This window comes from Microbacterium sp., assembly GCF_035687345.1.
Lineage (GTDB): Bacteria > Actinomycetota > Actinomycetes > Actinomycetales > Microbacteriaceae > Microbacterium.
Genome location: NZ_DASRXZ010000122.1, coordinates 1 through 81,110 on the forward strand (window position 1 = coordinate 1; position 81,110 = coordinate 81,110).

Annotated in this window: 82 protein-coding genes and 2 tRNA genes; 62 read left to right on the forward strand and 22 right to left on the reverse strand. The window is 70.2% G+C overall.

Annotation, left to right across the window (positions count from 1 at the left end; genetic code table 11):
* Positions 1-73: 73 nt before the first annotated feature.
* The 8 genes from VFF97_RS13410 (at position 74) to VFF97_RS13445 (ending at position 6,852) form a co-directional block, all read left to right on the forward strand.
* A complete protein-coding gene (locus VFF97_RS13410; RefSeq protein WP_325034073.1) occupies positions 74-166 on the forward strand; it encodes a hypothetical protein in 93 nt (30 codons plus the stop codon).
* A complete protein-coding gene (locus VFF97_RS13415; RefSeq protein ID WP_325033997.1) occupies positions 163-882 on the forward strand; it encodes an ABC transporter ATP-binding protein in 720 nt (239 codons plus the stop codon). The genes VFF97_RS13410 and VFF97_RS13415 overlap by 4 nt, the downstream gene beginning before the upstream one ends.
* Entirely contained in the window at positions 879-1,754 is an 876-nt protein-coding gene (locus VFF97_RS13420; RefSeq protein ID WP_325033998.1) for a branched-chain amino acid ABC transporter permease, read from the forward strand. The genes VFF97_RS13415 and VFF97_RS13420 overlap by 4 nt, the downstream gene beginning before the upstream one ends.
* Before the next feature lie 125 nt (positions 1,755-1,879).
* The gene (locus tag VFF97_RS13425) at positions 1,880-2,932 is read left to right on the forward strand and encodes a branched-chain amino acid ABC transporter permease (protein ID WP_325033999.1); all 1,053 of its coding nucleotides are present in this window, start codon (positions 1,880-1,882) and stop codon (positions 2,930-2,932) included.
* Positions 2,929-4,500 (forward strand): class I adenylate-forming enzyme family protein, encoded by a 1,572-nt coding sequence (locus VFF97_RS13430; protein ID WP_325034000.1) that lies wholly within the window; start codon positions 2,929-2,931, stop codon positions 4,498-4,500. The genes VFF97_RS13425 and VFF97_RS13430 overlap by 4 nt, the downstream gene beginning before the upstream one ends.
* Entirely contained in the window at positions 4,497-5,201 is a 705-nt protein-coding gene (locus VFF97_RS13435) for a TetR/AcrR family transcriptional regulator (RefSeq protein ID WP_325034001.1), read from the forward strand. Before VFF97_RS13430 ends, VFF97_RS13435 begins: the two co-directional genes overlap by 4 nt.
* Complete coding sequence (locus VFF97_RS13440) at positions 5,198-5,953, forward strand: 3-hydroxybutyrate dehydrogenase (protein ID WP_325034002.1); 756 nt, start codon at positions 5,198-5,200, stop codon at positions 5,951-5,953. Before VFF97_RS13435 ends, VFF97_RS13440 begins: the two co-directional genes overlap by 4 nt.
* The gene (locus VFF97_RS13445) at positions 5,950-6,852 is read left to right on the forward strand and encodes an alpha/beta hydrolase (protein WP_325034003.1); all 903 of its coding nucleotides are present in this window, start codon (positions 5,950-5,952) and stop codon (positions 6,850-6,852) included. Before VFF97_RS13440 ends, VFF97_RS13445 begins: the two co-directional genes overlap by 4 nt.
* Positions 6,853-6,859: 7 nt before the next feature.
* Here VFF97_RS13445 and VFF97_RS13450 read toward each other — a convergent pair whose 3' ends face one another.
* The gene (locus VFF97_RS13450) at positions 6,860-7,642 is read right to left on the reverse strand and encodes an IclR family transcriptional regulator (RefSeq protein ID WP_325034004.1); all 783 of its coding nucleotides are present in this window, start codon (positions 7,640-7,642) and stop codon (positions 6,860-6,862) included.
* Between the two features lie 124 nt (positions 7,643-7,766).
* On the opposite strand from VFF97_RS13450, the gene VFF97_RS13455 reads away from it, so the two are divergent.
* The 4 genes from VFF97_RS13455 to VFF97_RS13470 all read left to right on the forward strand — a co-directional run bounded on the left by VFF97_RS13455 (position 7,767) and on the right by VFF97_RS13470 (position 10,942).
* Positions 7,767-8,567, forward strand: coding sequence for a CoA transferase subunit A (locus VFF97_RS13455; protein ID WP_325034005.1), 801 nt, complete (start codon positions 7,767-7,769; stop codon positions 8,565-8,567).
* 2 nt (positions 8,568-8,569) lie between these two features.
* Positions 8,570-9,253, forward strand: a complete 684-nt coding sequence (locus tag VFF97_RS13460; RefSeq protein WP_325034006.1) for a CoA transferase subunit B — start codon at positions 8,570-8,572, stop codon at positions 9,251-9,253.
* On the forward strand, positions 9,250-10,434 hold the full coding sequence (locus VFF97_RS13465) for an acetyl-CoA C-acetyltransferase (RefSeq protein WP_325034007.1): 1,185 nt from the start codon (positions 9,250-9,252) through the stop codon (positions 10,432-10,434). Before VFF97_RS13460 ends, VFF97_RS13465 begins: the two co-directional genes overlap by 4 nt.
* Before the next feature lie 283 nt (positions 10,435-10,717).
* Positions 10,718-10,942, forward strand: a complete 225-nt coding sequence (locus tag VFF97_RS13470) for a GNAT family N-acetyltransferase (protein ID WP_325034008.1) — start codon at positions 10,718-10,720, stop codon at positions 10,940-10,942.
* 17 nt (positions 10,943-10,959) lie between these two features.
* Here VFF97_RS13470 and VFF97_RS13475 read toward each other — a convergent pair whose 3' ends face one another.
* Positions 10,960-11,211 (reverse strand): hypothetical protein, encoded by a 252-nt coding sequence (locus VFF97_RS13475; RefSeq protein ID WP_325034009.1) that lies wholly within the window; start codon positions 11,209-11,211, stop codon positions 10,960-10,962.
* Positions 11,212-11,308: 97 nt separating this feature from the next.
* Between VFF97_RS13475 and VFF97_RS13480 the strand changes: the two genes are divergently transcribed.
* The 8 genes from VFF97_RS13480 (at position 11,309) to VFF97_RS13515 (ending at position 19,290) form a co-directional block, all read left to right on the forward strand.
* Complete coding sequence (locus VFF97_RS13480) at positions 11,309-12,760, forward strand: alpha,alpha-trehalose-phosphate synthase (UDP-forming) (protein ID WP_325034010.1); 1,452 nt, start codon at positions 11,309-11,311, stop codon at positions 12,758-12,760.
* Entirely contained in the window at positions 12,757-13,563 is an 807-nt protein-coding gene (otsB, locus tag VFF97_RS13485; RefSeq protein WP_325034011.1) for a trehalose-phosphatase, read from the forward strand. Before VFF97_RS13480 ends, otsB begins: the two co-directional genes overlap by 4 nt.
* Before the next feature lie 164 nt (positions 13,564-13,727).
* Positions 13,728-14,756 (forward strand): ABC transporter substrate-binding protein, encoded by a 1,029-nt coding sequence (locus tag VFF97_RS13490; protein ID WP_325034012.1) that lies wholly within the window; start codon positions 13,728-13,730, stop codon positions 14,754-14,756.
* 31 nt (positions 14,757-14,787) lie between these two features.
* Entirely contained in the window at positions 14,788-15,609 is an 822-nt protein-coding gene (locus tag VFF97_RS13495; protein WP_325034013.1) for an ABC transporter permease, read from the forward strand.
* Between the two features lies 1 nt (position 15,610).
* The gene (locus VFF97_RS13500; protein ID WP_325034014.1) at positions 15,611-16,423 is read left to right on the forward strand and encodes an ABC transporter permease; all 813 of its coding nucleotides are present in this window, start codon (positions 15,611-15,613) and stop codon (positions 16,421-16,423) included.
* Positions 16,420-17,232, forward strand: a complete 813-nt coding sequence (locus VFF97_RS13505; RefSeq protein ID WP_325034015.1) for an ABC transporter ATP-binding protein — start codon at positions 16,420-16,422, stop codon at positions 17,230-17,232. Before VFF97_RS13500 ends, VFF97_RS13505 begins: the two co-directional genes overlap by 4 nt.
* A 37-nt stretch (positions 17,233-17,269) precedes the next feature.
* Complete coding sequence (locus VFF97_RS13510; RefSeq protein ID WP_325034016.1) at positions 17,270-18,292, forward strand: fumarylacetoacetate hydrolase family protein; 1,023 nt, start codon at positions 17,270-17,272, stop codon at positions 18,290-18,292.
* Positions 18,289-19,290 carry an amidohydrolase family protein gene (locus tag VFF97_RS13515; RefSeq protein ID WP_325034017.1) on the forward strand — a complete coding sequence of 334 codons (1,002 nt, stop codon included), beginning with the start codon at positions 18,289-18,291 and terminating at the stop codon, positions 19,288-19,290. Before VFF97_RS13510 ends, VFF97_RS13515 begins: the two co-directional genes overlap by 4 nt.
* 13 nt (positions 19,291-19,303) lie before the next feature.
* Here the strand turns inward: VFF97_RS13515 and VFF97_RS13520 are convergent, their stop codons facing one another.
* On the reverse strand, positions 19,304-20,224 hold the full coding sequence (locus tag VFF97_RS13520; RefSeq protein WP_325034018.1) for a LysR family transcriptional regulator: 921 nt from the start codon (positions 20,222-20,224) through the stop codon (positions 19,304-19,306).
* 134 nt (positions 20,225-20,358) lie between these two features.
* On the opposite strand from VFF97_RS13520, the gene VFF97_RS13525 reads away from it, so the two are divergent.
* The 15 genes from VFF97_RS13525 (at position 20,359) to VFF97_RS13595 (ending at position 37,011) form a co-directional block, all read left to right on the forward strand.
* A complete protein-coding gene (locus VFF97_RS13525) occupies positions 20,359-21,363 on the forward strand; it encodes a VOC family protein (protein WP_325034019.1) in 1,005 nt (334 codons plus the stop codon).
* Positions 21,364-21,388: 25 nt separating this feature from the next.
* Positions 21,389-22,384 (forward strand): cyclase family protein, encoded by a 996-nt coding sequence (locus VFF97_RS13530; RefSeq protein ID WP_325034020.1) that lies wholly within the window; start codon positions 21,389-21,391, stop codon positions 22,382-22,384.
* Between the two features lie 52 nt (positions 22,385-22,436).
* Positions 22,437-23,576: an FAD-dependent monooxygenase gene (locus VFF97_RS13535; protein WP_325034021.1), complete on the forward strand. Its 1,140-nt coding sequence runs from the start codon at positions 22,437-22,439 to the stop codon at positions 23,574-23,576.
* Between the two features lie 16 nt (positions 23,577-23,592).
* Positions 23,593-24,579 (forward strand): fumarylacetoacetate hydrolase family protein, encoded by a 987-nt coding sequence (locus tag VFF97_RS13540; protein WP_325034022.1) that lies wholly within the window; start codon positions 23,593-23,595, stop codon positions 24,577-24,579.
* Positions 24,580-24,588: 9 nt separating this feature from the next.
* Entirely contained in the window at positions 24,589-26,295 is a 1,707-nt protein-coding gene (gene ilvD, locus VFF97_RS13545; RefSeq protein ID WP_325034023.1) for a dihydroxy-acid dehydratase, read from the forward strand.
* Between the two features lie 71 nt (positions 26,296-26,366).
* Positions 26,367-28,169, forward strand: a complete 1,803-nt coding sequence (locus tag VFF97_RS13550) for an acetolactate synthase large subunit (protein WP_325034024.1) — start codon at positions 26,367-26,369, stop codon at positions 28,167-28,169.
* Between the two features lies 1 nt (position 28,170).
* Entirely contained in the window at positions 28,171-28,680 is a 510-nt protein-coding gene (gene ilvN, locus VFF97_RS13555) for an acetolactate synthase small subunit (RefSeq protein WP_325034025.1), read from the forward strand.
* Positions 28,681-28,771: 91 nt separating this feature from the next.
* Positions 28,772-29,797: a ketol-acid reductoisomerase gene (gene ilvC, locus VFF97_RS13560; RefSeq protein ID WP_325034026.1), complete on the forward strand. Its 1,026-nt coding sequence runs from the start codon at positions 28,772-28,774 to the stop codon at positions 29,795-29,797.
* A 160-nt stretch (positions 29,798-29,957) separates the two neighbouring features.
* The gene (locus tag VFF97_RS13565) at positions 29,958-30,485 is read left to right on the forward strand and encodes a DNA polymerase III subunit gamma/tau (RefSeq protein ID WP_325034027.1); all 528 of its coding nucleotides are present in this window, start codon (positions 29,958-29,960) and stop codon (positions 30,483-30,485) included.
* Complete coding sequence (locus VFF97_RS13570; RefSeq protein WP_325034028.1) at positions 30,482-30,832, forward strand: bacitracin resistance protein; 351 nt, start codon at positions 30,482-30,484, stop codon at positions 30,830-30,832. The genes VFF97_RS13565 and VFF97_RS13570 overlap by 4 nt, the downstream gene beginning before the upstream one ends.
* A gap of 154 nt (positions 30,833-30,986) precedes the next feature.
* The gene (serA, locus tag VFF97_RS13575; RefSeq protein ID WP_325034029.1) at positions 30,987-32,591 is read left to right on the forward strand and encodes a phosphoglycerate dehydrogenase; all 1,605 of its coding nucleotides are present in this window, start codon (positions 30,987-30,989) and stop codon (positions 32,589-32,591) included.
* 57 nt (positions 32,592-32,648) lie between these two features.
* Positions 32,649-33,701 (forward strand): 3-isopropylmalate dehydrogenase, encoded by a 1,053-nt coding sequence (locus VFF97_RS13580; RefSeq protein WP_325034030.1) that lies wholly within the window; start codon positions 32,649-32,651, stop codon positions 33,699-33,701.
* Positions 33,702-33,746: 45 nt separating this feature from the next.
* Positions 33,747-34,853 carry a branched-chain amino acid aminotransferase gene (locus VFF97_RS13585; protein ID WP_325034031.1) on the forward strand — a complete coding sequence of 369 codons (1,107 nt, stop codon included), beginning with the start codon at positions 33,747-33,749 and terminating at the stop codon, positions 34,851-34,853.
* A 46-nt stretch (positions 34,854-34,899) separates the two neighbouring features.
* On the forward strand, positions 34,900-35,667 hold the full coding sequence (locus tag VFF97_RS13590) for a fumarylacetoacetate hydrolase family protein (RefSeq protein ID WP_325034032.1): 768 nt from the start codon (positions 34,900-34,902) through the stop codon (positions 35,665-35,667).
* A 21-nt stretch (positions 35,668-35,688) separates the two neighbouring features.
* On the forward strand, positions 35,689-37,011 hold the full coding sequence (locus tag VFF97_RS13595; RefSeq protein ID WP_325034033.1) for an MFS transporter: 1,323 nt from the start codon (positions 35,689-35,691) through the stop codon (positions 37,009-37,011).
* Here the strand turns inward: VFF97_RS13595 and VFF97_RS13600 are convergent.
* Positions 36,922-38,025, reverse strand: coding sequence for an aminotransferase class V-fold PLP-dependent enzyme (locus VFF97_RS13600; protein WP_325034034.1), 1,104 nt, complete (start codon positions 38,023-38,025; stop codon positions 36,922-36,924). The two genes, VFF97_RS13595 and VFF97_RS13600, sit on opposite strands and share 90 nt — an antisense overlap.
* An 82-nt stretch (positions 38,026-38,107) precedes the next feature.
* On the opposite strand from VFF97_RS13600, the gene VFF97_RS13605 reads away from it, so the two are divergent.
* The 4 genes from VFF97_RS13605 (at position 38,108) to VFF97_RS13620 (ending at position 41,834) form a co-directional block, all read left to right on the forward strand.
* Complete coding sequence (locus VFF97_RS13605) at positions 38,108-39,085, forward strand: LysR family transcriptional regulator (RefSeq protein ID WP_325034035.1); 978 nt, start codon at positions 38,108-38,110, stop codon at positions 39,083-39,085.
* A gap of 18 nt (positions 39,086-39,103) precedes the next feature.
* Positions 39,104-40,618 carry a glutamate--tRNA ligase gene (gene gltX / locus VFF97_RS13610; RefSeq protein ID WP_325034036.1) on the forward strand — a complete coding sequence of 505 codons (1,515 nt, stop codon included), beginning with the start codon at positions 39,104-39,106 and terminating at the stop codon, positions 40,616-40,618.
* Positions 40,619-40,702: 84 nt separating this feature from the next.
* Positions 40,703-40,774: transfer RNA gene (locus VFF97_RS13615), tRNA-Gln, on the forward strand.
* Between the two features lie 130 nt (positions 40,775-40,904).
* Positions 40,905-41,834 carry a hypothetical protein gene (locus tag VFF97_RS13620; protein WP_325034037.1) on the forward strand — a complete coding sequence of 310 codons (930 nt, stop codon included), beginning with the start codon at positions 40,905-40,907 and terminating at the stop codon, positions 41,832-41,834.
* 4 nt (positions 41,835-41,838) lie between these two features.
* On the opposite strand, the gene VFF97_RS13625 is transcribed toward VFF97_RS13620, so the two are convergent.
* Entirely contained in the window at positions 41,839-42,753 is a 915-nt protein-coding gene (locus VFF97_RS13625; protein ID WP_325034038.1) for an aminoglycoside phosphotransferase family protein, read from the reverse strand.
* A gap of 22 nt (positions 42,754-42,775) precedes the next feature.
* Positions 42,776-43,414, reverse strand: a complete 639-nt coding sequence (locus VFF97_RS13630) for an MBL fold metallo-hydrolase (protein ID WP_325034039.1) — start codon at positions 43,412-43,414, stop codon at positions 42,776-42,778.
* Between the two features lie 108 nt (positions 43,415-43,522).
* On the opposite strand from VFF97_RS13630, the gene VFF97_RS13635 reads away from it, so the two are divergent.
* A tRNA-Glu gene (locus tag VFF97_RS13635) sits at positions 43,523-43,598 on the forward strand.
* Positions 43,599-43,647: 49 nt separating this feature from the next.
* Here the strand turns inward: VFF97_RS13635 and VFF97_RS13640 are convergent.
* From VFF97_RS13640 to VFF97_RS13655, 4 genes are all read right to left on the reverse strand, one after another.
* Positions 43,648-44,262, reverse strand: a complete 615-nt coding sequence (locus VFF97_RS13640) for a carbohydrate ABC transporter permease (RefSeq protein WP_325034040.1) — start codon at positions 44,260-44,262, stop codon at positions 43,648-43,650.
* A gap of 360 nt (positions 44,263-44,622) precedes the next feature.
* On the reverse strand, positions 44,623-45,552 hold the full coding sequence (locus tag VFF97_RS13645; protein ID WP_325034074.1) for a sugar ABC transporter permease: 930 nt from the start codon (positions 45,550-45,552) through the stop codon (positions 44,623-44,625).
* 39 nt (positions 45,553-45,591) lie between these two features.
* Entirely contained in the window at positions 45,592-46,980 is a 1,389-nt protein-coding gene (locus VFF97_RS13650) for an ABC transporter substrate-binding protein (protein WP_325034041.1), read from the reverse strand.
* Between the two features lie 114 nt (positions 46,981-47,094).
* Positions 47,095-47,703: a flavodoxin family protein gene (locus VFF97_RS13655; protein ID WP_325034042.1), complete on the reverse strand. Its 609-nt coding sequence runs from the start codon at positions 47,701-47,703 to the stop codon at positions 47,095-47,097.
* A gap of 136 nt (positions 47,704-47,839) precedes the next feature.
* Here VFF97_RS13655 and VFF97_RS13660 point away from each other — a divergent pair, with 136 nt between their 5' ends.
* Entirely contained in the window at positions 47,840-48,595 is a 756-nt protein-coding gene (locus tag VFF97_RS13660; protein WP_325034043.1) for a DUF72 domain-containing protein, read from the forward strand.
* Here VFF97_RS13660 and VFF97_RS13665 read toward each other — a convergent pair.
* Positions 48,570-49,214, reverse strand: a complete 645-nt coding sequence (locus VFF97_RS13665; RefSeq protein WP_325034044.1) for a TetR/AcrR family transcriptional regulator — start codon at positions 49,212-49,214, stop codon at positions 48,570-48,572. The two genes, VFF97_RS13660 and VFF97_RS13665, sit on opposite strands and share 26 nt — an antisense overlap.
* 85 nt (positions 49,215-49,299) lie before the next feature.
* Here VFF97_RS13665 and VFF97_RS13670 point away from each other — a divergent pair, with 85 nt between their 5' ends.
* The gene (locus VFF97_RS13670; protein WP_325034045.1) at positions 49,300-50,001 is read left to right on the forward strand and encodes a DUF899 domain-containing protein; all 702 of its coding nucleotides are present in this window, start codon (positions 49,300-49,302) and stop codon (positions 49,999-50,001) included.
* Here VFF97_RS13670 and VFF97_RS13675 read toward each other — a convergent pair.
* Together VFF97_RS13675 and VFF97_RS13680 are read right to left on the reverse strand one after the other, a co-directional pair.
* A complete protein-coding gene (locus VFF97_RS13675; protein WP_325034046.1) occupies positions 49,980-51,134 on the reverse strand; it encodes a DUF4349 domain-containing protein in 1,155 nt (384 codons plus the stop codon). The genes VFF97_RS13670 and VFF97_RS13675 overlap by 22 nt on opposite strands.
* Positions 51,131-51,688, reverse strand: a complete 558-nt coding sequence (locus VFF97_RS13680) for an RNA polymerase sigma factor (RefSeq protein ID WP_325034047.1) — start codon at positions 51,686-51,688, stop codon at positions 51,131-51,133. Before VFF97_RS13680 ends, VFF97_RS13675 begins: the two co-directional genes overlap by 4 nt.
* 464 nt (positions 51,689-52,152) lie before the next feature.
* On the opposite strand from VFF97_RS13680, the gene VFF97_RS13685 reads away from it, so the two are divergent.
* From VFF97_RS13685 to VFF97_RS13715, 7 genes are all read left to right on the forward strand, one after another.
* Positions 52,153-53,208: a TerC family protein gene (locus tag VFF97_RS13685; protein ID WP_325034048.1), complete on the forward strand. Its 1,056-nt coding sequence runs from the start codon at positions 52,153-52,155 to the stop codon at positions 53,206-53,208.
* A gap of 360 nt (positions 53,209-53,568) precedes the next feature.
* Positions 53,569-55,029, forward strand: coding sequence for a 3-isopropylmalate dehydratase large subunit (leuC, locus tag VFF97_RS13690; protein WP_325034049.1), 1,461 nt, complete (start codon positions 53,569-53,571; stop codon positions 55,027-55,029).
* A 2-nt stretch (positions 55,030-55,031) separates the two neighbouring features.
* Entirely contained in the window at positions 55,032-55,628 is a 597-nt protein-coding gene (gene leuD, locus VFF97_RS13695; protein ID WP_325034050.1) for a 3-isopropylmalate dehydratase small subunit, read from the forward strand.
* Positions 55,629-55,699: 71 nt separating this feature from the next.
* Positions 55,700-57,073, forward strand: coding sequence for a UDP-N-acetylglucosamine 1-carboxyvinyltransferase (murA, locus tag VFF97_RS13700; RefSeq protein WP_325034051.1), 1,374 nt, complete (start codon positions 55,700-55,702; stop codon positions 57,071-57,073).
* 8 nt (positions 57,074-57,081) lie between these two features.
* The gene (locus VFF97_RS13705) at positions 57,082-57,846 is read left to right on the forward strand and encodes a lysophospholipid acyltransferase family protein (protein WP_325034075.1); all 765 of its coding nucleotides are present in this window, start codon (positions 57,082-57,084) and stop codon (positions 57,844-57,846) included.
* Positions 57,836-58,969, forward strand: a complete 1,134-nt coding sequence (locus tag VFF97_RS13710; RefSeq protein WP_325034052.1) for an NAD(P)H-dependent glycerol-3-phosphate dehydrogenase — start codon at positions 57,836-57,838, stop codon at positions 58,967-58,969. The genes VFF97_RS13705 and VFF97_RS13710 overlap by 11 nt, the downstream gene beginning before the upstream one ends.
* On the forward strand, positions 58,869-59,957 hold the full coding sequence (locus VFF97_RS13715; protein ID WP_325034053.1) for a D-alanine--D-alanine ligase family protein: 1,089 nt from the start codon (positions 58,869-58,871) through the stop codon (positions 59,955-59,957). Before VFF97_RS13710 ends, VFF97_RS13715 begins: the two co-directional genes overlap by 101 nt.
* Positions 59,958-59,966: 9 nt before the next feature.
* Here the strand turns inward: VFF97_RS13715 and VFF97_RS13720 are convergent, their stop codons facing one another.
* The gene (locus VFF97_RS13720) at positions 59,967-60,443 is read right to left on the reverse strand and encodes a DUF3515 family protein (protein ID WP_325034054.1); all 477 of its coding nucleotides are present in this window, start codon (positions 60,441-60,443) and stop codon (positions 59,967-59,969) included.
* Between the two features lie 101 nt (positions 60,444-60,544).
* Here VFF97_RS13720 and thiL point away from each other — a divergent pair, with 101 nt between their 5' ends.
* A complete protein-coding gene (gene thiL, locus VFF97_RS13725) occupies positions 60,545-61,534 on the forward strand; it encodes a thiamine-phosphate kinase (protein ID WP_325034055.1) in 990 nt (329 codons plus the stop codon).
* A 20-nt stretch (positions 61,535-61,554) separates the two neighbouring features.
* On the opposite strand, the gene rsmD is transcribed toward thiL, so the two are convergent.
* Positions 61,555-62,115: a 16S rRNA (guanine(966)-N(2))-methyltransferase RsmD gene (rsmD, locus tag VFF97_RS13730; RefSeq protein WP_325034056.1), complete on the reverse strand. Its 561-nt coding sequence runs from the start codon at positions 62,113-62,115 to the stop codon at positions 61,555-61,557.
* A gap of 60 nt (positions 62,116-62,175) precedes the next feature.
* Between rsmD and VFF97_RS13735 the strand changes: the two genes are divergently transcribed.
* The 6 genes from VFF97_RS13735 to mutM all read left to right on the forward strand — a co-directional run bounded on the left by VFF97_RS13735 (position 62,176) and on the right by mutM (position 67,413).
* Positions 62,176-64,338: an ATP-dependent DNA helicase RecG gene (locus tag VFF97_RS13735; protein WP_325034057.1), complete on the forward strand. Its 2,163-nt coding sequence runs from the start codon at positions 62,176-62,178 to the stop codon at positions 64,336-64,338.
* Between the two features lie 58 nt (positions 64,339-64,396).
* Positions 64,397-64,900 carry a pantetheine-phosphate adenylyltransferase gene (coaD, locus tag VFF97_RS13740; RefSeq protein ID WP_325034058.1) on the forward strand — a complete coding sequence of 168 codons (504 nt, stop codon included), beginning with the start codon at positions 64,397-64,399 and terminating at the stop codon, positions 64,898-64,900.
* Positions 64,901-65,051: 151 nt separating this feature from the next.
* A complete protein-coding gene (locus VFF97_RS13745; protein ID WP_325034076.1) occupies positions 65,052-65,558 on the forward strand; it encodes a YceD family protein in 507 nt (168 codons plus the stop codon).
* Positions 65,559-65,560: 2 nt separating this feature from the next.
* A complete protein-coding gene (rpmF, locus tag VFF97_RS13750; RefSeq protein WP_179489820.1) occupies positions 65,561-65,770 on the forward strand; it encodes a 50S ribosomal protein L32 in 210 nt (69 codons plus the stop codon).
* Between the two features lie 19 nt (positions 65,771-65,789).
* Positions 65,790-66,482, forward strand: coding sequence for a ribonuclease III (gene rnc / locus VFF97_RS13755; protein WP_325034059.1), 693 nt, complete (start codon positions 65,790-65,792; stop codon positions 66,480-66,482).
* Complete coding sequence (mutM, locus tag VFF97_RS13760; protein WP_325034060.1) at positions 66,475-67,413, forward strand: bifunctional DNA-formamidopyrimidine glycosylase/DNA-(apurinic or apyrimidinic site) lyase; 939 nt, start codon at positions 66,475-66,477, stop codon at positions 67,411-67,413. Before rnc ends, mutM begins: the two co-directional genes overlap by 8 nt.
* Before the next feature lie 13 nt (positions 67,414-67,426).
* Here the strand turns inward: mutM and VFF97_RS13765 are convergent, their stop codons facing one another.
* The 4 genes from VFF97_RS13765 to VFF97_RS13780 all read right to left on the reverse strand — a co-directional run bounded on the left by VFF97_RS13765 (position 67,427) and on the right by VFF97_RS13780 (position 71,010).
* Positions 67,427-68,506: a GNAT family N-acetyltransferase gene (locus tag VFF97_RS13765; protein ID WP_325034061.1), complete on the reverse strand. Its 1,080-nt coding sequence runs from the start codon at positions 68,504-68,506 to the stop codon at positions 67,427-67,429.
* On the reverse strand, positions 68,503-69,597 hold the full coding sequence (locus tag VFF97_RS13770) for a GNAT family N-acetyltransferase (RefSeq protein WP_325034062.1): 1,095 nt from the start codon (positions 69,595-69,597) through the stop codon (positions 68,503-68,505). The genes VFF97_RS13765 and VFF97_RS13770 overlap by 4 nt, the downstream gene beginning before the upstream one ends.
* The gene (locus tag VFF97_RS13775; RefSeq protein ID WP_325034063.1) at positions 69,590-70,675 is read right to left on the reverse strand and encodes a GNAT family N-acetyltransferase; all 1,086 of its coding nucleotides are present in this window, start codon (positions 70,673-70,675) and stop codon (positions 69,590-69,592) included. The genes VFF97_RS13770 and VFF97_RS13775 overlap by 8 nt, the downstream gene beginning before the upstream one ends.
* A 74-nt stretch (positions 70,676-70,749) precedes the next feature.
* On the reverse strand, positions 70,750-71,010 hold the full coding sequence (locus VFF97_RS13780; protein ID WP_325034064.1) for a hypothetical protein: 261 nt from the start codon (positions 71,008-71,010) through the stop codon (positions 70,750-70,752).
* A gap of 526 nt (positions 71,011-71,536) precedes the next feature.
* Here VFF97_RS13780 and smc point away from each other — a divergent pair.
* The 3 genes from smc (at position 71,537) to VFF97_RS13795 (ending at position 76,660) form a co-directional block, all read left to right on the forward strand.
* Positions 71,537-75,103 carry a chromosome segregation protein SMC gene (smc, locus tag VFF97_RS13785; protein ID WP_325034065.1) on the forward strand — a complete coding sequence of 1,189 codons (3,567 nt, stop codon included), beginning with the start codon at positions 71,537-71,539 and terminating at the stop codon, positions 75,101-75,103.
* Positions 75,104-75,198: 95 nt separating this feature from the next.
* Positions 75,199-76,071: a signal recognition particle-docking protein FtsY gene (gene ftsY / locus VFF97_RS13790; protein WP_325034066.1), complete on the forward strand. Its 873-nt coding sequence runs from the start codon at positions 75,199-75,201 to the stop codon at positions 76,069-76,071.
* 88 nt (positions 76,072-76,159) lie between these two features.
* Entirely contained in the window at positions 76,160-76,660 is a 501-nt protein-coding gene (locus tag VFF97_RS13795) for a DUF2004 domain-containing protein (protein ID WP_325034067.1), read from the forward strand.
* Here the strand turns inward: VFF97_RS13795 and lipA are convergent.
* The 3 genes from lipA to VFF97_RS13810 form a co-directional block, all read right to left on the reverse strand.
* Positions 76,657-77,628 carry a lipoyl synthase gene (gene lipA / locus VFF97_RS13800; protein ID WP_325034077.1) on the reverse strand — a complete coding sequence of 324 codons (972 nt, stop codon included), beginning with the start codon at positions 77,626-77,628 and terminating at the stop codon, positions 76,657-76,659. The two genes, VFF97_RS13795 and lipA, sit on opposite strands and share 4 nt — an antisense overlap.
* Before the next feature lie 26 nt (positions 77,629-77,654).
* Positions 77,655-78,293, reverse strand: a complete 639-nt coding sequence (gene lipB, locus VFF97_RS13805) for a lipoyl(octanoyl) transferase LipB (protein ID WP_325034068.1) — start codon at positions 78,291-78,293, stop codon at positions 77,655-77,657.
* 87 nt (positions 78,294-78,380) lie between these two features.
* Entirely contained in the window at positions 78,381-79,073 is a 693-nt protein-coding gene (locus VFF97_RS13810; protein ID WP_325034069.1) for a metalloregulator ArsR/SmtB family transcription factor, read from the reverse strand.
* 64 nt (positions 79,074-79,137) lie between these two features.
* Between VFF97_RS13810 and VFF97_RS13815 the strand changes: the two genes are divergently transcribed.
* From VFF97_RS13815 to VFF97_RS13825, 3 genes are read left to right on the forward strand one after another with little or no spacing between them, the layout of a single operon-like run.
* Positions 79,138-79,620, forward strand: coding sequence for an OsmC family protein (locus tag VFF97_RS13815; RefSeq protein WP_325034070.1), 483 nt, complete (start codon positions 79,138-79,140; stop codon positions 79,618-79,620).
* On the forward strand, positions 79,617-80,036 hold the full coding sequence (locus VFF97_RS13820) for a hypothetical protein (protein WP_325034071.1): 420 nt from the start codon (positions 79,617-79,619) through the stop codon (positions 80,034-80,036). The genes VFF97_RS13815 and VFF97_RS13820 overlap by 4 nt, the downstream gene beginning before the upstream one ends.
* Positions 80,037-80,080: 44 nt before the next feature.
* Positions 80,081-81,094, forward strand: coding sequence for a TetR family transcriptional regulator (locus tag VFF97_RS13825; protein WP_325034072.1), 1,014 nt, complete (start codon positions 80,081-80,083; stop codon positions 81,092-81,094).
* Positions 81,095-81,110 lie beyond the last annotated feature (16 nt).

Genomic DNA, 81,110 nt, shown 5'->3' on the forward strand with positions numbered 1-81,110 from the left:
GACCGGATGCACCGTCCTCATGGTCGAGCACCACATCGACGTGCTCATGGGGCTCGTCGAGAAGGTCGCCGTCATGTACTCGGGGAGCATCATCGCGTACGACACCCCGCAGCGCATCATGGCCGACCCGCTCGTGCAGTCCGCGTACCTGGGGAGCGCCGCATGAGCACCACGACCGAGCCCATCCTCACCGTCGAGAACCTCCGCTGCTCCATCGCCGGGCAGCAGGTCGTCGAGGACGTCACGTTCGAGGTGCCGGCCACCGGCATCACGGCGGTCCTCGGCCGCAACGGCGTCGGCAAGACGTCGACGCTGCGCGGCATCCTGGGGCTCATCAACCGCCGCGGCGAGGTGCGCCTCGCGGGGGAGCGCATCGACGGGCTGCCGCCGCACAAGGTGGTCCAGCGCGGCGTGGGCTACGTGCCGGAGGACCGCGAGGTGTTCGCGTCGCTCACGGTGGCCGAGAACCTCGCGCTCGCGGAGCGCCAGCGCAACCCCCGTCGCGAGTTCGTCGCCGAGTTGTTCCCCGACCTCGTCGCTCGGCGCGACCAGCCCGCCGGCACGCTCTCGGGCGGGCAGCAGCAGATGGTGTCGGTCGCACGCGCCCTGATCAACGACAATCGCCTGCTCCTCGTCGACGAGCCCACGAAGGGACTCGCACCCAAGATCGTGGGCGAGGTGGCGGATGCCCTCGCCGAAGCCTCGCGTACGGTGCCCATCCTCCTCGTCGAGCAGAACCTCGATGTCGTGCGCCGCCTCGCGAAGGACGCGATCGTCATCAGTGCCGGCCGGGTGGTGCACGTCGGAGACGCGGCCGAGCTCCTCGCCGACGACGACCTGACCCGCCGGCTCCTCGGCGTGCACGTGGAGGCCGCGGCATGAGCACCGTCGTCCTGACCCTCATCACGGGTGTCGGCCTCGGCGCCCTGTACTTCCTCGTGGCATCCGGGCTCAGCCTCATCTACGGCCTCATGCACGTGCTCAACTTCGCGCACGGCGCGTTCCTGACCCTGAGCGCGTTCGCCGGATACCTCGTGGCCGGCGCCCTCGGTACGCAGTCGTGGGGGGCGTTCCTCGTCTCGGTGCTCGTGGGCGCCGCGGTCGGAGCCTTGTTCGCGACCGCGACCGAGCTCGTGCTCATCCGTCCGCTCTACGAGCGGCACATCGAGCAGGTGCTCGTGACGGTCGGGCTCTCCTTCGCCGCCGTCGCGCTCTTCGAAGGCATCTGGGGCACCGACCCGATCAACATCTCCGGTCCGCCGTGGCTGCGCCAGACCACCGAGGTGCTCGGCGCGCGCATCCCGAACACGTACTGGGTGCTCATGATCGCGGCGGCACTCGTGCTCGCGGCGCTCGTGCTGTTCCTGCGCAAGACGCGGTACGGCATGATCATCCGCGCCGGGGTGGAGAACCGGTCGATGGTCACCGCGCTCGGCATCGACGTGCGCACCTCCTTCACCCTCGTGTTCGCGATCGGCGGCGCGGCCGCAGGCATCGGTGGCGTGCTCGCGATGCACTACTCGACGTTCGTGTCGGCCCACCTCGGGCAGACGCTGCTCATCTTCGCGTTCATCGTCACCGTGGTGGGCGGCCTCGGGTCGCTCACGGGTGCGGCCGTGGCATCCGTTCTCGTCGCCGTGCTGCAGCAGTTCGCCAACTTCTACCTCGGCGGCACCGGTGACTTCATCGTCGTGATCCTCCTCGCGGTCGTGCTGCTCGTGCGCCCGCGAGGTCTGCTCGGGAGGAAGGCATGACGGTTCGACAGGCTCACCGACCGGGTTCGGATCAGCGATCGGGCGCGAATCACCGACCGGGTTCGGATCAGCGATCCGCCTCCAGGTTCATCCCCGCGATCGCGGGCATCGTGCTGGTCGTCTTCATGGCGATCCTTCCCCTGCTGAACATCTCGATCCCCGGCATCCTGCCCACGCCGACGTACATGCCGGGCACGCTCGCGCTGCTTTCGCTGTGCATGGTGTTCGCAGCGCTCGCGCTGTCGTACAACCTGCTCCTCGGCTCCGCCGGCATGCTGTCGTTCGGCCATGCGCTGTATTTCGGCGCGGGGGCGTACGGCCTCGGCATCGCGCTGGAGCACCTCGGCGTGCCGCTGTGGCCCGGCGTGTTCCTCGCGCTCGTGGGCGGAATGATCGTCGGCATGGCCACGGGCGCGGTCGCGATGCGCGTCTCGGGCATCCCGTTCGCGATGGTCACACTCGCTTTCGCGCAGGCGGGTTCCGTGCTCGTGCGCCGCAACTCGGCGGTGACGGGCGGTGAGGAGGGCCTGAGCCTCGCGACCGAGCAGGTGCCCGACTTCCTCGTCGGCGTCATCAACACGCGCAACCTCTACTGGCTGTGCCTCGTCGTGCTCGTCATCGTGTACCTCGTGACGCTGTGGGTCGACACGTCGCGTCTCGGCCACTTGGCCCGCGCCACGCGCGAGAACGAGCAGCGCGTGCGCGTGCTCGGCCTTCAGCCGTACCGCGTGCGGCTCGCGGTGTTCGTGATCGCGGCGGTGCTCGCGAGCCTTGCCGGCGTCGCCTACCTGCTCCTGCAGTCCGGCACGGTGCCGCGCGCGGTGTCGGCGGATCTCACGATCACGATCCTCGTGATGGTCGTGCTCGGCGGCGTCGGCTTCCGCTGGGGCGCGATCCTCGGCGGCGTGCTCTACACACTGCTCGACCAGCGACTCACGGTGCTCGCCGGGTCCGACGCGATCGCCGGCCTTCCCGAGTTCCTCCGCGTGCCCCTGTCGGAGCCGCTGTTCCTCCTCGGCGTGCTGTTCATCATCGTCGTGATGTTCCTTCCGGGCGGAATCGCGGGCACGATCGACGCATGGGTGCGCCGCCGCCGGGGCGAGCGCGTGAGGGGAGCCCTGCGCACGATGGACGATGCCGAAGACGAGACGTCGTCGCCGGTGGAGGTGAAGGCGTGATCGAGCCGCACGACGAGCCGCACACGATCGGCCGCTGGCTGACCGATCGTGCCGCGCAGTCGCCCGAGCGCGTGGCGATCGACGACCGCGGGGTCACGATCGCGTACGCGGAGCTCGCGCGCCGCGCCGGGGCGCTCGCCGAGGCGCTGCGCGACGCGGGCTACGGCCCGGGTCACCGCGTCGCGACGGTGTCGGGCAACTCGACCGATCACGTCGTCGCGTTCTTCGCGTGCGCGCTCGCGGGGCTCGCATTCGTGCCCCTCTCGTGGCGTCTGACACCGAGCGAGCTGTCGGACGTCGTCTCGCGCTGCGCGCCGGCGCTCGTGCTCGTCGAGGACGAGTACAGCGCCCTCGCGGATGAGGCGCTGCGCGGCTGGTCGGGCCTCGGACCTGTGCCGCCCGTCGCCCCGCTCGGCACGACCGGCGTCGAGGTCGCGGTGCCGGCGCCGCACGAGACGCGCGCTTCGCGTGCGGTGCGCGACGACGATCCGCTTCTGGTCATCTTCACGTCGGGCAGCGAGGCGGCGCCCAAGGGCGTCGTGCTCACGCACGCCAACTGCTTCTGGAACAACCTCGCGCTCGCCCGTGCGCTGCCGATCACGCAGGACGACGTCGTTCTCGCGATGCTCCCGCAGTTCCATGTCGCGGCGTGGAACTGCCAGCCGCTGCTCGCGTGGTGGACGGGCGCGACGGTCGTGCTCGAGCGCTCGTTCCAACCCGGGCGGGTGCTCCAGCTCATCGGCGAGCGCCGTGTCACGGCGATGATGGGCGTGCCCACGCAGTACGCACTCCTGGCGGCCGACCGCGACTGGGAGTCGAGCGACCTCTCATCGCTGCGCCTCGCGCTCGTCGGCGGTGCGACGATGCCCGACGAGCTTCAGCGCACGTGGTCCGACCGCGGCGCGCCGCTCACGCAGGGCTACGGCCTCACCGAGGCGGGTCCCAACGTGCTGCACGCGCCCTCCGACGGCTGCGCGCGCCCCGGCACCGTCGGACGCCCGTACCCGTACGTGCAGACGTGCGTCGTCGACACCGAGACGCTGCTGCCGCTCGAAGGCGACGCGACGGGGGAGCTGTGGGTCGCCGGCCCGAGCGTCTTCGCGGGATACCTGGGCGACGCGGATGCCACGCACCGCGCCATGCGCGACGGATGGCTGCGCACGGGCGACGTCGTGCACCGCGACGACGAGGGCGTCTTCCGCATCGTCGACCGACTCAAGGACATCTTCATCTCGGGCGGCGAGAACGTGGCTCCCGCAGAGGTCGAGGCGGCGCTGACGCGGCATCCGCTCATCGACTCGGCCGCCGTCGTCGGCGTGCCGGACCCGGTGTGGGGGGAGCGCGGCGTCGCCTTCGTCGTGCCCGCCGCGGGTGCGGCGCTGTCGTCCGACGAGGTGCTCGCGCACGCACGGCGCCACCTCGCGGCGTTCAAGGTGCCGGTGGCGATCGAGTTCGTCGATGTGCTGCCGCGCTCCACGATCGAGAAGCTCGCACGGGCGCGCCTGCGCGAACGAGCTCAGCGCGTGATGGCCGGCGCGACCGGTGCGCAACGGAGGGATCGAGCATGAGCCTGCACGACAGCATCGACATGGCCGAAGACGAGGCGCCGGTGTCGTCGGCGACCGGCCGTCCGCTCACCAAGCGCGGCGAAGCCACGCGCACGCGGCTGCTCGAGGCCGCCGAGGCGGTCTTCGCCGAGCAGGGCTACCACGAGGCGTCGATCGTCAAGATCACGGAGCGCGCGGGCATCGGCCTGGGCACCTTCTACCTGTACTTCGACAGCAAGCAGACGATCTTCGAGGCGCTCGTCCTCGACCTCAACCGCCGCGTGCGCCGCTCGATGTCGGAGGCGATGGCCGGAGCGGGCTCGCGCCTCGAGGCCGAGCGTGCGGGCTTCGCGGGGTTCTTCCGCTTCACTGCTGCACACCCGGCCCTCTACCGGGTCGTGCGCGAGGCGGAGTTCGTCTCGCCCGAGACGCTGCACCTGCACTACACGCGCATCGTGGAGGGCTACGAGGCGGGGCTGCGTGCGGCGCAGCAGGTCGGCGACGTCGACCGCCGGCTCGACCCGACCGTCACTGCGTGGGCGCTCATGGGCATGGGCGAGCTCGTCGGCATGCGGTTCCTGCTGTGGGAGCGCGACGAGAAGGGCCGCCCGCCGGCCGAGCTCGACCAGGAGATCTTCGACGCGCTCATGCGCTTCATCGACAACGCACTCGCGCCGCGTGACGGCGCGGCATCCGATTCGTCCAAGGAAGGCGGCCGATGACCACCGAACACGACCTCGAAGGCCGACGCGCGATCGTCACCGGCGGAGCGAGCGGCATCGGACTCGCGTGCGCGCACGAGTTCGCGCGCCGGGGTGCACACGTGATCGTCGCGGACGTCGATGCCGAATCGGCGGATGCCGCGGCCGCAGCCGTCGGCGGCGAGCCGTGGGTCGTGGACCTGTCCGACACGAAGGCGCTCGAGTCGCTGTCGCTCGAGGCGGACATCCTCGTGAACAACGCCGGCATCCAGCGCGTCGCGCCGATCACCGAGTTCGACCCCGAGAACTTCCGGCTGCTGCTGAGGCTCATGCTCGAGTCGCCGTTCCTGCTCATCCGCGCGGTGCTTCCAGGGATGTACGAGCGGGGGTGGGGACGCATCATCAACATCTCGAGTGCCCACGGACTCCGCGCGAGCGCGTACAAATCGGCGTACGTGTCGGCGAAGCACGGCCTCGAGGGGCTCTCGAAGGTCACGGCGCTCGAGGGCGCGCCGCACGGCGTGACGAGCAACTGCATCAACCCGGCATATGTGCGCACCCCGCTCGTCGAGAAGCAGATCGCCGACCAGGCGCGCGTGCACGGGATCCCCGAGAGCGAGGTCGTCGAGAAGATCATGCTCACCGAGACGGCGGTCAAGCGCCTCGTCGAGGCCGACGAGGTCGCGTCGCTCGCGGGGTGGCTCGCTTCCGACAAGGCCGGGATGGTCACGGGCGCCTCGTACACGATCGACGGCGGGTGGACGGCTCGATGACGCACACGTATCGGACGATCGACGTCCCCGTGCGCGGGGGCGACCTGCGCGTGGGCGTATGGGAGCCGGACGGCGAGCACACCCTCGACGTGCTGGCCGTGCACGGCGTGACGTCGTCGCACCTCGCGTGGCCGTTCGTCGTCGAGGTGCTTCCGGGAGCACGCGTCATCGCTCCCGATCTGCGCGGGCGCGGCGCGAGCGCGGGGCTCGCAGGCCACGCCGGCATGAACGCGCACGCCGACGATCTGGCGGCCGTGGTCGACGCGCTCGACGTGCCGCGGGCGCTCGTCGTCGGACACTCGATGGGTGCGTTCGTGAGCCTCGTGTTCGCCGACCGTCACGCGGACCGCGTGTCGCGTCTCGTGCTCGTGGACGGCGGCCTGCCGCTCGACGTGCCCGAGGGCATGTCGCCCGACGAGGTGATCCAGCACGTGCTCGGCCCCACGGCGGAGCGCCTCGCGATGCGGTTCGCGACGGTCGCCGACTACCTCGACTTCTGGCGCGCGCACCCCGCGTTCGCGAAAGACTGGACGCCCGAGCTCGAACGCTACCTCGCGTACGACCTCGTCGGGGAGGAGCCCGAGCTGCGCCCCGCGACCTCGTACGAGACGGTCGCGGAGGACTCGATCGACCAGAACACGGGCACGGCTCTCGCCGACGCGCTCGCGGGGCTGCGGCATCCGACCGTGTTCCTCACCGCCGAGCGCGGCCTGCTCGATCAGGTGCCCGCACTGTACGCGGCCGAGCGGATCCCGACGCTGCTCGCGCAGCACCCGGGACTGCAGCACGTGGCGGTGCCGGGCGTGAACCACTACACGATCGTGCTGTCTGAGCGAGGGGCGGATGCGGTCGCCCGCGTCGTGCGCGAGGAGCCGGTGGTCTCGAGCCCGGGAGCCTGAACTCGGATCAGCGTCCCGCGGCCTGGATGCGCGACGTCAGCTGGTGCGCGTGGGCCAGGAGCGTCCGCGTGAGCTCGGGGAGCCGATCGGGTCCGAAACGGAACTCGACCCCCGTGATGCTGAGGGCCCACTGCGGATGACCCTCCTTCGTGAACACCGCGGCGCCCATGCCGTAGCTGCCCTCGACGATGAGCCCCGGGTTCAGCGCGCAGCCCCGCTCGACGGTCTCGCGCAGCCGCACGCGCAGGCGCGCCTCGCTGTGGGCGGCGCCCCACCGCTCGGCGAGCTCGGGGTGCCGCTCGAAATAGGCGTCCACATCGTGAGGCGGCAGGAACGCGAGGATCGCGAGACCGGCGGATGCCACGCCCAGCGGGAATCGCACGCCCTCGCTCAGCACGAACGAACGGATGGGGAAGCTGCCTTCCTCGCGCAGGAGGCACACCGTCTCATCGCCGCGACGCACCGAGAGGAACGCGCTCTCCTCGGTGCGCACGGCGAGCGAGCGCACGATGTCGCGCGCGATCGCGGTGATGTCGTAGCGGGATGCCGCGACGGTGCCCATGAGGTAGAGCTCGGGCCCGGGCATCCAGCGCCCCGTGCGCTCATCGAGGTCGACGAGCCCCTCCGCACGAAGCGCCGACAGCAGCCGATGCGTCGTCGGCCGCGTGAGCTGTGCGCTGCGCGCGAGCTCGCCGACCGGGGTGCCCTCGTCGCCGCCCGCCGTGACGAGCCGAAGGAGGCGCGCCGCACGCGAGACGGACTGTGTGCCCGGGATCGCGTTCCTCGGCATCGTGTCCACGATATGGACAGTAGGCGTCGGTTGATCCACATCGCAAGCCCCGGCGTGCGCGAGCGCACCGGCAGCGGTCACGATGGAGGGACACGGTGAATCGACACGTACGAAGGAGTACCGGGTGATCGACAAGACGTACCCGTCCGCCGCCGAGGCGGTCGCCGACATCCCCGACGGGGCGACCCTCGCGGTCGGCGGCTTCGGACTCTCGGGCAACCCGATCGCGCTCATCGAGGCGCTGCTCGCCCAGGGGACGACCGACCTCAGCATCGTCTCGAACAACTGCGGGGTCGACGACTGGGGCCTCGGGATCCTCCTGAACGCGAAGCGCATCCGCAAGATGACCTCGTCGTACGTGGGCGAGAACAAGGAGTTCGAGCGCCAGTTCCTCTCCGGTGAGCTCGAGCTCGAGCTGACACCCCAGGGCACGCTCGCCGAGAAGCTGCGGGCGGGCGGATCCGGCATCGCCGCCTTCTACACCCAGACCGGCGTCGGCACCCAGGTCGCCGAGGGCGGGCTCCCGCGCAGGTACGCCCCCGACGGCGGCATCGCCGTCGCGTCGCCCGTGAAGGACGTGCGCACGTTCGACGTGAACGGCGAACCGCGCGAGTTCGTGCTCGAAGAGGCCATCGTCACCGACTTCGCGCTCGTCCACGCGCTGCGCGGCGACCGCCACGGCAACCTCGTCTTCAACAAGGCCGCGCGCAACTTCAACCCGCTCGCGGCGATGGCCGGCCGTGTGTGCATCGCGCAGGTCGAGGAGCTCGTCGAGCCCGGCGAGCTCGACCCCGACAGCATCCATCTCCCCGGCATCTACGTGCACCGCATCGTGGAGGTCGGAACCGACATCGAGAAGCGCATCGAACGACGCACGGTCTCGGTCGCACAGACCGCCGCGCGCGAGATGCCGGAAGGAGCATGACCATGGCCCTGACCCGCAACGAGATGGCCGCGCGCGCCGCCCGCGAGCTCGCCGACGGCTCGTACGTCAACCTCGGGATCGGGCTGCCGACGCTCGTGCCGAACTACGTGCCCGACGACGTCACGGTCGTGCTGCAGTCCGAGAACGGGATCCTCGGAGTCGGTCCGTACCCCACCGAGGAGAACGTCGACCCCGACCTCATCAACGCAGGCAAGGAGACGGTCACGACGCTCCCCGGCGCCGCCTTCTTCGACTCGGCCACGAGCTTCGGCATGATCCGTGGCGGCAAGATCGACGCGGCGATCCTCGGCGCGATGCAGGTCTCGGTCGAGGGCGACCTCGCGAACTGGATGATCCCCGGAAAGATGGTCAAGGGACCGGGCGGCGCGATGGACCTCGTGCACGGTGCGGGGAAGGTCATCGTGCTGATGGAGCACGTCGCGAAGGACGGCTCGCCGAAGATCGTGAACGAGTGCTCGCTGCCGCTCACCGGCAGGGGCGTCGTCGACCGCATCATCACCGACCTCGGCGTCATCGACGTCACGCCCGACGGCCTCGTCCTCATCGAGGTCGCGCCCGGTGTGACGGTCGACGAGGTGATCGCCGCGACCGAGCCGCCGCTCACCGTGTCCGACCACCTGCACCTCGTGGACGGCGTCAAGGAGCCCGTGGAGGAGAACGCATGAACAACGACGACATCGTCATCGTCGCCGCCGCACGCACGCCGCAGGGGCGGCTCAAGGGCCAGCTCGCGCCGCTCACCGCGGTGCAGCTCGGCAGCGCCGCGATCCGCGGTGCGCTCGAGAAGGGCGGGATCCCGGCCGAGGAGGTCGACGCCGTCCTCGTCGGACAGGTGCTCCCCGCAGGATCGGGTCAGAACCCCGCGCGCCAGGCCGCGATCGGTGCGGGGCTCGGATGGGACGTGCACGCGTCCTCGGTCAACAAGGTGTGCCTGTCGGGGCTGACCGCCGTCATCGACGGCGCCCGCATGCTCGCGGCGGGCGACGCGACCGTCGTCGTGGCCGCCGGCATGGAGTCGATGACCCGCGCGCCGCACCTGCTCATGGGCTCGCGCGACGGCTGGACGTACGGCTCGGTCGAGGTGCTCGACCACATGGCCTACGACGGGCTCACCGACGCGTATGACCGCGAGAGCATGGGCGCCTCGACCGAGCGGCGCAACCCCGAGTACGAGGTCACGCGCGAGGAGCAGGACGCCGTCGCGGCCCGCTCGCACCAGCGTGCGGCGGCCGCGTGGGACTCGGGAGTCTTCGCCGACGAGATCGTCGAGGTGGAGATCCCGCAGCGCAAGGGCGACCCCGTGCGCGTGACGCGCGACGAGGGCATCCGCCCCGACACGACCGTCGAGACCCTTGCGAAGCTGCGCCCCGCGTTCGCCGAGGGCGGCACGATCACGGCGGGCAACTCGTCCCAGATCTCCGACGGTGCGTCGGCCGTCGTGCTCACGACGCGCGCTCACGCCGCCGAGAAGGGGTGGGCCGTCCTCGCGGTGATCGGCGCTTCGGGGCAGGTCGCGGGGCCCGACAACTCGCTGCAGGCGCAGCCCGCTCGCGCGATCGAGAAGGCGTGCGCGAAGCAGGGCATCACGCCGGCCGACCTCGATTTCGTCGAGATCAACGAGGCTTTCGGCTCGGTCGTCGCCGCGTCGCAGCGTCAGCTCGGCCTGTCGGACGACGTCGTGAACATCCACGGCGGCGGCATCGCGATCGGCCACCCGATCGGCGCATCCGGCAACCGCCTCGTCGTCCACACCGTGCACGAGCTCGTGCGCCGGGGTGGAGGCACGGCCGCGGTCGCGCTGTGCGGCGGCGGCGGGCAGGGCGACGCGCTCATCATCACGCGCTGACGCCTCGGAAAGACGCAGCACCGCCCGCGCGACCCGGACCCGGGCCGCGCGGGCGGTACCGTCGTCGGATGACCACGATCCACGACCTCACCGCGGCTGATCGCGACGAGTGGCTGCCGCTCTGGCGCGCGTATCTCGAGTTCTACGAGGCGACGCTTCCGGAAGCCGTCACCGAGTCGACATTCGAGCGTCTCGTCGCGGGCCGCGAGCTCCACGGTGCGCTCGCGCGCGACGCCGACGGACGGGCGGTCGGCCTCGTGCACTGGCTCGCGCATCCGGCGACGTGGACCACGACGACGTACTGCTACCTCGAGGACCTCTTCGTCTCACCGACGCCCGCGGCACGGGCGCCGGCCGGGCGCTCATCGAGCACGCGCGGGCGTGGGCCGAGGCATCCGGCTGCTCCAAGCTGTACTGGCTCACGCACGAGACGAACACCACCGCGCGCGCCCTCTACGACCGGGTCGCGAAGCACACCGGGTTCGTGCACTACGAGATCCGACTCTGATCCGCAGCCGGAGTGCGTCAGCTCCGAACGCTCTTGCGGAAGATCTTCGACTCCTTGCCGTGCACGGGGGAGTCGGCGGGAGCGAGCTCACCGTGGCGCGCACGGCGCACGTCGACGACCGCACCGATCGCGAGCGCGAGCGAGATGCCCCAGCTCAGCCACGCGAGCGCGGTGCGCCACGTGAACTGCTCGGTGCGGAGGCTGCGCAGCAGCGTGATGCCGCCCGTGATCGCGGTGAGCAGGCCGGTGCCGAACAGATACTTGCGCATGCGAACACGCTAGCGCCCACATGTCAACGCGGGCATCGGGGTTGCGGCATCGCGATAGCCTGGCTATTGCCGCGTACCCCCCGAGTGAGGAGCCCGCGTGTCCGGAGCCGAGTTCGTCGTCGTCGCCAATCGTCTGCCTGTCGACTGGGTGCCCGACTCGGCTGAGGGGAGTGATGGCGAGGGCTCCTGGCGGCGGTCTCCCGGCGGCCTCGTGACCGCACTCGAACCGGTGATGCGGCGCACCGACGGCGCGTGGGTGGGCTGGCCCGGCCGACCGGATCTCAAGGTCGATCCATTCGAGTTCGACGGCGTCAACCTGGTGCCCGTGACCCTCAGCGACGACGACGTCGAGCTGTATTACGAGGGCTTCTCGAACGACACGATCTGGCCGCTCTACCACGACGTGATCGCGGTGCCGCGCTATCGCCGCGTGTGGTGGGACGCGTACGTGCGCGTGAATCGGAGATTCGCGGATGCCGCCGCCGACGTCGCCGCCGAGGGCGGGACCGTCTGGGTGCAGGACTACCAGCTGCAGCTCGTGCCGCAGATGATCCGCGAATCGCGACCCGACCTCACGATCGGCTACTTCCATCACATCCCGTTCCCGGCATATGGCCTGTACTCACAGCTGCCGTGGCGACGCCAGGTGCTCGAGGGACTCCTCGGCGCCGACGTCATCGGCTTCCAGCGCGTCGCCGACGCAGGCAACTTCGCACGCGCGATCCGGCGCCTCCTGCACTACGAGACGCGCTCGTCCCGCATCACGGTGCCCGAGGCCGACGGCAGCACGCGCTCGGCCCTCGCCCGCGCATATCCGATCTCGATCGACGCCGAGTCGTACATAGAGATGGCGAAGCGCCCGGACGTGCAGGCCCGCGCGAAGGAGATCCGCGAGAGCCTCGGCAATCCGTCGAAGATCCTCCTCGGCGTCGACCGGCTCGACTACACCAAGGGCATCCGTCATCGGCTGAAGGCCTTCGGCGAGCTCCTCGAGGACGGCCTCATCGACGTCGAGGACACGACGCTCGTGCAGGTCGCGAGCCCGAGCCGCGAGCGCGTCGACTCGTACGTGCAGCTGCGGGACGAGATCGAGCTCACGGTCGGACGCATCAACGGCGACCACGACACGATGGGCCACACCGCGATCCGGTACCTGCATCAGGCGTATCCGCGCGAGGAGATGGTCGCGCTCTTCCTCGCCGCCGACGTCATGCTCGTCACGGCCTTGCGGGACGGCATGAACCTCGTCGCGAAGGAGTACGTCGCCTCGCGCATCGACAACCGCGGCGTGCTCGTGCTGAGCGAGTTCACGGGCGCCTCCGACGAGCTCGGGTCGGCGCTGCGCGTCAACCCGCACGACATCGACGCGCTGAAAGACACGATCATGCGCGCGATCGCGATGCCTCCGGCCGAGCAGGGGCGCCGCATGCGCGCGCTCCGCCGCAAGGTCATCGAGAACGACGTCGAGCGCTGGTCGAGGTCGTTCCTCGACGCGCTCGCAGCCGCTCGCGACGAGAAACGCCAGCGACCGAGGAGGGTCACCGCGTGAACATCCCCGACGACGCCGAAGAGACGCTGCAGGCCGAGCTGCGGCGGATCGCCGCATCCGATCACCTCCTCGTCGCCCTCGACTTCGACGGCACGCTCGCGCCGCTCCAAGACGTGCCGCTCGACGCCCGCATGCTGCCCGAGGCGGCGTCCGCCGTCGATGCGCTCGTCGGCGAGCCGGGCGTCTCCGTCGCGTTCGTGTCGGGGCGCAGCCTCGTCGACCTGCGGCACATCGCCGAGCACCGCGACGACTCGCCGATCTTCCTCGCCGGCTCGCACGGGGCCGAGTACTGGATTCCAGGGGAGGGGCCGCTCGAGCCCAGCGAGGACGAGGGCGAGATCGCGTTGCGCGACGAGCTGCGCGCGCACGCCGAGTCGATCGTGTCGAAGTACGACAACGTCTGGATCGAGCCGAAGACGTTCGGGTTCGCGGTGCACACGCGATTGACGGATGCCGCGACCGCCGCCCGTGCCGACGCCGAGGTCGACGACCTGGTGGCCGCCGAAGCGCCCTCGTGGCGGCGCCGCACGGGACGGAACATCGTCGAATACGCGTTCCGCGACGAGGGGAAGGACACCGCGGTCCGCAAGCTGCGCGAGCTCACGCACGCCGACGCGGTGCTCTACGCGGGCGACGACGTGACCGACGAGGACGCGCTCGGCAGCCTGGGGCCGGGCGACCTCGGGATCCTCGTCGGCGACCGGCCGTCGGCGGCGCGTGTGAGGGTGCCCGACATCCCCGCCATGGCGCGCGCTCTCGCGTCGCTCGCCCGCCTGCGCTCCGACGAGCGGGGCGCCGCGTAACGCCCTTTCCGCCTCGCGGCAGTCATCGGCAAGGCCGATACTTCGCATCGGCAAACCGTTCTTCCCTGATGGTTACGGCCATGCCGATAGTGGGTTAACTGCACCGGCACGCGCCCCGACGGGGACCGCGGCGGGTGAGTTCCGGATCCATCAAAGGAGATGAAATGGGACCTCGTCGACCCTTGCGCCGCTGGCGGAAGACCGCGATCGCCACGACCGCCGCTCTGTCTCTCACCGCGGTGTTCGCAGGCTGCGCCGGCTCGTCCACGCCGGCATCGAACGCCGGGTCATCCGACGCCGACGCGCCGGAGGTCATCTCGATGACCGTCGCGCGCGGTGCCGTCACGATCGAGAACTCGATCCTGGCGCACGAGAAGGGCTTCTTCGAGGATGCCGGGCTCGACGTCGATCTGCAGGTGACCGGTGGCGGCGGCGGCGCAGCGACGAACTCCGCGCTCATCGCGGGCGAGATGGACATCGCGGCGACGGATGCCGTGACCGCCGTCCGCGCGATCAACGAGCGCATGCCGATCGTGGTGGTCGCGGGGACGAAGTCCGCCGACCCGAATCAGGAGGGCGAGGCCTCCGATGGCCTCATCGTCCCTCCGGGCAGCCCGATCAAGGACTGGTCGGACCTGCGCGGCAAGAAGGTCGGCATCCCCGAGCTCGGTGGACTTCCTCACCTCACGGTCGTGGCCGCGCTCGAAGAGAACGGCATCCCGCTGGACGAGGTCGAGTTCGTCCCCATCCCGGTGGACGCGATGGTCGCCGCGGCGGCGAACGGTCAGGTCGACGCGATCTTCACGTTCAGCATCTTCCTCCTGCAGGCGGTCGACAACGGCTTCACGCGCGTCGGAACCGGCGTCCGCGAGTTCCTGCCGTACGCACCGCAGGTGGTGTGGGTCGCCAGCCGGGAGTACGCCGAGAAGAACCCCGTCGCGCTCGAGCGCTTCCTGGAGGGTCTCCGCGAAGCGACCGAGTTCTCCAACGCGAACCCGGACGAGGTGCGTCGCGTCTACCGCGAGAACACGGAGCTGCCGCCGCCCTTCGTCGACAACGTGATGATGCTCGATGTGCTGTCGGTCGAGCTCGACAAGGGCGGTTGGGACCGCATGCTCGAGGTCATGAAGACCCTCGGCGAGGTTCGCGACGACCTCACCTACGAGGAGCTGGTCTGGGAAGGGGCGCGCTGACCGGCGACGGCCGGCAGGTGAATTCACGATCGTGACCTGGACTCAGACCATCCGGGCGAGCGCGGCGGCGGACAACCGCCGCCGCGCCGTCCCGGCCATCGCGCTGTGGCGCGCGGTGGTGTTCGTCGGCGGGATCGCACTGTGGGCGGCGATCTCGGCATCGGATCTCTTCCCGGCCGGGCTTCTGCCCTCGCCGGCGGCGGTCGCCGTCGCTCTGGGCGAGCAGATCGTCACGGCGCAGTATTGGGAGGCGCTCGGGCTCACCCTGTGGGGCGCCGCAGTCGGACTCGCGGCGGCCGCTGTCGTCGGCATCGCGATCGGCATCCTCACGGCGGCGTCGAGTGCGGCCGAGCTGTCGATGCGCTTCCTCATCGACTTCGGTCGGGCCTTCCCGGCGGTCGCCCTCATCGCCGTGATGGTGCTGATCCTCGGCCGGGGAATCGAGCTCAAGGCGACGCTCGTGTTCGTCGCGGTGGTGTTCCTCATCATCGTGCAGACGCAGCAGGGCGTGCGCCGCATCCCGCCCTCGATCCTCGAGACCGCGCGCGCCTTCCGCACTCCCCGCGGACTCCTCGTGCGCAGGGTCATGCTGCCCAGCGCCGCACCCTCGATCCTGACGGGACTGCGGCTCGGCGCATCCGTCGCCGTTCTCGTCGCGATCTCGACCGAGGTCCTCAGCGGCTCGGCGGGAATCGGCAACCAGATCACGGATGCGCAGCTGGGCGCGAACCCGCCGGTGGCCTATGCGTACATCGTGACCGCGGGACTGCTCGGGTTCGGCGTGAACGCCGGTCTCGAGAGGCTCCAGTCGGCCATCGTGCGGTGGCGGCCGCCGGTGAAGGGGGAGGACTGAGATGAACGTCAAGTCGTACGGTCCTGTCTCGGCGGTCCTGCTGCAGGTGTGGCTGCCCGTCGTGCTGGTGCTGGCGTGGTTCCTCGTGTCGGCGCAGTCGACATCGGTGTTCTGGCCGCCGCTGACGACCATCCTCGCCGCATTCGGCGACTGGGCCGCATCAGGAACGCTGTGGAGCTCGCTCGCGTACAGCTTCGGCAACTACTTCATGGCCCTGATCCTGGCGACCGTCGTCGGTGTCGCGATCGGCACCGCGATCGGCCTCATGCCTCGCGTCGGGCAGGTGCTCTCGCCCTACCTGGACTTCTTCCGCACCCTGCCCATCGTGGTCTTCGTGCCCATCGTGATCCTCACGCTCGGCGTCGGGCGGGGCCCGAAGGTCTTCCTCATCTTCCTCGCGTGCGTGTGGCCCATCCTGCTCAACACGATCGAAGGAGTCCGCTCGATCCAGGCCAGCGTGTTCGAGACCGCGCGCTCCTATCGCATCCCGCTCGCTCTGCGCATCCGTCGGGTCGTGCTGCCGGGCGCGGCGCCGCAGATCGCGATCGGGCTGCGGCTGGCCATCTCCATCGGGATCGTCATGCTCGTGGTGAGCGAGATGTACGGGTCCACGGAGGGTGTGGGCCATTTCATCCTGCAGAGCGGACAGCGCTTCCAACTGCCCGAGACGTGGGCCGGGACGCTGCTGATCGGAGTCATCGGATGGCTCTTCACCGCGCTGTACATGTTCGGCGAGCATCGCGTGCTCGCGTGGACCCGGCAGGACGCGGAGACGCGACGTTCCGGGCGCGTCTCGAAGGGAGACAAGTCATGACCCGTGACATGGCGACGGATGTCGCGCTCAGCGCAGCGGACGTGGGCAAGTCGTTCGGAACCGGCGAGAGCCGCGTCGAGGTCATCCACGGACTGACCCTGCAGATCCGCACGGGGGACGTCACGTGCCTCGTCGGGCCGTCCGGCGTGGGCAAGACGACCCTGCTGCGACTGCTCGCGGGGCTCGCGGCGCCGAGCACGGGCTCGGTGTCGCTCGCCGGCGAGGAGATCACGGAACCGTCCGAGAAGATCGCGGTCGTGTTCCAGGACTACCGCGGTTCGCTCATGCCGTGGATGAAGGTCGCCGACAACGTCGCCTTCCCGCTCGAGGGCCGTGGCGTCGGCAAGGCCGAACGACGCCGGCGCGCGCGCGAAGCGCTCGAGGTGGTGGGCCTCGGCGGCAATGAGGACAAGTATCCTTGGCAGCTGTCAGGCGGCATGCAGCAGCGCGTCGCCATCGCACGGGCTCTCGCGTACGAGGCGCCGATCATGCTGATGGACGAGCCGTTCGGATCGCTCGACGCCCAGACCCGGTTCGACCTCGAGGACCTCGTGCTGCGCCTTCGCAACGAGATCGGGATCACCATCGTCGTCGTGACGCATGACATCGACGAGGCCGTGTACCTCGGAGATCGCGTGGTCGTCCTGGGCGGGCGGCCGTCGAGCATCGTCGACGACGTCGAGGTGCCCCTCGGTCGAGAGCGGACGCAGCTCACGACGAAGTCCACGCCGACGTTCGTCGAGCTGCGCACGCGCGTCCTCGGCGAGATCCAGCAGAACAGCCTGACGCCCGCGGCGGTGACCGATTGAGCGCGGGAGCGGAGAGTGTCGAGTGGATGGGGACGCGATGACGACACGAGCACCGGATGCCCCGTTCGCACTCGCACGGTTCCGAGACGACGCCGGCGTCACGCTCGGAGTCGTCCGAGGCGATCGGATCCGTCCGCTCGGTCCCGACGAGCTCGGCGCCGCCGATCTGAATGCGTTCCTCGCGGCGGCCGAGTGGGCCCGACTCGAAACGCTCGCGCACGCGGACGGACCGTGGCGAGCCCTCTCCGACGTGACGCTCACCGCACCCGTCGAGCCGCGCCAGGTGCTCCAGGCCGGTGCGAACTACCGCACGCACGTCATCCAGCTCGCGGTGGCGAGCATGACCCGCGGCGACAGCGGCATCAGCGAGGAGGAGGCTCGGGCGCGTGCGGAGCGCGCGATGGACGAGCGTGCCGCAAGCGGGCGTGCGTTCATCTTCATCGGCCTGCCCCAGTGCGTCGTCGGCGACGACGAACCGCTCGTCCTGCCCGCGGGCAGCGACCGGCACGACTGGGAGCTGGAGCTCGCCGCGGTCATCGGAGCGCCCGCCTTCCGGGTGACGCCCGAGGAGGCGGCAGCCCATGTCGCGGGGTACACGATCGTGAACGACATCACCACGCGTGACCTCGTGTTCCCGCGCGATGTCGGGGCGATGGGAGCGGACTGGTTCCGTTCGAAGAACGCGCCCGGTTTCCTCCCGACCGGGCCCTTCCTCGTGCCGGCGCCCTACGTCGATCCGGGCGACCTCCGCGTGCACCTCGAGCTGAACGGCCGCACGATGCAGGACGCCTCGACGGCCGAGCTCGTGTACGACGTCGCGCACATCGTCTCAACGGCATCTCAGACGATCCCGCTGCTGCCCGGTGACCTCGTCTTGACGGGCAGCCCGGCCGGCAACGGACAGCATTGGGATCGCTTCCTGCGCGACGGCGATGTGCTCACGGGCAGCATCACGCACCTCGGCACCCAGGTGGTGCGATGCGTGGCGGAGCCGAGTGCGTCGTCGCCCACGAGTGCGGCCACGCCGCACCCGCGACGATTGGGGGAGATCCGCGCATGATCACGGATGTGCATGCCCACGTTCTGCTGCCCACGCTGCATGCGGAAGTCGAGCGCCGCGAGCCCGACCTCGTGCGCGCCGCGGCGGAACTCGATCTGCGGCGCAACGGCGCCGCCAGCCAGGCGGTGTCCGGCCCCATGGTGGCCGCACGGATCCCCGCACTCGTCGACGTGGAGCATCGGCTGCGGCGAATGGACGAGCAGGGTGTGGACCGGCAGTGGGTGAGCGCGTCGCCGAACCATTTCTACCCTTGGGCGCCTCGCGCGCTCGCGACATGGGCGGCCCGAGAGGCGAATCGGCTCGTCGCAGAGCATGTCGCTGCGGCACCGGACCGCCTTGTGGGCCTGGGGCTCGTTCCTCTGCAGCATCCGGTTGAGACTGTCGCGGCACTGGACGACGCTGTGCTCGAACACGGGCTCGTGGGTGTGGAGATCTCGTCGTTCGCGGGCGACGTCGAGCTCTCAGATCCCCGGCTCGAGCCGTTCTGGGCACGAGCCGCGGAGTTGCGCGCAGTCGTCTTCGTGCATCCGTTCGGATGCTCGCTCGACGAGCGGCTGGACCGGTTCTACCTCGCCAACACCGTGGGGCAGCCGGTGGAGAACGCGGTCGCGCTGTCGCATCTCATCTTCGCGGGCGTGCTCGACCGGCATCCGGAACTGCGCATCGTCGCGGCACACGGCGGCGGGTACCTGCCCACCGCGATCGGTCGATCGGACCATGCGTGGCGTGTGCGCCCGGATGCCCAGGAGTGCCTCCGGGCGCCGTCCGAGTACCTGCGTCGCATGTGGTTCGACACGGTCGTGCACGATGACCGTGCGCTCAGACAGCTCATCGAGGTGGCCGGCGCGGAACGCGTCGTGCTGGGCAGCGACTATCCGTTCGACATGGGCCTCGATGACCCGGTCGGGTTCATCCGGGGCGCGGGTCTCGACGAGGGCACCGCCTCGGGGATCCTCGCGGACAACGCCGGCGCTCTCTCCGCGCGCGCGGCGCTGTGAAGCCCGCAGCGCGTCATTGGAGATCGCGCGCCGCTTCGGCGAACAGGCCGCGGAGCCATACGTGCTCCGGGTCGTTGCCGTGCGCGGGGTGCCACCACAGCGCCTCGATGAGCGGAACCGGCTCGAACGGGATCTCGCACACCTGAACGCCCCCGAGGCCCAGGACACGCGGCGCCAGCTTGCGCTGGATCAACGCGAAGCGGTCGGTCTGGGCGACGTAGAGCGGCAGCAGGGAGAAGCTCTCCACCACGGCTTCCACGCGCGGCTGGAGTCCGAGCTGCTCGAGCTGGCGGCCGACCGCGGTGAACGACGACCGCGTCTGATACGTGAACACCCACGGCGACGCCGAGAGCGCCTCCAGGCTCACGGTCGGCGTGGCGCGCGGGTTGTCCTCTGCCGCGAGGATCACCCAGTCGTCGCGCCACAGGTCCATGGACGGGCGATCGGCGGTGATGCCGTACGGCAGGATCAGGCCGTCGACCGACGCGAGCCGATTGAGGACGTCGTCGATGCCCATGCTGGAAGTCGGCACGAGCCGCAGGCGCACGCCGGGCGCCTGGGCGCTCACGAGGCGGGACAGCGTCGCGCCGATGACGGTGAGCGCGTAGTCGGAGCCGTGCACCGTGAAGGTGCGGGTGGATTGGGACGGGTCCCACCGGGACTGGCTCTCGAACACACGGCGCACGGCGCTGAGCGCATCGGCGGTGTGCTCGAGGAGACGGGTCGCGAGCGGCGTGAGCTCATACGTGTTTCCGCGCCGCGCGAGCAGGGGATCGTCGAAGTGCGCGCGAAGGCGTGCGAGCGCCGCACTCAGGGACGGCTGGCTCAGGTGCAGGCGCTCGGCCGCGCGCGTGACGTTCCGCTCGGTGAGCAGCGCGTCGAGCGACACGAGGAGGTTGAGATCGAGGCGGGAGAGCAACGGGTCGTCGGCCACCGTCTGCTCCTCTCTGAGTGGATGCCAGAAGTATCGGAAATACTGATGCCGATGATAGTGATTATGCCGTTCCCCAATGGTTCCACCTCGCCCACAATCGAGACGAGCTTGTTCCACGCCTGAAAGGATCGACGATGATCACCCTGCTCTCCCACCTGTCCTACGTCGCGTTGACGACGCGCGACGTCCAGGCATCCGTCGACTTCTACGTCACTCATCTGGGAATGACGGAGGTCGCACGCGACGGCGACCGGGTGTACCTGCGGGCGTGGGGCGACTACTACACCTACAGCCTCGTGATCGAGCAAGCCGAGGAGACCGCGCTGCACTCGATGGCGTGGCGCACGACGAGCCGCGAGGCCCTCGACGAGGCGGTCCGCCGCATCGAGGCGAAGGGCGTCGCGGGCGAGTGGTTCGACGGCCGCGACATCGGACGCGCGTACCGGTTCGTCGGGCCGTGGGGCCACACCATGGTGCTGCACTGGGACGCGGTGCACCACCGCTACACCGAGGGCGAGCTCGCCTCGACCTTCCCGGATCGTCCGCAGCGTCGCTCGCGGGTCGCGGGCGCCCCGCGTCATCTCGACCACGTCACGATCTGCGCGAGCGACGTGGACGCCTTCGCGCAGTGGTACAGCGAGGTCCTCGGGTTCCGGATCATGGCCCGCACCGTGCTGGAGGACGCGCCGCTCTCGGTGTTCTCGGTCCTCACGACGAACGAGAAGTCGCACGACCTCGGCGTCGTGCTGGACGGGTCCACGCGCTCCGGGCGCGTCAATCACTACGCGTACTGGTACGACACGCTCGAGGAGATGCTCATCGCAGCCGACCTGCTCATGGAGAACGGCGTGCACATCGAGTACGGGCCGACGATCCACGGCATCGGCGAGCAGTCGTTCCTCTACTACCGCGAGCCGTCGGGCATGCGCGTCGAGTTGAACAGCGGCGGCTACCGCAACTACGTGCCGGACTGGGAGCCGCAGACCTGGAAGACCTCGCAGGGCTCGTACGACATCTACCGCAACAAGACCATGCCGCTGTCGCTGACGGAGTCGTTCCCGCCGGCCGACGGTCCGACCGCGACGGAGCAGGGCGTTCCGGACGAGGTGAAGGGCGACCTCCTCAAGGGCAAGGCGTGATCGCCCGCCGGTCGGGGAGCAGGTCATGAGTTCGTTGTCGGAGAACCCCGCCGATCTCGATCGCGCGGATGCTCTGGGTGAAGTCGTGATCCGTGCCGAGGCGTACCGGAACTGGGGTCGGTGGGGCGCCGACGACAGGCTCGGGACGCTCAACTTCATCGATGAGCGCAAGCGGGTCGAGGCGGCACAGCTGGTCGCGCTGGGTCGAGCCGTGTCGCTCGGCCAGCCGTTCGACGAGGACGGGCCGCAGCGCGGCTGGAAGAAGCGGAACAACCCAGTCCACACGATGACGGGGACGGGACTCGATCACGAGCGCCATCCGTATCGCTTCTCGCATGGCATCGGCGGTGCGGACGACATGATCGTCATGCCGCTCCAGTGCTCGACGCAGTGGGACGGGCTCGGTCACATCTTCGACCGGGGCATGGCGTACAACGGTCGCAAGGCGGGCGACGTCGTGACGACCGAGGGCGACCTCGTCACGGGCATCGAGCACGCGGCCGCCACCATCGTCTCGCGCGGCGTGCTCCTCGACATGGGCCGCTTCCTGCGACCCGAGACCGGAGAGCTGGAAGACGGGTACGCGATCACGGTCGAAGACCTGGACGCGTGCGTGGAGCACCAGGGGGAGACCTCGCGCGTCGGCCGCGGGGACATCCTCCTGGTGCGCACGGGCCAGCTGGCTCGCGCCCGCCGGGACGGATGGGGCGAGTACGCGGGCGGACCGGCGCCGGGCCTGTCGATCACGACAGCCGGGTGGCTGCACCGCACGGAGATCGCCGCCGTCGCGACGGACACGTGGGGCTTCGAGGTGCGCCCCAACGAGTTCGACGACTCCTTCCAGCCGCTCCACCAGATCGTGATCCCCAACATGGGCCTCACGGTCGGCGAGATGTGGGATCTCGAGGAGCTCGGCGCGGTGTGCGCGGAGACGCGCCGCTACGAGTTCCTGCTCTCGGCGGCCCCGCTTCCCGTGACGGGTGCGGTGGGCTCTCCTCTCAATCCGATCGCACTGCTCTGAACACCGGGGCGGTGCTCGCCCCACCCGACTCTCTGAACAAGGAGGTTCCGAGATGCCAGCTGTCAGCAATGTCGCCGTCGTCGGCGCAGGCGTCTCCGGTCTCGCAGCAGCCATCCGGCTCGCGCGTGCCGGCATCGCCGTCGATCTGATCGAGGCCCAGCCCGAGCTCACGGCGCTCGGGTCGGGCATCTCGCTGCAGGCGAACGCGCTTCAGGCGTTCGCCGCGCTCGGCGCGTGGGAGGACGTCGCCGCCGCCGGCTATCCGTTCGACGGTCTCGTGCTGCGGGCACCCGGACCCGACGCGCCTGTCATCGCACGACGTGCGGAGGGGTCCGCGCCGGTGGCCGGGATGCCCTCGGCGATGGGGATGCCGCGTCCGGCCCTCGCACGCATCCTCTTCGAGCACGCGACGGCCGCGGGCGTGCGCGCGCGGTTCGACGTGCGTGCGACGGGCGTCCGCGAGGGGCAGGGCGTCGTGACCCTCGAGTCGGAGACGGGGGACGTGGGGACGTACGACCTCGTGATCGGCGCGGACGGACTGCACTCCGCGATACGCGCGAGCCTCGGGATCACGACCGGACCCGAGCCGACCGGCATGGGCATCTGGCGCGCGTTCGTCTCGCGCCCCGCCGAGGTGGAGACGACGGAGCTGTACTACGGCGGACCGGCCTACATCGCGGGATACACGCCCACCGGCGTGGACTCCATGTACGCGTTCCTCGTCTTCGACGCCGAGCGGCACTTCGACCTCCCCGCCGCGGAAGGCGCCGCGTACATGCGCGAGCGGTCGCGCGCGTACGGAGGACCGTGGGACAGCATCCGCGCCGACCTGGACTCGGGCGACGCGCTGGTGAACTACACGTGGTTCACGCGCCACGTCGTCCCGGCGCCGTGGAATCGGGGTCGCACGGTCATCATCGGCGATGCCGCGCATTCGTGCCCGCCCACGATCGCGCAGGGTGCCGCGCAGGCGCTCGAGGACGCGCTCGTGCTCACCGACCTCGTCGTCGAGGCGACGGAGATCACGTCGGAGCTGTGGGACGAGTTCCACCGTCGGCGCGTCGCGCGCGCGACCGCCGTGGTCGACGCATCCGTGCAGCTCGCGGAGTGGCAGCGCGACGGCGAGGACCATTCCGCCGAGATGCCGCGCCTGATCGCCGAACTGGGCGAGCGGCTCGCCCGCCCGCTGTGAATCGAGGAGGATCGCAATGAGGATCGCACGCTGGACGCATCGCGGTGAGGTCGAGGAGGGGGTCGTCGAGGCGGATGCCGTCGTGCGGTTCCCGGACGGGATCGCACTCGCCGAGGTGCTGCGACGCGGACTCGACTACGCGCACGAGGCGGAGGCCGCGACGACCGGTCGCCCGGGACGCGCCCTGTCGGACGTGGAGCTGCTCCCGCCCGTCGTCCCCGGAGCAGTGCGCGACTTCGCGGTCTTCGAGGAGCACGTCGAGGGCATGAGCGCCGACGCTCGAGGACGCCCGAACGTGCCCGCTCAGTGGTACGAGTCGCCCACCTTCTACTTCACCAACCCGCACACCCTCCACGGCTCGGGCGCCCGCATCCGCCCGCCCGCGACGGAAAGGCTCGACTACGAGCTCGAGGTCGCCGTCGTGCTCGGGGGCGAACCGGGGGAGGACCTCGATCCCGCGACGGCCGAGGGGCGCATCTTCGGCTACGTCATCATGAACGACTGGTCGGCGCGGGACATCCAGATCCACGAGATGAACGTGCGCCTCGGGCCCGCGAAGGGCAAGGACTTCGCCACCTCCCTCGGGCCCTGGATCGTGACGGCGGATGAGGTCGACGATCGCATCGACGAGGACGGATTCCTCGCGTTGCGCGCCGAAGTGTACGTCAACGGCGTCCTCACGGGCGCCGACCTCCTCTCCAACATGGCGTGGACGTTCCCCGAGCTCATCTCCTACGCTTCTCGCGCGTCGCGGGTGATGCCCGGTGACGTCATCGGCGCGGGCACGGTCGGCAACGGCGGATGCCTCGCGGAGCTGTGGGGACTCGCGGGCGGCGAGCTCGTCCCGCCGCCGTTGCAGGAGGGCGATGTCGTGAGCATGCGGGTCGAACGTCTCGGCGAGCTGGTCGGAATCGTGGGCGCCCCGCGCAGGCGCCCGCACGTTCTGCCTCCCGCGCGTCGCCGCCCTCAGCCGCGGGCGCGAGCGGTCGACGGCCGCGAATAGACTTCACATGTGAACCAGTCCGACAGCACTATCGACATCAAGCCGCGCAGTCGCGTGGTGACAGACGGCATCGAAGCCACGACCTCCCGCGGAATGCTCCGCGGCGTCGGCATGGGCGACGAGGACTGGGACAAGCCGCAGATCGGCATCGCCTCGAGCTGGAACGAGATCACGCCGTGCAACCTGAGCCTCGACCGGCTCGCGCAGGGCGCCAAGGAGGGCGTGCACGCCGGCGGCGGCTACCCGCTGCAGTTCGGCACGATCTCGGTGTCGGACGGCATCTCGATGGGCCACGAGGGCATGCACTTCTCGCTCGTCTCGCGCGAGGTCATCGCCGACTCGGTCGAGACGGTCGTCATGGCCGAGCGCCTCGACGGCACGGTGCTGCTGGCCGGATGCGACAAGTCGATCCCCGGCATGCTCATGGCTTCGGCACGGCTCGACCTGTCGAGCGTGTTCCTCTACGCCGGATCGATCGCGCCGGGCTGGGTCAAGCTCTCCGACGGCACCGAGAAGGAGATCACGATCATCGACTCCTTCGAGGGAGTCGGCGCGTGCCTGTCGGGCCGCATGAGCGAGGCCGACCTCAAGCGCATCGAGTGCTCGTTCGCGCCGGGTGAGGGTGCCTGCGGCGGCATGTACACCGCCAACACGATGGCGTCCGTCGCCGAGGCGCTCGGGCTCTCGCTTCCCGGCTCGGCCGCGCCGCCGTCGGCCGACCGGCGCCGCGACGCGTTCGCGCACCGCTCGGGCGAGGCGGTCGTCAACCTGCTGCGGCTCGGCATCACGACGCGCGACATCCTCACCAAGGAGGCGTTCGAGAACGCGATCGCGCTCGCGATGGCCCTCGGCGGCTCTACAAACGTCGTGCTGCACCTCCTCGCGATCGCGCGCGAGGCCGACGTCGAGCTGAGCCTGCACGACTTCAACCGCATCGGCGACAAGGTCCCGCACGTCGCCGATATGAAGCCGTTCGGCCAGTACGTCATGAACGACGTCGACCGCCACGGAGGCATCCCGGTGGTCATGAAGGCGATGCTCGACGAGGGCCTCCTGCACGGCGACGCGCTCACCGTCACGGGCAAGACGCTCGCCGAGAACCTGCGCGACCTCGACCCCGATCCGGTCGACGGCAAGGTCATCCACCGCTTCGACGACCCCATCCACGCCACGGGCGGCCTCACGATCCTGCACGGCTCGCTCGCGCCCGAGGGCGCGGTCGTGAAGACCGCCGGGTTCGACGCCGCGGTGTTCGAAGGGCCGGCGCGCGTGTTCGAGCGCGAGCGCGCCGCGATGGACGCGCTGGAGGCCGGCGAGATCACGGCCGGCGACGTCGTGGTCATCCGCTACGAGGGGCCGAAGGGGGGCCCCGGTATGCGGGAGATGCTCGCGATCACCGCCGCCATCAAGGGCGCTGGGCTCGGAAAAGATGTACTACTCTTGACGGACGGACGATTCTCAGGCGGCACAACCGGCCTGTGCATCGGCCACATAGCACCCGAAGCGGTGGACGCTGGTCCCATCGCCTTCGTGCGCGATGGTGATCTGATACGGGTCGATATCGCGGCTCGCTCTCTCGACCTACTCGTCGATGAAGCCGAGCTGAGCTCCCGCCGCTCTGGCTGGGAGCCCCTTCCTCCGCGCTATACCCGTGGCGTCCTTGCCAAGTACTCCCGACTCGTGCGCTCCGCTGCCGAAGGCGCCGTGACGGGGTGACCCCCGTCGGTCGTCGAGAAGCGGCGCTGCCGCACTTCGAACCCTGACCACAGATCCGAGGATCCATCACCATGCCCGCCGACTCCGCCCCGGCCGTTCCCCGGCCTCCCGCTCGCACCGCGTCCGCGCCCGTGCTCTCGGGCGCCGAGGCGGTCGTCCGCTCGCTCGAACTGCTCGGTGTGACCGACGTGTTCGGTCTGCCGGGCGGCGCCATCCTGCCCGTGTACGACCCGCTCATGGACGCGTCGAAGATCCGCCACATCCTCGTGCGGCACGAGCAGGGCGCCGGTCACGCCGCGGAGGGCTACGCCGCGGCATCCGGCAAGACCGGCGTCGCGATCGCGACGTCCGGACCGGGTGCGACCAACCTCGTCACCGCGATCGCCGACGCCTACATGGACTCGGTTCCGATCGTGTGCATCACGGGTCAGGTCTTCTCGAACCTCATGGGGACGGATGCCTTCCAGGAGGCCGACATCGTCGGCATCACGATGCCGATCACGAAGCACTCCTTCCTCGTGAAGCGCGCCGAGGAGATCCCCGGTGCGATCGCCGCGGCGTTCGAGATCGCCGGCACAGGTCGCCCCGGTCCCGTGCTCGTCGACATCACGAAGGACGCGCAGCAGAACGAGGTGCCCTTCGTGTGGCCGCCGAAGATCGACCTGCCCGGCTACCGCCCGGTCACGAAGGCGCACGGAAAGCAGATCCAGGCCGCGGCGCGGCTCCTCGCCGAGGCCAAGAAGCCCGTGCTGTACGTCGGTGGAGGTGTGATCCGCGCCCGAGCGGCCAGCGAGCTCCAGACCTTCGCCGAGTCGACCGGCGCCCCGGTCGTCACGACCCTCATGGCGCGCGGGGCGTTCCCCGACTCGCATCCGCAGCACCTGGGCATGCCCGGCATGCACGGAACCGTTCCCGCGGTGCTCGCGCTGCAGGAGGCCGACCTCATCCTCGCGCTCGGCTCGCGCTTCGACGACCGTGTGACCGGCAAGTCCGCGCTGTTCGCGCCGCACGCGAAGATCGTGCACGTCGACATCGACCCCGCCGAGATCTCGAAGATCCGCACGGCCGACGTGCCGATCGTGGGCGACCTGAAGGACGTCCTCGTCGACCTCGACGCGGCGTTCCAGGGCGTCACGGGCGGAACGAAGCCCGACACGACCGCGTGGTGGTCGTTCCTCGACGGGCTACGCGACGAGTTCCCGCTGGGCTACTCGCCGACGAGCGACGGTCTGCTCTCTCCGCAGTACGTGATCCAGCGCATCGGCGAGCTCACCGGACCCGAGGGCGTCTACGCCGCGGGCGTGGGCCAGCACCAGATGTGGGCGGCGCAGTTCATCAAGTACGAGCGGCCCAACGCATGGCTCAACTCGGGCGGCGCGGGCACGATGGGCTACGCGGTGCCCGCCGCGATGGGTGCGAAGGTCGCCGAGCCCGACCGCCCGGTGTGGGCGATCGACGGCGACGGCTGCTTCCAGATGACCAATCAGGAGCTCGCCACCTGCGCGATCAACAACATCCCGATCAAGGTCGCGATCATCAACAACTCGTCCCTGGGCATGGTGCGCCAGTGGCAGACGCTGTTCTACGACGGCCGCTACTCGAACACCGATCTCGAGACCGGCCACGGCACGGCGCGCATCCCCGACTTCGTGAAGCTCGCGGAGGCGTACGGATGCCTCGCGCTGCGCGTCGAGAAGGAAGAGGACGTCGACGCCGCCATCCGCACCGCGCTCGAGACCAACGATCGCCCGGTCGTCATCGACTTCGTCGTGAGCGCCGACGCGATGGTGTGGCCGATGGTGCCGCAGGGCGTGAGCAACAGCTACATCCAGTACGCGCGCGATCACTCGCCCGCGTTCGAGCAGGAGTCGTGAGATGCCGAGTCATGTGCTGAGCCTTCTCGTCGAGAACAAGCCCGGTCTGCTCACGCGCGTCGCAGGACTGTTCGCGCGTCGCGGATTCAACATCGAGTCGCTCGCCGTGGGCGTCACCGAGGTGCCGGGCCTGTCCCGCATCACGGTCGTCGTCGACGTCGAGGAGCTCCCGCTCGAGCAGGTCACGAAGCAGTTGAACAAGCTCGTGAACGTCATCAAGATCGTCGAGCTCGACCCCGCGGCATCCGTGCAGCGCGAGCACATGCTGATCAAGGTGCGCGCCGACAATCAGACGCGCTCCAACGTGCTCGAGGTCGTGAGCCTGTTCCGCGCCCAGATCGTCGACTACGCGCCGGACGCGCTCGTCGTCGAGGTGACCGGCGACAAGGGCAAGGTCGAGGCGTTCCTGCGGGCGCTCGAGCCCTTCGGCATCAAGGAGCTCGCCCAGTCCGGCCTTCTCGCGATCGGCCGCGGCAGCAAGTCCATCACCGAGCGCGTCGCGCGCGGCTGACCTCAGCGGTCCCTGAGCCCGCGGAAGGCCCGAAGCGACCACGACCCCTCGACAAGCTCGGGGACCGAACCACCACAAGGAGACACAACACATGACCGAGATCTTCTACGACGCCGACGCCGACCTGTCGATCATCCAGAGCAAGAAGGTCGCGATCGTCGGCTACGGCTCGCAGGGCCACGCGCACGCCCTCAACCTGCGCGACTCCGGCGTCGAGGTCGTCGTCGCGCTCAAGGAGGGCTCGAAGTCGATCGAGAAGGCGAAGGAGGCGGGCTTCGAGGTCAAGACCGTGGCGGATGCCGCGGCCTGGGCCGACGTGATCGTGATCCTCGCGCCCGACCAGCACCAGCGCGGCATCTACGCGGAGTCCATCAAGGACAACCTGAGCGAGGGCAAGACGCTCCTGTTCAGCCACGGCTTCAACATCCGCTTCGGCTACATCCAGGCGCCCGAGGGTGTCGACGTCGTGATGGTCGCCCCGAAGGGCCCCGGCCACACGGTTCGCCGCGAGTACGAGGCCGGGCGTGGTGTGCCGGTCATCGTCGCGGTCGAGAAGGACGCGTCGGGCAAGGCGTGGGACACCGCGTGGTCTTACGCGAAGGCCATCGGCGGCCTCCGCGCGGGCGGCATCAAGACGACCTTCACGGAAGAGACCGAGACCGACCTGTTCGGCGAGCAGGCCGTGCTGTGCGGCGGCGTCTCGCAGCTCGTCCAGTACGGGTTCGAGGTGCTCACCGAGGCGGGCTACCAGCCGCAGATCGCGTACTTCGAGGTGCTGCACGAACTCAAGCTCATCGTCGACCTCATGTGGGAGGGCGGCATCGCGAAGCAGCGCTGGAGCGTCTCCGACACCGCCGAGTACGGCGACTACGTCTCCGGCCCGCGTGTGATCGACCCGCACGTCAAGGAGAACATGAAGGCCGTGCTCGCCGACATCCAGTCGGGCGCGTTCGCGAAGCGCTTCATCGAGGACCAGGACAACGGCGGCGCCGAGTTCTACGCCCTCCGCGAGAAGGCCGCCCAGCATCCGATCGAGGGCGTCGGCAAGGAGCTGCGCGCCCTGTTCGCGTGGAAGCAGACGGACGAGGATTACACCGAGGGCTCGGCCGCGCGCTGACCTGACCTCGGCATCGAGACGGCCTGCCGATCCGGCACGGCTTCCCGCCGGTCGTCGTCGCCCCCAACCGGGGCGGCGGCGGCCGGCGTTCCTCGTCCCTTGTGCCGACCGCTCGCCGCGCCGCTGCGGCAGGCCGGGTGCGCGGCACTACGCTGGCACCGTGACAGCGGGACGCGACGACGACGCCCTGACGTGGGAGGGTGACGACGACCCCACGCTCGATGTCGGGGCGACCCCGCCGCCCGACGCCGAGCCTGAGCCCGACGCGACGAAGGTCCTCCCCGAGGGCTTCACCGCCGTGGGCAAAGGCAGCGAGGAGTTCGCCAAGGGCACGGATGCGGATGAGACGGCGGTCCTCGCCGACCGCGAGACTGCGGGCGGGGCATCCGCATCGCTCGGAAACGCCGGCCTCATCGGCCTCGGTGTCCTCGGGGGCATCTACCTTCTTTACGCGATCGGCTGGATCGTCGGCGGACTGCGGCTGCGCGGCACCGCGCAGTTCCTCGTCTCGCCCATCGCGTACGACGTCGCGATGTGGCTCGCCGCGGCGACCCCGATCATCTGGTTCGCCGCGGTCTATCTCCTCACGCGGACGTCGCCCGTGTGGATGCGCTTCGCATGGCTCGCCGCGGGGGCGCTCCTGCTCATTCCGTGGCCGTTCATCATGATGGGGGCGATCGGACGATGACCGACATGACGGATGCCGCGCCCTCGCGACCCATGCCGGTGTGGGTCATCGCGACGATCGCTGGTGTGTTCGGCCTCTTCTACGCGTACGCGGTGTGGAACGCACTCGCGTTCCTGCTCATCCAGGCGACCGGGCCGCTCGGGCTCAACGGGTACGGGTGGGCGCTTCTGCTCTCGGCGGTGATCTTCCCCCTCATCGCCTTCGCGATCGCGTTCTGGCTCGGCTATCGGCGCCGCGCGGGCGAGTTCGCCGCCGCGCTTCTCGCGGGTCTCGGGCTCGTCGCCGTGTTCTGGCTCAACGTGGTGGGGTACGCGACGGTGTACGGAGCGTCGCTCCTCGGTGGGTGAGACGTAGCGGAGCGTCACGGTTCAAGCCCGGCAGGTGCCTCGCGCTAGGCTTGGGGACGGCCTCGCCGCCTGCCGAACGCGGGCCTGAGCGAGGATTTCCACCGCACCGTCGCATCCGCATCGCTCTGGCATGCCCGCTCCGAAGGACCATCTCGTGACGAAGCCCGTCGTCCTCATCGCCGAACAGCTCTCTCCGGCCACGATCGATGCGCTCGGACCCGACTTCGACGTGCGCCACGTCGACGGAACCGACCGTCCGGCGCTGCTGGCGGCTTTGACGGATGCGCACGCGGTGCTCATCCGCTCGGCGACCCGCATCGACGGCGAGGCGCTCGCGGCGGCTCCGCAGCTCAAGGTCGTCGCCCGCGCGGGCGTAGGCCTCGACAACGTCGACATCAAGGCGGCCACGGCCGCCGGCGTCATGGTCGTGAACGCGCCGACGTCGAACATCATCTCGGCCGCCGAGCTCACCATCGGCCACATCCTGAGCCTCGCGCGCCACATCCCGGCGGCGCACGCGTCGCTCGCGGGCGGCGCGTGGAAGCGCAGCGCCTACACCGGCACCGAGCTCTTCGAGAAGACGGTCGGCATCATCGGCCTCGGCCGCATCGGCGGGCTCATCGCCGAGCGCCTGCGCGCGTTCGGCGTGCGCGTGGTCGGCTACGACCCGTACGTGACTCCCGCCCGCGCGTCGCAGCTCCAGGTCGAGCTCCTCTCGTTCGACGAGGTGCTCGCGCAGAGCGACTTCGTGACGGTGCACATGCCGAAGACACCCGAGACGACGGGCATGATCGGTGCTGAGCAGCTCCGCTCTATGAAGCGCACCGCGTACCTCGTGAACGTCGCGCGCGGCGGTCTCATCGACGAGGACGCCCTCTACGACGCGCTCTCCACCGGCGTGATCGCCGGAGCCGGACTCGACGTCTTCACGAGCGAGCCCCCCGTCGAGGGCGGCTCGGCGCACCGCCTGCTCACCCTGCCGAACGTCGTCGTCACGCCGCACCTCGGCGCGTCGACGGACGAGGCGCAGGAGAAGGCGGGCATCTCGGTCGCGCGCTCGGTCAAGCTCGCCCTCGAGGGCGACCTCGTGCCCGACGCCGTCAACGTCGCGGGCGGCGTGATCGACCCGTTCGTGCGCCCCGGCATCGCGCTCGTCGAGAAGCTCGGCCAGTTCTTCACCGGCCTCGCCCACGGAGCGCTCACGAGCCTCGACATCGAGGTGCGCGGCGAACTCGCCGCCTACGACGTGAGCGTGTACCGCCTCGCGGCGCTCAAGGGCATCTTCACGCGCATCGTGTCCGAGAACGTGTCGTACGTGAACGCTCCGCTGTTCGCCGAGCAGCGCGGCATCGAGACCCGGCTCATCGTCGAGGCCGAGAGCCCGCTGTACCGCAACATCACCATCCTGCGCGGCACGCTCGCCGACGGCACGGTCCTCACCGTCGCCGGCACGCTCGCCGGCACCCGCATGGTGCCCAAGGTCGTGGGCATCAACGGCTACGAGATCGAGGTGCCGTTCGCGCAGTACCACCTCGTCATGCGGTACCAGGACCGTCCGGGAATCGTCGCGATCTACGCGAAGGAGCTCGGCGACCAGAACATCAACATCGAAGGGCTCCAGGTCGCGCACCCCGACGCGAGCGGCCGCGCGCTGTCGGTGCTGACCGTCGACTCGCCCGTGCCCGAGGCCGTGCTCAACCAGATGCGCGAGGCCGTGGGCGCCGACCTGTTCCGGCAGATCGAGATCACCGAGGACTGACCCGTAGCCTGGAACCCTGCGCGTTCCCCGCGCACCTCACCCCGAGCAAGGAGAGCAATGTCGCGCGTCGTGAAGCTCGCTGTCATCCCCGGTGACGGGATCGGACCCGAGGTCATCGCCGAGGCCGAGAAGGTGCTCGACGCGGCGACCGCGGACAGCGGCATCCGGTTCGACAAGACCCGGTTCTCGCTGGGAGCCGCGCGCTACCTCGAGACCGGCGACACGCTCACCGACGCCGACCTCGACGCGATCAAGCAGCACGATGCGATCCTGCTCGGAGCGGTCGGGGGAGTGCCGGGCGACCCGCGACTGAAGGACGCGAACATCGAGCGCGGGCTGCTGCTCAAGCTCCGGTTCGAGCTCGACCACTACGTCAACCTGCGCCCGTCGAAGCTCTACGCCGGCGCGCCCGGCCCGCTCGCCGAGCCGGGCGAGATCGACTTCGTCGTCGTGCGCGAGGGCACCGAGGGGCCGTACGTCGGAAACGGCGGCGCCATCCGCAAGGGCACGCCGCACGAGGTCGCCAACGAGACGTCGGTCAACACGGCGTTCGGCGTCGAGCGCGTCGTGCGCTACGCGTTCGACCTCGCCGAGCGCCGGCGCAAGAAGGTCACGCTCGTGCACAAGACCAACGTGCTCGTGCACGCGGGGTCGATGTGGAAGCGCATCGTCGACGACGTGGCGCGGGAGCACCCCGAAGTCGACGTAGACTACCTGCACGTCGACGCGGCGACGATCTTCCTGGTCACGAACCCGGGCCGCTTCGACGTGATCGTCACCGACAACCTCTTCGGCGACATCCTGACCGATCTGGCCGGCGCCGTCACAGGAGGCATCGGCCTCGCCGCTTCGGGCAACATCAACCCCGACGGCGCGTTCCCCTCGATGTTCGAGCCCGTCCACGGTTCGGCGCCCGACATCGCAGGTCAGCAGAAGGCCGATCCCACCGCTGCGATCCTCTCCGTCGCGCTGCTGCTCGATCACCTCGGGCTGCGCGACGAGGCCGCCCGCGTCACCCGCGCGGTCGAGGCCGACATCGCGGCACGCGGCACCGCCGGCCGCACCACCGCCCAGATCGGCGACGCCATCGCCGCCGCCGTCCAGGCGTAACCTGGAAGCTCCGGCACGTCGCCACACAGAACCTCAGGACGTGACATGACCCTCATCGACTCCGACCCCGACACCGGACTCGCCCCGCTCGAGTTCACGGTGCACCGCAACCTCCAGGCGAAGTCCGCCGCCGAGCGCGACAAGATCCTCGAGAACCCCGGCTTCGGCACGAACTTCACCGACCACATGGTCGACATCTGCTGGTCCATCAACGGCGGGTGGCACCGTCCGCGCGTCCAGCCGTACGGGCCGATCGCGCTCGACCCCGCCGCTGCCGTGCTGCACTACGGCCAGGAGATCTTCGAGGGCATCAAGGCGTACCGCCACGCCGACGGGTCGATCCACACCTTCCGGCCCGATCAGAACGGGCGACGGATGCAGCGCTCCGCCCGTCGCCTCGCGCTGCCCGAGCTTCCCGTCCCGTACTTCATCCAGTCGCTGCGCGAGCTCATCGCCGTCGACGGCGACTGGGTGCCCTCAGGCGAGGACCAGAGCCTCTACCTGCGGCCGTTCATGTTCGCGAAGGAGGCGTTCCTCGGCGTGCGCCCCGCGCACAAGGTCGCCTACTACGTGATCGCCTCGCCCGCCGGCGCCTACTTCAAGGGCGGCGTGCAGCCGGTGTCGATCTGGCTCAGCGAGGAGTACGCGCGCGCCGGCAAGGGCGGCACGGGTGCGGCCAAGACCGGCGGCAACTACGCCGCGAGCCTGTTGCCGCAGTCCGAGGCGTACGAGAACGAGTGCGACCAGGTCGTCTTCCTCGACCATGACGGCAATGTCGAGGAGCTCGGCGGCATGAACGTGGTGTTCGTCTTCAAGGACGGCACGCTCGTGACGCCGCAGTCCGACTCGATCCTCGAGGGGATCACTCGCGACTCGATCCTGCAGCTCGCGCGCGACCGCGGGCACAAGGTCGAAGGTCGTGCGATCTCGCTCGCCGAGTGGCGCGAGGGCGTGGCATCCGGTGACATCGTCGAGGTGTTCGCGTGCGGCACGGCCGCCGTCGTCACCCCGATCGGCGTGCTGAAGGGCAAGGACTTCTTCGACGAGCAGCCCGTCGGCGAGCTCGCGCTGTCGCTGCGCGAAGAGCTGACCGACATCCAGTACGGGCGCCGCGAAGACAAGCACGGATGGCTGCTTCGCCTCGACGATTGACCGTCCGCGGCCGTGCGGCGTCGGAGCGGGTGGATAGGGTGATCCGGTGAGAATCGCGCGCTTCAGCCACCAGGACTCCATCCGGTTCGGGATCGTCGACGACACGGATCTCGTCGTCCTGTCGGGCGACCCGATGTTCGCGGGCTACGACACGACCGGCGAGCGCGTGCCGATCTCCGACGCCGTGCTGCTCGCCCCGGTCATCCCGCGGTCGAAGATCGTGTGCGTGGGCCGCAACTACCGCGACCACGCCGCCGAGCTCGGCAACGACGTGCCCGATGCACCGCTCCTGTTCTTCAAGCCCAATACGTCGGTGATCGGGCCTGGCGACACGATCGTGCTCCCGCCGCAGTCGTCGCGCGTCGACTTCGAGGGCGAGCTCGCGGCGGTCATCGGCCGCATCGCGAAGAACGTGCCGGCCGACAAGGCGCTCGAGTACGTGTTCGGCTACACGATCGCGAACGATGTCACCGCGCGCGACCTTCAGAAGACCGACGGGCAGTGGGCGCGCGCGAAGGGCTTCGACACGTTCTGCCCGCTCGGCCCCGCGATCGAGACGGACTTCGACGTCGCCGGCGACGCCGTCATCACGACACGCGTCAACGGCGAGGTGCGCCAGCAGGGCCCGATCAGCGACATGATCTTCTCGCTCGCCGACGTCATCGCCTACGCATCGGCTGCGTTCACGCTCCTGCCCGGCGATGTCATCCTGACGGGCACCCCCGCCGGGGTCGGTCCGTTCGCGGCAGGCGACACCGTCGAAGTCGAGATCACCGGTCTCGGCACGCTGCGCAACTCGGCGCGCGCCGCCTGACGGCGCCGTCACGGCGACATCATGAAGACGGATACCGCGACTCTCACGGTCTCGGACGTCGGGCGCATCCAGCGCCGCACCGTGTGGGTGCTCTCGATCGGGCAGATCCTCGGCGGTCTCGCGTTCGGCGCGACGGTGTCGCTCGGTGCGGTTCTCGCCGCCGAGCTGTCGGGCGACGAGGCGTTCTCGGGGCTCGCCGCGGCCGCGATAACGCTCGGAACGGCCGCGCTCGCGGTGCCGTTCGCGGCCTTCGCACGCGCGCGCGGACGCCGCCCGTCGCTCGCGCTCGGCATGACGATCGCGCTCGTCGGCGTCGTGCTCGTCGTGCTGAGCGTTGCGCTGGACTCGTTCCCGCTGCTGTTGATCTCGTTCGGGCTGGTCGGGGCGGGGCAAGCCGTCAACCTCCAGACGCGCTTCGCGGCCGCCGATCTCGCAACCGACGCGACCCGCGGGCGCGACCTCTCGCTCGTCGTGTGGGCGACGACGATCGGCGCCGTGCTCGGGCCGAACCTCACCGGACCCGGCGAAGACCTCGGGCAGGCCCTCGGCATGCCGCCGCTCACAGGGCCGTACCTGTTCACGGTGATCGCGCAGGTGCTCGGGATCGCGCTGTACCTGGTCGCGCTGCGGCCCGATCCGCTCATCCTCGCGCAGCACCTCGTGGCGCGCGACGCCGGCAAGGCCACACGTGCGATCGCCAAACCCGACCGGCCCGTCGTCGCGCGGTACGCGATCTTCGCGATCGCCGCCGCGCACGGCACGATGGTCTCGGTCATGGCGATGACTCCCGTGCACCTGCTGCACCACGGTGCGTCGCTCACCGTCATCGGCACGACGATCAGCCTGCACATCGCCGGCATGTTCGCGCTGTCGCCCGTCTTCGGCATCCTCGCCGACCGGATCGGACGCGTGCCGACGATCCTCATCGGTCAGGCGCTGCTCATCGCGTCACTCCTCACAGCGTCATTCGGCGAAGCGTCCACGGTCGCGGTGACGGTCGCGCTCGTGCTGCTCGGGCTCGGCTGGAGCGCGTCGACCGTCGCCGGCTCTGCCCTGCTGACCGAGGCCTCCGCCGAAGACCTGCGCACGCGGCGTCAAGGCCGCAGCGACCTCATCATGAGCCTTGTCGGCGCCGTCGGCGCGATCGCCTCGGGCGTCGTGCTGTCGTGGATCGGCTACGCGGGGCTCGCGCTCGTCGCGGGCGTGCTCGTCGTCGCGACGATCGCACTCTCGCCGCTCGGCCGTCGTCCGGAGTCAGCGACCGAGCGCGGCGAGGGCGATCTCGACGTCGACATCGTCGTTGAACACGTGGAACGCGACACGAGCGCGCCCGGCTCGTCCTGACGCGGTGATGCCTGCGGCCGTGAGGCGCGCGAGGTCGCATCCGTCGGGGTCGTCCCATGTGACGATCGCGCTGGGGATCTGCGGGATCTCGAGCCCGAGTCCGCGCCGGAAGATCGCCGCGAGACCCGTGGTGTAGTCGTGCACCGCTTCGAGGTCGGCGGTCGCGAAGAGCTCGAGCGCCGGCTCCGCGCCGACGAACGCCTGCCACGCGGGCGACACATCGAACCGCGTCGCGTCGTCGGCGAGGTCGACCTCGTGCCCGTAGCACGAGGTCCACGGGTCGCCGCCCGCGTACCAGCCGGCGAACAGCGCGGGCAGCTCGCGCTCGAACTCCTCCGAGAGCGCGAGGAAAGCGACGCCCCGCGGTGCGCACAGCCACTTGTACGCGTGGCACACGAGGGCGTCGAATCCGGATGCGTCGACCGGCAGCCACCCGACGGCCTGCGTCGCATCGCAGAATGTGCGGGCGCCGTGGCGTGCCGCGGCCGCGCGGATCGCGCGCTCGTCGGCGACTTCGCCGGTTGCGGACTGCACGAGCGAGAACACCACCATTGCGGTTTCGGAGGTGACGGAGTCGGCGAGCTCGCCGAGCGGAACCGCGCGCAGGCGGAGTCCCTGCGGCGCGTGCACGAACGGGAGGAGCAGCGAGGCGAAGTCGTTCTCGACGCAGAGCACTTCGCCACCGGCGGGAACGGATGCCGCGACCAGCGCTGCGGACACGGAGGTCTGCGATCCGATCGCGACCCGGGAAGGCGCGACGCCGACGAGGGCGGCGAAGTGCGCGCGCGAGCGCTCGGCGGCGGCGGAGTAGCCCGCGACGTCGACGCGACCGCGGGCTGCGGCATCCGCATCGGCGACCATCGCGGCATGCGCCGCGCGAGTCGGAAGCCCCGCCGTGCACGCGGCGAGGTAACCGCGACCACCCGCGAACCGCTCCTGGACGTCGGCGACGTTCAGGCCGCGCCGCGGCGCGTCGTCGCGCGCGGGACGGGGGAGGAGAAGTGCCTGGACCATGCGAACGAGTGTGGCCCCGCTCATTTCATTCGTCTACAGCAAGTATTCGATGCAACACATGACATGGACTTATGATCTGATCATGACCGACACCACTATCGATCCGTTCGACGCCGACGGGCTCGGTCTCGACGTGCAGTCGCTCCGCCTGGTGAAGGCCGTCGCCGACGAGGGGTCGATCACGGGCGCGGCGGCGGTGCTGGGGTACAGCCAGCCGGCGATCAGCCAGCACCTCAAGCGCCTCGAGGCCCGTTTGGGGGTTCCGCTCGTCGAACGGGTCGGCCGGAGCGTGCGCCTCACCGAGGCCGGGCGGGTGCTCGCGCGGCACGCCCCGGCGGTGACGACCGCCCTCGACGCGGCGGCGGGCGAGCTCGCCCAGCTGCGCGGCGGGCGCACGGGGCGTGTGCGGCTCGTCTCCTTCCCGTCCGCGTCACCGACCGTCGTGCCGCGGCTGCTGCGCGAGCTCGCCGAGACGAACCCCGGCATCCAGGTCACGTACGTCGAGGCCGAGCCGCCCGAGGCGGTCGAGGCCGTGCGCGAGGACCGCGCCGACCTCGCGCTCACGTTCAGCTACCCGGGCGATCGCGACGACCCGCACGGCGCGAGTGCGCGCGGGCTCTCGGTGCGCACGGCGGGCCACGACGACATGCTCGCGGTGCTGCCGCTGGAGCATCCGGCGGCTCAACATGACGACTTCGACGTCGCGACCCTCGCGTCGGAGAACTGGATCGCCGGATGCCCGCGCTGCCGCGGCCACCTCATGGAGCTGTGCGGGCGGGCGGGGTTCGAGCCGCGCATCACGTTCGAGACCGACAACTTCGTGGCGGTCGAGGGCCTCGTCGCTCAGGGGATCGGCGTCGCGACGCTGCCTCGCCTCGCGGTGGAGGCGTTCCCCAAGCTCGGCGGCGTCGTGACGCGGCCGCTGCCGGAGGGCGAGCGGCGCACGCTGCATCTCGTGACGGCGCACGGCGCGGAGCGCGTGCCGTCGATCCGGGCCGTGCTCGACACGATGATGCACGTGCTCCCGACGGTGCTCACCGGCAAGGGCGACGAAGGTTAGTCGACTAAAATCGATCGAATGGCCTCCACCCCCGATCCCCGCACCACCACCGCGACCGGCGCCGACGTCCGGGTGCGCTTCTGCCCGTCGCCGACGGGGCTGCCGCACGTGGGTCTCATCCGCACGGTCCTCTACAACTGGGCGTATGCGCGCCACAACGGCGGCAAGCTGATCTTCCGCATCGAAGACACGGATGCCGCGCGCGACAGCGAGGAGAGCTACCTCCAGCTGCTCGAGGCGCTCAAGTGGCTGCAGATCGACTGGGACGAGGGTGTCGAGGTCGGCGGCCCGCACGCGCCGTACCGGCAGTCCCAGCGGCACGAGATCTACCGCGAAGTGCTCGACAAGCTCATCGAGACCGGCGCCGTGTACGAGAGCTACTCGACGCCCGCGGAGATCGACGCCCGCAACGAGGCCAACGGCCGCGCGAAGCAGCTCGGCTACGACAACTACGACCGCTATCTCACCGAGGAGCAGAAGGCCGCGTTCCGCGCCGAGGGTCGCGAGCCCGCATGGCGCCTCCGGGTCCCCGACGAGGACCTCACGTACGTCGACCTCATCCGCGGCGAGGTGACCTTCCCGGCGGGCTCGTTCCCCGACTTCGTGCTCGTGCGAGCCGGGGGAGTGCCGCTGTACCCGTTCGTGAACCCGGTCGACGACGCGCTCATGGGCATCACGCACGTCATCCGCGGTGAAGACCTCATGCCGTCGACGGCCCGGCAGCTCGCGCTCTACCGCGCGCTCATCGACGCCGGCATCACGACGTTCGTACCGCGCTTCGGGCACATGCCGCTCGTGCTCGGCGAGACGGGCAACAAGAAGCTCTCGAAGCGCGACCCGAAGGCCGACCTGTTCCTCCAGCGCGAGAAGGGCTTCATCCACGAGGGCCTGCTGAACTACCTCGCGCTCCTCGGGTGGTCGATCGCGCCCGATCGCGATGTCTTCACGCTCGACGAGTTCATCGCGGCATTCGACATCGCCGACGTGAACCCCAACCCGGCCCGCTTCGACCAGAAGAAGGCCGAGGCGATCAACGGCGACCACATCCGGATGCTGCAGCCCGCCGACTTCGCGGAGCGGATCGTCCCCTACCTGGCGTCCGAGGGCCTCGTCGCCGAGCCGCCGACGCCCGAGCAGAAGGCGCTCATCGAGGCATCCGCCCCGCTCGTGCAGGAGCGCGTGCAACTGCTCGGCGAGGTGCCCGGTCTCCTCGGGTTCCTGTTCACGGACTCGATCACGTACGCCCAGGATGCGCTGAAGTCTCTGCCCGAGAACGCCGCCGAGGTCGTCGTCGCGTCCGTCTCGGCGCTCGAGCTCATCCCGGAGTCGGAGTTCACCGCGGCCGCGGTGCAGGAGGCGCTCGCGGGCGCGCTCGTCGAGGGGCTCGGTCTCAAGCCCCGCGTCGCGTACGGTCCGCTGCGGGTCGCGCTCACCGGCCGCCGCGTCTCGCCTCCGCTGTTCGAGTCCATCGAGCTGCTCGGCAAGGGCGAGACGCTGCGTCGTCTCGCGGCGTTCGTCGACAGCCGCGGCTGACGACGCGCGCGGGATCCGCTCGGTTTGGAGGAGGGGTGTCGGTCGTCTAGACTTGATCCTCGGCACGACCCCGGTCGAAACCGGTGGGGTATGGTGTAATTGGCAACACGGCTGATTCTGGTTCAGTTGTTCTTGGTTCGAGTCCAGGTACCCCAGCAAGACAGAAACCCTCGATTGATCGGGGGTTTTCTTGTTTCGGCGGTCATGCCGGCGCGCCCGTTCGAGCGGCTTCGGCGCGGTTCCGCCGCTGTGTCACGGCTCGCTCGCGGACGGAGATAATGGGGGGATGACCGCATCGTCGCTGTCGCCCGAGCGCATGGATGAGCTCGCTGCTCTGCAGCGGCGTGCGTACGGCCCGGACGCCGACATCGAGCAGGATCAGGACGCGGTCGCCCGCCTGCGGGAGCTTGAAGACCTGGCGCGTCGCGGCGCGATCGCAGACGAGGTCGCTCCGGTCGCGGGGGAGCCTCCCGCGAGTGTCGAGGCTCCGGCCGAGGAGACTGCGGCAACGGACGAGGCTGCGCCTGCCGAGGTCATCGACGTGGGCGATGTTCCGCCCGCGCCGGCCGATCCCCAGCCCGCACCGGCCGATCCCCAGTCCACACCGGCAGGCGAGGCATCCGTGTCGTCTGACGACACTCAAGGCGAGGCGGATGCCGCATCCGCAGCCGCGACCGATGGCGAACCGACTGCACCGGCCGCCTCGACTGCTCCGAAGGGCTTCTTCGGGCGCGTCGCCACCTGGTGGCGACGCATCCCGCGGTGGACGATCGCCGTCGTCGCCGTCATCGCGGGCGCGGTCGTGAGCGTGGGACTCGGCGCGGCCGCCGCGGCGCAGCCGGCCGCGCGGCTCGGGATCGACTCCTCGCGCGCGGGGTCGGACATCGTGTTCCTGCCGGACGGCGCGCTCGTGTACTACGAGCTCGAGCAGGAGGACATCCGCCTGCACGAGATGTTCGGCGACCTCCAGGTGGTCTCGGGCATCAACGACTCCGACCAGGAGTGCCTGTTCGCGGCGGTGGGCGACCGCTGGCTCAACGGCGGTTGCGCGCCCGCTGAATTCGGCGCGGTCTTCGACATCACGGATGACTACGGGTTGCAGGAGCTCACCGATCCCGACCTCCCTCAGAGAAGCACGATCCGGCTCATCCTGAAGGGCGAGGTGGTCGAGGTGTGGGTGCACATCGGCGAGGGCCCGAGGATCATCGAGGGCTGAAGCGCTACGCCGTCGCTTCGGCGAGGGCCTCAGCGCCGAGCGCGGCGTACTCGGGGTTGTCGTCGCTGTGATCGAGGAGAATCGCGGCGACCGCCACCGCCCATCCCCGAGCACGCGTCCACGTGGCCTCGTCGTGCCGGTCGGCGAGCATCGCCATGAAGCGTTCCCGACCCGCCGCGTCGAACGCGAGCCACGCGATCGCGAGGTCGTACGCGGGGTCACCCGCGGTCACATCGCCGAAGTCGATGATCGCGGCGAGCCGGCCGTCGTCGGCGACGAGGTTGCCCGGGTGCAGATCGCCGTGGATCCAGACCGGAGGGCCGGAATGGGCGGACGCCGCGACCGCCGCGCGCCATATCTCCTCCGCCGCGCGCAGACGCTCCTCGGGTGCCGCCCGTCGGGCGCGCACCGCTGCGAGGCGCGCTTCGACGGCGTCGTCGCGATCGGCGAGCGGCACGCCGCGGAACGGATTCACCGGATGCGCCGACGGCGCCTCCACGTGCATGAGACGCAGCGCACGGGCAAGGTCGGGTGCCCACGCCGCGCGCTCCGCGCGCGGGACCGACAGCGCACTCGTGCCGGCGAACCACGGGACCACCGACCATCGCCACGGGAACCCGCCCGACGGCAGGCCTCGAACCAGGGGGGCGGGCACGCCGACGCCGCTCGGCGCGACCAGCCCTGCGAGCGTCGGCAGGACCTCGTGCTCATGGACGAGCAGGTTCGCGGCAACCGTGCGTCGCGGCATCCGCACCGCGAGGTCGTCGCCGAGTCGCCACATCTCGCAGTCCCACCCGGTCTCGGCGAGCGAGAGCGGACGGCTCGCCGCATGCGGGACGACATCGGCCGCCTGCTCGGCGAGCAGGGTGCGGATCAGGTGCTCATCGATCGCGACCTCGGCCGCAGGCTTGTCGGGCATCCCGCCGACGATACCGGTTCGGTCAGACGTCCGCGCTGTCGCGCGGGTCGAGCTCGAGGAACTCGCCGCCGTTCTGCTCCGTGGCCCACTTGAGGCGCTGGCGGTGCATGCCGCGGCCGATGACCGACAGGGTCATGTCGTGCGTGCCGAACGCGCGGCGCGGCTTGACCGCGAGCACGAAGTCCATCGCCTCGCCGATCTTGAGCCACGGCGCGCCGAGGGGCGCGGCGAGCAGCTTCACGTCGACGCCTTCGGGCACCGCGTACGAGTCGCCCGGGTAGTAGAACGTGTCGTTGACGAGCACGCCCACGTTGTCGACGACGGGGATCGACTCGTGGATGACGTTGTGACGACCGCCGAAGAACCGCAGCGTGAAGGGGTCGACGGTCACCGTCTCGCCGGGGCTGACGACGGTGATGTCATACCCACCGGCGGCGTCGGCGACTCCTTGCGGCCCGAAGATGGGCGTGTCGGGGAACTTCGTGAGGAGCCGTTCGAGGTGGTCGGGCGTCCAGTGGTCGGGGTGCTCGTGAGTGAGCATGATGGCGACGACGTTCTCCAGTTCGTCGAGAGGGTTGGTGAACGATCCCGGATCGATCACGAGGGTCTTGCCGGAGTCCTGCACGGTCAGCGCCGCGTGCTCATACTTCGTCACTCGCATGTGTTCGAGTCAACCGGCCGCGAGGCGGCGTCGGCAAGCCGGACGCCCCATCCCGGCCTCGATTTGGTCGCCCTCATCCCGCATGGCATACTTGAACGGCTGACAAGCGGCCCCATCGTATAGCGGCCTAGTACGCCGCCCTCTCACGGCGGTAACGCGGGTTCGAATCCCGCTGGGGTCACCACCGAAGACAGAAGCCCGGTCCACTGGACAGGGCTTCTGTCGTTTCCCCTTCACCCCTTCAAGCCGCTGGTGCTCACCCCCTGGATGATCTGCCGCTGCCCGATGAAGAACACGATGATCATCGGGATCGTGGCGATGACGCTCGCGGTGACGATGATCTCCCAGTGCCATTCGCCGCCGAAGCCGAAGGCGTCGACGAGCGACTTGAGACCGCGGGGGATCGTGAAGGTCGACGAGTCGCGCAGGTAGATGAGCGCGCGCATCAGGTCCGTCCAGACGGCCTGCACCTCGAACACGAGGGTGACCGCGAGAGCGGGCTTGCACAGCGGCAGCGCGATGCGCCAGAAGAGCGTCCACTGGGACGCTCCGTCGACACGTGCCGCCTCGAACAGGTCGCGGGGCAGTCCGAGCATGAACTGCCTCAGCAGGAAGACGTAGAACGCGCTCGCGAAGAGGTTCCCCGCCCACAAGGGCACGAGGGTCCCGACGAATCCGAGGGCGTTCCAGATGAGGAACGTCGGGATCATCGTGACCGCGCCAGGGAGCATCATCGACGCGAGCACGAGCCCGAACAGCACGCCGCGTCCGCGGAAGCGGAAGTATGAGAAGCCCCACGCGACCATCGCGCTCGAGATGGTGACGGTGACGGCCGCGAGCACCGTCACCAGCAGCGTGTTGACACAGCCAGAGCCCGAGCGGCGCCTCCTGCCACACCGTGATGTAGTTCTCGAACGTGAACGTCTTCGGGATGAGCCGGTTGTCGAAGACCTCGCCGCGCGGCTTGAACGACGCGCTCACGAGCCAGATGAACGGATAGGCGAACACCACTCCGAGCACGACGAGCGCGGCGATCACGAGTCCGCGCAGGATGGGCCTGCGGCGCCGGTACGCCGCGCCGGCATCCGATCGCCGTCGCAGCTCGCGCGCATTCGGCACCTTGATCGAGTCGAGCGTCGTCAACGGTCCACTCGGCAGCGGATCGGTCTCGTACTCGCGGTCGGGTGCGCCGTGGGGGAGGACTCTGCTCACTTCGGCGCCTCGCCCTCGTAGTAGACGAGCCGCCGCGACACGATGAGCTGCACCGCGGTGACGACCATGATGATCGCGAACAGGATCCACGCCATCGCCGAGGCATAGCCCATGTGGAGGAACTCGAACGCCTGCTGGAACAGGTAGATGACGTAGAACAGCGCCGCGTCGTTGCTGTAGGTCGTATTGCCCGATCCGAAGAAGGCGGTGTACGCCTCATCGAAGGTCTGCAGCCCCGCGATCGTGTTCACGACGATGATGAAGAACAGCGCCGGGCTGATCATGGGGAGCGTCACGCTGAACGACTGCCTCCAGAACCCCGCCCCGTCCAGCTTCGACGACTCGTACAGCTCGGTCGGCACGTCCTGGAGGGCGGCCAACAGGATGATGACGGATGCCCCGACCGTCCACAGGCTCATGAGGATGAGACCCGGCTTGACCCACGCCGGGTCGGTCGTCCACGCGGGTCCGGCGATGCCGAACCACCCGAGCACGGTGTTGATGAGCCCGTTCTGCCCGTTGAACAGCAGCAGGAAGAGGATGCCCACCGCGACAGGAGGGGTCATCTTGGGGAGGAAGAAGAACGTGCGGAAGAACCCCGCGCTGCGGCCCGCTCGATCCAGCAGCAGAGCCAGCAGCAGCGACACGATGACGTAAGCGGGCACCTGCAGCGCCGAGAACAGCAGCGTGTTGCCGATCGCCAGCGCGATCTTCGGGTCCTCGAACAGCTGCGCGTAGTTCTCGAACCCGATGAACCGCGGGTCGTTGATCACGTCGTAGTCGGTGAGCGACAGGTACGCGCTGTACAGGATCGGCCACGCGGTGAACACGGCGAACCCGATCAGCCACGGCGAGAGGAACAGGAAAGCGGATGCCGCGTTCCTCCGCCGCGCGCGGCGGCGCGACCGCTGCCGCTCCGGCGTCATCGCCGGCGCGGCAACGGCGGTCGAGGCGTTCACCTCGGGTCAGTCCCTCGACTCGAGGTCGGCCCACGCCTCGTCGAGCGCGGACTGAGCCGTCTCCTGCGCGCTCGCGAGCGCCTCCGCGGGCTCCGCCTGGCCGTTGAGCACGGCGTTCACGGCGTCTTGGAGCGCCTGCTCGAACTCGGCATCGGCCGGGTTGGCCGGCATCGAGAACGTGGCGTCGTTCGCCTCGTACATCTTCGCGACCGCGGTGTCCCACGGCTCGCCGCCCGAGGTCACCATGCCCGAGATCATCTCGTCGGCCTGCGCGTTGCCCGTCAGGATCCCCGTGAACGGCTTGCCCTCGCCTTCGCGGACCTCGATGCGCGCCTCGGCCGCTGCCTGCCACGCGTCGATCGACGTCATGACGCGCGCCCAGCGGCACGCGGCCTCCGGGTTCTCGCTGCCCGCCGGGATCGCCCATGCCGAGCCGGATGCATACGCGAGCGTCTCACCGTTGCGGTCGCGGACCGTGTCGAACGCCATGGGGGCATCCGGCGACACGTCGTTGAGCACGTTGACGTACCACTGCTCCATCGGCATGGCGCCGAGCACGCCGGTCGCGAACTGGTTGCCCTCGCCGAAGAAGTCGGCGGAGTCGCGATAGGCCTTGACGGCGCTGAAGCCGCCCTGGTCGTCGTAGATCGAGACGGCCCACTCGAGCGCCTCGACGACCTCCGGCGCGTCGAGTTGCGCGGTCCTGCCGTCCTCCGAGATGAGGTCGACGCCGTTCGCCTTCGCCCACAGCGGCAGGAATTCGGGGAGCTTGCTGTCGACGCCGATGACGTTCAACCGGCCGCCGTCAGACTTGGTGAGGGCCTGGTTGGCGGCGCTCATCGCCTCCCAGTCGGAGCCGTTGACATCCTCGATAGTGACGCCGGCCGCCGAGAGCAGGTCGGCGTTCGCCATCGTGAGCTGCACGGTGTTGAACTCGGGAATGCCGTAGACCTCGTCGTCGAGCGTGACCTGGTCGATCGCCGCCTGCACGAACTGACCGGTGTCGATGCGCTCGCCCTCGATGCAGTCTTCGAGGGGGAGCACCGCGCCACGCGCGGCGAGCGAGCCGATCTGGTCTCGGTCTGCGTAGACGATGTCCGGCGGCGAGCCGGTCGCCACCGCCGAGAGGAACTGCTGCAGATCGAGGTCGCCCTCGATGAGATCGACGGTCACCTCGCCCAGAGCATCCTCGGCGAGCTCCATGCGCGACGTCGCGACCTCGTCGACCCCCGAGAAGCCCATGACGCTCAGCGTGCCGCTGAGCTCGGCATCCGACGAGAAGTCGATGTCGGCGGTCTCGGACTGGCCGGTTCCGACGGCGCATCCGGTGACCGCGATCGCGGCGGCGCTCACGAGGATCAGCCCGCTGAACGCCTTCGAGTTTCCGCTTCTCACGTTCCCACCTCCGACCGCCCGTAGAAGTGAGCGGAGCGGCCACCGTAAGAATCGGGTCGGTCAGCACAAAGGGGCTTGACCAGGCGACGTCGATGTGCCTCGCGGACCCGCTGATCACGCCGGGGGAGCGGGGTACTGCTGCTCCGCGAGGAGCTTCGCGAGATGCGCGGTGTTCCGGGCGAGCGTCGCGGTCGCGTCGGCGACTTCCTGCGGGGTCTCGTCGAGGTCCTTGAAGTCGACGGTGTGCATCGCCTCGCCGTTCCAGTACGTCCCCGCCTGGGCCGCGACGCTGTATCCGACGTCGACGAGCGCTTGATACAGGTCTGCGGTGATCTTGTGCGCACCGTCCTCGTTGCCGACGACCGCCGTCGCGGCGACCTTGCCGGTGAGGATCGGCCGGCCGTCGGCATCCGTCTCGGACAGCTCGGCATCCAGCCGCTCCAGCACGCGCTGAGCGATGCTCGACATGTGCCCCATCCACGTCGGGGTGCCGACGATGAGGATGTCGGCGGCGAGGACGCGCTCGCGGAGCTTCGGCCATTCGTCGCCGTCGCCCATGTCGGCCTCGACACCGGGACGCACGTCGTGGTCGACCACGCGCACGTGTTCGCCCTCGACGCCGTGCTTCGCCAGCTCGGTGAGCACGAGGTCGAGGATCACGCCGGTGCTCGACTCGGACGGCGAGGGCTTGAGCGTGCAGTTGAGTGCGAGGGCGGTCACCACGATGAGGCTCCTTCGATCGGCGGACACGGGTTCTCGCGACGTCACGCTACGGCGGGTCGTCGCTGCGATTCGAGGGGGTTGACACGCGCGCGGCGGGGCGGCGACGGTGGTGGCTCGCACCGGCGGAGGGAGACCCATGACCCCACGAGATCCGGGTCTGCGGCCCGGCGACGTGCGTGTCGGCACCTCCGGCTGGAGCTACAACCACTGGAAGGACGTGCTATACCCCCGCGGCACGCCGTCGGGCCGCCGGCTCGAGGTGTACGCGGAGAGCTTCGACACGGTCGAGCTCAATACGAGCTTCTACCACTGGCCCCGCGCCGACGGCTTCCGGGCGTGGGAGGCGCGCCTGCCCGACGGGTTCCTCATGACCGTCAAGGCCCCGCGCGGCCTGACCCACGCGCGCAAGCTCCGCTCACCGCAGCTGTGGACGGAGCGCCTGGCGGAGGGGATGGCCGCCCTGCGCGACCACGCGGGTCCACTCCTGCTGCAGTTGCCCCCCGACCTCGAGCGCGACGACGTACGACTGTCGGCGGCGCTCGACGCGCTGCCCGAAGGCGTTCCGGCCGCGGTGGAGCTGCGGCATCCGTCGTGGGTCCACGACGACGTCTTCGCGCTGCTGGAGCGGCATCGCGCGAGCTACTGCGTCATGAGCGGCGCACACCTGCGCTGCGAGCTCCGCGCGACGGCCGAGCTCGTGTACGTGCGGTTCCATGGTCCCGACGACGAGCGGCTCTACGTCGGCAGCTACTCGGACGCCGACCTCGACTGGTGGGCGGAGCGCATCGCCGAATGGCGCGGCGCCGGGCACAGCGTGCTCTGCTACTTCAACAACGACGGCGAGGGTCACGCGGTGCGGGACGCGCTCAACCTGCGTGCACGTCTGGACTGACGGATGCCGCGCCTTCCGGCGCGAGCAGGCCGTCGATCACCGTGTCGACTGTGCGCTCCGCGTGCTCCCACACCGCCGCGCGCGGCGCTCCGCGCAAGGGTCCCGTGAGAGCGAGGGAGGCGAAGCCGTGGACCGCCGACCAGCACGGCCACTCCGCTCCGGCACGCGCCTCGGAGGCGAGAAGGCCGGCGTCGGCGAGCGCGTCGAGCGCTTCGACCAGCAGGATCAGGGGAGGGGCCATCCCGCCCTCGTCCGCCGATCGCGGCCCGTTGTCGATGCGGCCGAACGCGACGGCGAACCACCCCGGCTCGTCGAGCGCGAACGCGATGTAGCCGAGGCCGACCGCTCGCAGGCGGTGTCGCGGGTCGGCAGCGCCGAGGCCGTCCACCTCGAAGGCATGCATGCGCTCGGCCATGTCGGCATGGATGCGTGCGGCGACGGCCGCCAGCAGCGCATCGCGGTCGGCGAAGTGGCGGTAGGCGGCGTTGGGCGAGACGCCGAGCCGTCGAGCGACGTCACGTATGGCGAGCGCGTCAGGACCGCCCGAGCGAGTCACTTCGAGACCTGCGCGGATGAGCGCGTTGCGCAGATCGCCGTGATGATAGGTCTCTCGTGCCACCGCGTCACCCCCACCCCTTGACGTGTCGCGACCGATGTGTACGCTGTCAACTTAGCATGTGGACGCCGACCCCATTGGAGGATGCATGTCCAGCACGGCCCAGCCCACCGCATTCCCTCCGGTCGTCGACCGCGAGACGTGGCAACGCGAGCTCGACGAGCTGAGAGCGCGCGAGAAGGCAGCGACACGCGAGCTCGACGCGATCGCGGCGCAGCGCCGGCGGCTCCCGATGGTCGAGCTTCCCGACTACACGCTCACGGGACCGAACGGCCCCGTGCGGCTGGTCGACCTCTTCGACGGCCGGTCACAGCTCATCGTCTACCACCACATGTGGCGTCCCGGAGCCGAGTGGCAGTGCTCGGGCTGCACCGGCTACACGTCGCAGTTCACCCGGCTCGACTTCCTCGACGCGTACGATGCGCGCTTCGTGATCGTGACGCAGGGCCCGATCGAGGAGGCGCTCGCCTACAAAGAGAAGGTCGGCAACCGCATGGAGTGGTATTCGACGGCCGACAGTCCGTTCGGCGCCGACATGGACGCGCCTCCCGGCGGCGAGTTCGCTCTGAACGTCTTCCTCCGCGTCGGCGACACGGTCTACCGCACGTGGCACACGACCGGGCGCGGGATCGAGCAGCTCAGCCACACCTTCCCGCTCATCGACGTGCTCCCGTGGGGTCGCCAGGAGGAGTGGCAGGACGTGCGCGAGGGTTGGCCCCAGGGCCCCGCTTACGCCGGCTGGTTCGAATCGTCCGATATCGGAAGGCTCTACGGCCCGTCGGCGGACTGAGCGGATGCCTCGGCCGAGGCATCCGTCCTGTCCTTGCGGCGGCGACGCCGCACGAGCGCGACGATGCCCCACACGATGAGCCCGACCACGGTGACGACCGCGATCCAGGGGATCAGGAACCCGAGGCCGACGACGATGCCGTTGATCGTTGCGACGAGTCCGTTCCACCCGGCGGCGAGACCGTCGCCGAACCCGGCCGGGTTCGCCTCGACCGGCTCCGGCGCCGTCCTGAGCGTCACCGTCAGCGTCGACATCTGCACCTGTCCCTCGAGCGACTCGAGCTGCTGCTGATACGACTCGAGCATCGCCTGCCGCTCCGACAGCGCGCGCTCGGCCTCGATGAGGTCGCTCAAGCTTCCCGCCTGCGACATGAGCTCGGTGAGCCGATCCACCGATGCCTGGGTCGCGTCGATGCGTGCGCGCAGGTCGACAGCCTGCTCGGTCACGTCCTCGCGTTGGATGGCGGATGAGGTCACATCGCCGAACTCGGAAAGGTCGCTCGTCAGCGACGCGAGCTGATCGGCCGGCACGCGCACGGTGATCCACGCTCCGTCGATCGGCGTGGGGTAGGGGACGATCAGGTCGTACTCAGCCCCCGAGCCGCCTACGACGCCGGTGTTGCCGACGCGCATGGACTCGACGTAGCCGCCGCGCGCCTCGGCTGCGGCCCCGATCGCACGGGCGGCCTCTTCGGGGTCGTCGACGACCACGGTCGCGGTCGCCGTCGTGATGATCTCGCGCGTGCTCGCGCCCTCTTCGGTGGCGCTGCCCTCGGCGGAGGCCGCGTCGTCTCCGCCGGGGGCGAGGTCGACGATTCCGCCGTCGGCGTCACCCGTGTCGGGCGCGACGCCGCCCAGCTCGGGTGACGACTGCGTGCCGATGAACGCGCTGTCGCCCGCGCCCTGCGGAGACATGACCGAAGAGACAACAGGTGGGAGGACCGCCGCCGCGACGACGACGACCACCGCCGCTGCACCGCCGGCCATCAGCCAACGGCTCCGGCGCGCGCGCCGCGCCGTGCGCTCGCGTGCGATGTCGGCGAAGAGCGCGTTCTCGATCTCGTCGATGCGCTCGTCGGTGAGTTCGGGAAGCGTGGCGCCCGAACGGGCCTGGGTGGGCTGTTCGGTGTTCATGTGCTCTCCTTGACGACGGTCCGCAGTCTCGTGCGGATGCGGGAGAGACGATTGCGCACGACGCCGTGGGCGACACCCAGCTCATCGGCCGCAGCCTGGTACGCGTACCCCTCGGTCGCGCACAGCCGGAAGATCTCGCGATCGAGCGGGCTCAAGCCCGCGACCTCGCGCAGGATCCGGTCCGCGAGCTCCGCGTCGACGACCTGCTGCTCGACGTCGACCGTCGACGGGATGGTCTCGTCGGCCGCCGCGGCGGTGTGTCGGCGGTCGCGTTGCTGCGCCCGCATCCGGTTCGCCGCCTGGAAGCGGCACACCGTCGCGAGCCACGGCAGCAGCGAGTCACCCGCGAGCTCGAGGCCCGGGAGCTTCCGCCACGCCACGAGGAAGGTCTCCTGCGTAACGTCCTCCGCATCGGACGCGTCGTGCAGCAGCCCGTGTGCGAGCCAGTAGATGGGACGGACGTACGCGCGATACAGCGCGCGGAAGGCGTGCTCGCTCCCGCGCGCGGCCAGAGCCACGAGCTCGGCATCGTCATGCGCGTCGTGTGCGTCCATCCCCATCCCTCGGCTCGCACCGCGCGCCGCCGTGATGCGTCGTCGCGGAGCACCATTGTCTCTCACAGTGTTGGTGTCGGCGAGGAGCGGATCGTCTCACGCGGCCCGGGAATCCCGGCGGTCGCCGCGGGGCGTGAAAGCGTCGGGCTCGATTGCGCTGAGCGCGGCCCGCGGGCGCCGGTTCGGCGGTTTGGTCCCGACGCTTTCACATCGGCGGCGCGATGACGGCGGCCGGGCGTCGCGCCGCGCCGGGCGATATGCCGCAGCGGTGAGCGGGACATCCGCGATGGCCTTCGAACCGCCCGCCGGACTGTATCCTGAAACCCGCGAAAGGGAGTATCCCGTCATCGCCGTCCGTCATCACGGGCCCCGTCGGAGGGGCCCCGGGCGTGCGACGCAGCTGCGGTCCTGCTGCGGGGAGAGACTTTCCAGACGTTTCAGACCCCTTCGCACGAAAGGCCCGCATGGACCTCGCCCTTCCGCTCTGGTTCGAGATCGGCTCGCTCGTCGGGCTGTCGCTCATCCTCCTCGCAGACCTGCTGCTGATCCTCAAGCGCCCGCACATCCCCTCGACGAAGGAATCGTCGCTGTGGGTCGTGTTCTATGTGACGCTCGCGCTCATCTTCGCGGGTCTCATGTGGATCTTCGCCGGCGGCGAGTTCGCCGGCCAGTTCGTCGCCGGCTGGCTCACCGAGTACAGCCTCTCGATCGACAACCTGTTCGTGTTCGTGCTGATCATGACGCAGTTCGCGGTGCCGCGCCGCTACCAGCAGGAGGTGCTGATGGTGGGCATCATCATCGCGCTCGTGCTGCGCGGCTTGTTCATCCTCGTCGGTGCGACCGTCATCGAGCACTTCAGCCCGATCTTCTACGTGTTCGGCGCGTTCCTCATCTGGACGGCGATCCGCCAGGCGTTCCCCGGCGGGGACCTCGACGACGACGTCAAGCAGGAGAACTTCGTCGTGCGCCTGCTCCGCCGCGCGATCGACATCTCGGACCACTACGACGGCGCGAAGCTGCGCACCGTCGTCGACGGCAAGAAGCTGTGGACGCCGATGATCATCGTGTTCGTCGCGATCGGGGTGACGGACCTGCTTTTCGCGATCGACTCGATCCCCGCGATCTTCGGCATCACGCAGAGTCCGTTCATCGTGTTCACGGCGAACATCTTCGCCCTCATGGGCCTGCGCCAGCTCTACTTCCTGCTGGGGGACCTGCTCGACCGGCTGCGCTACCTGCACTACGGGATCGCGTTCATCCTCGCCTTCATCGGCGTGAAGCTCATCCTCCACGCGATGCACGTGAACGAGTTGCCGTTCCTCAACAACGGGGAGCCGATCGAGTGGGCGCCCGAGATCTCCACGTGGATGTCGCTCGGCGTCATCGTGCTGTCGATGACCGTGGCGACGGTTGCGAGCCTGTGGGCGTCGGCGCGCGACCGTCGTGCCGCATTGGCCGCCGCGGATGCCGCGCGGGCCGCTCCCCGGGAGACGGGGTCCGGCACGGACTCCGACGCCTGACTGGGAAAGCACTCAGGACGTTCCCGGGCTTCTTCGCGGCTCGTTGCGCGCGCTCCCGTCGACATTCCGACCTCCTTGGTCGATGCGAGAGCCCTCGGAGCGCTTTCCCCCGGTGTTCCTCCGCACGCTACGCGCGCGACGCGCGACTCGACTTCCTCTCACGCCAGGTGCGGATGAGTCGGGCGACCTGACGCGCGCCGCGGCATCCGGAGCCGGTGGTAACCTTGCCGGGTGCGGATCGCTCGCCTTCTCCTTAGCGGCCGCGACGAGTCCTAGTTCTCAGGCCTCTCTCGTCGCGGAGTTCGTCGCGGGCCCGATTCCAGCGGGGCACTGCCCCCATCCGAGGAGAACGACCAACCAATGAGCACCCCTGTCCCCGGTATCCCCGACCACCCGCGCACGCTCGCCGAGAAGGTGTGGGACGACCACCTCGTCGTCAAGGGAGAGAACGGCGAGCCCGACCTCATCTACATCGATCTGCACCTCGTGCACGAGGTGACGAGCCCGCAGGCGTTCGACGGACTGCGCGCCGAGGGTCGGCCCGTGCGGCGTCCGGATCTGACGATCGCCACCGAAGACCACAACACGCCGACGCTCGACATCGACAAGCCGATCGCCGACCTCACCAGCCGCACCCAGATCGAGACCCTGCGGCGCAATGCCGCGGAGTTCGGCGTGCGGCTGCACCCGCTCGGCGACCGCGAGCAGGGCATCGTGCACGTCGTCGGCCCGCAGCTCGGTCTGACGATGCCTGGCATCACGGTCGTGTGCGGCGACAGCCACACCTCGACGCACGGCGCCTTCGGCGCGATGGCCTTCGGCATCGGGACGAGCGAGGTCGAGCATGTGCTCGCGACGCAGACGCTGCCGCTCAAGCCGTTCAAGACGATGGCGATCACGGTCGAGGGCGAGCTCAAGCCCGGGGTGACCGCGAAGGACATCATCCTCGCCGTCATCGCGAAGATCGGCACGAACGGCGGTCAGGGCTACGTGCTCGAGTATCGCGGCAGCGCCATCCGGTCCCTCTCGATGGAGGGCCGCATGACGATCTGCAACATGTCGATCGAAGCCGGTGCGCGCGCGGGCATGGTCGCCCCCGACGAGACGACGTTCGAGTACCTGAAGGGCCGTCCGCACGCGCCCAAGGGCAAGGACTGGGACGACGCCGTCGCGTATTGGCGCACGCTCCCGACCGACGAGGGCGCCGTCTTCGACGCCGAGGTCTTCATCGACGCGACCGAGCTGGAGCCGTTCGTCACGTGGGGCACCAACCCCGGTCAGGGTGTGTCGCTGTCGGGCGTCGTCCCTTCGCCCGACGACTTCGACGACCCGAACGAGCGCGCCGCCGCCGAGCGCGCACTGGAGTACATGGACCTCGAGCCCGGAACCCCGATGAAGGAGATCCCGGTCGACGCGGTGTTCATGGGCTCGTGCACGAACAGCCGCATCGAGGACCTGCGCGCGTTCGCGTCGATCGTGAAGGGCCGCAAGAAGGCCGACGGCGTGCGCGTCATGGTCGTGCCGGGGTCGGCACGCGTGCGCCTGGAGGCCGAGGCGGAGGGGTTGGACAAGATCTTCGAGGAGTTCGGCGCCGAATGGCGGTTCGCCGGGTGCTCGATGTGCCTGGGCATGAACCCCGACCAGCTCGCGCCGGGGGAGCGCTGCGCGTCGACGAGCAACCGCAACTTCGAGGGCCGCCAGGGCAAGGGCGGTCGCACGCACCTCGTGTCGCCGCTCGTGGCCGCCGCCACCGCGATACGAGGTACCCTGTCGAGTCCGGCGGATCTCGATGCGCCGGTCCTGGTCGGGACGGAGGCCTGAGCATGGAGAAGTTCACGACCCACACGGGCGTCGTCGCACCGCTGAAGCGCTCCGCCGTCGACACCGACCAGATCATCCCGGCCGTCTACCTCAAGCGCGTCACCAAGACCGGCTTCGAGGACGCGCTGTTCGCGAGCTGGCGCCAGGACCCCGAGTTCGTGCTCAACCAGCCCGTCTTCGCAGGCGCGAGCATCCTCGTCGCCGGCCCCGACTTCGGCACGGGCTCGAGCCGCGAGCACGCCGTGTGGGCGCTGCGCGACTACGGCTTCAAGGTCGTGCTGAGCCCGAAGTTCGCCGACATCTTCCGGGGGAACGCGGGCAAGCAGGGTCTGCTGACGGGAGCCATCTCGGACGCCGACCTCGAGGCGGTATGGGCGGCGATCGACGCCGAGCCCGGCATCCGCATGACCGTCGACCTCGAGGCGCGAACCGCCACTCTCGGCGCGCTCACGGTTCCGTTCGAGATCGACGATTACACTAGGTGGCGGCTCCTCGAGGGTCTCGACGACATCGGACTCACGCTGCGCAACGAAGACAAGATCGCGCAGTTCGAGGCGCGCCGCGAGGCATGGCGGCCGCGGACACTTCCCATTCCGTAAGCCAGGGCTCCGCCCCACGAAGGCGGCTCCGCCCGACCCGCGCCCTCGAACAATCAAGTGAGGTTCACCGCATGAAGACCCCCCTTCTCACCCCGTCGACCGACCCCGCGACAGCAGAGAAGGAGGCCTCCGGTGAAACTCTGCGCATCCGAGGCGGGCAGCCGCTGACGGGCCGCGTCGAGGTCAAGGGTGCGAAGAACCTCGCGACCAAGGCGATGGTCGCGGCGCTCCTCGGCGAGTCGACGAGCACGCTGCGCGACGTGCCGAGCATCAGCGACGTGCAGGTCGTCCGGTCGCTCCTCGAGGTCCACGGCGTGACCGTCATCGACGGCGACGAGGAGGGCGTCCTCCACCTCGACCCGAGCGGCGCGGTGTCGGCTCACATGGAGGAGATCGACGCCCACGCGGGTGCGTCGCGCATCCCGATCCTGTTCTGCGGTCCGCTGCTCCACCTGCTCGGCCAGGCGTTCATCCCGGATCTGGGCGGATGCCGCATCGGCGACCGCCCGATCGACTTCCACCTCGACGCGCTGCGCGCCTTCGGCGCCATCGTCGACAAACTCCCGAGCGGCATCCGCCTGTCGGCGCCCAACGGCCTGCACGGCGCGAACATCCAGCTGCCGTACCCGAGCGTGGGCGCGACCGAGCAGGTGCTTCTCACGGCCGTCCGTGCCGAGGGGGTCACCGAGCTGCGCAACGCGGCGATCGAGCCTGAGATCATGGACCTCATCGCGGTGCTGCAGAAGATGGGCGCGATCATCTCGTACGAGCCCAACCGCGTGATCCTCATCGAGGGCGTGAAGGAGCTGCGGGGCTACGACCACCGCTGCATCTTCGACCGCAACGAGGCCGCTTCGTGGGCGTGCGCGGCTCTCGCGACCGACGGAGACATCTTCGTCGGGGGCGCGAAGCAGCAGGAGATGCTGACGTTCCTCAACGTCTTCCGCAAGGCGGGCGGCTGGTTCGACATCCACGAGGACGGCATTCAGTTCCGTCGCGCGGGTGCCCTCAAGCCCGTGATCGTCGAGACCGACGTGCACCCCGGCTTCATGACCGACTGGCAGCAGCCGCTCATCGTCGCGCTGACCCAGGCCGAGGGCGAGTCGATCGTCCACGAGACGGTGTACGAGAACCGCTTCGGCTTCACCCAGGCGCTCGTCAAGATGGGCGCGGACATCGTCGTGCACCCGCACGGCCTCGAGGGAGGCCACCGCCGCGTTCCGCGACGCGCGCTCGAGCAGGCGGCGGTCATCAACGGACCCACGCCGCTGCACGGCGCCGACATCGTCGTGCCCGACCTGCGCGGCGGCTACAGCCACGTGATCGCAGCTCTCGCGGCCGAGGGCGAGTCGATCGTCCGCAACGTGGGCATCATCCGCCGCGGCTACGAGAAGCTGTTCACCAAGCTCGAGACGCTCGGCGCCGATTTCGACATCATCGGCTGACGGCGGTGATGACGCACGACCGGCCTCGCGCCACACCCGAGAAGTCCAGGCCCAGCATCTTCTGGCCGCTCGCGGCGATCGTCGTGCCGATCATGGGCCTCATCACGAAGATCGAGATCGTCGACGGGCACAAGCTGCCTCGCGAGGGCGCGTACATCCTCGCGCCGAACCATTACAGCGAGTTCGACCCGCTGATCGTCGCGGTCGCGACCTGGAGGCTCGGGCGTGCGCCGCGGTTCCTCGCGAAGGAGAGCCTGTTCCGCATCCCGGTGCTCGGGTGGATCCTGCGCCGCACGGGCATGGTTCCCGTCGCGCGCGCGTCGTCGGCCTCGGCTGCCCGCCAGACGCTCGAGGCGTCTGCCCAGATCATGGAGCACGGACGCGGGGTCATCGTGTATCCGGAGGGCAGCCTCACGCGCGATCCCGACATGTGGCCCATGCGCGGAAAGACGGGAGCGGTGCGTCTCGCGCTCGCGCAGGGCATCCCCGTGATCCCCGTCGCGCACTGGGGAGTGCAGCAGATCCTGCCCCGCTACGGCAAGCTGAGTCTGTGGCCGTTGCGCAAGCCCGTGAAGCTCATCGTCGGCGACCCCGTCGACCTGTCGGCGTTCGCCGGCAAGCAGTCGTCGCAGAGCGCGCTCACGGAGGCGACCGACATCGTGATGGCGCGCATCTCCGATCTGCTCGCCCGGCTGCGCGGCGAGCCCGCCCCGCCGGAGCGCTGGAACCCCGCGGCGCACGGCCAGACCGAGACGGGGCGCCTTGAGTCGTAGGGACGCCTCGCTGCCCCGCGTCGCGGTGATCGGCGCGGGCAGCTGGGGCACGACCTTCGGCAAGATCCTCGCGGACGGCGGCGCGCACGTGACGATGTGGGCACGCCGACCCGAGCTCGCGCACGAGATCGCCGAGGCGAAACGCAACAGCGAGTACCTGCCGGGTATCAACCTGCCGCGCAACATGACCGCGACGCACCACCTGTCCGAGGCGCTCGACGGTGCCGAGCAAGTGTACCTGTCGATCCCGAGCCAGGCGGTGCGCCAGAACCTCAAGGCGGTCCGGCCGCTCGTCATGCGCACCGAAGCGCCGATCGTGTCGCTCATGAAGGGCGTCGAGCGCCGCACTGGTCTGCGCATGAGCCAGGTCATCGAGCAGGAGCTGCACTGCGATCCGGCGCGCATCGCCGTGGCATCCGGCCCGAACCTGGCCCTCGAGATCGCGCGCGAGCAGCCTACGGCGGCCGTCATCTCGTCGACGAGCCAGGAGACGGCGGATGCGGTCGCGCGCCGTGCGCGCAACCGCTACTTCCGCACGTTCGTGAACACCGACGTGATCGGCACGGAGTTCGGCGGCGTGTTGAAGAACCTCATCGCCGTCGCGATCGGCATCGTCGACGGCGTGGGCTACGGCGAGAACACGAAGGCGTCCATCATCACGCGCGGCCTCGTCGAGATGACGGACTTCGCGGTCGCCTTCGGCGCCCACCCCGAGACCCTGCAGGGCCTCGCGGGGCTCGGCGACCTCATCGCGACCTGCCAGTCGCCGCTGAGCCGCAACAACACCGCGGGGCGGCTCCTCGGCCAGGGCTACCGCTTCGACGACGTCGTCAAGCAGATGAACCAGACCGCCGAGGGCCTCGCCTCGGTCGCCCCGATCCTCCAGCTCGCGCGCGAGGTGGGCGTCCACATGCCGATCGTGGAGCAGGTGAAGATGGTGCTCGACGGCACCATGAACCCGAAGGACATCGCTCCGCATCTCACGACCGACGACGACACCCCGAAGGGGGAGAGGACTCAGAATGGACAAGCCGGCGGTGGCGGTGCTCTTTGGCGGTCGCTCCAGCGAGCACTCGATCAGTTCCGCCACGGCGGGAGGGGTGCTGCGGGCGATCGATCGTGACCGCTACCGCGTGATCCCGATCGGGATCACGCGCGACGGCGCGTTCGTCCTCGAGGACGACGACCCCGACAAGTTCACGCTCGACCCCGAGCGGCTTCCCGAGGTCGTCGACAACGGCACGCGCATCGTGTGGCCGGACTCGGCCCTCAGCCGCGAGCTCAAGGTGAAGGACGCCTCGGGAGAGCGCTCGCTCGGCGACGTCGATGTGGTGTTCCCGATCCTGCACGGGCGGTTCGGCGAGGACGGCACGATCCAGGGCTTCCTCGAGCTGATCGACATCCCGTACGTCGGAGCCGGCCTTCTCATGTCGGCGATCGGCATGGACAAGCACGTGACCAAGAGCATCCTGAAGGCTGCCGACGTGCCCGTCGTGCCGTGGGTCTCGGTCACGCGCGCCGACCTCGCGCGCGAGCGCAGGTTGTGGGAATCTCGGATGCGGGCGCTCGGGCTGCCCGTGTTCGTGAAGCCCAACCGCGCCGGCTCGAGCGTGGGCGTCTCCAAGGTGTCGGACTGGTCGGAGCTCGACGCGGCTCTCGACACCGCCTTCGCCGAGGACTCGACGGTGCTCGTCGAGCAGGCCGTCGTGGGACGCGAGGTCGAGTGCGGCGTGCTTCCGGGTCGCGACGGCGCGCTGCCGCGCGTGAGCGTCGCGGGCGAGATCGTCGTCACCGGACGCGACTTCTACGACTTCGAGGCGAAGTACCTCGACGCCCCGGGCGTCGATCTCGTGTGCCCGGCCGACCTGCGCGAAGGCGAGCTCGCCGAGATGCAGCGCATCGCTGTGCGCGCGTTCGAGGCGATCGGCGGCCAGGGGCTCGCGCGCGTCGACTTCTTCTTCACGGGCACCGAGTTCTACGTGAACGAGCTCAACACGATGCCGGGTTTCACACCGATCTCGATGTTCCCGAAGTGCTGGATCGCGTCGGGCATGACGTATCCGCAGCTCATCTCGGAGCTGATCGACACGGCGCTCGAGCGCGCGGCCTGACCGAGGACGTCAGCCTTCGGGCGGCGCCTCGGGAGCGGTGCACGCACGCGTCGCCGGGATCATCGAGACGGCGCGGCTCAGGTCGTCCAGCGCGTCGTTCGGCGAGACGAGCTCATTGTCGAGGTAGACCTCGACGGCGGGCGTGCGCCCATACGTCGTCAGCCGGAAGCGCGGCGACTCGGACTCGTCGACGAGCCAGTCCACGCCCCCGATCGTGATGCACCGCAGGGTAGACGGCCCGGGCGGCTCGAGCCCGCACGTGAGCAGCACAGCCGCCGGGTCGCCCCACGCGCCGGTCGCCTGCGAGTCGGTCCACCGCCTCGCCTGTCCGTCGACGGTCGACGGAAGCCGCACGATGACGTCCGCGCACAGCGGATCGTTCGCTCCCGGGGCGGGCTGCATCGCCACGGTCGTCGAGCACCCCGTGAGCGCGGTCGCGGCGAGTGCGACGAGCACCACGACGGAGGCACGGAGCGAGCGGGTCACCTCTCCAGGCTAGTCCGGCCGGTCGGGTGGTCCGGGTCGGGGAGAGGGGCGCGGATGCCGCGTGGCGGGAGGCGCGGCATCCGTTTCGCTACCGTGGTCAGGTGACCGAGCACGATTCCGCCGTCGGCGACCTGAGCGAAGCGGCCGTCCTCCGGCGGATCCTCGACCGGCTCGGTCCGAGCGACGCGCTCGTCGGGCCGGGGGACGACGCCGCGGTGCTCGCGGCTCCCGACGGGCGTGTGGTGGCCACGACCGACACGCTCGTGCACGGGCCGGACTTCCGGCTCGCGTGGTCGACGCCGTTCGACCTCGGGTGGAAGGCGGCGGCGGTGAACCTCGCGGATGTCGCGGCGATGGGTGCGCGACCGACGGCGCTGCTCGTCGCTCTCGCGATGCCCGACGCGACGCGGGTGTCGGTCGTGGAGGGCCTCGCCGACGGCCTGCGGGCCGCGTGCGACGCGCTCGCGCCCGGGTGCCGCGTCGAGGGCGGCGACCTCACGGTGTCCGACACGCTCACGATCGCGGTGACGGCGCTCGGCTCGCTCGACGGCCGCGACCCGGTGCTGCGCAGCGGCGCTCGCGAGGGAGACGTCGTCGCCGTCGCCGGAGCACTCGGGCATGCCGGTCGCGGGCTCGCGCTGCTGTTCGAGAGGTTCCGCGACGATTCCGGCACCCCGGTCGCCATCGACCGCTCCGCCCTGTCTCCCGCCGATGTCGTCGACCTCGACGCGCAGCTGCGGCCGTCGCCCCCGATCGCGTTCGGACGTGTCGCGGCGGATGCGGGTGCGACCGCGCTCATGGACGTGTCGGACGGACTCGTGCTCGACGCGAGCCGGATGGCCGCGGCATCCGGCGTCACGATCGCGCTGTCGACCGATCGGCTCGGTCACGACCCGGCCACCGCCCTCGCGGGGGGCGAGGACCATGCGCTGCTCGCGACCTTCCCCTCCGACGCGCCGCTGCCCGAAGGCTTCGTCGCGATCGGCCGGGTGACCGCGGCCGGGACCGACGCCGTGCTCGTCGACGGGCGGCCGCACGCCGGGCGCGGCGGGTGGGATCCGTACCACGATTGGGACGCCGGGCGAGGCTGACCGGACCTTCGCGGACCGTCTCAGCCGGCGGCCGCCCACCACAGGGTCGTGTCGCCGTAGCGCTTGTCGCGCGTGTGCTCCAGCCCCACGGGGAGGCAGGGCTCGGGCGAGCGCGACGCCCGTTCGATCACGACGATCGCGTCGGGCGCGAGCGCCGGCACGAGCAGCTCGAGCGTGGCGGTCAGCTCAGCCTCGCGCACGTCATACGGCGGGTCGAGGAACGCGATGTCGTACGGTCCGCGGCCCGTGCGCAGGAACGCGTCGGCGGACGACCGGTGCACGCGGATCGTGCCGTCGCGCCCGATGGCCTTTTCGACCCTGCGGGCGTTGCGGGTGGCGACGGATGCCGCGCGCGGCGCCTTCTCGACGAGGTCGGCCGACGCCGCACCGCGGCTCATCGCCTCGAGGGCGAGCGCCCCCGAGCCGGCGTAGAGATCGACGACCGATGCCCCGTGCAGGACACCCGCCGCATCGAGCGCGCCGAACAGCGACTCGCGCACACGGTCGCTCGTGGGTCGCGTGCCGGCGTCGGGCACGTCGAGCACGATCGAGCCGGCCCTGCCCGCGATGATCCTCGTCACACGCACCACCCTACAAACGCCGCGGCCGACGGGTCGGAGGCGGTGAATAGACTCGTGGGCATGCCCGCCCTCACGCTCGAATCGCGCCTCGACGGCGCCGTGGGCGGCAAGACGTCGGCGGCCCTCGCGCGGGCGTTCGGCATGAAGACGGTCGGCGATCTGCTGGCCCACTACCCGCGACGATACGCGCGTCGCGGAGAGCTGACGCCCATCTCGTCGCTGCCCGTCGGCGAGCCTGTCACGATCGTCGCCGAGGTGCGCCGCGCGAACGAGCGGCGCATGCAGAACCGCAAGGGCTCGATCCTCGAGGTCGTCATCAGCGACGGGCACGGCGACCTGTCGCTCACGTTCTTCAACCAGTCGTGGCGCATGAAAGACCTGCGTCCGGGGCGTCGCGGCATCTTCGCGGGAAGGGTGGGCGAGTACCGGGGCGCCAAGCAGCTCGCGCACCCCGACTACGAGCTGTTCGACGACGAAGACGCGGCGCGTCTGAACGCCGAGGCGTACGCGAACCTGCCGATCCCGATCTATCCCGCGACGGGCTCGCTCGCGAGCTGGCAGATCAAGCGCATCGTCGACCTCGTGCTCGATGGTCTCGGCGACGTGCCCGACCCGCTGCCCGACGACCTGCGGGCCCGGCACGGGCTGCTCGACGCGCGCACCGCGATCGAGCGCATCCACCGACCCGACTTCATCGAGCAGGTCGAGCAGGCGCGCGCGACACTGCGCATGCACGAGGCGTTCGTGCTGCAGGTCGCGCTCCTGCAGCAGCGCGCGTTCGTTCGCGCGATGTCGGCGACGTCGCGTCCGCCGGGCACGCTGCTCGAGCGCTTCGACGCGGCGCTCCCGTTCGAGCGCACGCCCGACCAGATCGCGGTGGGCGACCGCATCTCACGCGATCTGCAGGGCGATTGGCCCATGAACCGGCTCGTGCAGGGCGAGGTCGGCTCGGGCAAGACGCTCGTCGCGCTGCGCGCGATGCTGCAGGTCGCCGAGAGCGGGGGCCAGTCGGCGCTCATCGCGCCGACCGAGGTGCTCGCCGCCCAGCATGTGCGGTCGATCGCACGGATGCTCGGGCCCGAGCTCGCGCCCGAGCTGATGCCCACCCTCTTGACCGGCCAGCAGCCCGCCGCCGAGCGTCGAAAGGCGGCGCTGCGCGTGGCATCGGGTCAGGCGAAGATCGTCGTCGGCACGCACGCGCTGCTGAGCGAGACGACGACGTTCGCCGACCTCGCGCTCGTCGTCGTCGACGAGCAGCACCGATTCGGCGTCGAGCAGCGCGAAGCGCTGCGCGCGAAGGGCTCCGCCCCGCACGCGCTCGTGCTCACCGCGACGCCCATCCCGCGGACGGTCGCGATGACGGTCTTCGGCGACCTCGACGTGTCGACGATCCGCACGATGCCGACCGGGCGTGCCGGCATCCAGACCTTCGTCGCGCCCCTCGCCGAGCGCCCGGCGTGGTTCGCACGCGTGTGGGAGCGCATCGCCGAAGAGGTCGCCCAGGGGCGACAGGCGTTCGTCGTGTGCGCCGCGATCGACGCCGAGGCGCTGACGAAGGACGACACGGCCGACGAGCCCGTGGACGACGTCGAGGGGGAAACGCCGCGCACGCGGTGGGGCGTCGTGCAGGTCGCGGAGCTGCTGGCGCGGCATCCGTCGTTCTCGTCGATACGGGTCGAGATCCTGCACGGCAAGATGCCCTCCGACCAGAAGGACGCGGTCATGCAGGCGTTCGCGCGCGGCGAGGTCGACGTGCTCGTCGCGACGACCGTCGTCGAGGTCGGCGTCGATGTGCCGAACGCGTCGACGATGGCGATCCTCGAGGCCGACCGTTTCGGTGTGTCGCAGCTGCACCAGCTGCGGGGCCGCGTCGGTCGCGGCGGCGTCCCGGGCCTGTGCCTGCTGGTCACCGAAGCCCCCGAGGGCACGCCCGCACGCGCGCGGGTCGACGCGGTGGCGGCGACCCTCGACGGGTTCGAGCTCGCCGAGGTCGACCTCGAGCTGCGCGGCGAAGGCGATGTCCTCGGCGACGCGCAGTCCGGCGCGAGATCGTCGCTGCGACTGCTGCGCGTCGTGAAGGACGCCGACATCATCGCCCACGCGCGGCAGGCCGCCGAGGCCGTGCTCGAGGACGATCCGGCGCTCACGCGGCACCCGGGTCTCGCGCAGGCGCTCGAGCGCCGCGTCGGCATGGAGGAGCGCGCCGCCCTCAGCAAGGCGTGACTTCCAAGCACCGGAACCGGCGGCCGGTCGCCTCTCGTGCGGCCGATAGGCTGTCGCCATGAACAGCCGGATCGCCGTCGTCCCGGGCTCCTTCGATCCCCCCACGCTCGGTCACATCGACGTGATCCGTCGTGCGGCTCGCCTCTACGACCAGCTCCACGTCCTCGTCGTGCACAACCCCGACAAGGAGGCGATGCTGCCGATCGCGCAGCGCCTCGCGCTCCTCGAGCAGTCGATCGCCGAGGACGAGGACATCGACGGCGACGTCATCGTCGCGTCGTGGAGCATGGGGCTGCTCGTCGACTACGCGACCGACGTCGGTGCCGGCGTGCTCGTGAAGGGCATCCGGTCGCAGGTCGACGTCGCCTACGAGACCCCGATGGCGATCGTGAACCGTCACCTCGCGCACGTCGAGACGGTGTTCCTGCTGCCCGATCCCGCGCACGCCCTCGTGTCGAGCTCGCTCGTGCGGCAGGTGGCGGCGCTCGGCGGCGACGTGTCGCCGTACGTTCCGGCGGCGGTCGCGCGGTTCCTCGACACGGGCGCGCGCGACATCATCTGAGCCGCGCTGAGCGCCGCTCCGCGCTCGGAGCGGGGCGGAGCGCATCCGGCCCTCGTCCGACACCCGGCCGGTACGATGGTGGATCGTGAAAAAGCATCTCTCGGGGCCCCTCGTGATCCCTGTTCGCGACATCGCCCACAAGCCCGGCGAGATGCGCGAGCACTCGATCGAGCTCCCCGCGCCCGAGAAGTGGGGCGAAGGGCTCGTGTCCATCGCCGAGGGCGAACCGGTCGTCGTCGACGTGCGGCTCGAGTCCGTGCACGAGGGCATCCTCGTGACGGGGCACGTCGACACCGAGTACACCGGTGTGTGCGGTCGGTGCCTCACCGACGTCGCCGAGGCCGTCCAAGTCGAGTTTCAGGAGCTTTTCGCGTATCCTGGAGCGGAAGCAACTGACTTCGAGGTTCAAGACGACCACGTGGATCTTGAAACTCCGGTCAGGGATGCGATCGTCCTGTCGCTTCCGTTTCAGCCGGTGTGTCAGCCGGATTGCCCCGGCCTCGACCCGGCCACGGGCGAGCGTTTGGCCGACAACGCCGGGTCAGAGCCCCGCGCTCCCATCGATCCACGCTGGGCGGCGCTCCAGGACTACACCACAGACCACGATGAAGCAGCGCGCGCAGCGGGCCGCGACGTCGAGAACACAGAAGAGAGCTAGCCATGGCAGGTAACCCCCCGAAGCGGAAGGTCTCCCGTTCGAACACCCGCTCGCGCCGCGCGCAGTGGAAGGCCGAGGCCCCGAAGCTGGTCAAGACCGTCGAGAACGGCAAGGTCGTCTACAGCCGCCCCCACCACGCGAAGGTCGTGACCGACTCGCAGGGCACCGAGCTGTTCCTCGAGTACAAGGGCCGCAAGGTCGCCGACGTCTGATCCGCGCCTGCGGCACGACGTGACCGACGTCATTCCCGAGCGCGAAGCGCTCACCGAGAAGCTCGGGGTCGAGATCGACCCCGAGCTTCTTTCGCTCGCCCTCACCCATCGCTCGTACTCGTACGAGCACGGCCAGATCCCGCACAACGAGCGCCTCGAGTTCCTCGGCGACTCGGTGCTCGGACTCGCCGTCACGGTGCGCCTGTTCACGCAGCATCCCGACCTCGACGAGGGCTCGCTCGCGAAGCGACGGGCCGCCGTCGTCTCGACGGTCGCGCTCGCCGAGGTCGCGCGCGGCATCGGGCTGGGCGAGCACATCCTCCTCGGCCGTGGCGAGAACATGACCGGCGGCCGCGACAAGGACTCGATCCTCGCCGACACGATGGAGGCGCTCATCGGCGCCACGTACCTGTCGGCGGGTGCGGATGCCGCGACCGCGCTCGTGCTTCGGCTGGTCGGCCCGCTCCTCGACGACCCCGAGCGCTACGGCGCGGCGATCGATCCGAAGACGAGTCTGCAGGAGCTCGCCGCGAGCACCGGCCGCACGCCGCCGTCGTACTCGGTCACCGCTGAGGGCCCGGATCACGACCGCACCTTCACCGCGACCGTGAAGGTCGGCGACTTCACCGCCGAAGGAACCGGCTCGAGCAAGAAGCAGGCCGAGATGGCGGCCGCGCTCACCGCGTGGAAAGAGCTCAGCGGGCGTGCCTGAGCTTCCCGAGGTCGAGGTCGTCCGATCCGGCCTCGCGCCCGCGGTCACGGGTGCGACGATCGTCGGCGTCACGGTGCTCGACGAGCGGGCGCTGACGCGGCATCCGGGTTCCGCCGCCGACTTCGAGGCCCGCCTGACGGGCCGCACCGTGCGCGCCGCCGGCCGACGCGGCAAGTTCCTGTGGCTCGCGCTCGAACCGGCGGACGACGCGCACGCGCCGGCGAGCGAGGCCGTCGTGGGGCACCTCGGCATGAGCGGGCAGCTCCTGCTGCGTCCTGCGGGTGCCGCACCCGAGCGCCACGAGCGCATCCGGTTCGACATCCACCATCCCGAGCACGGCGAGCTCGCGGTCGTGTTCGCCGACCAGCGCACGTTCGGCTCGCTCGCGATCGACGAGCTGATCCCGACGCCGGATGCCGCGCCCGGCGGTCACGGGTGGGGCGAGGCATCCGTCCCGCGCCAGGTGTCGCACATCGCGCGCGATCCGCTCGATCCCGCTTTCTCAGACGCCCGGTTCCGCGCGCTGCTCGCGCGCAAGGACTCGGCGATCAAGCGCGTGCTCCTCGACCAGACAGTGGTCAGCGGTGTGGGCAACATCTACGCGGACGAAGCCCTGTGGGCGGCGCGCCTCCATCCGGAGACCCCCGCGAAGGCGCTGTCGACCCGCGCCGTGAACCGGCTGCTCGCCGAGATCCGCGCGGTGCTCGAGAAGGCTCTCGCCGAGGGCGGCACGAGCTTCGACGCGCAGTACGTCAACGTGAACGGGCAGGCGGGCTACTTCGCCCACTCGCTCAACGCGTACGGCCGCACCGGCGAGCCGTGCCCGCGGTGCGGCCGTCCGATCGTGCGCGTGTCGTTCATGAACCGGTCGAGCCACTACTGCCCGCGGTGCCAGCGGATGCGGATGCCTCGGCCCCCGCGCGCGGCGTGAGCCGAGGCATCCGTCACACCGTCTTCTGCCAGTCCGCGATGTAGCGGGTGGACGTGAACCCCATCGCCTCGTTGATCGCGAGCATCGGGCGGTTCTCCTCGGCATTCCCCGTGACGATGCGCTCGCCCTCGGGGAACTGCTCCCGTGCGCGGATCAGCGTCTCGCACTTCACGAGCGCGCCGAGCCGGTGTCCGCGGTGCTCCTTCAGCACGAGCGTGTCGTCCTGGTCGATGGGCTTGCCCGGCACGCGGAAGCTCGACAGCTCGGTGAACGCGACGAGACGGCCGGACGCGATGTGCTGCGCCGCCCCGACGAGCCGCTCGTTGCCCGACCGGACGGAGATCTCCTCCATGCGGCGCACGCGCGCGGCGTCCCAGGCCTCCTCGTCCATCTCCATGTCGGCGGTGGGCGCATCCGTCGACATGCGCGCCTTCATCCACGCGTAGTCGTCGATCCACTCATCCGGCGTCGGCGACGTCCAGCTCACGTAGCGGTAGCCGGCGGATGCCTCGCGTGCATCCGCGAGCAGCGCGTCGAAGCCCTCGACGGGGCGGGTCAGGTCGAGCGTGCTGATCCGGTACACCTGCTCGAGCGCGTAGCCGAACGACAGCAGGAAGCGCGCGAAGCGGTCCTCGGGCATGGCGCCGGCGCCCGACCGGGGCACGAGCGTCTGCTCGGCGCCGGCCGGGTGCACGGTCATCGCCTGGAGGACGGTCCGACCGAACTCGCTCGCGCGTTCCTCGGCGAACGCCATCGCCGCACGACCGTACCCGCGTTCCCACGCCTCCGGCACGACCTCGACGCGGATCATCACCCGCCGAGAGCCCGGTTCGCGGGGCATGTCGAGCACGACGCGTCCGACGACCTCGTCCTCGGCGCGCACGAGCCAGCCGTGCAGCGCCACGTCGGTCTGCTCTGCCCATGTCGGCAGCACCTGCTGCGGCGCCGCGTCCAGCGCGTCTTCGCCGAAGAGTGCGGACGACACCCGGTTGCGCACGCCGACCATCGCGCGGAAGTCGGCAGCATCCGGGGCATCCGGATTCGCCGGTATCGGGATCGGCGTGATCGCGACGGTGACGCCCGTCCGGCTCACGCGAGGACCTTCTTCCATGCGCCCGCGTACGAGACGGGCACGAAGCCGATCGCCTCGTTGATGTCGAGCATGTGGCGGTTCTCCTCGGCGTTGAACGTCGACACGCGCGGCGATTCGGGCGCGATCTCGCGCCACCGCAGCAGGTTGGTGCACTTGATGATGACGCCCAGACGGTGACCGCGGTGCTCCTTCACGACGAGCGTGCCGAACTGCTGCGTCGCCGCCGTGGGGTCCTCGCCGATGACGAGCTCGTTGTACGCGACGATTCGGGCCGACGGCACGTGCTCGACGCACGCGACCGACACGGTCAGGCCCTGAGCGCGGAGGCGGGCGTCGCGCCGGCGCACGCGGTCGGCGTCCCACACCTCCTCCTCGATCACGAGACCGCCCGCGGGCACGTCCGTGGACATCCGCGAGATCACGTACGCGAAGCTGTCGATGTGCTCTTCCGGCGTCGGCGACGTCCACGTCACCACGCGGTAGTCGCCACCGGCTGCGGCGAGGGCCTCCGCCAGCATCCGCTCCACGAGGTCGAACGACCCGTGCAGGTCGAACGCGCTGTTGCGCTCCACCTGCTCGAGCGTGAACCCGTTCGCGAGGTGGAACACCGTCTGCGGATCGTCGGCGGGGATCACACCCCAGCCGGTCGACGGCCGCATCGGCTCGCTCGGGGGATCCGGTCGGTGGAGCGTCCACGTCTGGATCACGGATCGTCCGAGTCGGCGCGCCTCGTCCTCGATCGCGGCGAGCAGCGCCTCCTCGGCGCCCTCACCCCGCCGCCCGGGGTCGACCATGAGGTCGAACTCGAGCGTGTCGGAGTCGGCACGCTGCGCGTAGATCGACGTCACGGCGCCGATGATGCGGCCGTCGCGCTCGACCGTGAACCCCGAGTGGCCCCAGTCCTCCTGGTGGTGCCAGGGTCCCAGCATCTCGGCCGGCTCCTGGTCGAGGTAGTCGTGGCCGGCGTCGTGCCGGCATACGGCGTTCGCGAGGCGCACGGTCTCGAGGAACGGACCGGCGTCAGGAGCGTCGACCGACGCGGGTGCGACCAATCGAGCGACCGTCAGCGGGTGTGTGGCGATGTCAGTCATCGAGCACCTTCTTCCAGGCCCCCTCGTACGAGACCGGCGTGAAGCCGATCGCCTCGTTGATGCTGAGCATGGGGCGGTTCTCCTCAGCGTTGTAGGTGATGACGCGCGGGGAGTCGGGGGCGATGTCGCGCCACGCGACCAGTCCCGCGCACTTGACGAGCAGTCCCAGGCGGTGTCCGCGGTGCTCCTTGAGCACGAGGGTGTCCTCCTGGTGGGTGACGCCGGTGCGGTCCTTGCCGATCACGAGCTCGTTGAAGGCGCACAGCTGCCCGGACGCGATGTGCTGGGCCGCCGTCACATGGATGACGCGCTGCGACGCGGTGTACTGCTCGTCGTGCTTCGCGATGCGCGCCGCGTCCCAGGTCTCTTCGGGCATGTCGAGCCCTGCCGACGGAGCATCCGTCGACATGCGCGCCTTCATCTGCGCATAGCCGTCGGCCCACTCGGGCGGAGTCGGCGCGAACCACTCGACGACGCGATAGCCCTGCGCCGCCTCGGTCGCCTCGGCGAGGAGCCGGTCGACCGTGTCACGCGATGTGCTCAGGTCGAGCGCGCTGAATCGCTCCACCTGCTCGAGCGTGTAGCCCTTCGAAAGGTAGAAGCGTGCGGCGTGGTCGAGCGGGATGCTGCCGAAGCCGGTGGGCGGGTCGAGGCGCGGGCCGGATGCCTCGGGGTGCTTCGCCCACGACTCCAGCACAGTGCGGCCGTGTTCGCGGGCGACCTGCTCGACGAACTCGTACGCGGCAGAGCCGATGCCCTGGCCCCACACCTCGCGCTGCAGCTCGATGAGCCAATACAGCGCCTTCGAGTCGCCCTCGAGCGGGATGTCGATGCCGATGCGGCCGACGACCGCGTCGTCCTTCACGACGGTCCACACGAAGCGCAGTTCGTACTCGTCGGGCTGGTAGAAGGGAAGAAGCTCGTCGGCCGTGATGTCGTTGTCGTCACGTCCGGAGATCTGGCGGTAGACGATGTTGCGCACGCGCACCATCTCGGCGAAGTCGGCCGCCTCTGGGGCGTCCATCGACTTCGGGATGACAAGGGGCCGGAAGGCGATTCCGGCCGGGGCGGTGATCATGATGTCCTCGGTTCTCGCGTCGAAGTTCGGGGGAGCGGTTGTGGGGCCGGGGCCGCCGGCGCAGCGGCCCCGGCTCACGTGCGCACGCTGAGAACAGCGTGCTTGCGGAGAGCGTCGTGCTCGCGATCGGTGCGCGCACGGGTCTGCTCGAGGAGCAGAGCGCGTGCCTCTGTGTCGCGTGCGGAGTGGTTGCGGCGGGCGCTGCGCAGCAGCAGCCACAGACCGACCCGCAGCTCCAGCCTGTCGAGCGGCGAGAGCCGCGCGACGTCGGAGAGCGACGTCGCCAGGAGCGCATCGGTATCAGGAGGACGAACGCGGGCGAGCGTGTCGTTCATGATGATCTCTTTCCAGATGGAGCCTCGGTCGAGGCAGAACGGGATGGATGCCCGAAGCGGGCGCGGAGGCGCGCGAGAATGCGCGCGAGTGGAAGGGGCTCAGCAGGAGGAGGGCCGCGCGGCGGTCCGCGAGCATGCGGAGAGCACGGGGCGAGGCGCCCGATGGGCAGAGTCCTCCTGCGCGGCTGGTGTCAGCCTGCGGCGCAGAGTGTGACGCCGAAGGAACCAGTCACCGGAGCGACCCCTCCGAACGGGGTGTGCGTGGCCGGGGCAATGCCGGCTGCGATCATGTGCATCATCGGTGACCTCCTTTCGACTTCGACGCGAGGAGTCACGTTAGCGCCGTCCTGATACGCACGTCAAGGACTTCTCCGAGATTCGTGTGAAACCGGATGCGGCGAGCACCGCGCGCGTCGCGATGGGGTAGCGCGGCGCGGCATCCGTTCACCCCTCGGCTCGCCTGCGCGGGACGACGCGCCCGCTCAGGTACCTTTGAGCGGTAGTTCGACGGGGTGGAGGGGCATTCATGCACCTGAAGAGCGTGACGCTCAAAGGGTTCAAGTCGTTCGCCCAGCCGACCACCTTCGCGTTCGAGCCGGGCGTGACGTGCATCGTCGGACCCAACGGATCGGGCAAGTCGAACGTCGTCGACGCGCTCGCATGGGTCATGGGCGAGCAGGGCGCCAAGACGCTGCGCGGCGGCAAGATGGAGGACGTCATCTTCGCCGGCACCGCGACGCGCGGACCGCTCGGCCGCGCCGAGGTGCAGCTCACGATCGACAACAGCGACGGCGCACTGCCGATCGAGTACTCCGAGGTGACGATCAGCCGCACGCTCTTCCGCAACGGCACGAGCGAATACGCGATCAACGGCGAGAACTGCCGTCTGCTCGACGTGCAGGAGCTCTTGAGCGACTCCGGCCTCGGCCGCGAGATGCACGTCATCGTCGGCCAGGGCCGGCTCGACAGCGTGCTCCAGGCGACGCCGGAGGATCGCCGCGGCTTCATCGAGGAGGCCGCAGGCATCCTCAAGCACCGGCGGCGCAAGGAGAAGACCGTCCGCAAGCTCGAGGCGATGGAGGCGAACCTCACGCGGCTGAACGACCTCGCCGGTGAGCTGCGGCGTCAGCTCAAGCCCCTGGGCCGCCAGGCCGAGATCGCGCGTGAGGCGGCCACCATCGCCGCGATCGTGCGCGACGCGAAGGCGCGTCTCCTCGCCGACGAGATCGTGGGCCTGCGCGAGCAGCTCGCGGCCCACGCGCGCTCCGAGCAGGAGCGCACGACGGAGCGACTCGTGCTGCAGGACGAGGTCGAGAACGTGCGGGCGCGCATCGAGCGGCTCGAGCGCGAGCAGCAGTCCGAGGCGGTCGACGAGGCCCGCCGAGTGCTGCACGGGCTCGAGCGCGTGCAGGAGCGACTGCGCGGGCTGTACACGCTCGCCGGTCAGCGCCTCGCGCTGCTGGGCGACAGCGAACAGGACGATGTCGGCGAGCACACGACCGTGACGCAGGCGACGATCGACGAGGCGCGCGCCGAGGTCGACGAGATCGCGGCGGGCCTCGGAGCCGCGCAGGACGCGGCGGCGGAGGCGGCGCGCGAAGTCACGCGCGCCCGGGCCGAGCTCGACGCGCTCGACGCCGACATCGCGGCCCAGAGCGCGCTCGTCTCGGAGCACGACATGCGCATCACCGCGCTCCGCGGAACGGCGGAGGCCGCGGCATCCGCCCTCGCCGCCGTGCGCACCGCCGTCGAGCGGCAGCAGAAGGCGCTCGACGCCGCGCTCGCCCGTCGTGTCGAGGCGGAGGAGGCGCTCGCGGGCCTCGACCCCGACCTCGAGCCCGAGGGCTCGTCGGCGGAGTACGCGTCGGCGTACGAGCGCGCGCAGCGCGACGCGAACGACGCCGAGGCGCAGGTCGCCGGGCTGCGCGACCGACTGCACGCGGCCGAGCGCGAGGTCGAGGCGCTCACGGCGCAGACGGCCGCGCTGAGCCGCGCGCTCGACGTGCAGAACGGGGCATCCGCCCTCATCGCGGAGGGCCACGCCGGCGTGCGCGGCCTCGTCGGCGACGCGGTGCAGGTCCAGCCCGGCTTCGAGGCGGCGATCGCCGCGGTGCTCGGGCCGCTCGCGGAGGGTGTGCTCGTCGAGCGACGAGACGACGCCTTCGCGCTCGCCGAGCACGTGCGCGGGTCGGATGCGGGTTTGGTCGACATGGTCATCGCCGATGCGGATTCCGTGACGCCGGCGTTCCCGCGGATGCACGGCGTCGTGCCGGCGCGGGACGTCGTGACCGCTCCCGAGGGCGTGCTCGGGCTGCTGTCGCACGTCGTCATCGCGGACGACCTCGACGCGGTGCGCAAGGCGGGCCCGGCGCTCGCGGCCGCCGTGGTGGGCTCTCCCGTCACCGTCGTCACGCGGGCGGGCGAGGTCTACACCGAGTACTCGCTCCGCGCCGGCGCAGGCGCTTCGCGATCGCGCCTCGAGCTGTCGGCGGAGCGCGACGCGGCCGCCGAGCGACGCGACGAGATCACCGTCGTCGCGGACTCTCTGCGCGAGGCGCTCGCCGACGCGACGAAGGAGTTGGAGAGCGCGCGCAAACGCACCAAGACGGCGCTCGAGACGCTTCGCGCGCACGACGCCGCACTGGCCGCGCACACCGAGCAGGTCAACCGGGCGACCGTCCGGCACGAGGCCGCGGTCGCCGAATGCGAGCGCCTGTCGGCCGGCCTCGCGCAGGCGCAGGCGGCCGTCGCGGATGCCGAGGCCTCCGCGCGCGTGGCCGACGAGCAGCTCGCGGCGGCGCTCGAAGCACCGCGACCGATCCTCGACGCGTCGGCGCGCGAGGGCGTGCTCGCGGCGCTCGAGGAGGCCCGCGACGCGGAGATGCGCTCGCGCCTCGACGTCGAGACGCTGCGGGAGCGGATCCGTGCCGGCGAGGCGCGGGTCGCGCAGCTCGAACGGCAACGTGAACGGGAGCGCGAGGCAGCGGCTGCGGCGGCGCGCCGTGCGGTCATCCGGCGTGCGCAGCGCGAGCTCGCGGAGCAGGTCGTGTCGCAACTTCCCGCGGTGCTGGACTCAGTGGATCGATCGGTGGCGCAGGCGCGCGTCGAGCTGGCCACCGCCGAGTCCGCGCGCACCGCCGTGACCACCGAGCTCGCCGACCTGCGCCGTCAGGAGGCCGGCGTGCGCGAGCGCCTCGCGCGGCTCGCCGAGAGCGTCCACGGACTCGAGCTGCAGATCCACGAGAAGCGCCTCCACGTCACGGGGCTGCTCGAGCGCGCAGAGTCGGAGCTCGGCCTGGACGAGAATATTCTCGTTTCGGAATACGGGCCTGACCAGCCGGTTCCTCTCGACGACGCGCCGAGCGCGGCCGCATCCGACGAAGAAGACGCGGATGCCGCATCCGATCGTCCGCCCGCCACGGAGCCCTACGACCGGGCGCGCCAGAAGCGCCGCCTGCAGGAGGCGGAGCGCAAGCTCGCCCAGCTCGGACGTGTGAATCCGCTCGCCCTCGAGGAGTTCGCGGCGCTCGAGCAGCGGCACAAGTTCCTCACCGAGCAGCTCGCCGATCTGACGCAGACGCGCAAGGACCTGCTCACGATCATCGAGGAGCTGGACGAGCGCATGCAGTCGATCTTCCTCGCGGCGTTCGAAGACACGAAGGCGGCCTTCGGCGAGGTGTTCCCGGTGCTGTTCCCCGGTGGAAGCGGCTCGATCTCGCTCACCGACCCCGAGTCGCCGCTCACGACCGGCATCGAGGTCTCGGTGCGTCCCGTCGGCAAGAAGATCGAACGCCTGTCGCTCCTGTCCGGCGGCGAGCGGTCGCTCGCGGCGGTCGCGCTGCTCGTCGCGATCTTCAAGGCACGGCCGAGCCCCTTCTACATCCTCGATGAGGTGGAGGCAGCGCTCGACGACGCGAACCTCGGCCGACTTCTCGGGGTGTTCGAGCAGCTGCGCGAGACGAGCCAGCTCATCGTGATCACGCACCAGAAGCGCACGATGGAGATCGCCGACGCGCTGTACGGCGTGTCGATGCGGCAGGACGGCGTCTCGGCCGTCGTCGGCCAGCGCGTGCGCGAGCGCGCAGCGTCCTGATGCGGCATCCGTGGCACGCCCTCGGCGCCTCGTGTTCGCCGGCAGCAGTGCGCGCGTGCGCGGGTTCCCTCCCCGCGCCCGCCTAGGCTGGAGTCATGGCGGAGAACTCCTGGTCGCTCGGCCGCGCCCTGCGCGGCATGTTCGTGAAGCCGACGATCGACGAGTCGACGTGGGAAGACCTCGAGACAGCCCTCATCACGGCGGACTTCGGCCCCGACATCACCGAGCGCATCGTCGAGGAGCTCCGCGAGAAGGTCGACCGCTACCGCACGACAGACCCGCGCGACCTCAAGCGCATGCTCGTCGAGACGCTCGAGGAGCACTTCGCGAAGTTCGACACGACCCTCAAACTCACCGAGCGGCCCGCGGTGGTGCTCGTGGTGGGCGTGAACGGCGTGGGCAAGACCACGACGATCGGAAAGTTCGCGAAGTTCCTCCAGCGCTACGGCCGGTCGGTCGTCGTCGGCGCTGCCGACACGTTCCGCGCCGCTGCGGTCGACCAGCTCGCCACATGGGCGGAGCGAGGCGGCGCCGCGATCGTGCGCCCCCAGCAGGAGGGTCAGGACCCGGCATCCGTCGCATACCAGACCATCGAGTACGCCAAGCGCACCGGCACCGAGATCGTCCTCGTCGACACCGCTGGTCGCCTGCACACCAAGGGCGGGCTCATGGACGAGCTGAGCAAGATCCGCCGCGTCATCGAGAAGCAGGCGCCGATCAGCGAAGTGCTCCTCGTGCTCGACGCCACGACGGGGCAGAACGGCGTCATGCAGGCGCAGGCGTTCCTCGAACACGCGGGGGTCACGGGCCTGGTGATCACGAAGCTCGACGGCTCGGCCAAGGGCGGCTTCGTGCTGGCCGTCCAGGAGCGTACGGGCATCCCCGTGAAGCTGCTCGGACAGGGTGAGGGCATCGGCGATCTCACGGGCTTCACGCCCCACGTCTTCGCCGCCTCGCTGGTCGAATAGGGGTCCTTCGCCGACCGATCCCGGACGCGTTTCCTCCCACGGGTGCGTCGGACTATCGCACCGGGCAAGAGGCTGGTTTCATGGGGTCATGGCGATCGAGCACGACTTCTTCGGCCTTCTCGAGTCGGGGCCGGACGGGTCGATCTTCTGGTCCGAGAACGTGGAGCTCGGAGACCAGACGGTCACGGTCGACCTGACCGCTCCCGACCAGGACGACGTGTCCGAAGCGGCCCTCGACGTGGCCGCGGCGCTCATCTCATCGCTCGAGACGATCGACCGCAGCGCCCGCAACGCGATGGTGAACGAGCTCGGCGATCGCACGAGCGAGGTCACCGAGTACATCCTCCAGCAGCAGGAGACGCTCGGCGACGACCTGCAGGACATGCTCATCGACATCTCCGGCGACACGCACATCGACGTCATCCGCTCGCTGCAGCTCATGAGCATGACGATCCTCGCCGACGAGCACGGCGGCGCCGACCCATTCGCGGTGCTCGAGTACGCACTCGATCCGGATGCCACCGACGACGTGCTGCTCGTCAACCTCGACTCCGGGGGCGACGTGCTCACGGTGACGAGCGCGGACTAGACCGCCTGAGCGAACGACGCCCCTTCGGCGGCGATGTCCTGCGCGAGGTGCGCCAGGTGCGGCGGGATGTCGCGGCCCTTCGCGATCATCGACGTCGCCCACAGGCGCCCCGCGCGGTACGACGAGCGCACGAGGGGTCCGGCCAGCACGCCCAGGAACCCGATGCGCTCGGCCTCCTCCTTGAACTCCACGAACTCCTGCGGCTTGACCCACCGGGCGACCGGCAGGTGGCGCGGCGTCGGTCGCAGGTACTGCGTGATCGTGATGATGTCGGTGCCGGCGTCGTGGAGATCCTGCAGCGCCTGCACGACTTCTTCGGGCTCTTCGCCCATCCCGAGGATGAGGTTCGACTTCGTGATGAGCCCCGCGTCGCGGGCCCGCGTGAGCACGCCGAGCGAGCGCTCGTAGCGGAACGCCGGCCGGATACGCTTGAAGATCCGCGGGACGGTCTCGACGTTGTGGGCGAACACCTCGGGGCGACTGTCGAAGACCTCGTCGAGGAGGGCGGGGTCGCCGTTGAAGTCGGTCGCGAGGATCTCGACGCCCGTGCCGGGGTTCTGCGCGTGGATCTGCCGCACCGTCTCGGCGTGGAGCCACGCTCCGCCGTCGGGGAGGTCGTCGCGGGCGACGCCCGTGACGGTCGCGTACCGCAGCTGCATCCGGGTCACGCTCTCGGCAACGCGTCGCGGCTCGTCGGTGTCGTACTCGGCGGGCTTGCCGGTGTCGATCTGACAGAAGTCGCATCGTCGCGTGCACTGCGAGCCGCCGATGAGGAACGTCGCCTCGCGGTCCTCCCAGCACTCGTAGATGTTCGGGCACCCGGCCTCCTGGCACACCGTGTGCAGGTCCTCGCTCTTCACGAGCGAATGCAGCGCCTGATACTCGGGTCCGAGTTTCGCCTTCGTCTTGATCCACTCCGGCTTGCGCTCGATGGGCGTCTGCGCGTTGCGCACCTCGAGGCGCAGCATCCGTCGCCCCTCGGGAGAAGCGGCGCTCACGCGGTCACCCCCGCGTACTCGGCGGCGAAGACCCGCGAGACGGTGTCGACGATGTCGGCGGGGGAGACATGCGCGCCCGCGACTTCGCTCACCGTCGTCACGCCCGCGTCGGTGATGCCGCACGGGATGATCCCGCGGAATGCCGCGAGCGAATTGTCGCAGTTCACCGCGAACCCGTGCATCGTGGCGCCCCGCTCGACGCGCACGCCGATCGCGGCGACCTTGTCCTCCGAGAGGGGGCGGCGCACCCACACGCCGCTGCGCCCTGCGACCTGGTATCCGTCGACGCCGTGCTCCCGCAGCACGTCGATGAGCAGTCGCTCGAGTCGTCGGACGTGCGCGACGACGTCGACCGGCTCGGGGAGCCGGACGATGGGGTAGCCCACGAGCTGGCCCGGACCGTGCCATGTGATCTTGCCGCCGCGGTCGACATCGATCACGGGGGTGCCGTCGGTCGGACGCTCGTGCGCCTCGGTGCGCCTGCCCGCGGTGTAGACGGACTCGTGCTCGAGGAGGATGAGAGTGTCGGGGCGATCACCCGCGACGACGTCCGCGTGGATGCGGCGCTGCAGCTCCCACCCCTCGAGATAGGGGACGTAGTCGGGCGCGAGCCCCGCGGGCAGGATCTCGAGCATCGTGCTCCTTCGCTCGTGGCGTTATTGGATCGCGTCTAACAATACGTCACGACATGACGAAGGCGAGTCGGATGCCGCGCCCGCGCGTCACCCGTCGGCGGCGAGCCGATCGCGGGGCACGCCCCACTGCGCCTCGAGTGCCGTCCACCCCGCGCGCGTGATGCGCAGGCCGCGTCCGTCCGGGATCCGTGCGACCCAGCCCGCGTCGAGGAATCGTGCGGCGACGGCGGCGCCGAGAGCGCCGGCGAGGTGAGCCCTGCGCTCCGTCCAGTCGGCGCACCGGCGAGCGATACGGCGGCGCGACGGCAGGGCGTCCAGGTCGATGCCGCGCTCCGCGAAGGCTTCGCGCGCGGCGGGTGTCGGTGCCAGGTCGGCCCCGTCGAGCCACCCGGCTTCAATCATCGCGTCGGTGAGCGCGACTCCGAGCCGCCCGGCGAGGTGGTCGTAGCAGAAGCGCGCCTGAGCGAGGGCGCGCGCGTCGCGCGACTGCCGGTACGTCACCGCCGGTGCATCCGGGCAGAGGTTCCCGAGATGCTCGAGTCCCGACGCGACGGCTGCGTCGGCGAGCCGGTAGTACCTGCGTCGACCGCGCGGCGTGCAGGTGACGAGCCCGGCGTCGGTCAGGACGGCGAGGTGCTCGGATGCCGTCGCCGGCGACACTCCGGCGGCGGAGGCGAGCTCGCTCGCCGGTCGCGACGACCCGTCCATCAGCGCGTTGATCATGTCGGACCTCGCAGGTGTCGCGAGGGCGCGACCGATCACGGTGAAGTCCTTCGCCATGCATCCGAAGGTAGTCGTGCACACTTCGGCGCGGGCCGAAACGATCTCGTCCTATCGTCGCGGCATGACACAGCACACCTATCGCGCACTAACGACGTGGACGGGGTCGACCAGCGGTCCGTACGCCGCGTACGAACGGACCCACGCCGTGTCGACGCCGCCGGCCGAGCCACCCCTGCGCCTCAGCGCCGACCCTGCGTTCCGCGGGGACGGGAGGCTCATGAACCCCGAGCAGCTGCTCGTCGCTGCGGCGAGCTCATGCCAACTGCTGTCGTTCCTCGCCGTGGCCAACCGCTCCAGGATCGAGGTCGTCCGGTACACCGACGACGCGCACGGCGTGATGGACCTTGCGGATGCGCCGGCGCGCATCGGCTCGATCGTGCTCGCCCCGACCGTGCACGTCGCGCCGGGAACGGATCACGCACAGGTCGTCGCGGCGGCGCACCGCGCGCACGAGATGTGCTACATCGCGAACTCGCTCAAGACACGAATCTCGCTGCAGGTCGCGGTGGTCGACGCCGTGCCCGCAGGGGCGGTGTCATCGTGAGCGGTCTCGTCGACCTCGGCATCGAGCTCGCGGCGCGCCCCGGAGCGCTCGCCGACTTCGGAGCTGTGCTCGGCGCCGCGGGAGTGAGCCTCGCGGGCGGCGGGGTCTTCACGCACCGCGGCGTCGGCGTGGCGCACTTCCTCGTCGCCGATGGCGACCGCGCCACCTCCGCCCTCGCATCCGCGGGACTCGGGCGCGCAACGGTGTCACCCGTCGTGATGCTGCGCCTCGACCAGCAGACGCCGGGCCAGCTCGGCCGATTCACCCGTCGGGTGGCCGATGCCGGCATCGACATCCTCGTCCAGTACAGCGACCACGACGGGCGCCTCGTCCTCGTCGTCCCGCCCGAGCGCCATGAGGAGTGCGTTGAGATCGCGCGCCAGTGGGACACGGAGCGGGCCGCTCGTCCGCGGTGAGAATCGATGCGACCCCCGCCGGCGGCGCTGTCTAATCTGGACGGATGGCGCCTTCCGACTCCGCATCCCGCACCGGACGTCCTCGCGCGTCCTCACGAGAGACCCTCGCCGAAGCGGCCTGCGAACTCTTCCTCGAGCGCGGCTACGCCGAGACATCCGTCTCCGACATCACGAGCCGCGCCGGTGTCAGCCGCTCGAGCTTCTTCAACTACTTCGCCTCGAAGGGCGACATCCTGTGGGCCGCGTTCGACGAGCGCATCGGCGCGGCCTCGAGCGCGCTCACCGTGGGCGACGAGCCGGTGCGCTCCGTCCTCGAGGCCATCGCCGACGGCTTCGCACCCGACAGCCTCGCGCTCGCGATCGCGAACGCCGACGCGATGGGAATCGCCGACGAGCTCATCCGCGAACGGGCCGTGCGGCAGGCACGTCTCGCACGGGCGATCGCCGACCGCCTGGCGCGCACGGGCGCGGACCGCCTGACCGCCGAGGTGCAGGCCGCCGGGCTCGCGGGCGCCGTGCTCGCGGCGGTGTGGGAATGGGCGGATGCCGGACCCGGCCGCACCCGGCTCGGCGAGTTCCTCGCGCGGGCCCTCGACGCCGCGTCGCGCGGTGTGCCCGTCGCCTCGCGCGGCGACGTGCGCCAATTGCGGGTCGTGGCCCGCGCCGAGGACTTCGAGGAAGCGCTCGCGTTCTATCGCGACGTCGTCGGCATGCCGCAGGCCGAGGCGTACGAGGCGGACGGCGGCGCACGCGTCGCGATCCTCGACGCAGGGCGCGCGACCCTCGAACTCTCGAACCCGGCGCAGGTGGACTTCATCGACCGGGTCGAGACCGACGGCGGCCGCAGCGACCGCATCCGCATCGCCCTCGAGGTCGACGACACGGCGGCGGCGCAGGCACGACTCGCGGATGCCGGCGCCGAGGTCGAGGCATCCGCTCGCGTCACCCCGTGGCGATCGCTCAACGCACGCCTGCGCGGAAAGGCCGACCTGCAGCTCACGCTCTTCCAGGAGCTCGGGCCCGAGCCGCAGAGCGGCGACGCGGGTTCGCTCGCGTAAACTTGCCGGATCATGG

Excerpts from the sequence above, each read along its gene's own strand:
- VFF97_RS13450 (WP_325034004.1), bottom strand. The coding sequence starts at position 7,642 with ATGCCGAGGAACGCGATCCCGGGCACACAGTCCGTCTCGCGTGCGGCG.
- VFF97_RS13715 (WP_325034053.1), top strand. The coding sequence starts at position 58,869 with ATGGACAAGCCGGCGGTGGCGGTGCTCTTTGGCGGTCGCTCCAGCGAG.
- VFF97_RS13530 (WP_325034020.1), top strand. The coding sequence starts at position 21,389 with ATGAGTTCGTTGTCGGAGAACCCCGCCGATCTCGATCGCGCGGATGCT.
- VFF97_RS13620 (WP_325034037.1), top strand. The coding sequence starts at position 40,905 with ATGACCGCATCGTCGCTGTCGCCCGAGCGCATGGATGAGCTCGCTGCT.
- VFF97_RS13810 (WP_325034069.1), bottom strand. The coding sequence starts at position 79,073 with ATGGCGAAGGACTTCACCGTGATCGGTCGCGCCCTCGCGACACCTGCG.
- VFF97_RS13580 (WP_325034030.1), top strand. The coding sequence starts at position 32,649 with ATGTCGCGCGTCGTGAAGCTCGCTGTCATCCCCGGTGACGGGATCGGA.
- VFF97_RS13440 (WP_325034002.1), top strand. The coding sequence starts at position 5,198 with ATGACCACCGAACACGACCTCGAAGGCCGACGCGCGATCGTCACCGGC.
- VFF97_RS13435 (WP_325034001.1), top strand. The coding sequence starts at position 4,497 with ATGAGCCTGCACGACAGCATCGACATGGCCGAAGACGAGGCGCCGGTG.
- VFF97_RS13600 (WP_325034034.1), bottom strand. The coding sequence starts at position 38,025 with ATGGTCCAGGCACTTCTCCTCCCCCGTCCCGCGCGCGACGACGCGCCG.
- VFF97_RS13415 (WP_325033997.1), top strand. The coding sequence starts at position 163 with ATGAGCACCACGACCGAGCCCATCCTCACCGTCGAGAACCTCCGCTGC.
- lipA (WP_325034077.1), bottom strand. The coding sequence starts at position 77,628 with ATGCTGCGCCTCGAGGTGCGCAACGCGCAGACGCCCATCGAGCGCAAG.
- VFF97_RS13535 (WP_325034021.1), top strand. The coding sequence starts at position 22,437 with ATGCCAGCTGTCAGCAATGTCGCCGTCGTCGGCGCAGGCGTCTCCGGT.
- VFF97_RS13465 (WP_325034007.1), top strand. The coding sequence starts at position 9,250 with ATGAACAACGACGACATCGTCATCGTCGCCGCCGCACGCACGCCGCAG.
- VFF97_RS13445 (WP_325034003.1), top strand. The coding sequence starts at position 5,950 with ATGACGCACACGTATCGGACGATCGACGTCCCCGTGCGCGGGGGCGAC.
- VFF97_RS13585 (WP_325034031.1), top strand. The coding sequence starts at position 33,747 with ATGACCCTCATCGACTCCGACCCCGACACCGGACTCGCCCCGCTCGAG.
- VFF97_RS13685 (WP_325034048.1), top strand. The coding sequence starts at position 52,153 with ATGGACCTCGCCCTTCCGCTCTGGTTCGAGATCGGCTCGCTCGTCGGG.
- VFF97_RS13625 (WP_325034038.1), bottom strand. The coding sequence starts at position 42,753 with ATGCCCGACAAGCCTGCGGCCGAGGTCGCGATCGATGAGCACCTGATC.
- gltX (WP_325034036.1), top strand. The coding sequence starts at position 39,104 with ATGGCCTCCACCCCCGATCCCCGCACCACCACCGCGACCGGCGCCGAC.
- VFF97_RS13735 (WP_325034057.1), top strand. The coding sequence starts at position 62,176 with ATGCCCGCCCTCACGCTCGAATCGCGCCTCGACGGCGCCGTGGGCGGC.
- VFF97_RS13515 (WP_325034017.1), top strand. The coding sequence starts at position 18,289 with ATGATCACGGATGTGCATGCCCACGTTCTGCTGCCCACGCTGCATGCG.
- VFF97_RS13680 (WP_325034047.1), bottom strand. The coding sequence starts at position 51,688 with ATGGACGCACACGACGCGCATGACGATGCCGAGCTCGTGGCTCTGGCC.
- VFF97_RS13550 (WP_325034024.1), top strand. The coding sequence starts at position 26,367 with ATGCCCGCCGACTCCGCCCCGGCCGTTCCCCGGCCTCCCGCTCGCACC.
- VFF97_RS13420 (WP_325033998.1), top strand. The coding sequence starts at position 879 with ATGAGCACCGTCGTCCTGACCCTCATCACGGGTGTCGGCCTCGGCGCC.
- VFF97_RS13645 (WP_325034074.1), bottom strand. The coding sequence starts at position 45,552 with ATGACGCCGGAGCGGCAGCGGTCGCGCCGCCGCGCGCGGCGGAGGAAC.
- VFF97_RS13510 (WP_325034016.1), top strand. The coding sequence starts at position 17,270 with ATGACGACACGAGCACCGGATGCCCCGTTCGCACTCGCACGGTTCCGA.
- lipB (WP_325034068.1), bottom strand. The coding sequence starts at position 78,293 with ATGCTCGAGATCCTGCCCGCGGGGCTCGCGCCCGACTACGTCCCCTAT.
- VFF97_RS13825 (WP_325034072.1), top strand. The coding sequence starts at position 80,081 with ATGGCGCCTTCCGACTCCGCATCCCGCACCGGACGTCCTCGCGCGTCC.
- VFF97_RS13770 (WP_325034062.1), bottom strand. The coding sequence starts at position 69,597 with ATGACTGACATCGCCACACACCCGCTGACGGTCGCTCGATTGGTCGCA.
- VFF97_RS13670 (WP_325034045.1), top strand. The coding sequence starts at position 49,300 with ATGTCCAGCACGGCCCAGCCCACCGCATTCCCTCCGGTCGTCGACCGC.
- VFF97_RS13605 (WP_325034035.1), top strand. The coding sequence starts at position 38,108 with ATGACCGACACCACTATCGATCCGTTCGACGCCGACGGGCTCGGTCTC.
- murA (WP_325034051.1), top strand. The coding sequence starts at position 55,700 with ATGAAGACCCCCCTTCTCACCCCGTCGACCGACCCCGCGACAGCAGAG.
- VFF97_RS13410 (WP_325034073.1), top strand. The coding sequence starts at position 74 with ATGTACTCGGGGAGCATCATCGCGTACGACACCCCGCAGCGCATCATG.
- leuD (WP_325034050.1), top strand. The coding sequence starts at position 55,032 with ATGGAGAAGTTCACGACCCACACGGGCGTCGTCGCACCGCTGAAGCGC.
- ilvN (WP_325034025.1), top strand. The coding sequence starts at position 28,171 with ATGCCGAGTCATGTGCTGAGCCTTCTCGTCGAGAACAAGCCCGGTCTG.
- VFF97_RS13460 (WP_325034006.1), top strand. The coding sequence starts at position 8,570 with ATGGCCCTGACCCGCAACGAGATGGCCGCGCGCGCCGCCCGCGAGCTC.
- VFF97_RS13630 (WP_325034039.1), bottom strand. The coding sequence starts at position 43,414 with ATGCGAGTGACGAAGTATGAGCACGCGGCGCTGACCGTGCAGGACTCC.
- VFF97_RS13525 (WP_325034019.1), top strand. The coding sequence starts at position 20,359 with ATGATCACCCTGCTCTCCCACCTGTCCTACGTCGCGTTGACGACGCGC.
- ftsY (WP_325034066.1), top strand. The coding sequence starts at position 75,199 with ATGGCGGAGAACTCCTGGTCGCTCGGCCGCGCCCTGCGCGGCATGTTC.
- VFF97_RS13490 (WP_325034012.1), top strand. The coding sequence starts at position 13,728 with ATGGGACCTCGTCGACCCTTGCGCCGCTGGCGGAAGACCGCGATCGCC.
- VFF97_RS13745 (WP_325034076.1), top strand. The coding sequence starts at position 65,052 with ATGCGCGAGCACTCGATCGAGCTCCCCGCGCCCGAGAAGTGGGGCGAA.
- ilvC (WP_325034026.1), top strand. The coding sequence starts at position 28,772 with ATGACCGAGATCTTCTACGACGCCGACGCCGACCTGTCGATCATCCAG.
- smc (WP_325034065.1), top strand. The coding sequence starts at position 71,537 with ATGCACCTGAAGAGCGTGACGCTCAAAGGGTTCAAGTCGTTCGCCCAG.
- VFF97_RS13660 (WP_325034043.1), top strand. The coding sequence starts at position 47,840 with ATGACCCCACGAGATCCGGGTCTGCGGCCCGGCGACGTGCGTGTCGGC.
- VFF97_RS13540 (WP_325034022.1), top strand. The coding sequence starts at position 23,593 with ATGAGGATCGCACGCTGGACGCATCGCGGTGAGGTCGAGGAGGGGGTC.
- VFF97_RS13500 (WP_325034014.1), top strand. The coding sequence starts at position 15,611 with ATGAACGTCAAGTCGTACGGTCCTGTCTCGGCGGTCCTGCTGCAGGTG.
- VFF97_RS13675 (WP_325034046.1), bottom strand. The coding sequence starts at position 51,134 with ATGAACACCGAACAGCCCACCCAGGCCCGTTCGGGCGCCACGCTTCCC.
- rpmF (WP_179489820.1), top strand. The coding sequence starts at position 65,561 with ATGGCAGGTAACCCCCCGAAGCGGAAGGTCTCCCGTTCGAACACCCGC.
- VFF97_RS13705 (WP_325034075.1), top strand. The coding sequence starts at position 57,082 with ATGACGCACGACCGGCCTCGCGCCACACCCGAGAAGTCCAGGCCCAGC.
- VFF97_RS13795 (WP_325034067.1), top strand. The coding sequence starts at position 76,160 with ATGGCGATCGAGCACGACTTCTTCGGCCTTCTCGAGTCGGGGCCGGAC.
- VFF97_RS13475 (WP_325034009.1), bottom strand. The coding sequence starts at position 11,211 with ATGCGCAAGTATCTGTTCGGCACCGGCCTGCTCACCGCGATCACGGGC.
- VFF97_RS13775 (WP_325034063.1), bottom strand. The coding sequence starts at position 70,675 with ATGATCACCGCCCCGGCCGGAATCGCCTTCCGGCCCCTTGTCATCCCG.
- VFF97_RS13505 (WP_325034015.1), top strand. The coding sequence starts at position 16,420 with ATGACCCGTGACATGGCGACGGATGTCGCGCTCAGCGCAGCGGACGTG.
- VFF97_RS13780 (WP_325034064.1), bottom strand. The coding sequence starts at position 71,010 with ATGAACGACACGCTCGCCCGCGTTCGTCCTCCTGATACCGATGCGCTC.
- VFF97_RS13815 (WP_325034070.1), top strand. The coding sequence starts at position 79,138 with ATGACACAGCACACCTATCGCGCACTAACGACGTGGACGGGGTCGACC.
- leuC (WP_325034049.1), top strand. The coding sequence starts at position 53,569 with ATGAGCACCCCTGTCCCCGGTATCCCCGACCACCCGCGCACGCTCGCC.
- VFF97_RS13425 (WP_325033999.1), top strand. The coding sequence starts at position 1,880 with ATGGCGATCCTTCCCCTGCTGAACATCTCGATCCCCGGCATCCTGCCC.
- VFF97_RS13570 (WP_325034028.1), top strand. The coding sequence starts at position 30,482 with ATGACCGACATGACGGATGCCGCGCCCTCGCGACCCATGCCGGTGTGG.
- VFF97_RS13595 (WP_325034033.1), top strand. The coding sequence starts at position 35,689 with ATGAAGACGGATACCGCGACTCTCACGGTCTCGGACGTCGGGCGCATC.
- coaD (WP_325034058.1), top strand. The coding sequence starts at position 64,397 with ATGAACAGCCGGATCGCCGTCGTCCCGGGCTCCTTCGATCCCCCCACG.